Annotated in this window: 96 protein-coding genes; 32 read left to right on the top strand and 64 right to left on the bottom strand. The window is 72.0% G+C overall.

The genetic code is table 11. From position 1 onward, the window contains the following. Positions 1-120: 120 nt before the first annotated feature. Both ABZ234_RS17795 and msrA read right to left on the bottom strand, forming a co-directional pair. Positions 121-1,203, bottom strand: a complete 1,083-nt coding sequence (locus ABZ234_RS17795) for an alpha/beta hydrolase (protein ID WP_355012800.1) — start codon at positions 1,201-1,203, stop codon at positions 121-123. A gap of 289 nt (positions 1,204-1,492) precedes the next feature. Continuing rightward, the gene (gene msrA / locus ABZ234_RS17790) at positions 1,493-2,149 is read right to left on the bottom strand and encodes a peptide-methionine (S)-S-oxide reductase MsrA (protein WP_355012799.1); all 657 of its coding nucleotides are present in this window, start codon (positions 2,147-2,149) and stop codon (positions 1,493-1,495) included. Positions 2,150-2,474: 325 nt separating this feature from the next. Here msrA and rarD point away from each other — a divergent pair, with 325 nt between their 5' ends. The 3 genes from rarD to ABZ234_RS17775 all read left to right on the top strand — a co-directional run bounded on the left by rarD (position 2,475) and on the right by ABZ234_RS17775 (position 5,858). Continuing rightward, positions 2,475-3,452, top strand: coding sequence for an EamA family transporter RarD (gene rarD / locus ABZ234_RS17785; protein WP_355012798.1), 978 nt, complete (start codon positions 2,475-2,477; stop codon positions 3,450-3,452). Between the two features lie 122 nt (positions 3,453-3,574). Next, positions 3,575-4,516 (top strand): flagellar associated protein, encoded by a 942-nt coding sequence (locus tag ABZ234_RS17780; RefSeq protein ID WP_355012797.1) that lies wholly within the window; start codon positions 3,575-3,577, stop codon positions 4,514-4,516. Positions 4,517-4,724: 208 nt separating this feature from the next. Then, entirely contained in the window at positions 4,725-5,858 is a 1,134-nt protein-coding gene (locus ABZ234_RS17775) for a hypothetical protein (protein WP_355012796.1), read from the top strand. A 264-nt stretch (positions 5,859-6,122) separates the two neighbouring features. On the opposite strand, the gene ABZ234_RS17770 is transcribed toward ABZ234_RS17775, so the two are convergent. The 18 genes from ABZ234_RS17770 to ABZ234_RS17685 form a co-directional block, all read right to left on the bottom strand. Further along, positions 6,123-7,127 carry a polyprenyl synthetase family protein gene (locus tag ABZ234_RS17770; protein WP_267946782.1) on the bottom strand — a complete coding sequence of 335 codons (1,005 nt, stop codon included), beginning with the start codon at positions 7,125-7,127 and terminating at the stop codon, positions 6,123-6,125. 217 nt (positions 7,128-7,344) lie between these two features. Continuing rightward, the gene (nuoN, locus tag ABZ234_RS17765; RefSeq protein ID WP_267950532.1) at positions 7,345-8,985 is read right to left on the bottom strand and encodes an NADH-quinone oxidoreductase subunit NuoN; all 1,641 of its coding nucleotides are present in this window, start codon (positions 8,983-8,985) and stop codon (positions 7,345-7,347) included. An 8-nt stretch (positions 8,986-8,993) separates the two neighbouring features. Continuing rightward, positions 8,994-10,652: an NADH-quinone oxidoreductase subunit M gene (locus ABZ234_RS17760; RefSeq protein ID WP_355012795.1), complete on the bottom strand. Its 1,659-nt coding sequence runs from the start codon at positions 10,650-10,652 to the stop codon at positions 8,994-8,996. A gap of 3 nt (positions 10,653-10,655) precedes the next feature. Continuing rightward, positions 10,656-12,599, bottom strand: coding sequence for an NADH-quinone oxidoreductase subunit L (gene nuoL, locus ABZ234_RS17755; RefSeq protein ID WP_355012803.1), 1,944 nt, complete (start codon positions 12,597-12,599; stop codon positions 10,656-10,658). Between the two features lie 14 nt (positions 12,600-12,613). Further along, positions 12,614-12,913 (bottom strand): NADH-quinone oxidoreductase subunit NuoK, encoded by a 300-nt coding sequence (gene nuoK, locus ABZ234_RS17750; protein WP_013156051.1) that lies wholly within the window; start codon positions 12,911-12,913, stop codon positions 12,614-12,616. Beyond that, complete coding sequence (locus ABZ234_RS17745) at positions 12,901-13,836, bottom strand: NADH-quinone oxidoreductase subunit J (protein WP_344177240.1); 936 nt, start codon at positions 13,834-13,836, stop codon at positions 12,901-12,903. Before ABZ234_RS17745 ends, nuoK begins: the two co-directional genes overlap by 13 nt. Before the next feature lie 50 nt (positions 13,837-13,886). Further along, a complete protein-coding gene (gene nuoI / locus ABZ234_RS17740) occupies positions 13,887-14,438 on the bottom strand; it encodes an NADH-quinone oxidoreductase subunit NuoI (RefSeq protein ID WP_267946784.1) in 552 nt (183 codons plus the stop codon). After that, positions 14,431-15,798, bottom strand: coding sequence for an NADH-quinone oxidoreductase subunit NuoH (nuoH, locus tag ABZ234_RS17735; RefSeq protein WP_355012794.1), 1,368 nt, complete (start codon positions 15,796-15,798; stop codon positions 14,431-14,433). The genes nuoI and nuoH overlap by 8 nt, the downstream gene beginning before the upstream one ends. Then, the gene (locus ABZ234_RS17730; protein ID WP_355012793.1) at positions 15,795-18,275 is read right to left on the bottom strand and encodes an NADH-quinone oxidoreductase subunit G; all 2,481 of its coding nucleotides are present in this window, start codon (positions 18,273-18,275) and stop codon (positions 15,795-15,797) included. Before ABZ234_RS17730 ends, nuoH begins: the two co-directional genes overlap by 4 nt. Further along, positions 18,272-19,591, bottom strand: a complete 1,320-nt coding sequence (nuoF, locus tag ABZ234_RS17725; protein ID WP_355012792.1) for an NADH-quinone oxidoreductase subunit NuoF — start codon at positions 19,589-19,591, stop codon at positions 18,272-18,274. The genes ABZ234_RS17730 and nuoF overlap by 4 nt, the downstream gene beginning before the upstream one ends. Then, positions 19,588-20,340, bottom strand: a complete 753-nt coding sequence (gene nuoE, locus ABZ234_RS17720; protein ID WP_344177196.1) for an NADH-quinone oxidoreductase subunit NuoE — start codon at positions 20,338-20,340, stop codon at positions 19,588-19,590. Before nuoE ends, nuoF begins: the two co-directional genes overlap by 4 nt. After that, a complete protein-coding gene (locus ABZ234_RS17715; protein WP_267946789.1) occupies positions 20,337-21,632 on the bottom strand; it encodes an NADH-quinone oxidoreductase subunit D in 1,296 nt (431 codons plus the stop codon). The genes nuoE and ABZ234_RS17715 overlap by 4 nt, the downstream gene beginning before the upstream one ends. A 43-nt stretch (positions 21,633-21,675) precedes the next feature. Next, the gene (locus tag ABZ234_RS17710) at positions 21,676-22,407 is read right to left on the bottom strand and encodes an NADH-quinone oxidoreductase subunit C (RefSeq protein ID WP_355012791.1); all 732 of its coding nucleotides are present in this window, start codon (positions 22,405-22,407) and stop codon (positions 21,676-21,678) included. Position 22,408: 1 nt separating this feature from the next. Then, positions 22,409-22,954, bottom strand: coding sequence for an NADH-quinone oxidoreductase subunit B (locus ABZ234_RS17705; RefSeq protein WP_267946791.1), 546 nt, complete (start codon positions 22,952-22,954; stop codon positions 22,409-22,411). A gap of 67 nt (positions 22,955-23,021) precedes the next feature. Beyond that, complete coding sequence (locus ABZ234_RS17700; protein ID WP_267946792.1) at positions 23,022-23,381, bottom strand: NADH-quinone oxidoreductase subunit A; 360 nt, start codon at positions 23,379-23,381, stop codon at positions 23,022-23,024. A gap of 201 nt (positions 23,382-23,582) precedes the next feature. After that, a complete protein-coding gene (locus tag ABZ234_RS17695) occupies positions 23,583-24,887 on the bottom strand; it encodes a geranylgeranyl reductase family protein (RefSeq protein WP_267946793.1) in 1,305 nt (434 codons plus the stop codon). 428 nt (positions 24,888-25,315) lie between these two features. Continuing rightward, entirely contained in the window at positions 25,316-26,026 is a 711-nt protein-coding gene (locus ABZ234_RS17690; protein WP_267946794.1) for a demethylmenaquinone methyltransferase, read from the bottom strand. A gap of 127 nt (positions 26,027-26,153) precedes the next feature. After that, positions 26,154-26,537 carry a hypothetical protein gene (locus tag ABZ234_RS17685; RefSeq protein ID WP_267946795.1) on the bottom strand — a complete coding sequence of 128 codons (384 nt, stop codon included), beginning with the start codon at positions 26,535-26,537 and terminating at the stop codon, positions 26,154-26,156. A gap of 375 nt (positions 26,538-26,912) precedes the next feature. Here ABZ234_RS17685 and ABZ234_RS17680 point away from each other — a divergent pair, with 375 nt between their 5' ends. The 9 genes from ABZ234_RS17680 to ABZ234_RS17640 all read left to right on the top strand — a co-directional run bounded on the left by ABZ234_RS17680 (position 26,913) and on the right by ABZ234_RS17640 (position 36,734). Then, positions 26,913-27,212 (top strand): hypothetical protein, encoded by a 300-nt coding sequence (locus ABZ234_RS17680; RefSeq protein ID WP_355012790.1) that lies wholly within the window; start codon positions 26,913-26,915, stop codon positions 27,210-27,212. A gap of 25 nt (positions 27,213-27,237) precedes the next feature. Then, positions 27,238-27,609 (top strand): DUF6507 family protein, encoded by a 372-nt coding sequence (locus tag ABZ234_RS17675; protein ID WP_267946797.1) that lies wholly within the window; start codon positions 27,238-27,240, stop codon positions 27,607-27,609. A gap of 118 nt (positions 27,610-27,727) precedes the next feature. Continuing rightward, complete coding sequence (locus tag ABZ234_RS17670) at positions 27,728-30,661, top strand: hypothetical protein (protein ID WP_355012802.1); 2,934 nt, start codon at positions 27,728-27,730, stop codon at positions 30,659-30,661. A gap of 22 nt (positions 30,662-30,683) precedes the next feature. After that, on the top strand, positions 30,684-31,151 hold the full coding sequence (locus tag ABZ234_RS17665; RefSeq protein WP_355012789.1) for an immunity protein YezG family protein: 468 nt from the start codon (positions 30,684-30,686) through the stop codon (positions 31,149-31,151). A 256-nt stretch (positions 31,152-31,407) separates the two neighbouring features. Beyond that, entirely contained in the window at positions 31,408-31,770 is a 363-nt protein-coding gene (locus ABZ234_RS17660) for a DUF6507 family protein (protein WP_355012788.1), read from the top strand. 171 nt (positions 31,771-31,941) lie between these two features. Beyond that, entirely contained in the window at positions 31,942-34,704 is a 2,763-nt protein-coding gene (locus tag ABZ234_RS17655) for an ADP-ribosyltransferase (protein ID WP_355012787.1), read from the top strand. A gap of 11 nt (positions 34,705-34,715) precedes the next feature. Further along, complete coding sequence (locus ABZ234_RS17650) at positions 34,716-35,507, top strand: hypothetical protein (RefSeq protein WP_355012786.1); 792 nt, start codon at positions 34,716-34,718, stop codon at positions 35,505-35,507. Between the two features lie 117 nt (positions 35,508-35,624). Then, on the top strand, positions 35,625-36,326 hold the full coding sequence (locus ABZ234_RS17645; RefSeq protein ID WP_355012785.1) for a hypothetical protein: 702 nt from the start codon (positions 35,625-35,627) through the stop codon (positions 36,324-36,326). 213 nt (positions 36,327-36,539) lie between these two features. Continuing rightward, positions 36,540-36,734 carry a hypothetical protein gene (locus ABZ234_RS17640; protein ID WP_355012784.1) on the top strand — a complete coding sequence of 65 codons (195 nt, stop codon included), beginning with the start codon at positions 36,540-36,542 and terminating at the stop codon, positions 36,732-36,734. 72 nt (positions 36,735-36,806) lie between these two features. Here ABZ234_RS17640 and ABZ234_RS17635 read toward each other — a convergent pair whose 3' ends face one another. Together ABZ234_RS17635 and ABZ234_RS17630 are read right to left on the bottom strand one after the other, a co-directional pair. Further along, entirely contained in the window at positions 36,807-37,091 is a 285-nt protein-coding gene (locus ABZ234_RS17635; protein WP_330158414.1) for a MerR family DNA-binding transcriptional regulator, read from the bottom strand. Between the two features lie 91 nt (positions 37,092-37,182). Beyond that, positions 37,183-37,710: an ATP-binding protein gene (locus ABZ234_RS17630; protein WP_355012783.1), complete on the bottom strand. Its 528-nt coding sequence runs from the start codon at positions 37,708-37,710 to the stop codon at positions 37,183-37,185. A gap of 180 nt (positions 37,711-37,890) precedes the next feature. Here ABZ234_RS17630 and ABZ234_RS17625 point away from each other — a divergent pair, with 180 nt between their 5' ends. From ABZ234_RS17625 to ABZ234_RS17615, 3 genes are read left to right on the top strand one after another with little or no spacing between them, the layout of a single operon-like run. Next, positions 37,891-38,718, top strand: a complete 828-nt coding sequence (locus ABZ234_RS17625) for a helix-turn-helix transcriptional regulator (protein WP_355012782.1) — start codon at positions 37,891-37,893, stop codon at positions 38,716-38,718. Then, the gene (locus tag ABZ234_RS17620; protein WP_355012781.1) at positions 38,705-38,890 is read left to right on the top strand and encodes a DUF397 domain-containing protein; all 186 of its coding nucleotides are present in this window, start codon (positions 38,705-38,707) and stop codon (positions 38,888-38,890) included. The genes ABZ234_RS17625 and ABZ234_RS17620 overlap by 14 nt, the downstream gene beginning before the upstream one ends. 23 nt (positions 38,891-38,913) lie before the next feature. Beyond that, entirely contained in the window at positions 38,914-39,087 is a 174-nt protein-coding gene (locus ABZ234_RS17615; protein ID WP_330158410.1) for a DUF397 domain-containing protein, read from the top strand. Between the two features lie 133 nt (positions 39,088-39,220). Here the strand turns inward: ABZ234_RS17615 and ABZ234_RS17610 are convergent, their stop codons facing one another. After that, entirely contained in the window at positions 39,221-40,030 is an 810-nt protein-coding gene (locus ABZ234_RS17610) for a DUF1963 domain-containing protein (RefSeq protein ID WP_355012780.1), read from the bottom strand. Positions 40,031-40,353: 323 nt separating this feature from the next. Between ABZ234_RS17610 and ABZ234_RS17605 the strand changes: the two genes are divergently transcribed. Beyond that, positions 40,354-40,881, top strand: a complete 528-nt coding sequence (locus ABZ234_RS17605; protein ID WP_355012779.1) for a hypothetical protein — start codon at positions 40,354-40,356, stop codon at positions 40,879-40,881. After that, positions 40,878-41,354 carry an ATP-binding protein gene (locus tag ABZ234_RS17600; RefSeq protein ID WP_355012778.1) on the top strand — a complete coding sequence of 159 codons (477 nt, stop codon included), beginning with the start codon at positions 40,878-40,880 and terminating at the stop codon, positions 41,352-41,354. Before ABZ234_RS17605 ends, ABZ234_RS17600 begins: the two co-directional genes overlap by 4 nt. Positions 41,355-41,611: 257 nt before the next feature. On the opposite strand, the gene ABZ234_RS17595 is transcribed toward ABZ234_RS17600, so the two are convergent. Continuing rightward, on the bottom strand, positions 41,612-42,361 hold the full coding sequence (locus ABZ234_RS17595) for an alpha/beta hydrolase (RefSeq protein ID WP_355012777.1): 750 nt from the start codon (positions 42,359-42,361) through the stop codon (positions 41,612-41,614). A gap of 93 nt (positions 42,362-42,454) precedes the next feature. Here ABZ234_RS17595 and ABZ234_RS17590 point away from each other — a divergent pair, with 93 nt between their 5' ends. After that, a complete protein-coding gene (locus ABZ234_RS17590) occupies positions 42,455-43,003 on the top strand; it encodes a TetR/AcrR family transcriptional regulator (protein ID WP_355012776.1) in 549 nt (182 codons plus the stop codon). Between the two features lie 324 nt (positions 43,004-43,327). Here ABZ234_RS17590 and ABZ234_RS17585 read toward each other — a convergent pair whose 3' ends face one another. Beyond that, on the bottom strand, positions 43,328-43,720 hold the full coding sequence (locus ABZ234_RS17585) for a pyridoxamine 5'-phosphate oxidase family protein (protein ID WP_355012775.1): 393 nt from the start codon (positions 43,718-43,720) through the stop codon (positions 43,328-43,330). 188 nt (positions 43,721-43,908) lie between these two features. Continuing rightward, positions 43,909-44,949 carry an NAD(P)-dependent alcohol dehydrogenase gene (locus ABZ234_RS17580; RefSeq protein ID WP_355012774.1) on the bottom strand — a complete coding sequence of 347 codons (1,041 nt, stop codon included), beginning with the start codon at positions 44,947-44,949 and terminating at the stop codon, positions 43,909-43,911. 101 nt (positions 44,950-45,050) lie between these two features. Between ABZ234_RS17580 and ABZ234_RS17575 the strand changes: the two genes are divergently transcribed. The 4 genes from ABZ234_RS17575 (at position 45,051) to ABZ234_RS17560 (ending at position 50,724) form a co-directional block, all read left to right on the top strand. Further along, a complete protein-coding gene (locus ABZ234_RS17575) occupies positions 45,051-45,938 on the top strand; it encodes a helix-turn-helix transcriptional regulator (protein WP_355012773.1) in 888 nt (295 codons plus the stop codon). A gap of 251 nt (positions 45,939-46,189) precedes the next feature. Continuing rightward, the gene (locus tag ABZ234_RS17570) at positions 46,190-48,088 is read left to right on the top strand and encodes a DUF4328 domain-containing protein (RefSeq protein WP_355012772.1); all 1,899 of its coding nucleotides are present in this window, start codon (positions 46,190-46,192) and stop codon (positions 48,086-48,088) included. A 246-nt stretch (positions 48,089-48,334) separates the two neighbouring features. Further along, the gene (locus tag ABZ234_RS17565; protein WP_355012771.1) at positions 48,335-48,625 is read left to right on the top strand and encodes a hypothetical protein; all 291 of its coding nucleotides are present in this window, start codon (positions 48,335-48,337) and stop codon (positions 48,623-48,625) included. 185 nt (positions 48,626-48,810) lie between these two features. Continuing rightward, a complete protein-coding gene (locus tag ABZ234_RS17560; protein WP_355012770.1) occupies positions 48,811-50,724 on the top strand; it encodes a rhamnogalacturonan lyase in 1,914 nt (637 codons plus the stop codon). Positions 50,725-50,879: 155 nt separating this feature from the next. Here the strand turns inward: ABZ234_RS17560 and ABZ234_RS17555 are convergent, their stop codons facing one another. Then, complete coding sequence (locus tag ABZ234_RS17555) at positions 50,880-51,644, bottom strand: DUF1963 domain-containing protein (RefSeq protein ID WP_355012769.1); 765 nt, start codon at positions 51,642-51,644, stop codon at positions 50,880-50,882. Between the two features lie 192 nt (positions 51,645-51,836). Between ABZ234_RS17555 and ABZ234_RS17550 the strand changes: the two genes are divergently transcribed. Further along, positions 51,837-53,756: a S9 family peptidase gene (locus ABZ234_RS17550; RefSeq protein ID WP_355012768.1), complete on the top strand. Its 1,920-nt coding sequence runs from the start codon at positions 51,837-51,839 to the stop codon at positions 53,754-53,756. A 48-nt stretch (positions 53,757-53,804) separates the two neighbouring features. Here ABZ234_RS17550 and ABZ234_RS17545 read toward each other — a convergent pair whose 3' ends face one another. The 5 genes from ABZ234_RS17545 to ABZ234_RS17525 all read right to left on the bottom strand — a co-directional run bounded on the left by ABZ234_RS17545 (position 53,805) and on the right by ABZ234_RS17525 (position 59,107). Then, positions 53,805-54,233 (bottom strand): hypothetical protein, encoded by a 429-nt coding sequence (locus ABZ234_RS17545; RefSeq protein WP_355012767.1) that lies wholly within the window; start codon positions 54,231-54,233, stop codon positions 53,805-53,807. Positions 54,234-54,648: 415 nt separating this feature from the next. Beyond that, complete coding sequence (locus tag ABZ234_RS17540) at positions 54,649-55,494, bottom strand: hypothetical protein (RefSeq protein ID WP_355012766.1); 846 nt, start codon at positions 55,492-55,494, stop codon at positions 54,649-54,651. Further along, positions 55,481-58,285, bottom strand: coding sequence for a hypothetical protein (locus tag ABZ234_RS17535; protein WP_355012765.1), 2,805 nt, complete (start codon positions 58,283-58,285; stop codon positions 55,481-55,483). Before ABZ234_RS17535 ends, ABZ234_RS17540 begins: the two co-directional genes overlap by 14 nt. Before the next feature lie 163 nt (positions 58,286-58,448). Further along, a complete protein-coding gene (locus ABZ234_RS17530; RefSeq protein WP_344177124.1) occupies positions 58,449-58,796 on the bottom strand; it encodes a DUF6507 family protein in 348 nt (115 codons plus the stop codon). Beyond that, the gene (locus ABZ234_RS17525; protein WP_344177122.1) at positions 58,793-59,107 is read right to left on the bottom strand and encodes a hypothetical protein; all 315 of its coding nucleotides are present in this window, start codon (positions 59,105-59,107) and stop codon (positions 58,793-58,795) included. The genes ABZ234_RS17530 and ABZ234_RS17525 overlap by 4 nt, the downstream gene beginning before the upstream one ends. 383 nt (positions 59,108-59,490) lie before the next feature. Here ABZ234_RS17525 and ABZ234_RS17520 point away from each other — a divergent pair, with 383 nt between their 5' ends. After that, positions 59,491-60,879, top strand: coding sequence for a DUF6177 family protein (locus ABZ234_RS17520; RefSeq protein ID WP_344177120.1), 1,389 nt, complete (start codon positions 59,491-59,493; stop codon positions 60,877-60,879). A gap of 128 nt (positions 60,880-61,007) precedes the next feature. Further along, on the top strand, positions 61,008-62,273 hold the full coding sequence (locus ABZ234_RS17515; protein WP_355012764.1) for a hypothetical protein: 1,266 nt from the start codon (positions 61,008-61,010) through the stop codon (positions 62,271-62,273). Between the two features lie 227 nt (positions 62,274-62,500). Here ABZ234_RS17515 and ABZ234_RS17510 read toward each other — a convergent pair whose 3' ends face one another. Next, positions 62,501-62,896 carry a DUF4229 domain-containing protein gene (locus ABZ234_RS17510; protein ID WP_355012763.1) on the bottom strand — a complete coding sequence of 132 codons (396 nt, stop codon included), beginning with the start codon at positions 62,894-62,896 and terminating at the stop codon, positions 62,501-62,503. Positions 62,897-63,321: 425 nt separating this feature from the next. Between ABZ234_RS17510 and ABZ234_RS17505 the strand changes: the two genes are divergently transcribed. Together ABZ234_RS17505 and ABZ234_RS17500 are read left to right on the top strand one after the other, a co-directional pair. Then, positions 63,322-63,522 carry a BldC family transcriptional regulator gene (locus ABZ234_RS17505; protein ID WP_017535950.1) on the top strand — a complete coding sequence of 67 codons (201 nt, stop codon included), beginning with the start codon at positions 63,322-63,324 and terminating at the stop codon, positions 63,520-63,522. Positions 63,523-63,640: 118 nt separating this feature from the next. Then, complete coding sequence (locus ABZ234_RS17500) at positions 63,641-63,994, top strand: PLD nuclease N-terminal domain-containing protein (protein WP_267946826.1); 354 nt, start codon at positions 63,641-63,643, stop codon at positions 63,992-63,994. A 210-nt stretch (positions 63,995-64,204) separates the two neighbouring features. Here ABZ234_RS17500 and ABZ234_RS17495 read toward each other — a convergent pair whose 3' ends face one another. Continuing rightward, positions 64,205-65,494 (bottom strand): pectate lyase, encoded by a 1,290-nt coding sequence (locus ABZ234_RS17495; RefSeq protein WP_355012762.1) that lies wholly within the window; start codon positions 65,492-65,494, stop codon positions 64,205-64,207. Positions 65,495-65,731: 237 nt separating this feature from the next. On the opposite strand from ABZ234_RS17495, the gene ABZ234_RS17490 reads away from it, so the two are divergent. Then, the gene (locus ABZ234_RS17490; RefSeq protein ID WP_355012761.1) at positions 65,732-66,727 is read left to right on the top strand and encodes a LacI family DNA-binding transcriptional regulator; all 996 of its coding nucleotides are present in this window, start codon (positions 65,732-65,734) and stop codon (positions 66,725-66,727) included. A 211-nt stretch (positions 66,728-66,938) separates the two neighbouring features. Here ABZ234_RS17490 and ccsB read toward each other — a convergent pair whose 3' ends face one another. From ccsB to ABZ234_RS17440, 10 genes are all read right to left on the bottom strand, one after another. Continuing rightward, positions 66,939-67,955, bottom strand: coding sequence for a c-type cytochrome biogenesis protein CcsB (gene ccsB / locus ABZ234_RS17485; protein ID WP_355012760.1), 1,017 nt, complete (start codon positions 67,953-67,955; stop codon positions 66,939-66,941). A gap of 3 nt (positions 67,956-67,958) precedes the next feature. Beyond that, positions 67,959-69,623: a cytochrome c biogenesis protein ResB gene (locus ABZ234_RS17480; protein ID WP_355012759.1), complete on the bottom strand. Its 1,665-nt coding sequence runs from the start codon at positions 69,621-69,623 to the stop codon at positions 67,959-67,961. Beyond that, positions 69,623-70,453: a cytochrome c biogenesis protein CcdA gene (locus ABZ234_RS17475; RefSeq protein ID WP_355012758.1), complete on the bottom strand. Its 831-nt coding sequence runs from the start codon at positions 70,451-70,453 to the stop codon at positions 69,623-69,625. The genes ABZ234_RS17480 and ABZ234_RS17475 overlap by 1 nt, the downstream gene beginning before the upstream one ends. After that, positions 70,453-71,187: a TlpA disulfide reductase family protein gene (locus ABZ234_RS17470; RefSeq protein WP_355012757.1), complete on the bottom strand. Its 735-nt coding sequence runs from the start codon at positions 71,185-71,187 to the stop codon at positions 70,453-70,455. Before ABZ234_RS17470 ends, ABZ234_RS17475 begins: the two co-directional genes overlap by 1 nt. Before the next feature lie 239 nt (positions 71,188-71,426). After that, the gene (locus ABZ234_RS17465) at positions 71,427-71,630 is read right to left on the bottom strand and encodes a helix-turn-helix domain-containing protein (protein WP_013155995.1); all 204 of its coding nucleotides are present in this window, start codon (positions 71,628-71,630) and stop codon (positions 71,427-71,429) included. 254 nt (positions 71,631-71,884) lie between these two features. Next, positions 71,885-72,682: a phosphatase gene (locus tag ABZ234_RS17460; protein WP_267946833.1), complete on the bottom strand. Its 798-nt coding sequence runs from the start codon at positions 72,680-72,682 to the stop codon at positions 71,885-71,887. A 301-nt stretch (positions 72,683-72,983) separates the two neighbouring features. Further along, on the bottom strand, positions 72,984-74,144 hold the full coding sequence (locus ABZ234_RS17455; protein WP_267946834.1) for an acetoin utilization protein AcuC: 1,161 nt from the start codon (positions 74,142-74,144) through the stop codon (positions 72,984-72,986). A gap of 212 nt (positions 74,145-74,356) precedes the next feature. Further along, positions 74,357-75,880 carry a DUF1109 domain-containing protein gene (locus ABZ234_RS17450; protein ID WP_267946835.1) on the bottom strand — a complete coding sequence of 508 codons (1,524 nt, stop codon included), beginning with the start codon at positions 75,878-75,880 and terminating at the stop codon, positions 74,357-74,359. Positions 75,881-76,551: 671 nt separating this feature from the next. Continuing rightward, a complete protein-coding gene (gene proC, locus ABZ234_RS17445; protein ID WP_267946836.1) occupies positions 76,552-77,346 on the bottom strand; it encodes a pyrroline-5-carboxylate reductase in 795 nt (264 codons plus the stop codon). Between the two features lie 136 nt (positions 77,347-77,482). Next, positions 77,483-78,427 (bottom strand): sugar phosphate isomerase/epimerase, encoded by a 945-nt coding sequence (locus ABZ234_RS17440; RefSeq protein WP_267946837.1) that lies wholly within the window; start codon positions 78,425-78,427, stop codon positions 77,483-77,485. 224 nt (positions 78,428-78,651) lie between these two features. Here ABZ234_RS17440 and ABZ234_RS17435 point away from each other — a divergent pair, with 224 nt between their 5' ends. Continuing rightward, entirely contained in the window at positions 78,652-79,344 is a 693-nt protein-coding gene (locus tag ABZ234_RS17435) for a class I SAM-dependent methyltransferase (protein ID WP_355012756.1), read from the top strand. Between the two features lie 88 nt (positions 79,345-79,432). Here the strand turns inward: ABZ234_RS17435 and ABZ234_RS17430 are convergent, their stop codons facing one another. Together ABZ234_RS17430 and ABZ234_RS17425 are read right to left on the bottom strand one after the other, a co-directional pair. Continuing rightward, positions 79,433-80,023 (bottom strand): C40 family peptidase, encoded by a 591-nt coding sequence (locus ABZ234_RS17430; protein WP_355012755.1) that lies wholly within the window; start codon positions 80,021-80,023, stop codon positions 79,433-79,435. A 227-nt stretch (positions 80,024-80,250) separates the two neighbouring features. Continuing rightward, positions 80,251-81,141 carry an SGNH/GDSL hydrolase family protein gene (locus ABZ234_RS17425; protein ID WP_355012801.1) on the bottom strand — a complete coding sequence of 297 codons (891 nt, stop codon included), beginning with the start codon at positions 81,139-81,141 and terminating at the stop codon, positions 80,251-80,253. Between the two features lie 195 nt (positions 81,142-81,336). Between ABZ234_RS17425 and radA the strand changes: the two genes are divergently transcribed. Further along, on the top strand, positions 81,337-82,719 hold the full coding sequence (gene radA / locus ABZ234_RS17420) for a DNA repair protein RadA (RefSeq protein WP_355012754.1): 1,383 nt from the start codon (positions 81,337-81,339) through the stop codon (positions 82,717-82,719). A 116-nt stretch (positions 82,720-82,835) separates the two neighbouring features. Here the strand turns inward: radA and ABZ234_RS17415 are convergent, their stop codons facing one another. The 3 genes from ABZ234_RS17415 to ABZ234_RS17405 all read right to left on the bottom strand — a co-directional run bounded on the left by ABZ234_RS17415 (position 82,836) and on the right by ABZ234_RS17405 (position 85,086). After that, positions 82,836-83,201: an SSI family serine proteinase inhibitor gene (locus ABZ234_RS17415; RefSeq protein ID WP_330158381.1), complete on the bottom strand. Its 366-nt coding sequence runs from the start codon at positions 83,199-83,201 to the stop codon at positions 82,836-82,838. A gap of 173 nt (positions 83,202-83,374) precedes the next feature. Further along, complete coding sequence (locus ABZ234_RS17410) at positions 83,375-84,133, bottom strand: SGNH/GDSL hydrolase family protein (protein ID WP_355012753.1); 759 nt, start codon at positions 84,131-84,133, stop codon at positions 83,375-83,377. A gap of 284 nt (positions 84,134-84,417) precedes the next feature. Next, entirely contained in the window at positions 84,418-85,086 is a 669-nt protein-coding gene (locus tag ABZ234_RS17405) for a hypothetical protein (protein WP_344177232.1), read from the bottom strand. Between the two features lie 143 nt (positions 85,087-85,229). On the opposite strand from ABZ234_RS17405, the gene ABZ234_RS17400 reads away from it, so the two are divergent. Beyond that, positions 85,230-86,105: an A/G-specific adenine glycosylase gene (locus tag ABZ234_RS17400; protein ID WP_267946842.1), complete on the top strand. Its 876-nt coding sequence runs from the start codon at positions 85,230-85,232 to the stop codon at positions 86,103-86,105. A 22-nt stretch (positions 86,106-86,127) separates the two neighbouring features. On the opposite strand, the gene ABZ234_RS17395 is transcribed toward ABZ234_RS17400, so the two are convergent. The 7 genes from ABZ234_RS17395 to lysX form a co-directional block, all read right to left on the bottom strand. Then, entirely contained in the window at positions 86,128-87,033 is a 906-nt protein-coding gene (locus tag ABZ234_RS17395) for a DUF3105 domain-containing protein (RefSeq protein WP_355012752.1), read from the bottom strand. 82 nt (positions 87,034-87,115) lie between these two features. Further along, complete coding sequence (locus ABZ234_RS17390; protein ID WP_267946843.1) at positions 87,116-89,626, bottom strand: ATP-dependent Clp protease ATP-binding subunit; 2,511 nt, start codon at positions 89,624-89,626, stop codon at positions 87,116-87,118. Between the two features lie 864 nt (positions 89,627-90,490). Further along, a complete protein-coding gene (locus ABZ234_RS17385; protein WP_267946844.1) occupies positions 90,491-90,829 on the bottom strand; it encodes an Lsr2 family protein in 339 nt (112 codons plus the stop codon). A gap of 215 nt (positions 90,830-91,044) precedes the next feature. Then, positions 91,045-91,326 carry a hypothetical protein gene (locus ABZ234_RS17380; protein ID WP_267946845.1) on the bottom strand — a complete coding sequence of 94 codons (282 nt, stop codon included), beginning with the start codon at positions 91,324-91,326 and terminating at the stop codon, positions 91,045-91,047. Between the two features lie 441 nt (positions 91,327-91,767). Beyond that, entirely contained in the window at positions 91,768-92,370 is a 603-nt protein-coding gene (locus tag ABZ234_RS17375; protein WP_330158375.1) for an amino-acid N-acetyltransferase, read from the bottom strand. Between the two features lie 392 nt (positions 92,371-92,762). Then, entirely contained in the window at positions 92,763-93,086 is a 324-nt protein-coding gene (locus ABZ234_RS17370) for a LuxR C-terminal-related transcriptional regulator (protein WP_330158420.1), read from the bottom strand. A 767-nt stretch (positions 93,087-93,853) separates the two neighbouring features. Beyond that, the gene (gene lysX, locus ABZ234_RS17365) at positions 93,854-95,356 is read right to left on the bottom strand and encodes a bifunctional lysylphosphatidylglycerol synthetase/lysine--tRNA ligase LysX (RefSeq protein ID WP_267946848.1); all 1,503 of its coding nucleotides are present in this window, start codon (positions 95,354-95,356) and stop codon (positions 93,854-93,856) included. Between the two features lie 180 nt (positions 95,357-95,536). On the opposite strand from lysX, the gene ABZ234_RS17360 reads away from it, so the two are divergent. Continuing rightward, positions 95,537-96,493: a cation diffusion facilitator family transporter gene (locus ABZ234_RS17360; protein WP_344177094.1), complete on the top strand. Its 957-nt coding sequence runs from the start codon at positions 95,537-95,539 to the stop codon at positions 96,491-96,493. 78 nt (positions 96,494-96,571) lie between these two features. Here ABZ234_RS17360 and ABZ234_RS17355 read toward each other — a convergent pair whose 3' ends face one another. The 8 genes from ABZ234_RS17355 to ABZ234_RS17320 all read right to left on the bottom strand — a co-directional run bounded on the left by ABZ234_RS17355 (position 96,572) and on the right by ABZ234_RS17320 (position 105,705). After that, positions 96,572-97,354: a type III pantothenate kinase gene (locus ABZ234_RS17355; protein WP_267950542.1), complete on the bottom strand. Its 783-nt coding sequence runs from the start codon at positions 97,352-97,354 to the stop codon at positions 96,572-96,574. Between the two features lie 65 nt (positions 97,355-97,419). Further along, complete coding sequence (locus ABZ234_RS17350; protein ID WP_355012751.1) at positions 97,420-100,011, bottom strand: L-aspartate oxidase; 2,592 nt, start codon at positions 100,009-100,011, stop codon at positions 97,420-97,422. A gap of 43 nt (positions 100,012-100,054) precedes the next feature. After that, complete coding sequence (panC, locus tag ABZ234_RS17345; RefSeq protein ID WP_267946851.1) at positions 100,055-100,933, bottom strand: pantoate--beta-alanine ligase; 879 nt, start codon at positions 100,931-100,933, stop codon at positions 100,055-100,057. Positions 100,934-101,013: 80 nt separating this feature from the next. Beyond that, positions 101,014-101,898: a DUF2520 domain-containing protein gene (locus ABZ234_RS17340; protein WP_267946852.1), complete on the bottom strand. Its 885-nt coding sequence runs from the start codon at positions 101,896-101,898 to the stop codon at positions 101,014-101,016. Positions 101,899-102,074: 176 nt separating this feature from the next. Continuing rightward, positions 102,075-102,317: a hypothetical protein gene (locus ABZ234_RS17335; RefSeq protein WP_267946853.1), complete on the bottom strand. Its 243-nt coding sequence runs from the start codon at positions 102,315-102,317 to the stop codon at positions 102,075-102,077. Between the two features lie 484 nt (positions 102,318-102,801). Continuing rightward, positions 102,802-103,041, bottom strand: coding sequence for a chaplin family protein (locus ABZ234_RS17330; RefSeq protein ID WP_267946854.1), 240 nt, complete (start codon positions 103,039-103,041; stop codon positions 102,802-102,804). 243 nt (positions 103,042-103,284) lie between these two features. Continuing rightward, positions 103,285-104,679 carry a PH domain-containing protein gene (locus ABZ234_RS17325; RefSeq protein ID WP_344177085.1) on the bottom strand — a complete coding sequence of 465 codons (1,395 nt, stop codon included), beginning with the start codon at positions 104,677-104,679 and terminating at the stop codon, positions 103,285-103,287. Between the two features lie 579 nt (positions 104,680-105,258). Further along, positions 105,259-105,705: a PH domain-containing protein gene (locus ABZ234_RS17320; protein WP_346660255.1), complete on the bottom strand. Its 447-nt coding sequence runs from the start codon at positions 105,703-105,705 to the stop codon at positions 105,259-105,261. Positions 105,706-106,013 lie beyond the last annotated feature (308 nt).

Raw genomic sequence — 106,013 nt, 5'->3', positions numbered from 1 at the left:
CGACCGCCCCCGCTCGCCAACCACGGCCCCCGCGCCCCCGGGGGGGGGGGCGGGGCCCCGGGCGGCCGCACCGGTGCGGCCGCCCGGGCGACGTGCCGGAACACCGCCCCCGGGGCCGGGTCACCCGTCGAGGAAGCGAAGCAGCTCCGCGGTGACGAACTCGGGGTTCTCCTCGACGAGCCAGTGCCCCGCTCCCGGCACCTCCACCGCGCGCACGATGTCGGTCATGCGCGTGTCCACGGTGGCCCGGACCGGGTCGAGTTGCCCCTGGGCGGTCATGACCAGGGCCGGGACGTCGACCGGTTCCGCTTCCACGGTGTCGCGGACGTCCTCGTCGAGGGTGCGGTAGAGGTCGAAACCGCCGGAGAGGGCCTCGGGCCTGGCGTAGGTCCGCGCGTACTCGTCGATCTCGGCCTCGGTGAACGGGGACCGGTCCGAGGTGCCCCCGAACGCCGTCCCGTTGAAGGAGACCTGGGGGTAGAACAGCGCCAGGTAGTCGCGGACGTCGTCGCCGACCACCGTCTCGGGGATCTCGGGCTGGGAGTGGAAGGCGATGTGCCAGCTCATCGAGCGGTAGGCGGACGCGTCGATCCCGGGCCCGGGGAGCGGCAGGTCGAGGTAGCCGAGGCGTTCGGTGTCCTCGGGGAACTGGGCGGCGTACTGGAAGGCCACCGCGGCTCCGAGGTCGTGCCCGACGACGCCGGCGTCGACCACCCCGAGCTCGTCGGCGATCAGGGTGTGTACGTACCCGGCCAGAGTGGCTTTGTCGTAACCGGTCGGCGAACCGGCGCTGTCGCCCAGTCCGGGGAGGTCGACGGCGTAGACGGTGTGGTGCTCGGCGAGTTCCGGCATGATCGGCCACCAGCCGTACCAGGTCTGCGGCCAGCCGTGGATCAGCACCAACGGCGTGCCGCTGCCGCCGGTCACGTAGTGCATGCGGACCCCGTCGACGTCGGCGAACTCGTGCCGGAACGTGCCCTCGAACCCGGGGTCGCCCCGGGTGGCGGCCGCGTAGGGGGGAACCTCCTCCTCGGGGGCCGGCGTGGCGCAGGCCGCGGCGCCGACCATGAGCAGGAGGGCGAGCAGGAGGGCCACCGTCGCCCGCGCGGATCGGAGGAGGCTGCGCGGGGACGGCCGCGGGGTGGTTGCCGGTCCGGGGGCGCGGACGCCGTCCCCGGACGTGGTCGCTTGGTCGGTGCTCATGGGGGCTCTTTCTGTCGAGGTGCGCCCAGTCTCGACAGGATCTCCACTTATGGCACTGAAAATTGCGGTTCCGGCAAGTTGCCCCGGGGCGTGGGCAGGGGCGTACTCCACGCCGCGGAGAGGCGGGCGGCCGGGACCGCCGGCGTGCGCGGCCCCGGGACGGCGAGGCCCCTCACCCGGTCGCGGGCCGAGGCGGACACAGGGGCCCGGCCGCCGTCGCACGGCGGCCGGGCCCCGATCCCTCCGGCGCGGTCGGCCGCGCTCCTGCGGCCGAACCCGCCCCGGGCGGCTAGCCCACGACGCCGATGGGGCAGCTGGCGCCCGTGCCGCCGATGCCGCAGTACCCGTTGGGGTTCTTGGCGTCGGACAAATACTGCTGGTGGTACTCCTCGGCGAAGTAGAAGGCCTTGAGCGGCGCGATCTCGGTGGTGATCGGGCCGTACCCGGCGGCGGTCAGCACCGGCTGGAAGGCGTCGCGCGTGGCCTCGGCGACGGCCTTCTGCGCCTCGTCGTGGTAGTAGATCGCCGAGCGGTACTGGGTGCCGGTGTCGTTGCCCTGGCGCATCCCCTGGGTCGGGTCGTGGCCCTCCCAGAAGGCCTTGAGGACCTCCGCGTAGGTGATCCGCCCGGGGTTGAACACCACCCGCACGACCTCGGTGTGCCCGGTCAGGCCGGAGCAGACCTCCTCGTAGGTGGGGTTGGGCGTGTAACCGCCCGCGTAGCCGACCGCGGTGGTGACGATGCCGCGCTCGGCGCCGAGGCGCCAGAAGATCCGCTCGGCCCCCCAGAAGCAGCCCATCGCCACGTCGGCGATCTCGCTCCCCTCGGGGTAGGGCGGGGTGAGTGGCGTGCCGAGCACGGTGTGCACCGCGTGCACCGGCATCGGGGTGTCCCGGCCGGGCAGGGCACGCGCTGGGTCGACCATGGTCGCTTTTCTCCCGAACATGACTCCAGGCTATCCGCGGCGCGGGCGCGGCGCACGGCCCCGTTCCCTCCTGTGGACGACCCCGCCGCGACCGGGGCAGGCGGGCCCCTTCCGGCGGCGCGGAGGACTCCCCTCCGACCGGCCCCGCGCGGGCGCGCACCCCTCCCCGCCCGCGGCCCGGCGCCGAAGGTCTGCCCGGGCGGGCGGTCGATGGCGCCCCCGACCACCCCGACCACCCCGACCACCCCGACCACCCCGACCACTGGGAGCATGACCCGTCTCACGAGTCCGGGTATCGCCCGATATGAGGCAGACACGCCCGAGGATTCGTCCTACCATTGCGTACGTGCCGGAATCCAACCGCGGCGTCGCCCTCGGGGCAAGCGCCTTCCTCCTGTGGGGCTTCGCGGCCCTGTACTGGCCGTTCCTCTCCGCCTCCGAACCCAGCGAGATCCTCGCCCACCGCATGGTGTGGGCCCTGCTGGCGATGTGCGTCATCCTCCTGCTCGCCCGCCGGGGCTGGTCCTGGCTCCCCGCCGTGCTCCGCAGCCCCCGGCGCCTCCTGCCCGTCGCCGCCGCGGCCGTCCTGATCTCCCTCAACTGGTGGGGGTTCATCTACTCCGTCTCCGTGGAGCAGACCCTCCAGGCCTCCCTGGCGTACTTCATCAACCCCCTGATGTCGGTGTGCCTGGGGGTGCTGCTGTTCTCCGAGCGGCTGCGCACGGCCCAGTGGGTGGCGGTCGGCCTGGGCGTCCTCGCCGTGGCCGTGATGACGGTCGGCTACGGCGTGACGCCGTGGCTCGCGCTGCTCATGGCCTCCTCGTTCGCCGCGTACGGCGCGGTCAAGAAGTACGTCGACCTCGACGGGATGCAGAGCCTGACCGTCGAGACGCTGGTGATGTTCCTGCCGGCGCTGGGCTTCGTGGTCTACCTGGAGGCCACGGGGGCCGGGACCGCGTTCTCGGTGTCGCCCGCCCACACGGCGCTGCTGGTCGGCGGCGGGTTCGTGACCGCCCTGCCCCTGCTGCTCTTCGGCGTGGCCGCCCGCCAGGTGCCCCTGAGCATCATCGGCATGCTCCAGTACATCGCCCCGACCATGATGTTCTTCATCGGCTGGCTCGTCCAGGGCGAGGAGATGCCGCTCGCCCGCTGGATCGGCTTCGCCCTGGTCTGGTCGGCGCTGTGCGTGTTCGCCCTCGACCAGCTGAGCGGCGTCCGCTCGCGCTCCCGCGCACGGACCAGGGCCAGGCTGGACCTCATGGCGCAGGAGGCCGAACGGGAGAGGGAGCCCGAGAAGCACGCCCGACCGGACAACGAGGAGTGACCCGGACGGATTTCCCCGTTTCGGAGAACACAAACTACCCTGCGTGACACTGTGCTAACGTCAGGTCGCGAACCGGTCACCGTACCGGTTCCGACCAGGCAGCACGTCCCGGAGGGTCCCTCATGCCCCGCACCAGCCGAACGGCCCGCGCCATGCGCGTCGCCTCGGCCGCGTGCTCCATGAGCCCCTCCCTGCTCGGCCTGCCGCTCCTCGTGGGGGCGTTCCTCACCACCCTGTGGCTCTTCGGGGCCTCACCCGTCCACGCGGACGCCCTCGGCGGCGCCCTCGACGGGACCGGGGCCCTCGCGCGGACCGGGACGGGCGCGCTCACCGGGACCGGCGCCGCCCTCGGCGGCACCGGCGCGGACGCGCTGGGGAACGCCGGCGCGCTCGGGCTCGACCGCCCCGGCCCCCTCGACGAGGTCGTCCCGGAGCGGGTCGCCGAACCGGTCTCCCGGACCCTCGGCACCGTCCACCAGGGCCTGGGCCGCCAGGACGGGGACGACGCGGCCGGGCTCCTGGACGATCCCGGCTGGCCGGTGGACGAGCTCCGCGAAGGGGCCCGCCGGGTGGTCGGGGACCTCGACCGGACCCGTCGGGACACCGCCCAGAACCTCCTCTCCCCCGCCGTCGACGCCGTGTCCGGCGTCCAGGACGCCCCGGCCCCGGGTGGGGCCCGGGCCCGCGAGGGGGAGCCGGAATCCGCCGACCGCGCCCGTGGGCGGAACGGGCGCCATGACGCCCCGTCCGCCTCCGCCGGGACCCCCGGCGGGCACGGGCCCGTGTACGCCTTCGCACCGTCCGCCGCACCCGCCGTCGAGGTCCCCTCCGCCGAGGCGGACGGGGAGCCCGGCGACACCGGCGCCTCCTCCGCGACGGCGCCCTCCGCCCAGCTGGCCACCGGCTCCGCCGCGCCCGCGGGCGGCGCCGCCCCCGCGGTCGCCGGCTACCTCACGGCCCCGCCCGTCACCGCTCCCGCGGCCTCCGCCGTGCTCCTGGCCTCCCGCTCGCTGCACCCCGTGCCGAGCGGTCCCAGCGACGACCCCACCGTCTCCCCCGACTAGGGCGGTCCCACCGCGCGGTGTGCCTCTCCCGCGCGCGGACCGTTCCCAGCGCGGCGTCCCCGCCGCACCTCCTGGGAGCTGACCTGAGTCCCGTGCCGCCGTTCACGTGATTCATGTCAGCCGGTGGTCCACCTCCGGCCCAGGTCGTCGGCGCCCCGGGCGCACGGCTTCCACGAATGCACCGACCACAGCTTCCGGAAGGAATTCCATGACGCAGGCCAAGCGAATCTCAGCCAGGGCCGTCCTGCTCGCCGCGGGCACCGCGGGCTTCGTCGCCCTCGGCGCCGGGATCGCGGGCGCCGAGGGACTCGACTCCCCCGTCCGCGAGATCACGCCGCTCGTCGAGCGGGCCCTGGTGGAGGGCGTCGCCCCCACCGTGAACAGCCTGGCCCCCGGAGGGGTCGGCCCCATCGCGGGCACCGCCCTGTCCGAGCTCCAGGACAGCGCGCACAACCCGGACCGGCCCGCCCCCGACCTCTCCGCGCCGCTGCCCCGGGGCACGGACGTCGCCACCCCGGTCGGGACCGTCCCCAACCCCGTCCCCGCCCTGGCCGACACCGTGTCCGGCGCCCAGGACGCCACGGGGCTGGACGGGAACCCCCACGACACCGTCGGCCACACCGCGGGCGCCGTCGTGGAGGAGCGCGCCGTGGCGGCCGGGGGGGTGCTGGAGGACACCGCGCGGGGCGTCGGGTCCGAGGCCGAGGCGACCCTCGTCGAGGTGGTACCGCACACCGTGGAGGCCACCTACGCCCTGCGCGACCGGATCGAGCTGCCGGGCACGCGCGAACTCACCACGCTGCCGCAGGCCGCCGAGCTGCCCGACCCCTCGGACCTGACCGCCCTGACCGGGAACGGGAGCATCGTCCTGGACGAGGTCGTGGCCCCGCTGGGACGGGGCACCGTCCGGCAGAGCGCCCCCGTGGAGCCCCTGGCCGACCTGACCGACACCGTGTTCTCCGCCCCCGAGGGCACGACCGTCCTGGGGCTGGGCGGCCCGCTGGCCGACGCCGGCGTGCCCCGCATCACGGGCACCGGCATCGCCCCGGTGGACGAGGCGCTGCCGCAGGCCGCCGAGGCCCTGCCGCAGGCCGCCGAGGCGCTGCCCCGGACCGCCGCCGACATGGGCCTGCCCACCCTGGTGGAGGGCGCGAACACGGAGACCGCGGAGGAGCTCGTGGCGAGCCTGGGCCGGGGCACCGACCTGCTGAACGACATCGACACCAGCGACATCGTGTCGATCGACGGGGGGACCAAGGAGCAGGAGGTCCCCGCGAACATGGTCCAGCACCCGACCTTCACCCAGCTGCCGGGCTCCGAGGCGCTTCCCGTCATCAGCTAGCGGGCCGTCCGGGACGGTGACCGGTGCGACCCGAGGGGGACCTGCCCCGACGGACCAGGACCTGCGGACGGGCTCGACGCCCTGCGGGCCGCGGGTACGGGGGACGTTGCCGAGAGGGGCGGGTCTGGGAACCCCTCGGGCCACCGCGCCGCCCGACCGGACCGCTCGACCGCCGGCGCCGTCCCCTCCCGGGGCGGCGCCGCGCCGCGTCCGGCCTCCGATGGGGCCGGGGTCACGGGGAGGCGGCCGCCCGGCGCCCCGGTGTCAGCCGGAGCGCTCGACCACGTAGTCGCAGAGCGCCTCGAAGGCGTTCCTGGCCGGTCCCTCCGGGAGCGTGGCCAGCTCTCCGCGGGACTTGTCGGCCCAGCCCCTCAGGGTGGCCTCCGCCTCCGCCATGGCCGGGTGGACGCGCAGCAGCTTGAGCGCCTCCTCGGCCTCCTCGTCGCCCAGCGGGCGGCCGAGGAGCGACCGGAGCCGCGCGTCGGCGGGGTCCTGCGAGCGCAGCGCGTAGAACATCGGCAGGGTGAGCACGCCCTCGCGCAGGTCCGTGCCCGGCGTCTTGCCGGAGTCGGTGCTCTCGCTGGCGACGTCCAGGATGTCGTCGGAGAGCTGGAAGGCCATGCCGAGCGCGTCGCACGCCCGGGTGAGGGTCCCGATGGTCTCCGGGTCGACCTTGCCGAACATGCCGCCGAACTCCGCCGAGGAGGCGATGAGCGAGGCGGTCTTGTCGCTGATGACCCGCAGGTAGTGGTCCAGGGGGTCGGTGCCCTCGCTGGGTCCGGAGGTCTCCAGGATCTGGCCCTGGACGAGGCGGCCGAAGGTGACCGCCTGGAGCCGGACGGCCTCGGTGCCCAGGTCGGCGAGCATCTCGGAGGCCTTGGCGAACACGTAGTCGCCGGTGAGGATGGCGATGCTGTTGCCCCAGCGCTGGTTGGCGCTGGGCTCGCCCCGGCGCATCTCCGCCTCGTCCATGACGTCGTCGTGGTAGAGGGTGGCCACGTGGGTCAGCTCCACGACGGACGCGGCGGGGATGAGGTCGGGGACCGTGGGGTCGCCGAAGTGGGCCGCGAGGAGCACGAGGGTGGCCCGGAACCGCTTGCCGCCCGCGGCGAGCAGGTGGGACGCCGCCTCGGACAGCAGGGGGTCACTGGAGGCCACAGAGTCCCGGAGCAGGTCCTCGACCTTCTCGAGGTTGTCCTGGACCTCCCGGGCGAGGGTCGGGTCGACTCTCGGCAGAGCGAGAAACCCGCTCGGGACAGCACCGCTCACCGTAAAGCTCCACCTGTTGAACGGGCACGTCGGCGGCCTCTCGGGGAGACCCTCGGAAGGAGGCCCGGGGGCCGCCGCGTGCTCAGCACATGAACATGATCCGACTTGCCACGGTATCCGACCCGGAATGCTCAGCCAAAGCCACACCCGGGTACACGGCGGCCGGATCCGGATCACCCGGGTTTCACGGGCGATCCGGATCTCTGACCAGCGGTGTTCACCCGTCGGTGTCCGTGGAGGCCTGGTCCACCATGACGGCGACCGGTTCCGGGCCCGTCTCGGAGGACGGCAGCAGGTGGTCCAGCACCGGACCGGGGTACAGGCCGAGGAGCAGCGTGGCCGCCACCCCGATCGTGATGACCCCGCCGGTGGCCGCGCCCGCGCGCACCACGGTCGGGCCGTCGCCCTCCGGATCCCGGAAGAACATCACAACGATGATCCGCACGTAGAAGAACGCGGTCACCGCGCTGCTGAGCACGCCCACGACCACCAGGGGCGTGGCCCCGGCCGCGACGGCCGCCTCGAACACCGCGAACTTGCCGATGAAACCGCTGGTCAGCGGGATACCGGCGAAGGCCAGCAGGAACAGGGCGAGCGCACCGGCGAGCGCCGGGGAGCGGCGTCCGAGCCCGGCCCACCGCTCCAGGTCGCCGAGCTCCTGCCCGCCGTCCTTGGTGCGCACCAGGGTCACCACCGCGAACGCGCCCAGGGTCGTGAACCCGTAGGCCGCCAGGTAGAACATGGCGCCCGCGAGCCCGTCGGTGCTGTTGGCCACGACCGCCGTCAGGATGAACCCGGCGTGCACGACCGACGAGTACGCCAGCAGGCGCTTGATGTCCCGCTGGGTGACGGCGATGACCGCGGCGGCCACCATCGTCAGCACCGCGACCGCCCACAGCATCGGCTCCCAGCTGGCCGCCGAGGTGCCGAACGGCACGAAGAACACCCGCAGCAGGGCGCCGAACGCGGCGACCAGCGTGCAGGAGGCCATCAGCGCGGTGATGGGGGTCGGGGCGCCCTGGTAGACGTCGGGCTTCCAGTTGTGGAAGGGGACGGCGCCGACCTTGAACAGCAGTCCGATGGCGACGAGGCCGATGCCCATCAGCAGGAGCGGTTCGCCGTCGCCCCCCTCGCCCTGGAAGATCTCGGCCCCGCCGGCCTCCACGGCCGCCCTGATCGTGCCGAAGTTCACCGATCCGGCGTACCCGTAGACGAGGGCGATGCCGAACAGGAAGAACGCCGACGAGAACGCGCCGAGCAGGAAGTACTTGACCGCGGCCTCCTGGGAGAACAGGCGCCGCCGCCTCGCGAGCCCGCACAGCAGGTACAGCGGGAGGCTCATGACCTCCAGGGCGATGAACATCGTCAGGAAGTCGTTCGAGGCGGGGAACATCAGCATCCCCAGCACGGCGAACATGACCAGCGGGTACACCTCGGTGTGCTGGGAGCCCGCCAGGATGTGCGCGCGCTCCTCCTCGCTGCCGGGGACGGTGGCGGCCTGGGCGGCGAACGCGTCCCGGCCGTCCCGGTTCTCGGCGATGAGCAGCAGGCTGATCAGCGCGAGCACGGTGATGGTGCCCTGGAAGAAGATCACCGTCCGGTCCACGGCGAGCACGCCGGCGGCGACGGTCACCCCGGCCTGGCCCTCGGGGAGGGTGCCGATCTGGAGCACGAGCAGCACGAACGCGGCCAGCAGCGCGAGCGCCGCCAGCCCGATCTGGAGGCGGCGCCTGCGCCTGGCCGGCACGAACGCCTCGAACAGCACGCCCAGGACGCCCGCCGCGAACAGCGTGAGCAGCGGGGCGAGCAGCCACCAGTTGATCTCCGGCGGTCCCTCGGTGACGACGGGGAGGTCCATGTGGGGGATCACTCCTCGCCTCCTTCCTCAGAGGCCCCGTCCGCCCCGGCGCCCGCGGTGTCGGCGGTCCCGACCTCCACGGTGCGCTCGACGGCGGGGTTGATCACGTTGAGCAGGGGCTGGGGGTAGAGGCCGAACGCGATGATGAGCGCGAGCAGCGGGGCGACCGCCCACATCTCGCGCCCGGACAGGTCCCGCAGTCCGGACAGCCGGGCCGGGGTCTCGCCGGTCATGGTGCGCTGGTACATCCACAGGATGTAGAGCGCGGCCAGGACGACGCCGGACGCGGCGATGACCGCGGGGGCGGGGTGGAACGCGTACACCCCGACGAACACGAGGAACTCGCTGACGAACGGGGCGAGGCCGGGCAGCGCCAGGCCCGCGAGGCCGGCGACCAGGAACACCCCGGCGAGCTTGGGCGCGACCTTCTGGACGCCGCCGTAGTCCTCGATGAGCGACGACCCGCGCCGCGCGACGAGGAAGCCCACGACGAGGAACAGCGCGCCGGTCGCGAACCCGTGGTTGACCATGTAGAGGGCGGCTCCGGCCTGCGCCTGCGGCGTCAGGGCGAAGATGCCCAGGGTGATGAACCCGAAGTGGGACACGGACGTGTACGCGACCAGGCGCATCATGTCGCTCTGCCCGATGGCGAGGATCGCGCCGTAGACGATGCTCACCAGGCTCAGTGCGACCACCGGCCACACGAACCACGAGACCGCGGACGGGAACAGCTCCAGGCAGTAGCGGAGCATGCCGTAGGTGCCGACCTTGTCGAGCACGCCGACGAGCAGCACGGCGGTGCCGGGGCGCGAGGCCCCCGCCGCCGAGGGCAGCCAGGTGTGCACGGGCCACATCGGCGCCTTGATGGCGAAGGCGATGAAGAAGCCGAGGAAGAGCCACCGCGCGGTGCCCGGGTCGACCGCCGCGAGGGCGCTGCCCTCGCCCACGAGGTCGGTCCACAGGAAGGTCCCGCCGATGACGTACACGCCGATCACCGCGACCAGCATGATCAGCCCGCCGGCGAGGCTGTACAGCAGGAACTTGACGGCCGCCTTGGCCCTGTCCTCACCTCGCCCGTACCGGCCGATCATGAAGTAGACCGGGATGAGCATGGCCTCGAAGAACACGTAGAACAGGAACACGTCGGTGGCCGCGAAGACACCGATCATCATGGCTTCGAGCACCAGGATGAGCGCGAAGTAGCCGCGTCCGCCGTCCTCCCTGTCCTCGTTCTCGTTCCAGGCCGCGAGGATGACGAGCGGCACCAGGACCGCCGACATCAGGATCAGCGTCAGCGCGATCCCGTCGACGCCGAGCGCGAAGTGGACGCCGAAGCGCGGGATCCAGGGGTAGACCTCCTCGAACTGGAGGCCGCCCGCCGCGGACGTGTCGAACCTCAGCGCCATGGCGGCGAGGACGACGAGGGTGAGCACCGAGAAGCCGAGCGCGACCCGCTTGGCGGTCCCGGCGGGCGACCCGGCGGCCCCCGCGGCGGTGGCCGCCGGGGCCCTGGTGGCCGTGGCCGTGGCGGCCCCGGCCGTGGCCGCGGCGCCCGCGGAGGCCTCCGCGGGGGCGGCGGCCTGTGACGTCTTCACGCGCGGCAGCGCCCAGATGACGGCCGCGCCGATCACGGGGAGCGCGATCGCGATAGTGAGCCAGGGGATCATTGTCTAGAACCTCACAGCCAGCGTCGCGGCGACGATGACGGCGCCGAGGAGCATCGTGAGCGCGTACGTCCGGGCGAAGCCGGTCTGCGCCCTGCCCAGTCCGCGGGAGGAGTCGCGCACACCCGTGCCGAGCCCGTTGACCGCGCCGTCGATGATCTTGTCCTCGACCACGAGCAGGACCTTGGTCAGGACCTGTCCGGGCCGCATCAGCAGGCCTTCGTTGATCTGGTTTCCGTACAGCTCCTCACGCGCGAAGGCGGTGACGAGGTTGGCCTCGGGCGCGGTCCTCGCCACCGGCCTGCGCAGGTAGACCACCCAGGCGAGGGCCACGCCGCCCGCCATCACGGCCAGGGCCGCGATCCCGTAGGGGGCGGTGAACGCGTGCGCCACGTCGAAGTGGTGCGGGTGGGCCCCGATGCTCGGGGCCAGGAAGTTCGCGAACCGGTCGCCGAGGGTCATGAACGCGCCCAGGGCGACGGAGCCGATCGCCAGCACCACCATGGGAGCGGTCATGCTGACCGGCGACTCGTGCGGGTGCACGCCCTCCTCCCAGCGCTTCTCGCCGAAGAAGGTCATGAAGACCATCCGCGACATGTAGAAGGCGGTGAGCGCGGCGCCGACGATGACGGCGGTGCCGAGGACCAGGCCCCGGGTGCCGCCGACGCCGAAGGCCGCGGAGATGATGCTCTCCTTGGTCCACCAGCCGGACAGCAGCGGGAACCCGATGATGGCGAGGTAGCCGAGGCCGAAGGTCGCGAACGTGACCGGCATGGCCTTGCGGAGCGCCCCGTACCGGCGCATGTCCACGCCGTCGTTCATGGCGTGCATGACCGATCCGGCGCCGAGGAACAGCCCGGCCTTGAAGAAGCCGTGCGTGACCAGGTGGGCGATGGCGGCCACGTAGCCGACGGGGCCGAGCCCGGCGGCGAGGACCATCATACCGATCTGGCTCATCGTGGACCCGGCGAGGGACTTCTTGATGTCGTCCTTGGCCGAGGCGATGATCCCGCCCGCGATCATGGTCGCGGCGCCCACGACGGTGACGACCGTCTGGGCGACGGGCGCGGCCTCGAAGACGGGCCCGGCGCGCACGATGAGGTACACGCCCGCGGTGACCATGGTGGCCGCGTGGATGAGCGCGGACACCGGGGTGGGGCCCTCCATGGCGTCGAGGAGCCAGGCCTGGAGGGGGAGCTGCGCGGACTTGCCGCACGCGCCGAGGAGCAGCAGCAGCCCGACGGCGAGCAGGACGCCGTCGCCGGCCCCGGGGACGGCCGCGAACACGTCGCTGAAGCTGACCGCGCCCAGCGCCGTGAACATGATCATGATGGCGACCAGCAGGCCGATGTCGCCGACCCGGTTGATCAGGAACGCCTTCTTGGCGGCGGTGGCCGCGGTCGGCTTGTACTGCCAGAACCCGATGAGCAGGTAGGACGCGAGGCCGACGCCCTCCCAGCCGAGGAACAGCAGGACGAAGTTGTCCGCGAGCACCAGCACGAGCATGGCGGCGACGAACAGGTTGAGGTAGGCGAAGAACCGCCGTTTGCCGGGGTCCTCGGACATGTAGCCGAGGGAGTAGATGTGGATCAGGGAGCCGACGAAGGTGATCAGCAGGACGAAGCTGATCGAGAGCGGGTCGACCAGGAGGTCCACCCCGGCGGAGAAGTCGCCGACGGCGAACCACTGGTAGACGGGGACGGCGACGCTGCGGGCGTCGGCGCCCCGGCCCAGGAGGTCGAACAGGGCCAGGAGCGCCCAGGCGAAGGCGGCGACCGGGAGGGCCGTGGCCAGCCAGGGCCCCCACTTGTCGGTTCGCCTCCCCCCGAGCAGCAGGATCGCCGCGCCCGCGAGCGGCAGGGCGATCAGCAGCCAGGCGTTCGACAGCACCGCGCTGTCGGCGGCGGTCGCCACCGCGGGTTCGGCGGCGAGGTACGCGTGAGATGTCACTGCCACGTCGCCTTCTAGTGCTTGAGCAGGTTCGCGTCATCGAGCGACGCGGACCTGCGGGTTCGGAAGATCTGCATGATGATCGCGAGGCCGACCACCACCTCGGCGGCGGCGACGACCATCACGAAGAACGCGATGACCTGGCCCTCGATGTCCCCGTGCATCCGGGCGAACGCGACGAACGCCAGGTTGCAGGCGTTGAGCATGAGCTCCACGCACATGAAGACGATGATCGCGTTGCGCCGGACGAGTACGCCGACGGCGCCGATGGTGAACAGCAGCGCCGCGAGGACGATGTAGTTCATCGGGTCCACGAGGACTCGACCTCCTGCCCGTTGCCGTTGCTGTTCTCGGTGCCGCCGGTCCCGTCGGCGCCGTCGTCCGGGTCGCCGCCGGGGCCCTCGCCGGTGTCGGAGACGGGCTCGCCCTCCTTGGCGGAGGCCGGGTCCGAGGCCCCGCCGGGCAGCGCGGGGCTGCCGGTGCGGACGTCGGCGGGCACCCGCGACTGGTACTCGGGGTCGCGGGCGGTGAGCACCGGGTTGAGGGAGAGCTTGGAGACCGTGCCGTCCGGCAGCAGCGCGGGCATGTCGATCGCGTTGTGCCGGGCGTAGGTGCCCGGTCCGGGCAGCGGGGTCGGGTGGTCGCCGCGGATGCGGTCCTCGGAGATCTCCCGCTGGGTGCGCCGCTTCTTCGTGCGGGCGGTGTGCGCGAGCACCATGGCGCCGAGGACGGCGGTGATGAGCAGCGCGCCGGTGGCCTCGAAGGCGACCACGTAGCGCAGGAGCAGCTCGCCCGCGATCCACGGGATGGTGCCCCCGGCGGCCGCCGCCCCGGCGCCCAGCCCGACCGGGTCGCCCACGGAGATGCGGGTGATGCCGGTGGCCAGGGCGCCCACGAAGGCGAGCGCGACGACGGCGGTCATGATCCGCTGTCCGCTGAGCGTCTCCACGAGGGAGTCGGCCGAGCTGACGCCGATGAGCATCAGCACGAACAGGAACAGCATGAGGACGGCGCCGGTGTAGACGACGATCTGGACGACCATCAGGAACGGCGCCGCGTTGATGCCGTAGAAGATGGCCAGGCCGACCATGGTCAGCGCCATGGACATGGCCGAGTGGACGGCCTTGCGCGAGAAGACCACGCCGAGGGCGCCCAGGAGGACGACCGCGCCGAGGATCCAGAACGCGGTGGCCTCCCCGCCCGTGATGGGCGCGGCGAGGTACAGCGGGGCGTCCACGGGCGCGTCGAGCGGGACGTTGACGCCGTGGTGGGTCGTGGAGAGCGGGTTCAACGGACCCCCTCCGCACTCTCCGCCGGGGCGCCCTGCGTCCCGTGCTGGCCGCGCCCGGTGGCGTAGTAGTCCTGCTCGGTGTCGCCGAGGCGCATCGGGTGGGGCGGCTGCTCCATGCCCTCCTTGAGGGGGGCGAGCAGCTGCTCCTTCGTCCAGATCAGGCTCTGCCTGCTGGTGTCGGCCAGCTCGTACTCGTTGGTCATCGTGAGGGCGCGCGTGGGGCACGCCTCCACGCACAGCCCGCACAGGATGCAGCGCAGGTAGTTGATCTGGTAGATGCGGCCGTAGCGCTCGCCGGGCGAGTACCTGTCGTCGTCGCTGTTGTCACCGGCCTCCACGTAGATGGCGTCGGCCGGGCAGGCCCAGGCGCACAGTTCGCACCCGATGCACTTCTCCAGGCCGTCGGCCCACCTGTTCAGCTGGTGTCGGCCGTGGAAGCGCGGCGCCGTGGGGCGCTTGACCTCCGGGTATTCGACCGTCGGCACCTTCTTGAACATGGTGTGGAAGGTGACGCCGAATCCTTTGACGGGGTTGAGCCACTCAAGCACCGGAAACCTCCTCACCCTTCTTGTTGCTCTCGGCGGCGACCGGGGCCGTCCGCGGCGGTTCGGCGAGCACGCTGCTGCCGTAGTGCGGGGCGGTGCTCGGCGGCACCGGGAACCCGCCGAAGGCGGGGTCCTTGTGGGCGCGGCGCCGGCTCTCGGCCCGCAGGCGCGCCTCCTCGGCGCGTTCGCGGCGGGCGGAGCGCGCCCAGGCGGCGAACGCCCCGATCGTCGCGGCGGAGAACCCGGCGACCACGAGGCCGATGACGATCGGCGACGCGCCGTCCAGGACGAGCATCCGGACGACGGCGACGGCGGTGATCCACACCAGCTGGATGGGGATGAGCACCTTCCAGCCGAGCTTCATCAGCTGGTCGTAGCGCACCCGGGGGAGGCTGCCGCGCGCCCAGATGAACAGGAACATGACGCACAGGAACTTGAGCAGCCACCACAGGGCGGGCCACCAGCCCTCGTTGGCGCCGGGCAGGATCGCGCTGACCCCGGGCGGGGCGAGCCAGCCGCCGAGGAAGAGCGTGACGGACACGGCCGCGACCGTGCACATGTTCACGTACTCCGCGAGGAAGAACATCGTGAACTTCATGGACCCGTACTCGGTCATGAAGCCGCCGACGATCTCGCCCTCGCCCTCCGCGAGGTCGAAGGGCAGCCGGTTGGTCTCGCCGACCATCGTCACCAGGTAGATGAGGAAGGACGGCAGGAGCAGCACGGCGAACCAGAGCCCGCGCTGGGACTCGACGATCCCCGACGTGGTGAGGGTGCCGGACATGATGAAGACCGCGACGAAGGACAGGCCCATCGCGATCTCGTAGCTGATCACCTGGGCGGAGGCCCGCAGGCCGCCGAGCAGGGCGTACGGCGACTGGGACGCCCAGCCGCCGAGCACGAACCCGTACACGCCGAGCGCCGCGGTGGCCAGGACGACCAGGGCGGCGATGGGCAGGTCGGTGAGCTGGAGCGGGGTGGTGACCCCGAACATGTTCACCTCGGGCCCGATCGGGATGACCGAGAACGCGATGAACGCGGGCACGGCCGCGATCATCGGCGCGGCGATGTAGACGAACCGGTCCACCCCGCGCGGGATCAGGTCCTCCTTGAGGGAGAGCTTGATGCCGTCGAACAGGGACTGGAGGAGGCCGAAGGGGCCCATCCGGTTGGGTCCGTGGCGCTGCTGCATGCGGCCCATGACCTTGCGGTCGGCCATGATCATCATCAGCACGCAGAGCATGAGGAAGACGAAGATCGCCAGGGCCTTGATCGTGGTGATCCACCACGGGTCGTTGCCGAAGGCGCCCAGGGTCTCCTCCGAGGCGAGCTGGAGGGCGCCCGTGTGGACGGCGGGGCTCACTGCTGCCTCCCGGCGGTGTGGTGGGACGCGCCCGCGGATTCGGGCGCGGACAGGATGACCGTGTCCCCGGCGCCGCTGCCGAGGTCGCGTCGGACGACGCAGCCGCGGGCGTTGGCCGGGAGCCAGACGACGCGGTCGGCGATGTCGGCGACGACGACCGGGACGGTGACGGAGCCGTGGGCGCCGGTGACGCCGAGCATCCCGCCGTCGGGGACCCCGACCTCGTCCGCGGTGGTCCTGGACAGGTAGGCGCGGGGCGGCCTGGCGGTGCCGGCGAGGAACGGCTCGCCGTCCTCCATGCGCCCGGTGCCGAGCAGCTGCCGCCAGGTGGACAGGACGGCCTGCCCGGCCTCCGGCTCGGGGACGGCGACCGGCCGGGTGGAGGGGCCGGAGGGCCGGTTCCCCGTCCACAGGCCCAGTTCGAGCAGTTCGCGGTAGGCGGACGCGGCGTCGGGCAGGCCGAGGTGCACGTCCATGCCGTCCGCGACGGCGGAGAGGACCCGCAGGTCGGAGAGGGCTCCGGGGACCTTGAGCGCGTCGCCGAAGGGCCGGTGGCGGCCCTCCCAGTTGACGAAGGTGCCGGACTTCTCCGCGACGGCGGCGACGGGGAGGACCACGTCGGCGCGGTCGGTGACCTCGCTCGCGCGCAGTTCGAGGCTGACGATGAACGGCACCCTGGCCAGGGCCGCGCGGGCGGCGTCCGGGTCGGGCAGGTCGTCCAGCTCGACCCCGGCGACGACCAGGGCGTCGAGCTCCCCGGCCGCGGCGGCGGCGATGATCGCGGCGGTGTCGCGGCCCGGGCGCTCGGGCAGGGACCCGACGTTCCAGGCGCGGGCGACCTCGGCGCGGGCGGCGGGGTCGGCCACGGGGCGTCCGCCGGGCAGCAGGCCCGGCAGCGCTCCGGCGTCGACGGCGCCGCGCTCCCCGGCCCGGCGCGGCACCCAGACGAGCCGGGCCCCGGTGCGGCGGGACAGTGCGGCGGCGGCGGTGAGCGCCCCGGGGACGGCGGCGAGCCGCTCCCCGACGGCGATGACCGCGCCCTCCCGACCGATGGCCTCCACGACCTCGGGGTGGTCGACGTCGAGGGCGTTGAGGACGCGGCCCTCGTCGCCGGGCACGGCGCGGACGAGCGTGCCGTCGGTCTTGGTCAGGCCCAGGCTGGCGTGCGAGGCGACCGAGAAGACCTTCAGCTTGCGCTTGCGGGCGCCCTTGCGCAGGCGCAGGAACGTGGAGGGCGACTCGTCCTCCGGCTCGAACCCGGCCAGGAGCACGGCGGGCGCCTTCTCCAGGGCGGTGAAGTCCACGCCGACGGGGGTTCCCGCGACGTGGGCGGCCAGGAACGCGGCCTCCTCCTCGGAGTGGTCGCGCGCGCGCATGTCCACGTCGTTGGTGCCGAGGGCGACCCGCGCGAACTTGGCGTAGGCGTAGGCGTCCTCGTAGGTGAGGCGGCCCCCGGTGAGCACACCGACCCGGCCGCGCGCGGCGGCCAGGCCCTGCCCGGCGAGGGTGATCGCCTCGGACCAGGACGCGAACTCCAGGGCCTTGGTCTCCTCGTCGCGGACGAGGGGGCGGGTGAGGCGGTCGGGCTGGGTGGCGTAGGTGAACGCCCACCGGCCCTTGTCGCAGTTCCACTCCTCGTTGACCTGCGGATCGTCCCCGGCCAGGCGGCGGGTGACCTTGCCCCGGCGGTGGTCGGTGCGCTGGGCGCAGCCCCCGGCGCAGTGCTCGCACACGCTGGGGGTGGAGACCAGGTCGAAGGGCCGTGACCGGAACCGGTAGGCGGAGCCGGTCAGGGCGCCCACCGGGCAGATCTGCACGGTGTTGCCGCTGAAGTAGGAGTTGAAGGCCTCGCCGTCGGCGATGCCGACCTGCTCCTGGGCCCCGCGCTCCATCAGCTCGATGAGCGGGTCCCCGGCGATCTGCGCGGCGAACCGGGTGCAGCGGGCGCACTGGATGCAGCGCTCCCGGTCGAGCAGCACCCCGGTGGACAGCGGGATCGGTTTGGGGAAGGTGCGCTTGACGTCGACGAAGCGCGTCTCGCCCCGCCCCGTGGACACGGCCTGGTTCTGGAGGGGGCACTCGCCGCCCTTGTCGCAGACCGGGCAGTCCAGCGGGTGGTTGATGAGCAGGAACTCCATGATCCCGCGCTGGGCCTTCTCCGCCACCGGGGAGGTGAGGTGGGTGTTGACCACCATCCCCTCCATGACGGTGATGGTGCAGGAGGCCTGCGGCTTGGGCATGCCGCGGCCGTTGCCCATGTCGGGGATCTCGACCAGGCACTGGCGGCAGGCGCCGACCGGGTCGAGGAGCGGGTGGTCGCAGAACCTCGGGATCTGGATGCCGAGGAGTTCGGCGGCCCGGATCAGGAGGGTGCCCTTGGGCACCTGGATCCGGAACCCGTCGATGGTGACGGTGATCAGGTCCTCGGGCGGCGGCGCCGGCGCCGATCCGCCGGAGGAGTTGGAGGTGACGGTCACTGGTTTCCTCCCGTCGCGGCCGGGCGGTCGCCCCACAGGGTGGACTTGGCGTGGTCGAACGGGCAGCCGCCCTGTTCGACGTGGTCGATGTACTCCTGGCGGAAGTGCTTGATGGAGGACATGACCGGGCTGGTCGCTCCGTCGCCGAGGGCGCAGAACGAGCGGCCGAGCAGGTTGTCGCAGATGTCGAGGAGCTTGTCGAGGTCGGCCTCGGTGCCCTCGCCGCGCTCGATGCGGTCCAGGACCTGGACCATCCAGTAGTTGCCCTCGCGGCAGGGCGTGCACTTGCCGCAGGACTCGTGCGCGTAGAAGGCGATCCACCGGCCGACGGCGCGGACCACGCAGGTGGTCTCGTCGAAGACCTGGAGCGCCCGGGTGCCGAGCATGGACCCGGCCGCCCCGACCGACTCGAAGTCGAGCGGGGTGTCCAGGTGCTGGTCGGTGAAGATGGGCGTGGAGGAGCCGCCGGGGGTCCAGAACTTGAGGCTGTGCCCGGCCCGCACCCCTCCGGCCATGTCGAGGAGTTCGCGCAGGGTGATCCCGAGCGGCGCCTCGTACTGGCCTGGCCGGGTGACGTGCCCGGACAGGGAGAAGAAGCCGAAGCCGGCGGACTTCTCGGTGCCCATGGACGTGAACCACTCGGCGCCGTTGGCGACGATGCCGGGGACGCTGGCGATGGACTCGACGTTGTTGACCACGGTGGGCGAGGCGTAGAGCCCGGCCACGGCGGGGAACGGCGGCTTGAGCCGGGGCTGGCCCCGGTAGCCCTCCAGGGAGTCCAGGAGGGCGGTCTCCTCGCCGCAGATGTAGGCGCCCGCCCCGGCGTGGACGACGACGTCGAGGTCGAAGCCGCTGCCGAGGATGTCCCGGCCGAGCAGTCCGGCCTCGTAGGCGTCGGCGACGGCCTTGCGCAGGCGGCGGATGACGTGGACGACCTCGCCGCGCACGTAGATGAAGGCCTGGTTGGACCTGATCGCGTACGACGCGATCGCCACGCCCTCCACCAGCACGTGCGGGTTGGCGAGCATGAGCGGGATGTCCTTGCAGGTGCCCGGCTCGGACTCGTCGGCGTTGACGACGAGGTAGCGCGGGTTGGGGTTGTCCTTGGGCAGGAACCCCCACTTCATCCCGGTGGGGAACCCGGCGCCGCCGCGGCCGCGCAGGCCGGACTGCTTGACCAGGTCCACGATGGCGTCGGGTTCCATGGCCAGGGCCTTGCGCAGCGCGTCGTAGCCGCCGGTGGCCTGGTACCCGTCGAGGGTGAAGGAGTCGGTGCGGTCCCAGTTGCGGGACAGGATCGGGGTCAGGGTGGTCATTTGGCGCCCTCCTCACCCTGGTCGCGGGCGGGAAGGTTCGCGGGGTCGGGCGCGGTCCAGCCGTTGCGCCGGGCCACGTCGAGTCCGGCGAGCGAGGCGCCCGCCGCCTGGACGCCCTCGCCGGCGCGGCCGTCGTCGAACCCGGCGAGCACGCGGGAGGCCTGCTTCCAGGTGCACAGGCTCGCGGGGCCGCGCGTGGGGGCGACGTCGTTGCCGAGCCGCAGGTCGTCGACCAGCCGCTTGGCGGTGTCGGGCGTCTGGTTGTCGAAGAACTCCCAGTTGACCATCACGACGGGGGCGAAGTCGCAGGCCGCGTTGCACTCCAGGTGCTCCAGCGTGACCTTGCCGTCCTCGGTGGTCCCGTTGTGGCCGACCCCGAGGTGGTCCTTGAGGGACGCGAAGATCTCGTCACCCCCCATGACGGCGCACAGGGTGTTGGTGCACACGCCCACCTGGTAGTCGCCGCCGGGGCGGCGGCGGTACATGGTGTAGAACGTGGCGACCGCGTTGACCTCGGCGAGGGTGATGCCGAGCTGGTCGGCGCAGAAGCGCATCCCGGCCGTGCTCACGTGCCCCTCCTCGGACTGCACCAGGTGCAGCAGGGGGAGCAGGGCGGAGCGCTGCCGGGGGTAGCGGGCGATGATCTCCTTGGCGTCCGGTTCCAGACGGGCCGTGACCTCGTCGGGGAACCTCTCGCGCACGACCTGCGCGCTGTCCGCGCTGTCGGGTGTGGTGTCGTTCTGGTTCACCGGTCCACGCCTCCCATCACCGGGTCGATACTGGCCACGGCCGCGATCACGTCCGCCACCGTGCCGCCCTCGCACATGGCGGCGACGGCCTGGAGGTGCGTGAACGAGGGGTCGCGGAAGTGCACGCGGTGGGGGCGGGTGCCCCCGTCGCTGACGGCGTAGCAGCCGAGTTCGCCCTTGGCGCTCTCGACGGCCGCGTAGGCCTGGCCGGCGGGCACCCGGAAGCCCTCGGTGACCAGCTTGAAGTGGTGGATCAGGGCTTCCATGGAGCTGCTCATGATGTGCGCGATGTGGTCGGGCGAGTTGCCCAGCCCGTCGGGGCCGAGGGCCAGCTTGGCGGGCCAGCCGATCTTGGCGTCCTGGATCATCACCGGGCCGGGACCGAGCTTGTCCAGGCACTGCTCGATGATCTTCAGGCTCTCCTCCATCTCGGCGATGCGCACCCGATAGCGGGCGTACACGTCGCCGCCGTCGGAGACGGGGACGTCGAACTCGTAGCCCTCGTAGCCGCAGTAGGGCTTGGACTTGCGCAGGTCGAACGCGAGTCCGGAGGCGCGCAGCAGCGGCCCGGTGACGCCGAGCGCCATGCAGCCGGGCAGGTTGAGGTAGGCGACGTCCTTGGTGCGGGCGAGGTAGACGGGGTTCTCGTCCAGGAGCTTGCGCATGATCTGGATGCGCTTGGGCATCTCCTTGAGCAGCTCCCGGACCTGGCCGACCGCGCCGGGCGGCAGGTCCTGCGCCACGCCGCCGGGGCGGACGTAGGCGTGGTTCATCCTCAGGCCGGTGACCAGCTCGAAGATGTCCAGGATCATCTCGCGCTCACGGAACCCGTTGGTCATGACCGTGGTCGCGCCGAGTTCCATGCCGAACGTCGCCATCGCCACGAAGTGGGAGGCCATCCGGTTGAGCTCCATCATCATCACGCGGATGACGCTGGCGCGCTCGGGGACGCGCTCGGTGATGCCGAGCAGCTTCTCGACCGCCAGGCAGTACGCCGTCTCGTTGAAGAGCGGCGTCAGGTAGTCCATGCGGGTGACGAACGTGGTGCCCTGCGTCCACGTCCGGTACTCCATGTTCTTCTCGATACCGGTGTGCAGGTAGCCGATGGCGACGCGTGCCTCGGTGCAGGTCTCACCGTCCAGGGTGAGGATCAGGCGGAGGACGCCGTGGGTGGACGGGTGCTGGGGGCCCATGTTGACGACGAGGCGTTCGGCGCTGGTGGCCTGCGCCTTCTCGATGACGTCGTCCCAGTCCCCGCCGGAGGCGTCGATGTAGTCCTCGGTGACGGTCATGCCGTGCCTCCCTTCGTGGCTGAGTGGCTGTGGGTGCTGGCGGTCACGTGTAGGACCTCCGCTCGTCCGGCGGGGGCACGGTGGCTCCCCGGTACTCGACGGGGATGCCGCCCAGCGGGTAGTCCTTGCGCTGCGGGTGGCCGCGCCAGTCGTCGGGCATCTGGATGCGGGTCAGCGCGGGGTGGCCGTCGAAGACGATGCCGAAGAAGTCCCAGGCCTCGCGCTCGTGCCAGTCGTTGGTCGGGTAGACCGACACGATCGACGGCACGTGCGGGTCGGCGTCGGGGCAGGTGGTGACGACGCGGATCTCGCTGTTGTGGCTGATGGAGCGGAAGTGGTAGACCGCGCGCAGTTCCCGGCCGGTGTCGTCGGGGAAGTGCACGCCTGCCACCCCCGTGCACAGCTCGTAGCGCAGGGCCGGGTCGTCGCGCAGCACGCGCGCCAGTTCCAGGAGCGCCTCGCGGCGCACGTGGAAGGTGAGTTCGCCCAGGGCGACCTCGACGCGCTCCACCGCTCCGGCGTCCTCACCCAGGGCGGCCTCGAGGTCGTCGGCCACCCTGTCGAAGTCCGCGGTGCGCGGGTCGTCGGGGTCGGTGTAGGGGCGCGGGCTGTTCGCGGGAGCGCTCCCCCTGACCTGGAGGCCCCCGAAGCCGGAGGTGTCGCCCCCGGTGGAGCCGCCGAACATGCCGGTCCGCTTGACCGGGGCGGCCAGCCGCTCGCGTCCCTGCTTCTCGGGCAGGTCGGCGGCTTCCTCGTTGCGCTCTTTCTCGCTCATGTCAGTCCCTCGTCACCACGGGCAGCGACCGGCGGAGCATCCGCTCCTCGATCTCGGTGATCTCCAGCTCCCGGTGGGCGCCGAGCTTGGTGTTCTGGACCTTGTCGTGCAGCTTGAGCACGGCGTCGAGGAACATCTCCGGCCTGGGCGGGCAGCCCGGCAGGTAGATGTCGACCGGAACGATGTGGTCCACGCCCTGCACGATCGCGTAGTTGTTGAACATGCCGCCGCTGGAGGCGCACACGCCCATCGCGATGACCCACTTGGGCTCGGGCATCTGGTCGTAGATCTGGCGCAGGACGGGGGCCATCTTCTGGCTGACGCGTCCGGCGACGACCATGAGGTCGGCCTGGCGCGGGGTGGCGCCGAACTTCTCCATGCCGAACCGGGCCAGGTCGTAGTGGGGGCCGCCGACGGCCATCATCTCGATGGCGCAGCAGGCGAGCCCGAACGTGGCGGGCCACATGGAGCTCTTGCGGGCCAGGCCCACGACCTGCTCGACGGTCGTGAGCGCGATTCCGCTGGGGAGTTTCTCTTCGAGTCCCATCAGCTGCGGACCTCCTCCGGGCTGGGCTGGGCGGGCTGCCGGGTCTGGGCGGGGCGCGCGGTGGTCGTCAGTCCCATTCGAGGCCTCCGCGGCGCCACTCGTAGGCGTAGGCGATGGAGACGTTCACCAGGAAGAGGACGATCGCGACCAGTCCGAACCAGCCGAGGGCGTCGAAGTGGACGGCCCAGGGGATGAGGAAGATGATCTCGATGTCGAAGATGATGAACATCATGGCCGTCATGTAGTACTTGACGGTGAAGCGGCCGCCGCCGGCGGGCTGCGGGGTCGGCTCGATGCCGCATTCGTAGGCCTGCATCTTGGCCCGGTTGTAGCGCTTGGGGCCCATGACCGCCCCGGCCACCATCGACACCACCACGAACGCGGCGCCGATCCCGCCGAGCACGAATATCGGTGTGTAGAGCTCCACGGGTCACCCTCCTTCTGGCTGGTCGGCACGCTCGCGCATGCTTGTGATTGCTTTCACTAGCTCATCTCTTCGGTCGTCCCGTGCTGTCCTGTTGTGGCGCCGGACCCGACCGCCCGGCCGTGTTGTCCCAGTGCTCCGCGCCCGGTTCCCCGGGGCGGGCGGGCGGCTCCGGGGATCGGGGCCGCCCGGCCCGCGGAGCGGCTAGGCCGCGGGGGCGATCCTGGTCAGGCCGTTGATGACCCTGTCCATGGCGTCGCCCTGCGTGGGATCGGTGAGGTTGGCAAGCATCTTCAGCGCGAACTTCATGAGCGTGCGCTGGCGCAGGCCGTACTTGGTCGCGTACTTCATGAACTCGGGCTGGCCGATGACCTTCACGAAGTAGCGCCCTAGCGTGTAGTAGCCGCCGTAGGTGTCGGCGAGCACGTCGGGGTAGCTCAGCAGGGTCCGCTCGCGGGTCTGCTGGGTGGGCCGCCCGTGCGCCTGCACGATGACGTCGGCGGCGATGTTCCCGGCCTCCATGGCGTAGGCGATGCCCTCGCCGTTGAAGGGGTTGACCATGCCGCCGGCGTCGCCGACGAGCATGAGCCCGCGCGAGTAGTGCGGGACGCGGTTGAAGCCCATGGGCAGGGCGGCGCCGCGGATGGCGCCCTTCTGGTTGTCCTCGGTGAAGCCCCACTCCTCGGGCATGGACTCGGTCCAGCGGCGCAGGAGCTTGCGGTAGTCCACGTCCTGGAAGGAGGCGGTGGAGTTGAGGATGCCCAGGCCGACGTTGCTGGTGCCGTCGCCGACGCCGAAGACCCAGCCGTAGCCGGGCAGGAGGACGTCCTTGTCGCCGCTCCTGTCCCACAGCTCCAGCCAGGACTCCAGGTAGTCGTCCTTGTGGCGGGGGCTCTCGAAGTAGGTGCGCACGGCCACGCCCATGGGGCGGTCGTCGCGCTTGCGGATGCCCATGGCGACGGACAGCCGGGAGGAGTTGCCGTCGGCGGCCACGACCAGCGGGGCCCGGAAGGTCACGGGCTCGCGGTCGGCGTCCTTGGCGTGGACCCCGACGATGCGGTTGCTGCGCTCGTCCATGAGGGGGCCGGTGACGTTGGTCCGCTCGAGGAGTTTGGCGCCGGCGGACACCGCGCGGTCGACCAGGATCTGGTCGAAGTCGAGCCGGGTGCGGACGAGTCCGAAACCGGGGTAGGCGGCCAGGTCGGGCCAGGGGAGTTCGAGGCGGACGCCGGCGCCGACGATGCGCAGGCCGTGGTTCTTGATCCACCCCTCGTCCTCGAAGGTGATCCCCATGGCGGTGAGCTGCTTCACCGCCCTGGGGGTCAGTCCGTCGCCGCAGACCTTCTCCCGGGGGAAGGCGGTCTTCTCCAGGAGCAGGACGTCGAGTCCCGCCTGGGCGAGGTAGTAGGCGGTGGTTGAGCCGGAGGGGCCGGCGCCGACGACGATGACGTCGGCGTCGTACTCGGTCCGCTCCCGGCCTCTGGGAGAGGAGGTGGCTGTCTCGCTCACGGGTGGGTCCTCGACTGCTCGCGCGGTGCACCGTGGCGGGCCAGTGCGGGGACGACCCGCTCACGGGGGGTGGTATGGGTGTTGTGGGACTTTCGACATGTCCGGCATAGGGCCATGTGTCCTGCGCCTCGTGGCCTTGTGAAGCACTTCACAAGGCTCTTTTCCGCAGTCTAGACCCTTACGCACCGCGAGGCGACCCCCGGGGGCGCGCTAGACGTGTTATCCCCAAACGGGATATTGCTCCCAGATAGCCCCACTGGACACCTAAAGGCATCACCTTCTGACAAAGGTGCAGCTCATGATTGTTTCCGACACCCCAGGGGACCCAGTGGCAACACAAAAAACCCGGAGAACGCCCTGTTCTCCGGGTTTTGCGTGCTTATTAGCTATAAAAGAAGTATCGAGCTTCCTGGGCGCTATGTCGGTTTCTACTTGTCCCGGAAACCGCGGTGCAGGGCGACGATGCCCGTCGACAGGTTGCGCCAGGCGACCCTGGACCAGCCCGCGTCCTGGAGGTCGCGGGCGAGGTCGGCCTGCTTGGGCCAGGCCATGATCGACTCCGACAGGTAGTCGTAGGACTCGCCCCGGCCGGACACCGCGCCCGCGATCTTGGGCAGGGCGGCCATGAGGTAGGTGGAGTAGAGCTTGTCCACGAACTCCACCGGGATGTGGCTGAACTCGCAGATGACCAGCCGGCCGCCGACCTTGGTCACCCGCAGCAGCTCCCGCAGTGCCTGGTCCACGTCGCTGACGTTGCGCAGGCCGAAGGAGATCGTGACCGCGTCGAAGGTCTCGTCGGCGAAGGGGAGGCTGAGGGCGTCGCCCGCCACGAAGGTCACGCCGCCGGTGGAGGCGCCGCCCCGGCGCTTGGCGCCCGTGGTGAGCATGCCCAGGGAGAAGTCGCACGCGATGACGCGCGCGCCCTTCTTCACGAAGGACTCCGAGGAGGTGCCGGTGCCCGCGGCGAGGTCGAGGACCAGCTCTCCGCTGTAGGCCTCGACGGCGTTGACGACGGCCTTCCGCCAGATCCTGTCCTGTCCCAGCGAGATGACGTCGTTGACGAGGTCGTAGTTTTCGGCGATGCCATCGAACATCGCCGCGACGTCCTGGGGCTTCTTGTCGAGCTTCGCGCGGGTCATGGCACAAGACTAAGGGTGCGCCCCGTGCGGCCGTACCGCTCCCCCGCCCCGCCCGCGCCGTGCCTCCCGCCACCGCGCCCCGGCCCCTTCCGCCGGCCCCCGGCCCGGTGCCCGCGGCCCGGCTCCGTCAGCCGTCCGGCCGGATCCGCCCGAACCTCTCGGCCATGACCGGGCCGAGGTGCCCGACCAGGGCGTATCCGGGCTGCCCCGGCCACGGAAGGGAGTAGAGGAACGACGTGCCGATCACCACGTCCACCTCGGGGACCCCGCGCGCGCTCTGCTCCTCCAGGAAGCCGAGGACCCCCTCCCAGTCCAGGCCGTGGCTCCCGTCGGAGAGGAACGACGCGACCACCGCCCGGGTGACGTCCCAGAAGAAGACGTGGGGGAGCGGGCCGCCGTCGAGATCGACGTGGCACTCGTAGTCCTCCTCCAGCCAGGGGACCGCGGCCACGAGGTCGGTGACGAGCTTCTGCGACTCCTCGTCCACGAACAGTTTCCCGGTGTCGTCCATAGGTGAACCGTGCTCCGTCCGCGAGGGTCTCGGACGGAACACCCTGCCGCGCCCCGGCCGGAGCGCGCCACCGATTATCCGGCGCGGGCGGGCCGTCGCGTCACGGCCGCGCGGCGGGGTCCCGGGGCCGGACCCCGGTATCGGCTCGGTGGAATTCGGCCGTACTTCCAAGCGCATTCCGGAAGACCATTTCTGCCCCCGTCCGAGAGGCGGCGGGGAGAAGGACGTACCCGCGGGTAGGAATCCCCCGACCTCGCATCCTTTCCGGCACCACCGGGGAGGACAAGGACGCGCGACGGGGATGATTCCCGAACCGCACGCGGCTAACGTGCGTCCTATCCCCCGGAGGAGGACTCCGGAGAAGGAGGGGCGGAAGTGAAGTTCGACGTGGTCGACCCGAGCGACGAACAGGCCATCCTCGACGAGGAGGCGGCCCCCGACGAGCAGGGGGCCGAGGACGAGCCCCTGCCCCCGGGCGTCCATCCCCGGCTGGACCGGGCCGCCCGTCAGATGCACACCCGGATCAGCGCCGACCTCGGTACCCTCGGCGAGAGCCTGAACCGCCTGCACGCGCACATCGAGACCGCGCGGAGCCGCGAGACCGAGGACGCCCCGCAGGCCCCGCCGCCCACGAACTTCCGGGCGGGCGCCTTCTCGCGCCCCCCGTCCCCCTGATCCCCGTCCTGGTGAGGAGAACCCCGTGTCAGCCTGGAACATCCTGCCGTCCGAGGTCGGCGGCGTCCTGACCACCGTCGCCGGACACATCGGCGAGGAGGGCGGCAGCGAGGGCCTGGTCGGCTCCATGACCTCGACCGAGACCCTGCTCACGAGCATCAGCGGAGAGGCGAACAGCGCCCCCGTCAGCATGGCCCTGGGCGAGTTCGCCGAGCACAACTTCGGCCTCATGGGCGACATGGCCGGGGTGACGGTCAGCGCCGTCACCGGGGCCAGCGAGGCCACCACGCACTATGTCAACGGCAACCTGGAGATGGCGGCCGAGGCCCAGCAGAACGCCGGCGTGCTCCCTGAGCCGGAGCCCGAGCGTCCGGTGTACGGCCCCCACGTCCCCTAGGCGCCGCCGTACCCCCGGCCCCTGATCCCGGCCCTGTTCCATCTCCCCGGTTCCCTGCCCCGGAGACCCCTACCCCGACTCGCTCCGGATCCCAGATGGAGACGTCCACGTGACCGAGATGTGCACGCCCACCGGCGGCCTGATCAACCCCTCGATGTTCCCCGTTCCCACCGCCGACCCCGCCGAGCTGGAGACCCTGGCGGGGCAGCTCCGCACGGCCGGGACGACGGTGTCCGGGATCGGGGCCGACATCAAGAGCGCGTGGTCGGGCCTCTCCGGCTGCTACACCGCGCCCGAGTCCGGGACCCTGCTCGCGGCGGTCGACTCCGTCGCGACCGACGGGGACTCGGTGGAGACCTCGACGGGCAAGGCGGCCACGGCCCTGGAGACCTTCGCCGAGGCCGTGCGCGACATCAAGGGCAGGTGGGCGACCCTCACGACCGACTCGAACGCCTTCCTCAACTCCATCGACACCAGCAACGACGACTGGAAGCAGGCCGACGGCTTCTGGAACCGGCTCGTCGGCAACGAGAGCGACAAGGTCGGGGAGCACCAGGCCCTCCTCGACCGCGCCGACGCCCTGCGCCAGGAGTACGAGCAGGCGGAGCGGGACTGCGCGAACGCCATCAACGCCGACATCCCCGGCCGCACGAACTTCGTCTCCGCGAACGCGGACGGCAGCCCGCCCGGGGCGAACGAGTACCAGCACGGGTTCGACGGCTACCTGGGCGACGTCGACATGGCGTGGGGCGGCTCCCAGGAGACCGACCACGGCTGGTGGGTGGACGCGGGGTCCGCGGTCAAGGACTTCGGGGTGGGCATCGCCGAGGACGTCGGCGGGTTCGTCGGCATCCACAACTCCGACGGCTGGTTCCAGGGCAGCTGGGGCGACAACCTGTGGGAGTACCACGAGGGCAACCTCCAGTCGGCGGCGTCGCTGGTGGGCATGTACGACGCCGAGAACGACAGCTGGGGCTTCCAGGGCTGGGAGCGCACCGGCGAGATCGCGGGCGGGGCGTGGAAGGACGCCGCGCACGCGGTGGTGCCGTGGGAGGAGTGGGGCGAGCGGCCCGGCTACGTGATCGGCACGGCCCTGCTCAACATCGGCGCGACGGTGGCCGGCGTGGCCCTGTCCGCCACCGGTGTGGGCGCGGTCGTGGGCGCGCCGCTCCTGGCGTGGCGCGGTTCGGCGATGCTCAACCGGATGGGCGGCGACGGTCCGGGCGTGAACACGCCGGACGTGCCGGAGTTCGACGTGAACAACCTCAACCTCGGCATCCCCGGCCGGTTCGGCGGCAGCGGCTCGCCCACGTTCGACTTCGACATGAGCGACCTCGACACCGGCTCCTTCAGCCCGTCGCAGCTCGGCGAGATGCGGGCGGCGCTGGACCGGATCAACGGCGGCAGCACCGGCGGGACCGACCCCGTCCCGGACGGGACGCCGGACAACCGCCGGGTCACCCCGGTCAACAACAACGGCGACGACGGCGCGGACAACCCGTCCCGGAACCGCGACGCCACCGCGGACCAGCTCCAGGCCACGGACGACTTCCTGGACATCGTCAACAACCCGGAGAACGCCGACTTCGGACGCGAGGTCACCCAGCGCAACCAGGCCGAGATCGACGAGGTCGACCGCAACGCCAAGACCGGCCCGAACCGCGAGGGCTCGTGGGAGGGCAACGACATCGAGTCCGACCGGCCCGACCTGGAGGGCGACCCCGCCCGGGTCCCGGTCACGCCGCGCGGCGACACGATGGAGGCCGACAGGCCCCGCGACACCTCGGCGGAGGACGTGTACCGGCTCACCGGCACGGGGCCGCAGGACTTCGACTCCCGTGTGGACACGGGCGACACGGGCAACGGCGGCCCCGAGATGCGGGACCGCACGCCCACGGTCACCGACAGCGTCGACAACGGCAACGGCGGCGTCGACACCGACACCCGCGGCGGGACGACCTCGGCCAACGGCGGCGGGAACGGTTCCGGTCGCGGCCCGGTGGTCTCGAACGCGGACAACGGCACGGGTTCCGGGAGCGGTCGCGGCGGTTCGGGCGGCCCGGACGCCAGCGGCGACCTGCCGCTCGGCCGCGGTGACGGGACCGACGCGCCCCAGATCACGGACCGGCCCGATCTGCACCCCGGCGGCCCCGACCCCGACGGCCTCCTGCCGCAGGACGGAGCCCGCTTCGGTGACGGCGTCGACCTGGCGGAGAACAGCCGGTACAGGCTGTACGAGCCCGACGGCAACCGCTACGTCGAGTACATCACCGACGGCGACGGGAACATCCGCGAGATCCGCGCCGACTCCAACGGCTGGAACTCCCAGAACCCCGAGTTCCTGAGCCCCCGCCCGAACATGACCTACAACGTCGACGGTTACACCTACCGGACCGACGACCACGGTCGGACCACCTCGGTGGAGGGAACCCTGCGGCAGGGCGCGAACGTCCGCAACGAGACCGAGCAGAGCAAGGTCAACGACATGGGCTCCGACTACTACGAGCAGCTGAACAAGCAGCTCCGGGAGGAGTTCGAGGCCGAGCACGGGCGCCCGCCCCGGGACGGCGAGGTCACCCAGTACCAGGACATCCAGTGGGACGGCGGCCACCTGGTCGGGTTCGCGGAGTTCTTCGGGATCGGCGAGCGGCTGAACCAGGTCCCGATGCGGTTCGACGTGAACCAGAACCGCGTCGACACGGCGCTCCCCGACGTCCCGCAGAACCTCCGGGGCGGAATCGCGGGCAGTTACCGGAACACCGAGCGGTCCTGGCGTGGTCTCATGGCGGAGGGTGCGAAGTGGCACAACTTCACCAACCCGAAGTTCAACGACGGCACCTGGGCCGACGCCCTCGCGCGCAGGCCCGGGCAGAAGCCGGACATCGCCGTCCAGATCACGAACCTCTACGACCCGAGTCTTCCGCTGGTTCCCGACCCGAAGAGGCCGGGACAGATGCTGCCGCCCCCGCCGACCCGCATCGAGGTCCAGTGGACGATGAACGGGGTACAGATGAAGACTCAGATCTACAACAACCGTCCGCCGCTCGTCTGACAGGAAAGAACAAGGTACTCAGATGGTGAGCCACACCTTCAAGAGGGGACACCTGGACCCCGAGGCACAGCAGAAGATCCTGACCCAGATCGGCATGCGGATCTTCGACGTGGCGCCGGACGGGTGGACCCGCCTGATCTACCGCATCGAGACCGTGGTCGAGCACGGGACCAGCGAACTGGTCGTCGAGTTCGAGGACGGCTCCAGCCGGAGGACGGCCACCCCCGCCGGCATCACGATGATGATCGACGAACTGCGCGCGGGGATGTACCAGGAGGGCAAGGGCACCTGGTTCTCCATGGAGTACGTCATCACCCGGCCCGGGAAGTTCGCGGTCAACTACAACTACGACGACGACCCGGGCATCACGTTCCCCACCGCCTTCGGCTTCACCAACGACCTCGCGTACTTCCCCCGCGACGAGGAGAACATCCCCGACTGGCTCCGCGAGAAGCTGGCCGAGGAGGCCGAGGGACGCGCCACGGAGTGACCGGCCGCGTCCGGTGCGGGCACATCGGCGCGGAGCGCCGGCGGCCCCGACTCTCGTCTTCCCCGCCTCCGGAGGCCCCGGAGTGCGGGGACGGCGTCCCTTCCTGGCCGGATCAGGCCACCCCGGGCGCGAACACCCAGGTGTCCGCCTCCCGGACCCCGGGCCCCCGAGATCCCCGGAACCACGGGTATGCGCTCTCCATCTGACAGTGCGGAGGGGGATCAGCCCCGGTTTCCAGAGGAGAGGAGGGCCCCACGTGTCCAGCTGGAACATCCAGCCCGCCGAGGTCGGCGGGGTCCTGACCACCGTCGCCGGCCACCTGGGCGAGGAGGGCGGCGGGGACGGCCTCGTCGGCCACATCACCAAGGTCGGCGAGTACGTCAACCTCTGCGCGGAGGAGGTCGGCGGCGGCCCCGTCCAGGCGTCCCTGGCCGAGGTCGGCGAGTACTACTTCGGCCAGATGGGTGACATGGTCGCCCTGACCGTCAGCGCGGTACAGGGGGCCTACGAGGCCACCATGTCCTACATCGAGGGCGATCTGGAGATGGCCGCCCAGCACCAGGCCGCCGCGGGCGAGATCCCCGAGCCCGAGAACACCGGCCCGAACATCGCGGTCTGACCCCTCCCGCGCCTGCCCCCGGCCCCCGCACCCCCGCGCCTCCCCGGCCGCACCCCGCCGGTCTCCCCCGGCCCCGACGGAGTCTTGCACTCCGCACCCCGCTCCTGCTTCGACGACCCGTGCCCCCCGCCCCGGGCTCCCCCTCAGCCCTGCCTGGACGGAGTCACCGCAGTGACAGCAGAGATGTGCACGCCCGCCGGCGGCGTGATCAACCCGGACGCGTTCCCGATCCCCGCCCTCATGCCCGCCCGGCTGGAGTACCGGGCGGGGAGGCTCAGGGCGAACGCGGCCCTCGTGGCCGGGTCGGGCCACGACATCACCGGCGCCTGGTCGGGTCTGAGCGCCTGCTACACCGCCCCGGAGGCCGAGACCCTGTTCGCGGTCGTGGGCCCCGTCGCCGTCGACGGCGACTCGGTGTCGGACGGGATGGACCGGGCCGCCACCGCCCTGGAGGTCTTCGCCGAGGAGGTCCGCGGCATCAAGGAGCGCTGGGCGGCCCTGACCTCGGACGCCAACGCGTTCCTCGCGAGCATCGAGGGGGACGACGACTGGCGCAAGGCCGACACCTTCTCCGGCGAGTGGTGGTCCGGGGACGAGAGCCCGAAGGTCGCGGAGCACCAGGCCCTGCTGGACCGGGCCGACGCGCTGCGCCTGGAGTACGAGGCCGCGGAGGTCGAGTGCGCCAACGCGGTCAACGCCGGTCTCCCCGTCCGGACGAACTTCGTCCACGCCGACTCCGGAACCGAACCCGCCGTGCGCCAGTACGCGCACGGCTACAACGAGTACCTCGGCGACATGGACATGCCGTGGGGCGGGTCGATGGAGACCGACCACGCCTGGTTCGTCGACGTGGGGCACTCGGTCTCGGACTTCGCCGTGGGGGCCCTCGAGGACCTGGGCGGCGCGCTCGGCGCCCACAGCTCCGAGGGCTGGTTCGAGATGAACATGGGCGACGCCCTGGTGGAGTACCACGGGGAGTCCCTCACGACCCTCGGCGCCATGGCCGGCCTGTACGACCCCGCGACCGGGGAGTGGGGCGAGGTCAGCTGGGAGACCTTCGGGAACACGTGGACGGAGGTGGCGCACTCGGTCGTCCCGTGGCGGGAGTGGGACGACCGTCCTGGGTACGTGATCGGCACCGCCGTGCTGAACATCGGATCGATGGTGGCGGGCGCCGCACTCACGGCGACCGGGGTGGGGGCGGTGGTCGGCGTACCGCTCCTGCTGTGGCGGGGTTCGGCCATCCTCAACAAGGTCGACCTGCCGGACATGCCCGACGCGGACGGGGCCGGGAACGGCATCGACGTGGAACTGCGGCTCAACCTCCCGTTCTCCGGCGGCAACGGGCCCACGCTGGCGAGCTTCCACCTCGACCTGCCCGACCTGCGCGGCTCCCTGAACCCGTCGGAGACGGCGGAGCTCCAGGACGCACTGAACCGGCTGGAGAACTGGAGCCCCGAGCCCGCCGAGGGTTCCGGTTCCCCGACCGACCCCACCTCCCAGGACCTCGCCGACGGCATGACCGTCGAGGACGTGCTCAACCCGGTGTCGGCGGAGTCGACCCGGCTGCGGGACGAGTACGGGGACGACTTCGGCGCGCTCGACCGGGACACGGACGGCGACGGCAGCGGCACGGGCGACGGCAGCGACAGCGGTGACAGCGGTGACGGCGACAGGGTGCCCGCCCTGGTCGGCGCGCGCCCCGACACGGAGGAGGGCGCGGGGACCCCCGACACGTCGCCGGACTGGACGATCGACCTCACCGGGGGCGGCTTCGACCTCCCCGGGGACAGGACCGGAGGAGAGGGCGCGAACCTCGGAGACCGCAGTCCCACCGTGAACAACAGCGTCGGCGACGGCGGCGGCACCGCCGACTCGCCGTTCCCCGACGGCGGCGGCTCCGTCCACCACACGGACGGACCCGGGTTCTCCTCGGACGGCCACGGGTTCTCCCCTGACGGTGACAGCGCCTCCGACCGGAACGGCGGCGTCTACGATCCTCCGCCTGGCATCGACCCGGGAGACCCCGCGGACCACTATCCGGGCGAGATGGGCCCCGACGGCATCCGGAGGTTCGACGACAACGGGGAGGAGTACGCCCGGCGTGTGCTGGACGACCCGGACCTCAACCCGCACACCTTCGACAGCCTCCCGCCGGAGCAGCGGCGGGCCGTCTACGACTACACGGTCAACTCGTGGCTCAACAGCGTCGCGCGGGCGGACACCGTCCAGGCCGGTCTGGACACCCTGCGGCGGAACGCGAACGACTGGAACACCTACGATCCCGCCAACAGCACGATGCGCGGCTGGTCCCTGTACGAGCTGAACGGCCTGAGCAGGCCCGGCCTGGACGACCTGCACGGCCTGTGGCGCAGGGCGGCCGACGGGGAGATCCGGCTGACGGACCTCCAGCGGGGCATCATGGAGGACGTCTTCCGGTCGCCCGACCCCTACGGCCGTCTCGGCCTCTGGCTGAGCGAGGCGGGCCTCCCCGGCCGTATCGCGGAGCAGTACGGCGGCACGTTCCCCGACGCGGACGCGGTCCGCCCCCGGATGGGCGACCTGGACTCCGCGCTGGAGCGCCCCCTTCCCGAGGGCGTCGAGGCGGTCCGCGGCCTGCACGGCATCGACCACCTCGCAGGGTTCGACCCCGCCGACCCCCAGTCGATCGTGGGCACGATCCAGTCCGACGCGGGCTACATGTCCACGGCGCTGGGCCGGGATCCGATCGTCGTGGACGGCAGGCCGTTCGCGTACACCGTGCACCTGGACGTTCCCGAGGGGGCCCACGGGTTGTGGGTGGGCGGCAGCAGCGCCTATCCCGGGCAGCGTGAAATCATCTTCCCCCGGGAGACGCGGTACGAGATCGTCAGCGTCCGCGTCGAGGCAGGCACGACCTTCATCAACGCCCGTATCCTCCCGCCCACGAAGTGAGGGACACAACCATGACGCCGAACACGAACCGGTCGGGTGCGTCCTACGCCACGGAGGCCCGGGGCCCCGTCCGCCACTACCCCCTGGTCCTCGAAGGCCGGACGATCGGCCACCTGTGGGCCGCTGTCGACGAGGGCGAGGACGCGGCCGGCGCCGTCATGGTCCTCACCGCGCTCGACACGGAACCCCGGATCGGCGTCGCGTCCTTCTGGGGGAAGCGGCTGGAACAGGCTTGCGGTGCGGGCCTGACCCCGTTGGAGGCGCTGGAGCGCCTGCGGAAGGAGCGGGAGGACCCCGTCGGGGGAGGCGTCCCGGAGGGGGCCCGTCCCGAGGAGGCCCCGTCCAAGGACGCTCTCGTGGCGTGGGCGAACCCCGGCTACACGCCGCCCGCCCTCCCCGAGGGACTGGGCGGGGAGCCCCGGCCCTCGCAGCTGCCCCGGCACCCCGGGCCCGAGCTGGTGACCAGGCAGGTCCTCAAGAGCTACCCCCGCCGCACCGACCAGCCGGTGCGCTACCTCCCCGTCCGCCTCGGCTCCGTGACCGTCGGGCTGCTGTGGGCCTCGGTGACCGGTGACGCCGCCGGTTTCGTCCGCAACCTCGACGCGCAGCCGGAGAGCAACTTCGCCGAGGTGTGGTGGCTGGAGGAGTTCGTGAGGCTCCACGAGCGCGGGTTGGGGCCGCTGGAGGCGATCCGGGAGCACGTCGGCGCGCCGGAGCATCCCGTGGGCGGTCGGCTGGACCCCGCCGACGAGGAGCGCACGGCCGCGAGCACGGCCGAGTTGGCGGAGATCGCGCGGGGATGACCCCTGCCGCACCGGAACTCCCGTGAACCGGACGGGAGAAGTACGGATCGTAACCGGCGAACAGGAAGCGTCGGCCCACCCCGGGCCGCGTCCGCCCCGACACCAGGGAGTGACAGCATGGCCGAGGTCCGGTTGGAGATGGGCGAGCACCCGCTGTCCCCGGAGACGCGCCGACGCTTCCCCTGGGCGCGGAGGCAGCCCCCGTACACCCGCGCCGAACTCAACCAGGTCGTGGCGGAGGCCGATGCCGTGAAGCGGGAGTGGCTCTCCGCCCGCGCCGAGCTCAGCGGCCTGGTGCCGCTCCTGGAGGAGTCCGAGCGGGCCGCACGGGCGTCGGCCCCGGATTCCCGGGGGACGGCCGGGGAGGTCGCGGGCTTCCTCGCCCGGGGCAGGACGCTGCTCGCGGCGGGGGACGACCCCGAGCAGGTGGCCGGATACGCCGACGCGGGCAGGAGGTCCTTCGGCGAGCTGGTCCGCCTCCTGGCGCGCGGCGTCCGGCCCGCGGAGATGAGGGCGCTCAACGCCGTCGGCCGCATGCGTGCGGGCACCGAGACCCTGCGCACGTCGCTCACACGCATGCGCGTCCTGTGCGACCGGGTCGAACAGGCCGGGGCCCGGTGGCCGGGAGGGGCGTCCGGGGGCGGGCCCTCGGTGTCGGCCACCCCGCCCGGCGCCGTGCGCGGAGTCCTCGCGGACCGGCCGGTCGCGCGCGCCGGTGGCGGACGCGGGGCCGGGGCCGCCGCTCCGGCGGCGCCCTCCCTCCGCGGACGCGTCCCGTCGAACGGCTCCGGGGAGCACCGGGTCCCCCGGTCCCGCTGACCGCCCCGCCTCCCCCGACGCGGGTCCGGCCCGGCTGATCCGACGCGTCGGCGCGTCGGTGCGGGGCGAACTCCCCGGGTGCACGGGAGCCCCGTGACGGGACCGTGCGCGGGCCGGAGGGTCGGACAGGAGGCGTTCCCCGGGCAGGACCGTCCCACCGCGACTACCCTTGGTCACTCATTGATTCATGCGAGTTACCGAGAGTGGAGAGACATGCGCCTGCGCACCCTTCTGGCCGCCACCGCCCTCACCGCCGCCGCACTGGCGGCCGGCGCCGGCACGGCCGTCGCCGCCGAGCCCCTCGACGAGGCCTGTTCGGCCGTGGGCGGGGTGCTCGACCACCCCCTCTCCCCCGTCTCGCTCAACACCACCACGAGCCTCCCCGTGGACTGCCTCGTGGCGCCGTAGCCGGTCCCGCCCGCGCACAGCGGCCGATCGACCTTCCCCGCCGGCCCCGCCCCCGCAGAGGTCGGCGGGCGTTCACCCCTCGGCGTCCAGCACGGCCATGAGCCGGGCGATCGTGGCCGCCTCCTCCCGCGCCCCGATCTCCAGGGCCCGGTCGTGGACCTGCCGCAGGGTGGAGACGACCTCCTCCAGCGGCGGCACCGGGACGGCCAGCTGCTCGACCAGGGTCCTCGGGTAGCGCCGGTGTCCCCCGAGGGTGCGGAGCGACATGAGCCGCCCCTCCCCCTCCCACCGGATGAGGGTCTTGGGGTCCACGCCGAGGATGCGCGAGGCCTCACGCGGGGTCAGCAGCCTCTCCACCGGTCGTACGGCAACGTCTGGGGCGGGGTTCTCCGGGGCTCGCTCCGCCACCGGTCTCCCCCTTTCTTGTCGCGTCGTCACGGGCGGCACCTCAGATCCGGGCCTGCGGCCGGTCCAGCTCGAACCACACGGTGGTGCGGTTCCGGTCGTGGAAGGTCCCCCACCGGGCCGCCTGGACGTGCACGAGGCGGAGCCCCAGGCCGCCCTCCCTCTCCAGGTCGAGGGGGCGCATGTGCGGGGTGGAGCCCGCCTCGCCGCGCGGCCCCTGGTCGATGACCTTCAGCTGGACGCGGTCGGGGAACCGGTGGACGGTCACGGTCACGTGCCCTCCCTCGTCCCCGCTGCGCGAGTGGGTGATGGCGTTGTTGAAGAGTTCGCTGACCAGGTACTGGGCGGTGTCGGCGGTCGCGGGCGGCAGGACCGTGGCGATGCGCCTGCGCAGGACGGCGGCCTGTTCGGGGCGTCCGGCGACGGCCAGGGCGTGGCAGTCGGGGACCCCGCACGTGCGGTCGAGCACCATCGGCGCGCGGTCGTCGGGGTCGGTGACCCGGCGGGGCAGGGGCTCGGAGCCGCCGGTGTCGGGCTCGCGGTTCGGCACAATGCGGATGACTGGTCGCACCTGTATTCCCTCCCTGGGTCGGCCACTACGCGCGTGGCCCGTGGCACCACCCTGGGGCCGCCCGTGGGCGGGTTCCAGCGAAATCACCGAACGGTCACACTTAGTCGTTACAGGCCCTATCGGGTCGTGTCCTGGTCTTGCATGGGTCGTAGTGGCGATAACCCGGAAATGGGAGTCGTAGTGAGCCTCAAGGCCAACCCCAGGCGCAAGACCCTGGGCAGGAAGATCGCGGCGGCACGGAGCCAGGCCGGAATGACGCAGGGACAGGTGGCCAAGGCGCTGAAGGTCGTCCAGTCCACGGTGTCCGCGTGGGAGAAGGGCAGGCGCAGGCTGCCTTCGGACCGGGCCGCTGAACTGGATGACCTATTCGATTCCGGGGGTGCGATAAAGCGGGCCTGGAACACGGCGAACGAGCCCGACGCACTACCGCCCTGGTACACAGAGGTCGGGCAGCTGGAGCGGGAGGCGACCGAACTCCGGGAGTACCAGCCCCTCATCTTTCCGGGACTGATCCAGTGCGAGTCCTACACCAGGGGCCTGCTGGCCGACACGGTTCCGTGGTTCTCACCGAAGGAGATCGACCAGATGGTCACCCTGAGGATGGCTCGGCAGGAGGTGTTGGAAAGGCAGGAGAATCGGCCTCTGGTCTCGATCGTCGTAGAGGAGGCAGTGCTTCGCCGCGCAGTTCGAGGAGGACAGCCTGTCCTCATCGAACAACTCACTTCAGTCATCAAGCTGATCGACAAGGAGCAGATCCGCTTCCAGGTGATCCCATCCGACGCCGAGTGTCACCCAGGAGGTTCTGGACCGTTCTGTATCTACGCCTTCCCAGACAAACCAGTAGTCGCCTCAGCTGAACACATGAAGGGTGAAGCGCTCATGGATGACATGATGCAGGTGCAACACTGCGCGATGCTCTTCGGCATTCTCCAGGCGGAGGCGATGTCGCCCCGCGCCAGCCGGGAGCTGATCAGGAAGACCAAGGAAGTGCTCGATGACGAAGCGTGAACCCCAGTGGCACACGAGCAGCTACAGCGGAGGCGAGGGTCGTTGCATCGAGGTCGCGGAGGGGAAGGCCGTTCTGGTGCGTGACACCCAGAACCGCGCCCTCGGCCACATCGACTACACCGCCGAAGCGTGGGCATCATTCCTGCGCGGGGTGACCACCCACCGCGCCTGAGCCGACGAGGCAGAGGAGCCACCGTGAACGCCTGGCACAAGAGCACCCACAGCGGCGAAGCGGGCAGCTGCGTCGAGGTCGCCGAAGGAGAGTCGGTCCTGGTGCGCGACACCGAGAACCGACCCCTCGGCCACATCGACTACACACCCGAGGCCTGGGCGGCGTTCCTCGGCTCCACCACCTCCCTCATCCCCTGATCCCGGACATTAAGGGCGGCCGACCAGCCCGCTGGTCGGCCGTTCTCCCGATCCCGCCCCCATGACGGGGTGCCTCCGCCTCCGCACGCCGTCCGACTGACGAACCGACACCTCCACCGCCGGGGTCACCTCGTCAGTAGTAGTTCCACATGGCCACCCTCGCGCCCGCGAAGTCCCCCTTCTCCAGGTCGCTGCGCCGGATGATCCAGAACGGGCAGCCCTGGCAGTCGGGGTCCGCGTGCATGGCGTACTGCGCCTGGGCCAGCAGGACCCACTCCTCCTCCACCCTCTCCTCCGGTGACTGCATGATGGGAGGGTCCTGCGGGGAGTAGGCGTATCCGCCCAGGAGCAGATCGACCTCCCACACCAGCTTCCGCTTGTCATGGTGGTCCAGGCCGTACTTCCGGTAGACCCGTCGGACCTCCGGATCGTGGAGGGCATCGTCGTCATCCGCCGGCAGACTCCGGATGGGCCGGGCGTACAGGGGGCGCGGGTCCGTGTGGGGGGCGGTCCAGTACGCGGCCTCCTCCTCGTCCTCGAACTCCTCATCGTCCCCGAACACGGCTTCGGGAGCCCGTTCCACCGTGGCCGTCCCGGCCGGGACATGGACCACGTAGTTGCGGGTGTCCGGCTCGCCGCCCCCGTCGGCGTCGTGTTTGTTGGCGAAGAACAGCAGGTGCCCGTCCTCCGGCAGCGGGATGTCGAGGAACCCCCGAGGAAGGGCCGCGCAGTCGACCGACGCGACGAAGTGCGGGTAGGAGCCCCAGACGGCGTCCGGGGGAAGGGAGGGAAGCCCTCCGTACTGCCCGACCAGGACCCCGCCGTCCTCGGCCGAGGAGGTCAGCTCGATCTGGGGGCGGGCGAGGCCGAGAGCCAGGTCGATGGCGTGTTCGGGCACACCGGCCTCGCGGGCCGCTTCGCGATATTGCTCGGGACTCTCCATGCCGGACATGCTGCCTCTGCCGGAGGACACTCCGTCGCGCTCCGCACCCGCCTTTGGAACCCGGCCCCCAGGTCCCGGGCGGCGGTCTTCGCCCCCATCGCCCATATCCCCTGATCACAGACATAAAGACGGCCCACCGGCGAGCCGGTCGGCCGTTTTCTCAACTTTCCCCGCCTTACTTTCCCATACCTCCCCCATCCCACCCCCCGACCCCCTACTCTCTGTCTCGAAAAGCCAACTGCATCAAATGACCCCGCAACGGCTGAACACCGTTCGGGGTCGTGGCCAGCAACTCCAACCCTTTAACGACAAGGATTGCCAGCATGCGCCAGTTTAGCGCTGCGGCCCTGACCCCTGCCTTTCGGCTGGTCACGGCCCTGTTCACCGCCCCTCGCGGACGCCACGCCTCCCCCGGGCTGTTGCGTCGCCGCCGGTCCACCCGGGTCCGCCGCTACGCGCCCGTTCCCGTCCCGGCCCAGGCAGCCGCGCCTGACACCGTCACGGCCGCCGCTCCGCCCCCGGAAACACCTCACCGCCCGGTGCGGGACCTGGCTCCCCCGCGCCACACCGTCGAGGCCGAGGACGTCGCCCTCGTCCGGCCCTACTACGAGGCCCACGAGCGCGAACGGGGGCTGCTCCGCGTCCAGGCCGAGGCCAGCGCCCGCCTCCACGGCTGGGTCCCCCGGCCCCGCACCTCCGGCGACCTCCTCGCCGCCCCGTCACCGCTGCCCCTCTCGGCGTTCGGCCCGGCCCCGGCCCCCAGGACAGCCGCCCCGGCGACCTGGGGCGACCTGGCCGCCGCCACCGACGCGTGGGGCGGACGGCAGGCCCGGCAGGGGGTACCGGCATGAGGCCCCACGTCTTCTGGGAGCACCGCGTCTACCCCGGGCACCTGTCCGAGCTGGGGCGGGTCCGCGCGGACCTCGCCGCCGACCTGGCCGGGTTCGACCCGGACACGGTGGACACGCTCACCCTCGTCACCAGCGAGCTCTTCGCCAACTGCTGCAAGTACACCGACTCCGGCCACGAGGGCGGCGAGGTCCTGCGCGCGCTGTCCATGCCCGACCCGGGCACCCTGCGCGTGGGCCTGTCCGACTTCGGCGGAGGCGGCGGCGTCCCCGCCGTCCCCCACGGGCGGAGCGCCGACGAATGGGAGTGGGCCGAGGGGCAGCGCGGCCTGCTCATGGTCGAGAACCTGGCCTCCGCGTGGGGCCACCACCGGCTCGCGCCCTGGGCCGACCTGGGCACCCACGTGTGGGCGTCCCTGCCCGTCGATCCGGCCGGGGTCCCGCCGGGCCTGCGCCCCTACGTGTTCACCCGCTGAACCGCCCCGGGGTCCCCGTCCCGCCCTCCGGCGGCGCGGGGACCCCGTCCGGGAGCATTCCGGAGCACCGGCCACCCCCGTGCAGGATGTAGGAGTACACTTATTATAAATGCACTACTAAAAAATGAGATCCCGTTTACGCTGGTCACAGCGCTATATACGCCGACCGACGTCGTTCGGCGGGAACCCGTTCGACTTCACGCGAGGAATCCGCCCCGTGGGGAGCACCCCGCCGGAACAGCGGTCGCCCCCGCGACTCAGCCGGGCAGCGAATCCCAGAACCGGCGCAGGGCCGCCGCGCCCCGCTCAGGGTCCTGGAGCATCCAGTAGTGGGTCAGCCCGTCCAGCTCCTCGTACTCCGCCCCCAACTGCCGGGCCACGTCCCGGTCCTGGTCCGGGCGGGCCATCGGGTCCCCGGTCGGCACGAGCACGAGCCCCCGCGCCCCGACCGGGCCCTCGAACTCCCGGCCCCAGTCCGCGTGGAAGTTGGGCCACGCCGACCGGTAGAGCGCCAGGATGGCGGCGCTCATCACCTCGTCGTGGACCCCGTCGACCTCCTGCGCGAGTTCCGCGCTCATGCCCCGGGACCGGAGCACCTCCCCGAAGGTCGCCCCGCTGCCGGGGGCGGCCTCCCGCAGAGCCGCCAACGACTCCTCCCCCTCGGGGCTCTTCTGCCACAGCGTGGCCGCGTCGTGCCACTGGTACTCGGGGTGCCAGCCGTGGGCGACGTCGGAGACCCAGCTGCGGACCGGGACGTCGTGGGCGGAGACCACGCGCATGGCCAGGTGGGCTCCCCAGTCGTGGCCGACGAGGTCGACGGGCCCGCCGATGGCGCGGAGCTCGTCGGCCAGCCAGGCGGCGTACTCCTCCTTGCCGCGCATGCCGTCCGGTCGGGCGCTGCCGAAGCCGGGCAGGCGCAGGGCCACGCTCGGCTCGGGGACGAGGGCGCGGACGGCGTTCCAGACGGACGGCGTCTCGGGCACGCCGTGGACGAAGACGATGGTCATGCTGATCCCCCACAAGGAAGTTGATAAGCTATCGATTTCACCGTAGCACGAAAAGTTGATGAGTTATCAACTTCCTGGACCCGGGGGGCAGCCATGCGGGCGGACGTCGCGCGCAACAACCAGAAGATCTTCGAGAAGGCCCGGGAGGCGGTCGGCGCAGGCGAGACCGACCTCAAGCTCAACGAGCTGGCCCGCCGCGCGGGGGTCGGCGTCGGGACGGTCTACCGCCTCTACCCCACCCCGCGGGCGATGCTGGAGGCCGTGGTCGAGGAGGCCGTCACCGACCTCAACCGCGTGGCGGCCGAGGCGGTGGCCGACCCCGATCCCCGGCACGGCCTCGACGACTTCCTCCGGGCGGCCCTGACGGCAGCGCTCGACCAGCCCGGCCTGTTCGACGTCCTCATCACCGTCGAGGACGAGCGGGAGTCCCTGCGCCGGGCCAAGGGCGAACTGGTCGCGGCCACCTCGCGGCTCCTCGAACGCGCCCGCCCGGAGACGCCCCTGACCGGCGAGAACCTGCTCAAGCTGCTGTGCGGGCTGATCCACGCGATCACCGAGCACCCGGCCGAGCGCCGCCGGGCCGCCGCCGACGCCTACCTGCTCCTGCTCCGGAACGGCCTGGTCCCCGGCACCTCCGCCTGAGGCGACGGCTGCACCTGAGGCCGAACCCTCCGCCCGAGACGACGGCTGCTTTGAGGGGCGTCCGGGTACGGCGCGGCAGAAGGAGCGGGTCCAGGTCGGAGCCGGGCCACCCCCGGACGGGACCGCCGAGCAGGTCCATCACGCCCGCGACCTGCTGAGCCGCCCCCACAACTCGGTGGCCTCGATCGCCCGTCTGCTCGGGGTGTCCCGCTCGGCCCCGTACAAGCACGTGCCCGAGTTGTCGGGCGGCCGGTCCCCCATCCCAGCGCGGTAGCTACTCGCGGATTGCTCGTCCTGTTGCCGGGCGTTCGGGAGAAGCACCCCTTATTGGGCTGAACCGTCGAGCAACCAGCGCGTGACGGTGAGCCGCAGGAGCACCAGCGGTCCGGCGATGGACTCGTCGGTGATGTCGAAGCCGCCGAACTTGCGCGCGAAGCCCGCGACGACGCCCGGGTGCTCCGACATGTCGTCGATGATCTCGGCGCGGGTCTGTGCGACCAAGGAGTGCGGAGCAGAACCGTCGATGGCGACGGTCACCCGGTCGTTCAGTCTCACATTCGCGACTTTGCGGCTCGACACGGAACTGGTCACCCAGATGCTGTCCTCGTCGTGTACGAACCAGACGGGCACCGTGTGCGGTGAGTTGTCGGGGCGCACAGACGAAAACCATGCGATCCGGGCACGCGCGAGTCGCTCTGTGGTCTCTTCATCCACCATGACGGACACCTTTCCTCTCCATCGGATCGCCCTAGAAGGCGATGGTCACATAGCCGACCGGGCGTGATCGGCGAACCCGGTCGAGCAGGGGGCGTGCGCCGTTGCCTCGCGGCCCTGCTCGGGCAGGCCGGAGCGGTAGCGGGCGAACTGCTGGATTTGTGCCCAGCGGTTCGCCCACGTTTCACCGGTCAGATGGTGGCGGCGTCGATGACGAACCGGTAGCGGACATCGGACTCGAGGACACGCTCGTAGGCGGCGTTGACGTCGGCCGCTGCGATGAGCTCGACCTCGGGTGCGATGGCGTGCTCCGCGCAGAAGTCCAACATCTCCTGCGTCTCGGCGATGCTTCCGATCGAGGTCGCCGTGAAGGAGCGACGGTTGCCCATGAGGGCGAAGACCGAGACGGGCAGCGGCTCGGCGGGTGCTCCGAGGTTGACCATCGTGCCGTCGAGGGCGAGCAGCGAGAGGTACGCCTGGAGGTCGACCGGTGCGCTGATGGTGTTCACGATGAGGTCGAAGCTGTCGGCCAGCGTCTTGAAAGTGCTCGCGTCGCTGGTGGCGTAGTAGTGGTCGGCTCCGAAGCGGATGCCGTCCTCCTGCTTGTTCAGGGACTGCGACAGCACGGTCACCTCAGCGCCCATCGCGTGGGCGAACTTGACCGCCATGTGCCCGAGGCCGCCCATGCCGACGACGGCGACCCTCTTACCGGGGCCGACGTTCCGGTGGGCGAGGGGCGAGTAGGCGGTGACGCCCGCGCAGAGCAGCGGGGCCGCGGCCTCGTAGGGGATGTTCTCGGGAACACTGACCACGAAGTCCTCCACGACCACGATGTGCGTGGAGTAGCCGCCCTGCGTGATCGTGCCGTCGCGGTCGACGCTGCCGTAGGTCAGGGTGTTGCCCTTCAGGCAGTAGTTCTCCAGGCCGGCGAGGCAGTTGACGCACTCGCGGCAGGAGTTCACCATGCATCCGACGCCGACCCTGTCGCCGACCTTGTGGCGGGAGACCTCCGAGCCGACCTCTGTGACGGTGCCGACGATCTCGTGGCCGGCGACCAGCGGGTAGGCGATCGGGCCCCAATCGCCGCGGATGGTGTGGATGTCGGAGTGGCAGACGCCCGTGTAGGCGATGTCGATCAGCACATCGTTCGGTCCGACAGGGCGACGCTCGATCGTTGTGAGTGCGAGCGGGTCGGTCGGAGAGGTCGCGGCATAAGCCCGTGCAGTAGTCATGACCCCATGGAACAGCAGCGTCTCCCCTGGTGGCAGAGCCGCTTGATGGGGTCATCGGCAGTGACCCCCTCATCCGCCGGAGCGCAACTAGAATCGGGTTCGTGGACAACAGGGCCGAGATGCGCGAGTTCCTCGCTTCTCGCAGAGCGAGGATCCGACCGGAGGATGCCGGGCTCCCCGGAGGCGGCGGACGCCGGGTTCCCGGGCTGCGCCGCGAAGAGCTGGCCGCCCTGGCCGGCGTGAGCGTGAGCTGGTACACCAGGCTCGAGCGCGGTGACGCGACCGGCGCGTCCGACTCCGTGCTGAACGCGATCGCCGACACGCTCCAGCTCGACGAGCTGGAGCGCCGCCACCTCTTCCACCTCACCCGCGGCAGCCAGACCAGAGCGGCGAGAACTCGCGTCCGGCGCCCAGCGGTACCGGCTGTGCGCTCGACGCTGCAGCTGATCCTCGACCAGATGACAGACCTGCCTGCGATCGTGCAGAACGAGCGGGCCGACATCGTGGCGATGAACGCGCTCGCGCGGGCCCTCTACTCGGGACTGCTCTCCGGCTCGACCGGGCCCTGGAACCACGCCCGCTACATCCATCTCGACCCGGGTGCGAAGTCGTTCTACCGCGACTGGGACGAGGTCGCCGGCGACAGCGCGGCGATGCTCCATCTCACCGCCGCCAAGAACCCGCACGACAACGACCTGTCCAACCTGATCGGTGAGCTCGCCACCCGGTCCGATAACTTCCGTGTCCGATGGGCCTCACGCAACGTGCACGAGCACCGGGCGGGAACGAAGAGGGTCCACCACGAGATCGTCGGGGACATCGATCTGGTCTACGAGGCGCTCGCCCTGGCAGGAGAGCCCGGCCTCACGATGTACGTCAACGCGGCTGAACCCGGCAGCCCTTCAGCGGAGGCACTGCGCCTGCTCGCGGCATGGTCCATTCCGACGGAATCGTCCTCCCTGCCTCAGCAGAAGGAGAACCACGACTGACCGAACCCGCCGCGGAGCGGGACGGCCCCGGGCGGGACCACACACCGTTCGGGGCCGGGCCGCCCTGCCCCTCCGTCGGCCCTGATCCCGAGGCCCGGCCGGGCGCGGGCGCGGGCCCGGGACACCCCGGGCGGGACAGCGCCCCGCGCGGGTGTCCGCCCTGGCCGGATGCGGGCACAATGCCCCACAGGGGCGGATTTCTGGGATCATCAGGCCGTTCGGACACACGACCTCTGGCGGAGCGTGATCCCATGGCCACCCCCCTGCGCGACGGCGACCCCCTCAGGATCGGCCCCTACCGGCTGGCGGGGCGGCTGGGCACGGGCGGCATGGGGAGGGTGTTCCTGGGACGCTCACCGGGCGGGCGCCTCGTCGCCGTCAAGACCGTGCACCCCGAACTGGCCGAGGACCCCGAGTTCCGGCGGCGGTTCGCCGCCGAGGCGACCGCAGCGAGGAAGGTGGGCGGGTTCTACACCGCGCAGGTCGTGGACGCCGACCCCGACGCCGACCCGCCCTGGCTGGCCACCGCCTACATCCCCGGCCCCTCCCTCCACCGGGCCGTGGCCGACCACGGACCGCTCCCGGCGGAATCGGTGGCCGTGCTGGGCGCGGGACTGGCCGAGGGCCTGGCGGCGGTGCACGCCTGCGGGGTGGTGCACCGCGACCTCAAGCCCGCCAACGTCGTCCTCGCCGAGGACGGGCCCCGGCTCATCGACTTCGGCATCGCCCGCGCCCTGGACGCCACGTCCTTCACCCGGACCTCCACGGTGCTGGGAACGGCCGCGTTCATGTCCCCCGAACAGGCGCGCGCCCTGCCGGTGGGCCCGGCCTCGGACGTGTTCTCGCTGGGGTGCGTGCTGGCCTTCGCCGCCACGGGGCGCAGCCCGTTCGGGCAGGGCCCGGCCCACGCTGTGGCCTACCGGATCGTGCACGAGGCCCCGGACCTGGGCGGCGTTCCGACCACCCTCGCGGCCCTGGTCGCCGGATGCCTGGCGAAGGAGCCCGACGACCGCCCCGGGGTCGGCGGGGCGCTGGAGGAACTGGCCGCGCTCACGGCCTCCCTGCCCGCGCCCGTCCACGAGCGGTGGCTCCCCGAGGAGCTGACCCGGGTCGTCGCCGCACGCCGGACCCTCGCGCTGACCGCGGTCGTCCCGGAGGCGGACACTCCGGAGGAGGCCGTCCCGGCCATGGGAACCCCCGCCATGGGAACCCCGGCCGGGGGTGTCCCGGAGGGGGACGCCCCGGCCCGAGGAGTCCCGGGAGGGGACGCCGCCCCCGAGGGGCGCGCCGCACGGGGAGGCCGGCCGGGGGGATCCGACCCGCAACCGGTTCCGGCGTCGGGCGGCCACCGCGGAACCGCTCCGCGCCCGCCCGGCGTCCCCGCCCCGGGCCACCCGGTCGATCCGGTCGGCCCCGACGGACCGCCGGCGCCCCTGCTGGTCCACGAACGCCGCCGCGCACGCGGCGAGGCCCCGCCGCGTCCACCGCGCGGGGAGCAGGCCGCCGTCCACTGGCTGCTCGTCCTCTTCGCGCTCGCCGCCGCGGTCGCGGTCGTCCACCAGCTCGTCGTGGCGGCCGAATCGGGCGTGGAGCTGAGCGGCCACGCCTATGCGGCGTCGAGGGAGCTGTGGGGGTGGCGGACCTTCGCCCTCGCCCTCTGGTACGTCCAGATCGCCCTGGGCGCGGGGCTTCTGGTGGCCTGGACGGTCTGGTTCCTGCGCGTGCGCACGCTCGCGGAGTCGTTCGCCCCCGGGCGTCTGCGCTACCGCCCGCGCATGGCGGTGCTCGGCTGGTTCGTCCCGGTGGGCAACCTCTGGCTCCCCAAGCAGATCGCCGACGACGTCTGGCACGCCTCCAGCCCCGCGGACCGGGGCGGGCGCACGGCCCCGGCCGGGGTGGTCCACCTCTGGTGGGCGCTGTGGCTGCCCGCCCTGGCGACCTGGCCCCTGTTCTGGACCCCGTGGGCGCTGATGATCGAGGAGAGGCACGGGATCGGCGACTTCGGCTCCATCGAGGTGTACGAGTTCGAGTTCCTGCCGATGGCCTGGGCCGCCCTGGCCGCGCACGCGGTGGCGGTACCGGCGGCGGTCGCCGCGGCCGTCTTCGTGCGGCGGCTGACCGACATGCAGGCGGCCAGACTCGGCGGCTGACCGCCCCTCGCCCCGGGACCGGTCCTGTGCCCGGTCCTGTGCAGCGCCCGCCCGTGTCCTCCGTGGCCCGGCGCAGGCCCCGGCCCACGGAGGGCGAGCGGTCCGGCCACCGGGCCACCCGGTCGCAGAGAATTCGGTCGCTTGCCCCGTATGCGGCGTGACCTGCGCCCCAACAGCACGCCGGGCGGTTTCTCCACTTGCAGGCGTGGACATTATGTGCTCAATACATCACCCGAAGTGATCGGAATGCCCGTGAAGCACACCATGGCCGCACTGCTCCTCACATCCTTCTCCACCCTCGCCCTCGGGGCCGCTCCGGCGCAGGCCGCCGAGGGCGCCCTCGTCATCAACGGCACGGAACACCGGGACCCCCGGGGCTGCTACGACACGGACCGCTGGCCCCTCGTGGTCGACAACCGGACCGACGGCCCGGTCCACGTCTTCTCGGACCCGGGCTGCACCGGCAGATACGTCACGACGGTGGACCCGGGCGAGCGGAAGGTCGACGAACACGGCCAGAGCGTCCACGTCGCCTGACCCCGCCCGCCCCCGCGCCGACGGGGGCGGGCGGCGGCGCGTCCGGTTGCAGGGATTCCCCCTGAGTCGCCGCCGTGTTACGTTCTGTTCCCGACACGCCTGGTAAGCGCTTGCCTACATGCGTGCCGACCCCCGGCGGAGCGGGGCCGCACACCCCGCCCGCGACCCCCCGAGAGAAGGAACCCATGCCACCCCCCGCTCACCGACGGCGCCGGACCGCCGTCACGGCAGCCACGGCCGCCGCGCTGGCCCTCGGCGCCGGCGCGCTCACCCTCACCGACCCCGGAAGCGTCGCGACCGCGACGGCCGCACCCTCCTCCTCCGACACCTCCGACGCCCCCGCCGGGGCACGCGTGGCCGAGCGGCTCGACCGCGGCGTCGTCAGCGTCGGCGGCCCCGACGGCAACCTCGTCACCTGGCGGCTCCTCGGCGGCGACGACCCCGCCACCGCGTTCAACGTCTACCGCGACGGCGAACTCATCACCCCCGAACCCCTCACCGGGGCGACCAACCACCTCGACCCCGACGCCCCGGCCGACGCCGCCTACACCGTCGCCGCGGTCGTCGGAGGCCAGGAGCAGCCCCCGTCCGCGCCCTCGCTCACCTTCGCGGACGGCCACCTGGACGTCCCCCTGGACCGTCCCGAGGGCGGCAGCGTCAACGGCTCCGCCTACACCTACGACGCCAACGACGCCTCCGTGGGCGACCTCGACGGCGACGGCCGGTACGAGATCGTCCTCAAGTGGGACCCGACCAACGCCAAGGACAACTCCCAGAGCGGGCCCACGGGCCCCGTGCTCATCGACGCCTACACACTCGACGGCACCCGCCTGTGGCGCATCGACCTGGGCGCCAACATCCGGGCGGGCGCCCACTACACCCAGTTCCAGGTGTACGACTACGACGGCGACGGCAGCGCCGAGATCGCCATGAAGACCGCCGACGGCACCCGCGACGGCGAGGGGACGGTCATCGGCGACGCCGGGGCCGACCACCGCAACTCCGGCGGGTACGTGCTCAGCGGACCCGAGTACCTGACCGTGTTCGAGGGCGCCACCGGCCGCGCCCTCGACACCGCCGACTACGCCCCCGGGCGCGGCAACGTCGCGGACTGGGGCGACAACTACGGGAACCGGGTCGACCGGTTCCTCGCCGGGACCGCCTACCTGGACGGCGAGAACCCCAGCATGGTGTTCTCCCGCGGCTACTACACCCGCGCGGTCATCGCCGCCTGGGACTTCCGCGACGGCGAACTGACGCGGCGCTGGGTGTTCGACTCCGACGCCCCGGGCAACGGGGCCTACGCAGGGCAGGGCTTCCACAGCCTGTCCGTCGCGGACGCCGACGGCGACGGGCGCGACGAGGTCATGTTCGGCGCCGCCGCCGTGGACGACGACGGAACCGGCCTGTGGGAGACCGGCCACGGGCACGGCGACGCCCTGCACGTCGGCGACTTCGTCCCCGACCGGCCCGGCCTGGAGGTGTACGGCGTCGGCGAGAACACCGCCTCCCCGGACGCCTGGCTCGCGGACGCGGCCACCGGCGACGTGCTGTGGACCCTCGGCTCCGGCAACGACAACGGACGCGGCGTGGCGGGAGACGTCTGGGCGGGCAGCCCGGGGGCCGAGTTCTGGTCCTCCAGCGTGTCCGGACTGCGCGACACCGACGGCGACGAGGTCGGGCCCAAGCCCGGCTCCGCCAACTTCCTGGTGTGGTGGGACGGCGACGGGAGCCGCGAACTGCTCGACGGGACCCGGATCGACGAGTACGACCCGGACGGGAGCACCCGCCTGCTCGACGGGCAGGGCGTCTCCTCCAACAACGGCACCAAGGCGACCCCCGCCCTGTCCGGCGACATCCTCGGCGACTGGCGCGAGGAGGTCGTCTGGCGCACCGCCGACAACACGGCCCTGAGGATCTACTCCACGCCGCACGAGACGGACCTGCGCGTCCCGACCCTCGTGCACGACACCCAGTACCGGGTGGCACTGGCCTGGCAGAACACCGCCTACAACCAGCCGCCGCACCCGTCGTTCGCCCTCGGCGACGCCACGGCGGGGGGCGCCGCGGCGCCCTGGCCGGACATCCGCCACCCCTGACCCGTCGGTCCTGCGGGACACGGCGGCCCGCCCCGCGCGGGGCGGGCCGCGGTGTCCGCGGGCCGGTCGGCGGACGGGTGGGCGGGAAGGCGGCCCGTCCGCCGGCTGCCGCGCCGGGGCGTGCGGTCCGGGGCGTGCGGAACGCCGGAACCGCCTCAGTGGTAGGTCAGCGTCACCAGGGCCGCCGCCGCGAAGTTCCCCGCCCCGAGCTCATCGCGCTGGATGATCCAGAACGGGCACGCGGTGAACCCCCGGTCCTCGGGCATGTCGAGCTGGGCCTGGGCCAGCAGCACCCAGCCCCCCTTCTCGTCCTCCGGGGAGGAGCCCATGATCGGGGGGTCCTGCGGCGAGTAGGCGTACCCGCCCAGGAGCAGGCTGTCGTCCCAGGACGGCATCCTGTGATCGTGATCGCCCAGCCTGTACTCCCGGTAGAGGAGCCTGGTCTCCGGGTCGGAGAGGACGGCGTCGTCGGCGGGCGTCGGAAAACTCCGGACGGCCCGGGCGTAGAGGGGGCGCGGGTCGAGAGCGGGGAGGGCGCCCTCGGGGAGCGCCCGCTCGGTCGTGGGCGTCCCCGCGGGGATGTGGATCACGGCACGGGAGTCCTCGATCAGCACGGCCCCCTCGGGGTCGGTCCTGTTGGCGAAGAACAGCAGGCGTCCGTCACGCGGCAGCGGGAGGTCGAACCCGTCCGGGGGGAGGGCCGCGCAGTCGACCGTCGCGACGAGGTCCAGCCCGCCGCCCCACTCGACCCCCGCGGGGAGGGAGGGGAGACCGCCGTACCTCCCGGCCGGGACGCCGCCGTCGGCGTCCGACGTGGTCAGCTCGGTCTGGGGAAGGGTGAGGCGCAGGGCGTGGTCGATGACGTGTTCGGGGACGCCCTTCTCGCGAGCCGCGTCCCTATAGGTCTGGGGGTTGTCCATACCGGACATGCTGCCGCAGCCGGAGGACACTCGGCGCGGGCCCGGACCGCCGTCCCGCCGGATTGACCGTGCCCCTACGTCATGGTGTTGCGTTGGTTCCGGGGCCGTCCGCGGGAGGGCCCCGGGCGGCGGTGCGCACCGCACGGGGCGCGCCGCACGCTCACGCGACGCCGACCCCGACTGGAGCACCGGATGACCCAGACAACGAGCCGAGAGTCCCTTCCGACCCTGTTCGACGTCGAGGAGTTCTTCGCCGACCCGGAGTTCTCCGGTGCGTCGATCTCGCCCGACGGAACCCGGATCGCCTACCTGGCGCCGAAGCACGGCCGCACGAACGTGTGGGTGCGCGGCGTCGGGGAGAGCCACGAGGACGCGGTGTGCGTCACGCACGAGACCCGGCGCGGCGTCCACACCTACCACTGGACCGACGACCCGCGCTGGCTCCTGTACCTCCAGGACACCGACGGCAACGAGGACTGGCACCTCTACCGGGTGGACCTCCACGCACCGGACGAGCCCGCCGTCGACCTCACGCCCATGGCCCCGGGCTCCCGCGTGGCCGTCGTCGAGCCGCACAAGCCCTCGCCCGGCAGCGTGCGGGTCTGGATGAACCTCAGGCCCATGCTCTTCGACGTGTTCCGGATCGACGTGGCCACCGGCGAGACGACCGTGCTCGTGGAACAGACCGCCCCGACCAGCAACACCCTGGTCGACAGCGAGGGGGAGCCGGCCTTCCACGTGGAGGTGGCCGACGACGGCACCCACTCCTTCTACGCGATCGACGGCGCGGAGGGGGACAAGCGCCTCCTGTCCCGGCAGGGCGGCCCGGAGTACCCGTACGGGCTGCCCCTCCAGCTGGTGACCCCGGACGGGAAGGGCCTGCTGCTCGGCTCCCACCGGGACTCCGACGACATGCGGGTCGTCCGCCTCGACCGGGAGACCGGCGAGGAGACCGTGGTCGCCGCCGTGGACGGGCACAGCCTGTGCACCATGGGGATGGTGTCCCCCGGACTGCCCCCCGCCCTGTACTTCAGTCGGCGCACCGGGGAGGTCATCGCGGCCCGCTTCGTGGGCGACCGGCCGAGGATCGAGGTGCTGGACCCGCACTTCGCCGAGGTGTACGCCGAGCTGTCCAAGCTCTCCGACGGCGTGCTCGGATCGGTGTCCTCGGACGAGTCCGAGCAGCGGTGGGTCGTCTCCTTCGTCCACGACCGCGACCCGGGGGCGACCTGGTTCTACGACCACGCGACCCGGGAGAGCAGGCTGCTCTTCCGCCCGCACGCGAAGCTGGACCCCGCCGAGCTGGCCCCCATGACCCCGGTCCGGTTCCCGGCCCGGGACGGTCTGCCGCTGCACGGGTTCCTGACCCTGCCGCTCGGGGCGGCGCCCGAGAACCTGCCGCTGGTGCTCTTCGTGCACGGCGGGCCCTGGGCCCACGACACGTGGTCCTTCGACAAGACGGTGCAGTTCCTGGCCAACCGCGGCTACGCGGTGCTCCAGGTCAACTTCCGGGGCTCGACCGGCTACGGCAAGCGGCACATCTCCGCCGCGATCGGCGAGTTCGCCGGGAAGATGCACGACGACCTCATCGACGCCGCCGACTGGGCGGTGGCCCGGGGCTACGCCGACCCTGCCCGCATCGGCATCGCCGGAGGTTCCTACGGCGGCTACGCGGCGCTCGTCGGCGTCACGTTCACCCCGGACTACTTCGCCGCGGCGGTGGACTACGTGGGCATCTCGGACCTGGCGAACTTCATGCGCACCCTGCCGCCGTTCCTCAAGCCCAGCATGGCCAACAACTGGTACCGCTACGTCGGCGACCCCGACATCCCGGAGCAGGAGGCCGACATGCTGGCCCGCTCGCCCATCACCATGGTCGACCGGATCCGCACCCCGCTGCTCGTCGCCCAGGGCGCCAACGACGTCCGCGTGGTCCAGGCGGAGTCCGACAACATCGTCGGACCCCTGCGTGCGCGCGGGGTGCCCGTCGAGTACATCGTCGCCGAGGACGAGGGGCACGGCTTCGCGAACCCCGAGAACCAGGTGATGCTCCACCGCGCCATCGAGAGGCACTTCGCGGAGCACCTCGGCGGGCGGTCCGGGGCGCTGTAGGACCGGCTGGTGGCGGGGTGGGGGTGAGGGTCGGGTCGGGTGTGCGGACTACCCGGCCCCGCCCCGCGCCGCCTCGACCTGCTCCCTCAACCAATCGGGGACGAACCCCTCGGCCCGGGGAAAGGTCTTCAGGTCGTCCGCGAAACCCTCGGGGCTCGGGCGGAACGTGAAGTCCGGGTACTCGTCGTAGTTGAAGTCCACGCTGTACTTCGAGGGGGGCACGATCGTGTACTCGACCGAGAACCACGTCCCCTTCCCCTCCTGGTACATCCCTGCCCGCAGCCTTGCGAGCTTCGAGAGAACCGTGACCGGGCAGTCCACCATTTCGGACTCGCCGTTCGAGTATTCAACCGTAAGACTGTCGGTTGCATATTTAGCAACAGCGGAGTACTCATAACGGAGCCGCTCCCAGCCCTCAGGGGCAAACCCAAGAAGATCTTCACCGATCCCCTGAAGGATCTCCTGCTGCTCGATCATTCCCAAACCACCGACCGGCAGACGCCCACCCATTCCCCAACCCTCCCTTTTGACTGCCCGAACTCGCCTTCCACTGCCACAGACGCCTGGCCTCCCTTAATTTTTCCATCAGCCAGGAAGGCATCCTTTCGACAGTCCTCGCAAAATATCGAAGCCTCAGACCGCCATAACACCCATCAAAGGTGCCAGACCATGAGCACAGGCATCATCTGAGGGGTTATTCTAACCTGACATCGCCCGGAGAATTCTTGGCGACCTTCGCGTAAGTCTCCGCGTGCCCCCGGTCAAACCCCTCGTCCAGGTACATTTGGACCAGTTCTTCGATCTCGTATTTCTCAGGATCTCTTACCACGATGAACAACGACTTCTCCGTTTTCTGAGGGTTCGGCCTGACCATATATTCCCAGCCAGGAATCTACAGCCACGGAGCCGGGCGCTCCTCCCCGGTCTCGGGATCCCGCAGCAAGCGCTCCGGAGGAAAGACCTCCTCCTTCGCTATGTTCCCCGCCTCGTCCATCCCACGGAAGATGATGCGGTTGCCCAGCGCGTCGTAGATCGTCTCGGAGAGAAGCCTCCCCTCCTCGTTCCACTCGTGCCAAGGCCCGACCGGACCATAGGGATCTCGGGTAACCCCCTGGGTCACGAGTTTTCCGCTGGGCGACCACACTAGAAAAGGTCCGTCCTCGGCCCCTTCTACAAAAGTCCGCATCTCGGCCCGCCCGGATCCTTCAACGAGCACCGCTTCGCCTGTATAGGCAGCACCTTGATACGTCACTCGACCCTCGAAGTCCAACTCCCCCATCCCGACAGCTTCCACATAACCTTCACGCCCTGGAATCCCAGGATGGGAAGGAACAGATCGCCAAGGTCTGAAAAGATTTTCCCCTGTCTCGGGATCCACGAACGGCGCACGCGGCGGATTCTCCTCGAAGTGAACAAGAATTCCCGCTTCGTCCCATCTCCGTAGAACCCTCAGACTCCCGTCAGAGTAGTCCGAGACACCTTCTTCACGGAGCCTTCCGTTTTCGTCCCAGAAGAAATATGGACCAAGGGAAATATTTCCGACACGGTTGGAGTACTCAAGGGCCACGCCGCGTTCATTCAGTAGGAAAACCGGACCGAGGGCGTAGCCCTTCACGAAGGTCTGGTAATGCGTGAACCTCCCGTCTTTCTCAACGGCCTGCCCGGTGAAACTTCCCCCTGGAATCCTGACTGAAATCTCATCCAGGTAATCGAGCTCTTCCGAATCAACTCGCCTCACGGGGAGGACCATCCCTTCCGACCAGCTCGCACGCCTCATTCGTTGGAGGCCAGGTGTTCTTCCCCACCCGGGGGGCGGGAACCCCTTCGGTGATTCTATAGCAGTTCGCACAACAAGGGCAGTCGCCGGGCCTTTCTGCCTTCAGAGTGAATCTATTATCCAACTGGAACTCCCCCACGATAACCTCCGTTCCAGCCGCTTCCCTCTCCTGGAGCAACCGATTGAGGGCCTTCACCTCCGCATGGCGCGTGGGAGTGTCCCCATGGGGGTAGGGGGTATAGCGCACCACCTCTTGATTCTCGTTGTACTGGGGGTAGCCGGAGCCCGGCACCCGAGGATCCACAGGGCGATGCATTTGTGCAATCCGATCCCGGATCAACCCATGCAATTCAACATCGGGGATGCTCGTACCATTACTGTGCCCGTTGAAGCCTTCCGCAACAAGCCCTGATCGCCTGTCGATGACGATCGCGTTGACCGCCCCGCCCTTCTTGCCGAGAGAGGCATCACTCAATCCATGCCGTTCCTTGAACTCGGCCATCTCATTCCCCCTGTGCACCACCAGCCTCTCAAGCCAAACCTTGATATCGATTCCGTTGACTTCCAGAATGAGACCGCGATCATCCCTTCTCGTCACCATCCCATCTAGAACCTCGCCCAAGATTCTTCCCCTGGACGCAAACTCACGAAGCTTCATCGGGTCGGCGGTCGGCAGCTTGTCCTGATACGCCTCAGGATAAGTTCCTCCCCTTGTACCCAGGCCGAAATCCTCGATCAGAGAACTTCTGTCCTCGGCACGTTCATCGAGTTCCCCGGCCACTTCCCTGACCGGCTCCGGGACGATGACATCCGATGCCCCGTCTCCGGCACCGTCGTCGACATTGCGGAACTCGAAGCCCTCACCCACCGGAAAAGTGGTGGGAGGTTCTTCTGGGCTCGGAAGCAGAGGGGCCCCTTCGGCCTGGCGAGGGGTGCCGCCTCCGTGACCAGTGCTCGGACCGTCGGGGACCGGGGCGGGGCTTGCGGCAGTGGTTCCGTCGCGGGGCGTCGAGGCGGGGGTGGCGGGTCGCGGATCCGGGTCGTGGGCGGCGCTGATGCGGAAGTCCTGGTCGGAACGGTCGCCGGTACCGTCCCCGCCGGGGACCTCCGTCCCCCCGCCCCGGGCACCGGCACCGACCGGCACCTCCTCACGTGCGAGGAGCCATGCGGGCCGCGCGTCGGCGTCCATGCCGCTGTAGCGCTCGACGTCGGCGACGAGCTCGGCGACCCTCACGTCGTCGCCGCGACCGGCCGGGACCGCCGTCGCGGGCGCCCCGGCCCTGCCGTCCGGAACACCCCCGTCCCCCGCGTGGACAGGCACCGGCACCGGTCCGGTCCCGGGCTCCGGTCCGGCCCCGGGCCCGCCGCTCCCGTCGGGCTCCGGCGCGCCCTCCACCACCTCCCAGTGGGCGAACCGCGCCGCCATCCCCGTGCGCAGCTGGTCCAGACGCAGCCCGATGCCGGTGGAGGTGTCGGAGAACCCGGTCCTGATCCCGCTCAGCGTCTGGGCCAGGCTGAACCCCGGCCGGGCCGCGGCGCCCGGCTCCCAGGCCACCCCCGGGCGCTCCAGCACGTCGATGTCCGGGAGGTCGGGCCCGCCACCGCCGATCCGGCTGAGCAGCATGCCGCCCCTGACGGGGAACGCCACCACGGTCAGCGCCAGGTTCCCGCCCGCCGTGGACAGCGTGTACGCGGGCCGGTCCTCCCACTCCCGCCAGGGGAACAGGTCGTGGCCGACCTCCGTCCACGCCGCCCCGGCGTTCTCCCGCCAGGTCCGCCCCGAGCCCTCCTCGGAGTCGAACGGGTTCATCCACCCGTCCTCGCCGTACATCCCGACGAGCGCGCCGTACCCCTGGAAGGCCTCCTCCTTGTGGGTGACGGCGTTGTCCACCGCCTCGCCGACGCTGCCGGCCCACCCGCTGCCCGCGCGCCACAGCCCAATCGAGGACAGGGCTCCCACACCGAGGCCCCAGGCCATCCCGACGCCGAAGTGCTCCTGCTGGGCGGCGAACGCGTCGGCGGCCCAGTCGAGCGGCCACGGCTTGTCCGACCCCGTGAGGTGGGCCCAGCCCTCCTCCCCCGCGCGCTGCCACTCGGAGAACTCGGTGAGGTCGAACGCGATGTCGGGGACCTTGTCCGGGTCGAGGCCGTAGACGATCTCCCGGGGACCGGGCGCCTCATCGCCCACGGCCGTGTAGGTGTTGCCCTGCCCGTTCACCGCGGAGATGGCGGTGGCGCACTCCCTCTCCGCCTCCTGGAACGTCGCCCAGACGATGTTGGCCCACAGCTTCAGGGAGCGGTTCTTGCCGTAGTGCCACGGGTTGAGCGCCCAGAACTCCTCGTCCCGCACCTCCTCCACGAAGGCCACGGCGTCGTCCCTGATGTTGCGCAGCCGGGTCCGGGCGCTCTCGGCCTCCTCGGCGAAGGTCTCCAGCGCGGTCACGACCGCGGAGACGTCCTCCAGGACGGTGTCGCCCTTGCGGGCGACCGGGCCCATCGCGGCGAGGAGGGCCTCCGACTCGGGAGCGGTGTAGTGGGCCTGGAGGGCCTGCCACGAACTCTCGACCCCCGCGCCTCCCTCCGCGACCTCCTCCGCGGCGGCCCTGAGGTTCGCCGCGGCCGTCTGGAGGACCTCCACCGAGGTGCCGGGCACGGGAATGGCCTCGGGGACGATCAGGACGGTGAAGTCGTTGTCGAGGGGCTGCTGGTTCCGGGGGTCGGGCTCGGGTCTCGTCACGTCGACAGGGGGCATGGCGACTCCGTGGGGAGGAGGTGGGGGATCCGCCGCCGGGCGGGAGCAGCCGGCCCGGCGGGGGCAGGGGGTGGGAGAGGGGCGACCGGGGCACGGAGGGCACGGCCCGGTCGGGGCTTCGCGACCGGTGCGCGGCAGGGCGTGCGCGCCGGACCGGCGCGGGTCAGTGCGGAGCGTTCATGGGGTTCTCGACATACGTGGCGTTGGCCTGGGCCTCCTCCGCCATCTCCAGGTCACCGACGAGGTAGGCGTCCACCGCCAGGGCGCACCCCTCCAGTGCGGAGCCGGCCCGTTCGACCATCTCCTCCGCGAGGGCGCCGACGTGTTCGAGGAAGTAATACAGCTCCCCCTCGACCGGTCCGCTGCACGCCGCCGTGGCGGCGTTCATGATCTCGTCGCCGGTGGTGGTCAGGGCGCCGTCGAGCGCGTCGCCGCTGCCGTCGCCGACCTTGCCCAGCACCTCGTTGAGCACCGTCCCGACGGAGGGGGCGTCGATGTCCCACGCGCTCACCGGTCACCGCCTTCCCGGGCGGAGAAGCGGTCGCCCCGGAAGTTCTGGGGCGGTTCGGCAGTCGAATCGTGGCCGGTATCGGCCAACTCGCGCTCGGAGCGGACGATGCTCGCATCCATGCGATTCAGGGCGGGGCGCACCGCCTCGATGATGCTGGTCAGACGTGTCCGCAGCTCCCCGGTGCGCTCGCGCATGCGCACGGCCACGATCTCGTGCGCGACGGGGACGCGCATCGGCGGGACGTCGCCGCGCGGGAGGTCGCCCGCGGGTTCCCCGAGCGCGCCCGGGACTTCTACCAGCTCGAATCTCATGTACCGGTCACCCTGCCCAGGTCCGTCGGAACCGCCGCCCCCTGGGGCGCGTTGTGCGTATTATGCCGATGCACCACGACAATGTGTGACCTCTCCCTCGCGGAAGAGGTTCGTACTGGCACGGAGTTCCGGATACCCCTTGACCGCAGGCCCCCTCTACCGGTTCCCCACCGGAGGGACGGGCCCCACGACGTCCGCTCCCACGCTTCCCCGCCCCGCAGGCCCCCGCACGCACGCATGCCGAGCCACCAGCACCGAGCCACCAGCCACCCGGCGCCGACCGTGCCCCCGTCCGGGTCCGGACCCGGACACCCCTCCCGTTTCGCCCGGTCACGCCGAACCCGACCCCGCCGTCCCTCCGGCGGCATCGCCAAGGAGAACCGTTGAGCTACGACGTGGTCGCACTGCTGGCGGCGGAACCCGGCATGGTCGCGGTCGCCCACTCGCTCCGCGACGCGGGGGCCGACCTCGCGGTGCGCCCCCTGGACGGCGGAGTCGTCCAGTTGCGGGACGCCGAGGCCCGCGTCCTGGCCACCCTCGAACCCGCCCAGCTGGTCGAGTCGCGGGGCGAGGTCTCCCGTCTGCTCGGCGCCGAGGCCGCCGTCAACCTGCCCGACACCTGTTGGTGGGCCGAGGTGCGGGCGCGGCCCGACGCCGCGGGGCGCGAGGCGGCGCACCGCGTCGCCGACGGCCTCGCCCTGCGCCTGGGCGGGGGTGTGTGGACCTCGGGCCCGGGCGACTTCTCGCTGTGGGAGGAGACCGGGCACCCGGCCGTCGAGTTCGAGGCCGAGGAGGCGTTCGTCGTCGCCCAGGACCGCGAGGTCGTCCCGCTGTCCTCCTGGATCACCGACGCCGTGTCGGCCAACGCGCTCCGGGGCACGGTCCTCCAGGTGCTCACCCCCAGGTCGTCGCGGCTCACCCACGGACTGCGCTCCCTGATCACGCAGCCGATGGCCCGGTGGGTGGTGCTGGACGGGGAGGGCGGCCAGTTCGACGGGGTCAGCGGCCTCCCGCTCCGCTGGGACCGGGTGCACGGGTACGTTCCCGACTGCCGGGGCGGGAGCGCTCCCGAGCCCGCGGCCGGGTTCCTCGACATCTCTCCGCTGGGCGCGCACCTGCTGGTCGACCTGGCGGTCCGGCACGGCGCGTCCTTCGCACCGCCCCTCGGCCGGGCGGTCGAGCTCGTCACCGGACACCTGGCCGGGGTGCTCCCCGCGGGCTGGGGGCCGCACGAGCCGGCGCTCGCGCCGTGGGACCGGGAGCGGCTCGTGCGGCTCGTGCGCCACCGCGCCCCGCGGACGGCCGTGCTCCAGTTCTCCGGGCACCAGGACGCCGGTCCCCCCTTCACGGGCGGCGCCCGCGTCTCGTGGGCCCCGGACGGGGAGAGGGCGGTGGAGCGCATCTCCCTGGCGGTCGGGTTCGAGGACGAGGGGGCGCTGCCCCTGGGGGCCCTCCCCGGCCTGGTGGAGGCCCTGGCGGCGGAGAACCTTCTGGACGTGCTCCACGTGCGCCGGGCTCGCGGTCGCCGCGACGTCACCTTCGAGCCGCGCTGGCACGGGCTGGCCGCCCCGGTCGGCATGGCCCTGGGCCCCGACGGGGTGCGGCGGGCCGGGGAGGAGCACGCGCTGGCCGGCCCCCTGCGGGGGGAACCGCTGGGAGAGGCCGGGGCCCGCGCGATCTGGTACCCCGCTCCCGCCGAGGCGACCCGTCAGAGGGCGGCCGAGGCCGTGGCGGCCCAGCTGCGCCACCTCGCCGCGGCGCCCCGGGCCTGACGGCACGGACAGAGCCAACATGATCACTGTGTGTGATTTTCACGCGACTCTTTGAAAGAATGCGGACACCCCCCGGCCGTCCGGCCTCCCGCCCGACAAGCAGGTCCGCACACCAAGGAGAATCCTCCGTGAAACCCAGCCGTTCGTTCGTCGCGCTGACGATGAGCACCATGCTCCTGCTCCCCGTCGGCATCGCGGTGACTGCCCCGGCCGCGCACGCCGCGCACCGGGGCGTGGTCGGCGAGCAGCCCGTCCAGTGGACCCCGCACGTCCTGGACGGGACGGTCAAGGACATCCTGAGGATCGGGAACACGGTCCTCGTCGGGGGTGAGTTCACCAGGGTCGCCGAGGTCGACGGCGATGAGCACACCCTCCGCAACCTCTTCGCCTTCGAGCACGGGACCGGGCAGATCATCCGCGACTTCGAGCCGGACGTCAGCGCGATGGTCACCTCGCTCGCCCCCGGGCCGAACGACAGCGTGGTCGTCGGCGGCCGGTTCACCGCCGTCGACGGCAAGCCCTCCCGGGGGCTGGCGCGGCTGTCCCTCGCCGACGGCGGCCCCGTGTCGGAGTTCGACGCCGTCCTCGACGACGGCGCGACCAACCGTCTGGCCACCGACGGGGCCCGCCTCTACGTGGGCGGGAACTTCACGGGGGTGAGCGGCGCCGAGCGCACGGGCCTGGCCCGCCTCGACCTCCGGACCGGCGAGGTGGACCGCAACTTCGCGCCGCGCCTCGCCGAGCCGCGCCGCGGCAGCCTGCGCGTGCAGGAGCTGGCCCTGAGCCCGGACGGCCGACGGCTCGCCATCAACGGGACGTTCACGAAGGTGGACGACAAGAACCGCTACCAGATCGCCATGATCGACACCGCGGAAGCCTTCGTCACTCCGTGGTCCACGTCCGCCTACGAGGCCCCGTGCGACTACGAGCGGATCCACACGTACATGCGGCAGATGGCGTTCTCCCCCGACGGCTCGTACTTCGCCGTCGTGACCGGGGGCGGGCCCAAGGTCAAGCCCGGCCTGTGCAAGTCGACCAGCCGGTTCGAGAACACCGACAAGGCCGACTCCCAGCCCACGTGGAGCAACAAGACCGGGGGCGACTCCCTGTACTCGGTGGAGGTCACCGAGTCGGCCGTGTACGTGGGCGGGCACCAGCGCTGGATGGACAACGAGAAGGGCGAGCTGAACCCCGGACCGGGGTCGGTGGAGCGGGAGGGCATCGGCGCCGTGGACCCGCGGACGGGACGCGCGCTGGCGTGGAACCCGGGACGCGCGCGCGGGCACGGCGCGGAGGCCCTGCACGCCACGTCGGACGGGCTGTACGTGGGAAGCGACACCGAACGCCTCGCCGGCGAGTACCACGCGCGCCTCGGCATGTTCCCGCTGGCCTGAGGGCGGCGGTCCGGGGCGGCGGTCCGGGGCGGACGTCCTGGGCAGGAGGACCGGGTCCCGCCCTCGGGTCCCGCCCTCGGGACCCTGCCGCAGGGAGGCCCCGCCGTTCGGCGGGGCCTCTCCCCCGTCCCGGGGGAGAGCCCGAGGGGACGGCCGGAGGCGGGCCCCCTGGGCGAGGCGGCCGGGTGGGGCGGCCGACGTCCGGACGGGCGTCCGTCAGGTGTTCGTCAGGTGTCCTTGGACGCGGCGGCCGCGCCCTCGTCCCGCTTCGCGTCGGCGTCCGCGCTCCCGGCGGCGTTCCCGGCACCGGCCTCCTCGGGGGCCGCGTCGGCGGGCGTCCCGGCCGGCTCGGACGCGGCCGCGTCCTGGAGGTCGTCCTCACGGGAGGCCCCTCCGGACAGGCGGTCTCCCACGTTGACGCCCCGGCGGCTCTCCAGGCGCTCGACGGTCCGGGCCGACAGCTGGTCGCGCAGCCGGGACAGCAGAACATAGGACGCGAGGCCGCTGACCAGCCACGCCAGGATGAGCGCGACCCACGACCGGGCACCGAATAGGTAGACCACTCCGAAGGCCGCCAGGAAGAGTCCCACCCGGGCGGCGGTATAGGTCAGCCAGCTACGCATGAAAAAGCCTCACAACAGATGATTACCTGGTCTAGATTGGTCGCTACGCCCATCAGCACACGAGACGACCGGGTCCACACATGTGGCCCGGGCGGTACCGGGTCCCCGAACAGGACCGAACGGGTGGCTCCCGCACGTCCTCACCACCAGGTTAAGGGCGTGTCGGGCGCAGCGGGCACCGGGGCGGCGTGTCCCCCGCCGCAATGGCGACGGGACCACACAGGCCACTGGATTCACATAGTCATGGGATGTTTCCAATCCCGACAGCAGGGCCCGAACATCACGTTCCGGTCACATATCCGGTACTCCTCCCCCCATCACCGCAATTTCTCCGAAAACTAGGGAGGAAACGGACCAACTCGTGCACACTAGGGGATCAAACGCCCGCCGCCCCCACAGTCCGAGGCGGGCACGATTGGGGGAATGTGAAGGTGGAACGAGCAAGCGAACGCCTGTTGACCCCCGGGGAAGTGGCCTCACTCTTCCGGGTTGATCCCAAGACCGTCACGCGCTGGGCCGCCTCCGGGCGGATCAGCAGTATTCGCACCCCCGGCGGCCACCGCCGGTTCCGCGAGTCCGAGGTGCGTGCCCTCCTCCTCGGGGAGCCGAGCGAGAGCACCCCCTGAGAGCGAGGTAACGCCCCTCACCCCTTCGGCCCCGGACATTCGGACTCCGCGGGGTCTCCCGCAGCCCTGGCTCGGTGTCCCGACCGTGAGGAGTCGACAGCAAGAGTAGGCTGGAACCATGGTGTGGCTTGGTGGCCTGATCACGCTCGTATCGATCGTTCTCTGGGTGTACGCGTTCTTCGACGCGCTGACCACCCCTGCGCAAGAGGTCCGGAACCTGCCCAAGGTCCTCTGGATGATCGTCATCGCGCTGTTCATGCCCGTCGGTTCGATCCTGTGGCTCTTCCTCGGCCGCCCGCGCCGGGCGGTCCCCGTGGACGGAAGCCCGCCCTCCCCGGCGCAAGCCGCGTCGGCCGACGACCTTGACCCGTCCGACTTCGCCAAGCCCTCCGACAGCCCGCACCCGCTCGGACCCGATGACGACCCCGAGTTCCTGCGACGCCTCAAACGGCGCATCGACCCGGAAGAATAGGTTCTCCTCGCCGGATCGGTCGGAGAAGGGGCCCGCCGGCCCCTCGCCGCCGGCCCGCCCGGGTGAACCTCGCCGACGGACCGCGTGGAACAGGGCCGCCCCGGCAGGCGGGGCACGACAGGCGTGAACACAACGGTGGGGCCGCACTCCTCGGAGCACGGCCCCACCGTCATGTCAGGGGCTCACGGCGGACCCCCGGCCCGCCCCGGTTCAGAGCAGCCCGGCCCCCACCTTCCGCGGCAGCCCGCGCAGCGCGTGCACCGGCTCCACGTCCGGGGCGAACTCGGGGACCCAGGTGCCGGCGGTGCCCAGCTCCATGCCGGGGTTGGCCGCGTTGTAGGCCTCCACCAGGTCGACCCGGGTCAGCCGCCCCCGGCCGTCGCGCATCACCGCGTTGCCGTGCTCGACGATGTCGTCGCCGCCCCAGTTGTACAGGACCTCCTCCACCCCGATCCCGTCGTGCAGGTCGAACACGTTGTTCTCCGCGTGGACGTGGGACTCCACCCCGACGCCCAGGCTGTACTGGTAGAGCCCGCCCCGCACGGTGTAGTGGTTGTTGTACACGTGCACCTGGCCGTAGCGCACGCGCGGCGCCCTCTGCCCGAGCCCGTCGAAGTGGTTGTGGTGGTAGGTCACCCGGAGCCGTCCCCGGTCCGTGGTCCGGCTGTCGCTGTTGCCGAGCAGCATCGCCTTGTCCCGTTCGACGAAGTCGTTCCACGAGACCGTGACCAGGTCGGACCCGCGGACGATGTCCAGCAGCCCGTCGTGCACCTCGTACTTGCGGCCGAAGTGGTCGGGCAGCTCCGCCCCGGGGTTGTCCCCGTCGTCGAACGTGTTGTGGTCCACCCACACGTTGGTGGCCCCGGAGACCTCCACGTGGTCGTACTCCGAGTTCCAGTTGCCGGTCCCGCCGTCGGCGGGGTCCCACCCGGGGAAGCAGTCGTGGGTGTCGGAGAAGGAGAGGTTGCGCAGGATGACGTTGTCCACGTTGTGGACCAGGAGGTTCATGCCGGAGATGACGGCGTCGTCGCCCGCGCCGACCACCGTGGTGTTGGAGCCGACGCGGACCCGGATCTGCTCGGCCTGCACGTCCTGCGAGGCGGCGCGGGCCTCCTCCAGCGGGCCGGACGGGTCCTCCCACCCCCACACAGCGGGGTCGTAGGCGGCCAGGTAGCCCTCCAGGGTGTAGCCGTCGACCGCGTAGTCCTCGCACGCGATCGGGGTGCCGTCCGGCGCCGTGTTGGCGTCGACGGTGCCCTCCACGCGGACGATCTTCGGGTGGTCGCCGGAGACCGCCTCGCGGAACTCCTCCAGGGTGGAGACGGTGACGACGTGCTCCGGCGCCGCCGCGGACCCGCCGGTGGTCCCGGCCCCGGCGGACCCCCATCCGTCACCGTCGGCCAGGACCTCCCGGCCGATGTCGGGGGCGGCGTTCGCGGAGGTGGCCGGCACGGCGGTCAGCGCCACCGCCGCGGCCAGGGGGAGTATGAGCCTGCGCATGTTCGTGCTCCTGGTGGGGGGATACCGGGTACTGGTCGGCACCCGGCTGCAAACGTTTGCATGAACATCTCCCGACTCCCCCGTCCACGTCAACCCTTCCGCCCCGCCTTCTCCGTGGAAAACCCCGGAAAACCCGGCGACGGCAGCCCGGCCCGCACCCTGCCGCTCCGCAACCGGTTGCCGTACCCTCGGGTCCCAGCGGAGCACATCGGAACATCCACGGAACGGAGGCCCCGGGTGGCCGTCACCATCAGGGACGTCGCGCGGGAGAGCGGGGTCCACGTCTCCACCGTCTCCCGGGCCTTCTCCGCCGCCCACATGGTCAACGCGGTGACGCGGACCCGTGTCATGGCGGCGGCGGAGCGGCTCGGCTACCGCCCCAACCGCGCCGCGAGGGCCCTCTCCACGCGGCGGACCGCGAACCTCGGGGTGATCGTCGCCGACATCGCCAACCCGTTCTTCCCGCCGCTGATCAAGGCCGCCCAGGCGCAGGCGCGCGAACGCGACTACCACGTGTTCGTGGCCGACACCGACGAACGGGCGCGGGTGGAGGAGGAACTGGTGCGCTCCATGGCCAAGCAGGTGGACGGCGCGCTGCTCGTCGCCTCGCGGCTCAGCGGGCGCGTGATCGCCGAGCTCGGCCGCGACGTGCCCTTCGTCGTCGTCAACCGCCGGGTCAGGGGGCTGCCCTGCGTGCTGATGGACGTGGCCTCGGGCACCCGGCAGGCCGTGGACCACCTGGTCGCCCTGGGGCACAGGGACATCGCCGTGCTGACCGGGCCGAGCGCGTCCTGGACCGCCCAGCGGATACGGGGGGCCGCGGAGGAGGCCGCCGCGCGCCACGGCGCCGGGCTGCACCCCGTCGGGCCGAACCCTCCCACCGAGGAGGGCGGGGCGTCCGCCGCCGCCGAGGTGGCGTCGGGCCCGGCGACCGCCGTGCTCGCCTACAACGACCTCGTGGCGCTGGGCCTGATCCGGGAGGTGGAGGCCCTGGGGCTGTCGGTGCCCGGGGACCTCAGCGTGGTCGGCGTGGACAACACCCACATCGCCCGGCACTGCCGTCCGGCCCTCACCACCGTGGACATGCCGGTCGTGGCCGCCGGGCGCGGGGGCATCGACCTGCTGGTCCACCGGGTGACCACGGGGGAGGACCCCGGGACCGTCACCCTGGACACCCGCCTCGTCGTCCGGGAGTCCACGGCGCCGCCCCGGGGCGCCGTGTCCCGCCCCTGACCGCCCCGGAGCCGGACCGCCCCGGCGCCGGACCGCCGCCCCGGAGCGCCCCCGACCGCCCCGGCAGAGGTCCCGCTCGCCGGACCGCCGCGAGGGCCCTCCGGCAGGCCCCGACAGGCCTCGGCCGGGACCTCCGGCAGGCCCTTCGCGCGGGGCCGCAACGGCTGACGGCGGGGACCCGAGGGGTCCCCGCCGCCGTGCGCAGCCCGGGTCAGGCGTAGGAGTGCAGGCCGCTGAACATGTAGTTCACGGCGAAGAAGTTGAACAGGATGGTCAGGAAGCCCAGCACGTTGATCCAGGTGGCCTTGGGGCCGCGCCAGCCGCCCGTGGCACGGGCGTGCAGGTAGGCGGCGTAGATCACCCAGGAGATGAACGACCACACCTCCTTGGGGTCCCAGCCCCAGAAGCGGCCCCACGCCTCGTCCGCCCAGATGGAGCCGGCGATGATGCCGAACGTCCACAGCGGGAACGCGAACAGGATGAACCGGTGCGAGATGCGGTCCAGCAGCTCCGGGCTGGGCAGGCGCCCCGCGATGCCCGCGACCTTCTGTCCCAGGGCGCGCCTGGCCTCCGCGCGGTGCGACACCAGGTAGGTGACGCCCGCGACGCCGGACACCATGAACGCGCCGCCCGCGATGATCGTCGCGGTCACGTGGATCGGCACCCAGTAGGAGTGCAGGGCCGGGATCAGCGGGCCCGGGTCCACGTACAGCCACTTGACGCCGATGCCCAGCAGGAGCAGGACCGGGACCAGGACGAAGGCCCCGAGGAACCGCGCCTGGTAGCGGAACGAGGCGTACAGGAGCCCGCCCACCGCGACCAGGCACAGCGCCACGATGAACTCGAACATGTTGCCCCAGGGCCACCGGCCCGCGGCGAGGCCCCGGGTGACGATCTGGGCGACGCCCATCACGAACCCGAGCGTCGTCACGCCGAGCGCCACCCGGCCGAGGTTGCTCTGGGAGGCCTGCGCCTCCCCCTCGGTGGTGCGGACGTTGACGTCGATGTCGAGGTCGTCGTCACCGCTTCCGGCGGCTCCGGCGCCCTTCCCTGAGCCGGCGGCCACCGGCATGAGCTTGCCGGCCCTGAGGTTGGTGCGCTTTCCGTAGGCGGCCTCGATGGCGAAGAGGAACAGGGCCGCCGCGTACGTGACGATCATCGCGATGATCAACATGTCGCTGGTCGACGCCATCGTCTCGTCCACCGTTCCGGCGAGTGTGTACGTCACCGGTCACTCCCTCGTTGTCGTCGACTCTGGCGGGTCGGATGGTGTGCTGCTTCGGGGATTTCGGGGGTTGTCGTCCGACTCGTCGTTCCGGAGCCGTCCGGCAAGCTCTGTGGTGAGTTCGTGGAACTCGGCGTTGTTGCCCGCCACCTCGGTCTTGCCGAGGCCGGACAGCTCGACCCGCGTGCGCCCGTCCGCGCCCCTGGTCGCGCGCACCCACACGCGGCGGGGCCGGACGAACAGCGTGGTGACCAGGCCCAGGACGGCCAGGGTGGCCGCCGCGAGCGCCGGGACGCGCGCGCCGTCGCGGTTGGTCTGGAGGCTGATGTACTCGCTGTACCCGGTGAACGTGATCGACCCGGCGCCGTCCGGGAGGTCCCAGCTGTCCCCGATCCCCAGCACCGGGGAGCTTCCGAGCTCCTCCATGCCGCTGGTCTGGAGCTGGTAGACCGACTGCGGGTCCAGCATGCCGAGGTCGCCGCGGTAGCCCTCCAGGGTCACCCGGGGGTTCTCCGCGCCCGGGAAGTCGGAGACGAGGTCGCCCTCGGGGGTCTCCGCCGCGCTCGGCAGGAACACCCCGACGAAGCCCAGCTCCTCCCCGCCGGTGTCGGGGACCTTGACGACGCCGTCGGAGGTGAAGGTCGCGGTCTCCCGGAACAGGAACGGGACCGCCTGGTCGAAGACGACCTCGCCGTCGGCGTTGCGCACCTCGAACTCGGGCGCGTAGCCGTGGCCGAGCAGGTAGACCTGCACGCCGTCCACGGTGAGGGGGTGGTTGACCTCCAGCGTGTGCCGGGCCTCCTCCGCCTCCGGGGACTCCTTGTAGGTCAGTTCGGCGACGTAGGACTCGGCCTGTCCGCGCAGGTTGCCGTCCTCGATGAACGACGCCTCGAAGTCGTCCAGGTGCAGGGTGAAGGGCTCCAGGGCGTCGGTGTCGGTCCAGTGCCCGGGGTAGATGGCGTCGTAGGAGGGCAGGGTGTTCGCGAACCCGTCGCCCTCCACCAGCAGCATGTTGCCCCGGTAGCCGAAGAACGATCCGGCGGCCAGCGCGAGCAGCAGCCCCAGCAGGGCGAGGTGGAACAGCACGTTCCCGGCCTCGCGCAGGTAGCCGGTCTCGCTGGAGAGGGAGTCCCCGTAGCGCTCGATCCGGTAGCCCTTGAGGACCTTGCGGGCCTGGCCGAGGACCGTCTCCGGGTCGGCGCCCGTCGTGAACGTCGCCGCGTACGGCATCCGACCCAGGTTCCTGGGGGTGTGCACCGGCCTGGCCCGCACGGCGCGGGCGTGGACGACGGCGCGCGGGAAGACGCAGCCCGCGAGGGAGACGAACAGCAGCAGGTAGATCGCCGCGTACCAGGGCGACGAGAACACGTCGAACAGGTAGAACCGGTCCAGCCAGGGGGCCAGTTCGGGGTTCTCCCGGACGTAGGTGTTGACCTCGTCCACGCTCACGACGTTCTGCGGCAGGATCGAGCCGGGGATGGCGCCGACGGCCAGCAGGAAGAGCAGGATCAGGGCGGTGCGCATCGAGGTGAGGACGCGCCACGCCCAGCGCAGCCAGCCGAGCGGGCCCAGGCCCCTGGGCTGGCCGCCCTCCCGGTCCCCGGCCCCGGTCCCGTCTCCCGGGCCGGACCCGCTCCCGGTGTCGTCGTCGGTCGTGGTCGTCGTACTCATCAGATCACCGTTTGGAAGTCGGCGGCCCAGCCCTGCATGGCGACGGTCAGCTGCGTCCACAGCCCGGTCACCATGGCCAGGCCGACGAGGACGAGCATGGCCCCGCCGATGACGGTGACGGTGCGGGTGCGTCGCTTGAGCCAGCCGAAGGCGGTCAGGGCGCGCCGGTAGAGGAGGGAGGCGAGGACGAAGGGCAACCCCAGGCCCACGCAGTAGACGAGGGACAGGAGCATGCCGCGGCCGGCGCCGCCCTCGATGAAGGCGAGGGTCTGCACGGCGGCCAGGGTCGGACCGATGCACGGGGTCCAGCCGAGGCCGAAGAGGACCCCGAGCAGGGGCGCGCCGGCCAGGCCCGCACGGGGCAGCCGGTGGAAGCGGAACTCGCGCCCGAACCCGGGCATCACGCCCATGAAGGCGAGCCCGAGGACGATGGTGAGGACCCCGAGGACCCGGGTGAGGGGGTCGGTGTAGTCCACGAGGAGGTCGCCGAGCCAGCCGATGAAGCCGCCGACGGCGACGAACACGAGGGTGAACCCGGCGATGAACAGGACGCTGCCGGTGACCATGGTCCACCGGCGCGTGGCGAGTTCGGCGTCGACGTCGGCGACGGCCGTCGCCGTGGCGCCCCCCTCGGCCGCCCCTCCCCCGGCGGTGCGGGCGGCGGAGCGCTCGCGCACGTCGGCGCCGCTCATGCCGGTCACGTAGGAGAGGTAGCCGGGCACGAGCGGGAGCACGCAGGGGGACAGGAAGGACAGGAGCCCGGCGGCGAGCGCCAGGGGGACGGCGGCGAGGAGGGACCCGGTGAGGACGGTGGTGCCGATCGCGTCCATCAGCGGTCGTCCCCGTCCGAGGGGGCGTCGGAGGGCTGTTCCCCGCCCTCCTCCGGGGACGCCTCCCCGTCCTCCGGGGAGGCCTCCTGGTCGGCCACCCGGGGCCGCTCCTCGGGATCGCCGAGGCCGAACTCCACCACCACGGGGTTGAGCAGCTCCGTGAGCTGGCCGTAGGTGGTGGGACCGATGACGCGGGCCGCGATGCGGCCGTCGGGGTCGATGACGAGGGTGCTGGGGATCGCACGCGGGGGGACGGTGTCGCGGAAGGCCTGCGGCACCTCGCCGGGCTGGTCGTACAGGCTCGGGTAGGCGACGTCCTTGTCGGAGAGGTAGGCCCGCGCCGCGGTCTCGTCGTCCTTGATGTTGACGCCCAGGAAGTCCACCCCCAGGTCGCCGTACTCGGCGTGGACCTCGTCGAGCACGGGCTGCTCGGCGCGGCAGGGGCCGCACCAGCTCGCCCAGACGTTGAGGACCACGATGCCGCCCTCGTAGTCGCCGAGGGACACGGTGTCGCCGTCGAGGGTGGTGCCCTCGACCTCGGGCGCCTCGACCCGCTCGGCGGCCTCGAAGGTGGTGGAGCTGCCGTCGCCGGAGATGAACCGGTCGTCCTCGCCCCCGGCCTCGATCTCGTTGCCCCCGGCGCAGCCGGTGAGGGCGATGGCGGCGGCCAGGGCGGTCGCCGCAAGGCGCGGCACGCCGCGGCGCGACCGCGTACCTGAGCTGGTACTGGGCATCGAGGGAACCTCGCGAACCGGGGGTGAACAGGGCGGACTACATCAACGACAGATTGTAGTAGATGCCCTGGCGCCCCTTCGGCCGCCCCGGCACAAGGGACCTTCGGTCCGGCGTGCCGGGCGGCCTGCGGCGAGGTGGGGAAACCTCGGTGGGGGCGGTGTCCGTCGGGCACCGCCCCCGGGGGTTGTGCGTCGGCCGGGGCGCGCGTGTCGCCGCCCCGGCCGGCCTCGGCCCTGGATCAACCAGCCTCGACGAATGCCTCGCGGAGGTAGTCGTGCACGGCCCGCTCGGGAACCCGGTAGGAACGCCCCACGCGAATCGCGGGGAGAACTCCCGAGTGCACCATTCGGTAAACGGTCATCTTGGACACACGCATGATCGTGGCGACTTCTGCCACGGTCAAGAACCTGACCTCTTCGAGAGGCGGTTTGCTCCCGTTCATCTTCCGACGCCCTCATTCCCGGACGTGAGCATTGTCCACTCTTCAGCCCGGCGTGATCTACGGCGGTAGGGGCAACCCCGGTATGTGCCCGTCCCAACCCCACGCCAGCGTGTCACTCTGTCACTACTGACACGTCCGTTTTCAGAGTAGAGCCGAGACCCCGTCTGCGAAAGGTCGATTGTCCTGTCTTCGGGGATACACGTTGACGACGGGACGGATGAGGTTTAACGGTGGGTATAAATGGTCGGCCCTGGTCAGATCAGACCGGCCCTCGCGAGGACGTACTCGCGCAGGGGGGCGTAGTCCTCGGTCAGGTATCCGTCGTCCAGAGGCACCGTGACCAGTAGCTTTCCCTCGTGTTCGGCCAGGAACAGAGCGGGGTCGTTGCAGTCCGCGAACCCCATCGTCGGCACTCCGGCCTCCCCCGCCGCACCCGCGAACCCGTGGTCCGCGATGACCAACTGCGGCCATGCCTCACCCCGGTTCTCCAGGTCCCCGAGAATGGCACGCATGGCGAAGGGGTGATGGCTGTGACGCGCGAGGTGCCCGTCCGTCACGATCGCGACTTCGTCCTTCCAGACCACGATCCGCCGGTTGGGCGGCTTCTCGGTAGTCACCTCGTACGAATATCCGCTTGCCGCGGTGACGACCGGGCAGCCGCGTGAGGCCAGTGCGTCCTTCCAGACCCGGTAGGTCTCACGGAGTTTGCTGGGGTGGCCGGTGGCGAACATGACCCTCTCGCGGCGCTCCGCCGCCAGCGCCATCCGGTCGGCCAGCGCCTCCAGGGCGTCCACGGTCAGGTCGGGGTCGATGGTGTCGATGCCCCACACGTACTCCTCGTCGCCCACGACGCCGCACCGCTTGCTCATGAGGGAGAGGACCTCGGAGAACGTCCAGTCGTGGGAGAACGTCAGACCGAACTGGTGGTAGGGGTCCTTCTGCACCAGCCGCCGGTAGTGCCGAAGGTTGTTCTGGCGGGGGGTGTCGACGTGCCCGGCGATCCCCGTGCGAACCAGATAGGTGATGAGTTCAGCGCGTGTCGGCGGCGTCACCTGGCGTTCCCCTTCCTCGACTGGGCAGCGAGCGTGCGCCCCGCCGTGATGCCACCACGACGCCGGCCTCTGTTCGCCCGGTATTCAACCTCTGTCCTACCCGCCTGCGGCGTACAACGCGCAATCCCCACGAATTCACCTCCGTACTCCCGGGCGCCGCTGCGGGCCGGGCCACGGACCGGAATCCCGGAATGCGCGGCGGTCCGAACCGGTCGGAATTCGGGCCGCGCCGGAACCGCTCCGGGTCCGGGACGGCCGGGGACGCGTGCGGAGGGGCCGCGGGCGGTCCGGTCGGCGGGGGCTAGAGGCTCGGGTCGATGCCGTGGCTGGGGAAGACGGCGGTGCGGGTGGCGTGGATCGCGCGGTCCACCGCGTCGCCGGGGTCGTAGCCGTCCACGAAGGGCGCGAACGAGACCTCGCGGCCGTCGGTCATGTAGAGGGGCGCCAGTTCTCCGGTGCGCTCCCGCACGAAGTCGCGCCACTTCTGCGGGGTCTCGGTGTCCGGGTCGATCGGGTGGCCCGCGGCCTCGGCGAGCAGGTGGGTCCAGGCCCGCGGGACCACGTGCACCAGCCCGTAGCCGCCGCCGCCGAAGAGCAGCCACCGGCCGCCCGCCGTCTTCTGCGCGAGCTTGTGCAGCTCGGAGTAGGCGCGCCGCTGGCCGTCCACGCTGAGGGTGAGGTTGGCGAGCGGATCGAGGGCGTGGGTGTCGCAGCCCTGCTGGGTCACGAGGATCTCCGGCTGGAACTCGTGCAGCAGCGGAGGGACGACGGCGTCGAAGGCGCGGTGCCAACCGGTGTCCCCGGTGCCCGCCGGGAGGGCGACGTTGACCGCGTACCCCTCCGCGTCCGGGCCTCCGGTCTCGGACGCCTGCCCGGTGCCGGGGAACAGGGTCACCGGCGACTCGTGCAGGCTGATGGTGAGCACGCGGGGATCGTTGTAGAACGCGTTCTGCACGCCGTCGCCGTGGTGGACGTCCACGTCCACGTACGCGATCCGCTTGGCGCCCTGTTCCAGCAGCCAGCTGATGGCGATCGCGGGGTCGTTGTAGACGCAGAAGCCCCACGCGTGGTTGCGCATCGCGTGGTGCAGGCCGCCCGCGATGTTCGCGGCGTGCGCGGTCTCCCCCGTCCACACCGCTCTCGCGGCGGCGACGGACGCGCCCGTGATGAGCGCCGCGGCGTCGTGCATGTCGGGGAAGACGGGGTTGTCCGCGGTGCCGAGCAGGTGGGTGTCGTCGGGCGCCAGTGTCCTGCCCGCGCGCTTGACCGCCTCGATGTAGGCGCGGTCGTGCACCAGCGAGAGGAGTTCGTCGGACGCGGGCTCCACGTCCAGGAGGCCGACCCCCGGGGCGTCCAGCACGCCGAGTTCGCGGCTGAGGGCCATCGTCAGCTCGACACGGATCGGCGCCATCGGGTGCTGGGGCCCGAAGTCGTAGGCCGTCAGTCCGTCATCCCATGCCACCCGAAGCGAGCAGGACGTGCGCCCTCCCATGTGGTGACCCCCGTTTCAGGTGTGCGTGCTCCGAAGCACACAGTACGCAAAACCGGGCCCCGATCCGAACCCCGGGTCCTGGGGACGGGCGCCGGACCGGCGAACGGCCCGGGCGGGCGGCGTCCGCCCGCCCGGGGCGGGAGGGGGCCGCGGTGCGCGCACCGGCCCTCCCGCCGCTCCGGCTACTCGGTGATGAAGTAGCAGGACTCGTACAGGTCACCGGCCCCGAAGTCGACGGTGCCGTGCAGCGGCGCGGCGCCGAAGAACCCCTCGTTGGAGGTGAGCAGCACCCGGTACTCGCCGGGTTCGAGTTCGAGGCGCATGACCTCGCCGTTGTCGAAGCACGAGTTGCCGGTCGGGGGCGAGCTGTAGGTCTCGCACTCCTCGCACGCCTCGGTGACGACCTCGTCGTGCACCCGGTCGGGGCCGACGTAGAGGAACCTCATCTCGTAGGGCGTGTTGTTGGTGATCTCCAGGACGGTCATGCCGTTTCCGGAGCCCCCGGTGGGCTCCGGGGCGAAGTCGACCTCGCCGATGGTGGTCAGGGTGTCCATCTCGGCCTCGACGCGGCCGGCGCCGATGTGGACGACCATCCTCTCGACCTCGTCCGCCTCGTGGTCGGGGTACTCGTCGCCGAGCAGGGCGACCATGGTCTCGGCGGGATCGAACCGGCCCTCCTCCACGTGCTCCCAGCCGCAGTTGAACGCGGCGTCCGGACGCTCCTCGGCCAGGCGGTCGGCGATCTCGGGCGCGCCCTCCCAGGACAGGTCGTTGAACAGGTCGATCTGGTCGAAGGCCGCGCACCAGTTCTCGGCCGCGTACTCGGCCGTGCCGGTCCCGTACAGCTCCGCGAGCGCGGCGGGCACGTCCCCCGCGGCCTCGGTGCCCGCGTAGTCCACCGGGATCACGCTGTAGACCTCGTGGGCCTGCCTCATGCTCTCGCGGTACTCCTCGGTGACCTCGCCGTCGAACCCCTCCTCCGCCGTGGCGGCCAGGTCGGCCGCGTAGGAGAAGTGGATGTCCGCGATCTCGCCGTCGGTGTCCTCCCACCGGGACGAACCGTGGGCGAAGTAGGCCGAGTAGGAGTCGAGGGCCTGCCCGAAGTCGCCGGAGGCGACGTCGCCCTGCGCGCGCTCCAGCAGCGCGCACGCCTCCGCGCCCGCGCGGGCCCTGGACATGAGCGACGGGGAGAAGGACAGCTGGAAGAGGTCCTCGACGCTCCCGTAGGCGGCCACGGCCTCCGACGGGCCGCACTCGCCCCGGGCGTGGGCGGCGTCGGCGACGCGCAGCCGCCACTCTCCCGCCTGCCAGACGCCGGCGACGGAGGCCGCCATGACCAGCACGAGGCCGCCCGCGGTGAGGAGCGCCGCCCTGTTCCGCGCGGGCTGCTCGCCCCGGGTGAGCGCCCGCTCGTCGCGGGAGCGCCCCGCGAAGAGGCCGTGCACGGCGGCCGCCGCGAACCAGGCGAGCAGGACCGGCGCCCAGACCAGCAGGTTGTCGGCGGCGCCCAGGACCGCGGCGGTGACCAGGAGGCCGGCGGTGACGGCGACCGCCGCGGCGAAGAAGGGCCACTGCCGCAGGTAGGCGTACCCGGCGCCGAGGCCGGAGGCGTTGAGCAGGGAGGCCCGTACCGCCGAGGGCGAGGAGAGGACGGGCATGCGGGGAGGCTTCGGGGGAGGCGGGCCGCCGAAACCACCGGGGGGCATCCCGCCTGGGGGCGGTCCACCGGGAGGCATCCCGCCGGGAGGACCGCCAGGGGGGAGGCCTCCGGGCGGAAAGCCGCCCGGGGGCGGTCCGCCGGGGGGCATCCCGCCCGAGTACACGCCCCCGGAAGGGACGCCGCCCGTGGGTGCGCCGCCCTGGGGACGGCCTCCGGCCGGGAAGCCGCCCGTGGGCGGGCCTCCCATCGGACCACGGGGGGCGCCGCCGTGCGGCGGACCTCCCGGAGGCGGGCCTCCGGCCGGGAAGCCGCCCGTGGGCGGGCCTCCCGCCGGACCGCGGGGGGCGCCGCCGTGCGGCGGGCCTCCCGAAGGCGGGCCTCCGCCCGGCGGCTGGGAGGGGTCGGACGGGGGAGGGGGAGATGTCATGGAGGACCCTGGAAGCAGGAGAGGGGGATGGCTCGCGCGGGCGAGACAGAGAGGGGCGTGCGCGCCCCTTCCCCTGCACAGTACACATGGACCACGACGTCCGGATTCGTCAAGAAAGGCCGTTTCCGGCCAACCCCCGATCGCCGACGTCCCCGGCGCCTCCCCCGCGCGCGGCCGGCGGTCCCGCCCGGCCCGGTCCCGCACCGCCGCGGGTCCCGCGCCGACCTGCGGGGACGGCCGCCGTCCGGCGCCCCGGGGGGGGGAACGGCGGCGGGCCCGCTCCGGCCCCGTCAGCTTCCGGAGAGCGCGCCGCTCCTGTCCCGGGCCGCCTCGATGGCGTCCGTGAACGCGGTCCGGACGCCGTGCCGCTCCAGCTCGCGCAGCGCGGCGGCCGTGGTGCCGCCCGGGGAGGTCACGGCCTCGCGCAGCACCACCGGGTGCTCCCCCGAACCGTTGAGCATGGCGGCGGCGCCGGTGATGGTCTGCCCGACGAGCTTCTGCGCCGTGACGCGCGGCATCCCCATGGCGACACCGGCCTCGATCATCGTCTCCGCGATGAAGTAGAAGTACGCGGGGCCGCTGCCCGAGATGGCGGTCACCGTGTCCATGTGCTGCTCGCCGACCCGGATCACCTCGCCGACCGTGGCCAGGAGCGCCTCCGCCCGGTCCAGGTGGGCCCCGTCGGTGTGGGCGCCGCCCGCGACGGCGGTCATCCCCTCGCCCATCAGGGCGGGCGTGTTGGGCATGGCGCGGACGACGGGCGTCCCGGCGGGCAGGTGGTTCTCCAGGACGGCGGTGGTGATCCCGGCCGCGACGGAGATGATCAGGCGCTCCGAGCCCAGGTGCGGGGACAGGTCGTCCAGCAGCGCCACCATGTCCTGGGGTTTGAGGGCGAGCAGGAGCGTGTCCGCGCGCTTGGCCGCGTCCGTCGCGGAGACCACCTCGACCCGGTAGCGGCGGCGCAGCTCCTCCGCGTGCTCCTCGCGCGGCTCGGTGACGAGGACGTCCTCCGGCGCGTGGCCCTTGGCCAGCATTCCGGCGAGCAGCGCCTCGCCCATCTTCCCGGCACCGATGATCGCGATCATGAAGAGTCCTCTCTGCGGGTCACGTCCACGCTAGCGGCCCCGCCGGCCCGGGGGGACCCCGCGTCCCGGCCTGTGGACGGCGGACCGCGCAGGCCCCGGACCGCACAGGCCCCGGACCCGCCGGGGCCGGACCGCGTCAGCTCCCGCCCGGGTCGACCGTGCCCTTGTCGTCGACCGTGCCGCCGCCGTCCACCGAGAAGCGGCGGGGCGGCGCCGACGGCTTCCGGCGCAGGAGGGCGATGCGCTCGCGGCGGTCGTGCGTGCGGCCGGACGCCGAGGAGGTCTGCGCGAAGTGCAGGCGGGTGAAGGCCAGGGCCTCGGCCAGCTCGCGCATGCGCGCCTGGCGGTCGGCGGCCTTGCGGGTGCTGACCTCCAGCACCAGCTGCCCGCCGAAGCCGCGCTCGGCCAGGTACTCCAGGAGTTCGCCGACCGGCTGGGTCCCGCGGCCGGGGATGAGGTGCTCGTCGAGGTTCTGACCGCCGAAGCCGTCCGTCACGTGGACGTGCGAGAGGCGGTCGCCCAGCTGCCTGGCCATCTGCATGGCGTCGGAGCCGGACATGGCGGTGTGCGACAGGTCGAGCGTGACGTCGGGGTAGTCGCGGTCGAGGGGGTTCCAGCTCGGCGCGTAGGGGACGACCTCGCGGTCGCGGACCCGCACGGGGTACATGTTCTCCACCGCGAAGACGACGTCGGTCTCGTCCTGCATACGGGAGATCCCGCTCTCGAACTCGCGCGCGTACTCGCGCTGCCAGCGGAAGGCGGGGTGGACGACGATGGTCTTCGCGCCCAGGGCCTCGGCCATCTCCTTGGAGCGGACGAGCTTCCCCCAGGGCTCCCTGCCCCACACACGCTGGGTGAGGACCAGGCAGGGCGAGTGGACGGCGGTGACGGGCATCTGGTGGTAGTCCGAGAGGCGCCGCAGGAGGTCGATGTCCTGGCTGGCCGGATCGGAGGAGACGAGGACCTCCACCCCGTCGTACCCCAGCTTCGCCGCGATCTCGAAGGCGGCCGGGGTCTTCTCCGGGTAGACCGACGCCGACGACAGGACGACGGGTGCGTCTGGGACCTGGATAGGACTCACACCCCCAGACTATGCGCTGTCGGGCCCTCCGTGCGTTCCGCCCGGACGAGCGCGGCGCGCCGCGTCCTCCGGGCCTCTCCGCCCCCTCCCGCCCCGCCCCTCCCCCGCACGGCGCCCGGGCGGGGGAGGGCCCGCCGCGACCGGTCCGGGATCGCGGGAACACGGCACGGGGACCGGCGGGGGACCCGCAGGCCGGGTCGGGCCGGATGGCTAGTGTGCGGTGCATGATCCCCAGGGACGCGATCCCCAGCCCCAACATCTGGCGGAACCCGCAGACGTACGAGTTGGAGAACCGGGCGGTGGACCCCGAGGGCGTGATCGGCGCGGCCATGGACCGCGTCCGCCCCATGGACGGGGCCCACGTCCTGGACGTCGGCTGCGGCACCGGCTACCACCTGCCGGCGTTCGCCGCGCGGGCGAGCCGGGTCACCGGCGTGGAACCGCACCCGTCCCTGGCCGGGGCCGCCCGGGCCCGGGTGCGGGGCCTGGACCACGTCCGGGTCCTGGACGGAGTGGCCCAGCGGCTGCCCGTCCCCGACTCCGTCGTCGAGGTCGCGCACGCGCGCTGGGCCTACTTCTTCGGTCCGGGGTGCGAGCCCGGCCTGGCCGAGCTCGACCGCGTGATGCGGCGGGGCGGGGTCGCGTTCGTGATCGACAACGACGCCACGCGCTCCACCTTCGGCTCCTGGTTCCGGCGTTCGCTGCCGTCGTACGACCCGGCCGCCGTGGAACGGTTCTGGGCGGCCCGCGGGTTCACCCGCGAGCCCCTGACGATGCGCTGGTCGTTCACCGACCGCCGCGCCTTCGAGGCGGTGGTGCGGATCGAGTTCCCCTCCGCGCTGGCCGCGGAGATCGTGCGGTCCCATCCCGGGCTGTCGGTGGACTACGCGGTCAACCTGTGGTGGAAGCGGTACTGACCCGGCGGCCGGGTGTGTCCGGGGTCCCGGGTTCACCGCCCGGGACGCTCGCGGCCGCCGTCGGCTCCGCCCGCGGGGACCGTCCCCGTCACAGGCGTACCGCGCCGGCGAGGTTGTAGCGGTTGACGTCCCGCTCGCGGACCTGGTCCCCGGACTTCGGGGCGTCGATCATGCGGCCGCCGCCGAGGTAGATGGCGACGTGGTAGGCGTACCCTCCGCCGTCGGCCCAGTAGAGGATGTCGCCCCTCCTGGCGTCGGAGTAGGAGACCCTGGTCCCCTCCCGTACCTGGTCGTGGGCGATGCGGGGGAGATCCACCCCGGCCTGCGCGAACGACCACTGGACGAGGCCGGAGCAGTCGAAGGAGTCCGGTCCGGTGCCGCCCCAGCCGTAGGGGGTGCCCTTCTTGGACTCGGCGGCGCTGATGGCCTTCTCGACGGTGGAGGAGGGCAGCGCCGCCTGGTGGACCCTCGTGGGTGCGCCGGCGCCCGGGGCCGTCGGCGCCGGTTGCGCGTGCTGGGCGAGGGCCGGGGCCGCGCCGGAGGACAGGAAGGCCGCGGCGAGCGCGGCGGCCGTGAGCGATCGCGGTCCGCCCCGGCGGGGGCGGGCGGGCGAGGCCTGTCGCCCCGGGTCCGTAGGACGACAGGCCTGCCTTTGCTCGTGCTGTCGCGGTAGTCGCATGACGGTGGTGCTCCACTCGTGTGAGTAGTCACGCCGGGGCGTCCGCGCCGCTGTGACGCGGATCTCTCCGCCTCGACGCACCACCATTCGTCACACAGCCACCCGAAGAAATCACTCTCCGTGGTCCAGTTGGCCGCCAAGGAGGGTAAAGGCTGCTTTACCCGAGGGGATATACCGGTCATTCGACCAGCAAACGGACCCCCTATCCCTGGGTCGGCGACCCTCCGTCACAGAGCCGGGGAGGGCACGCCCACCGCGGCCTGGACGAAGTCCGCCGTCGCCTCCATACCGAGCCGGTTGGGGTGCACCGGGGCCCCGTTCTCCGGGATCAGGCCCTCGACCCAGCGGGTGCCGGAGGGCTTGCACACGTCCCTGCCCCGCTCCAGGACGTCCACGAACACCGCGCCGTTGGCCTCCGACTCCTCCTTGATCACCGCGTTGAGCGACGTCTGCGCCGCGTCGAGGAACGGGACGTCCCCGCGGGCGATGGGCGTGCTCGGCCAGCAGCCCCCGCTCTCCGGCAGGAGCTGGAGGTAGCCCACGCTGAGGACCGTCGCGTCGGGGCTGCGCTCCGCGATGTCGGCGTAGACCTGGGAGATCTCGCCGCGCAGGCCCTCGATCCGGACGTCGAGCTCGTCGCCGTAGTAGTTGGCGCACGGGCTGCCCAGGGGGTTGCCCAGGCTCCGCTTGGCGCACTCGACGAACACGTCGGAGAACCCGAAGTCGTTGCCCGCGATGCCGACCGTGACCAGGTCGGTCTCCGGCCGCAGCGCGTCGAGCTGCGGGAGCGTGTCGGTGAACTGGTTCTCGTAGAAGTGCTCCATCCGCGCGCCGGAGCAGCTGGCGTCGGTCAGCTCGGCGACCCCGATCCGCTCGGCGAGCATCTTGGGGTAGTTGTGGTTCGACTGCATGCAGCCGAGCAGGGGCACGCGGGCCTGGGCCTGCTGCTGACGGACCAGGGGCCCGGCGACGAAGGAGTCGCCCAGCGCCACGTAGTGCTGGAAGGCGGCCGCCTCGGCCTCCTCCGCGGCGGCGGACGGCGGCGAGACCAGGGACAGGCCCAGGACCGCCGCGGCCGCGGGGACCAGGACTCGGCGGAGCCACCGGTGTCGGGGGATGGCGGGGTTTGCGTCGTTACGGGGCACGCGGGTTCCTCTCCGGGGAGCGGGGGGCAGGGAGTAGTCGGACCCTTACAGATTCTTTAACACGACCTACCGGAAGTTCCCCATAACCCGTAGGTAACTTTCGTGTGTCGCGGAGAATCCGCTCCGCCCCCGACGGGCCTGTCCCCGGCAGCCGCTAGCGTGGCGACCATGGCAAAGGCAGCGAAGACGACGTTCCGGTGCGCGGAGTGCGGATGGACCACCCTCAAGTGGGTGGGCCGCTGCGGCGAGTGCCAGGCCTGGGGGACGGTCGAGGAGGCCGGGGCCCCCGCCGCGATGTCCGTCGCCGCCGCGCCCGTCACCTCCCGGGCCCGCCCCATCACCGAGATCAGCGTGGAGAGCGCCGAGGCCGTTCCCACCGGGGTCGGCGAGCTCGACCGCGTCCTGGGCGGGGGCGCCGTCCCCGGCGGCGTCGTCCTGCTGGCGGGCGAGCCCGGCGTGGGCAAGTCCACGCTGCTCCTGGAGGTCGCGGCGATGCGGGCCGCGGACGGGCCCGTGCTGTACATCACCGGCGAGGAGTCCGCCGGACAGGTGCGGCTGCGCGCCGAGCGCCTCGGGGCCCTGTCGGACAAGCTCTACCTCGCCGCCGAGACCTCCATCGCCTCCCTCGTCAGCCACGTGGACCAGGTCGGCCCCCGGCTGCTGATCGTGGACTCGGTGCAGACCATGGTCTCCCCCGACGCCACCGGCGTTCCCGGCGGTGTCACGCAGATCCGCCAGGTGACCGGCGCGCTGATCCAGATCGCCAAGGAGCGCGGGATCGCCACCATCCTGGTCGGCCACGTGACCAAGGACGGCTCGATCGCGGGCCCCCGCATGCTGGAGCACCTGGTCGACGTGGTGCTGCACTTCGAGGGCGAGCGCCACTCCCAGCTGAGGCTGCTGCGCGCGATCAAGAACCGGTACGGCCCCACGGACGAGATCGGCTGCTTCGAGCTCACCGAGAGCGGCATCGTCGGCCTGCCGGACCCCAGCGGCCTGTTCCTCACCGAGCGCACCGACCCCGTGCCCGGCACCTGCGTCACCGTCGCGATGGAGGGCCGGCGCCCCCTGATCACCGAGGTCCAGGCGCTGGTCGCGCCCACGCCCCTGCCGGCCCCGCGCCGCGCCACCTCGGGCCTGGACACCTCCCGGGTCAACATGATCCTGGCGGTGCTGGAGAAGCGCACGGGCATGCGGCTGGCCAACATGGACGTGTACGCCTCGACGGTCGGCGGTGTGAAGCTCACCGAGCCCGCCGTGGACCTGGCGCTCGCCATGGCGGCGGCCAGCTCCAGCAACGACGTCGCCCTCCCCGTCGGGTTCATCGCGATCGGCGAGGTCGGCCTCGCGGGCGACGTGCGCACCGTCTCGGGCGTCCGCCGCAGGGTCGCGGAGGCGCAGCGGCTCGGGTTCACCGAGGCCGTCGTGCCCAAGCACTTCGGCGACCCGATCCCGGGCATCCGCACCCAGGAGGTCGAGGAGCTGAGCGAGGCGCTCCTGCGCGTCGCCAGGCGCTCGCGCCGGCCCAGGAAGTCCCAGGACGACGACTGAGGCCGGCGGGCCGGGCCCCTGCCCCGCCCGCCGGCCCCGGGGCGGTCCCGGACCGTGGTCCGCGGGCCGTCCGGGGCCACGGCTCCGGGACCGCCGGAAGCGCCCGGGGAGCGCGTCTAGAAGTCGAAGAGGACGCCCTTCTGGCTCACGAGGAGGCAGGAGTTCGAGAACTCCTCCTCGTACCTCTCGGCGCCCTCGGCGACGGCCACGACGGGCTGGTGGATCATCGTGCACATGCCGCCCTCCCCCTTGGCCCGGGCGATCGATCCGGCCCCGTCGACGGCCGCGCAGGCCCGCTCCGCCTCGGGGTGGTCCCCGCCGGTCGGCCGGCACTCCAGGGTGACCTGCCGCACCTCTCCCGTGGACGGCGTCCGGATGCTCAGTGTGTGGCTGGTGGTCACGGTGCGCTCCGCCTGCGCGGGCACGGCGAAGGCGAGGGACAGGACGGCGGTGGCCGCGAGGGCCAGGGCGGTGCGGTGCACGACTGCTCCCGGTGTGCGAACGATCAGAACACCACGCATAGTAACCATTCGATCACCGGAATCGGCCGACTTTACCGAAACACGGGCGACTTCTTCCCCTCCGGGTTCGTCCTGGAATCGCCGGACCGGGCCCGGGGCGGCCCGGTCCGGCGCGACCCCGGTCCGGGGCGACCTCAGGAGAACAGCGGGAGCAGGGACTCCAGCCAGCGGTCGGCGATCCTGCGGTCGCCGCTGCCCGAGGGGTGCACCCCGTCGTAGGTGTCGGTGCCGGTGTCGAACCCGGTCCACTGGTCCACCACGGTCACCGGCGACTCCGCCGTGCTCTCCCCGGCCGCCCACGCCGGGATGGCCGCGTTGAGGTCCTCGACGCCCCGCCCGCACCCGGCGCAGCTGCGGGCGGGGTCCATCGGGATGATCTGGGCGACCAGGACGCGCATGCGGGGGTTCTGGTCCCGCATCTGCGCGACGAGCACGCTGTAGGCGTCCAGGACCGTCTCCGCGGGGACGCCGCTCCACACGTCGTTGGTGCCGAAGTGCATCAGCACCACGTCGGGCTCCGTCCGCGCGAGCCAGTCCACGAGGAGGCCGCGGTCCGCGACGTCGGTGACGAGGAAGCCGCCGTGGCCCTCGTTGTCGCCGTCGTACTCGAAACCGCAGCCGTCGCCCGGCCGGGTTCCCACGAAGTCGGCGTCCGTGTGCCCGGCCTCCATCAGGTCGGCCCAGAGCAGGGCCCGCCAGCATCCGGGCGAGCCCGTGATCGAGTCGCCCAGCGGCATGATCCGCACCGTGTCCTCCTCCGTTCGCGCCGCCGTTGCCGTTCCGGCCGCCCCCGCCTCCGCCGCGGCGGGGGCGAGGGCGCCCGCGACGAGTGCCAGGGTGAGCCCGAGGCCCGCGCCGATGCGCCGGACGGCCCGGGAGAGTCGTTGGTCCATGCGGAAACTCCTTGCTCTGTGCGGGTCCCCGGGAAGAGCGCCTTGGGAGCGCTCCCAACCGCAGGCAGAGTACCCCCGCCGCGTCCGCACGGGAAGGGGGGCTCCCGGAACGGGCAGGTCTTCGCGCGGCCGCACGGGCGCCCCTCCGGGCCGGAGGGGCGGGGGCCCGTCCCACCCTGCGGGACCGGAAGCGCGCCGCGCCCCGGGGCCCGGGTGGCGGCACTGCCACCCGGACCCCGGGGCGCGATCCCGGCGGGCCGCGTCGTCCGCGGCGCCGCCGGGGCTCAGGACCTGAGCTGGAACGCCAGCTGGGGCTGGTCCCCCGCGTAGTCGCCGTGCAGGTTGGCCCGGTACCAGCCCGCCTGGGCGCTGGAGGTGGTCTCGCGGCAGTCCTCGAAGGAGCGGTTGCGCTCCCAGTCGACCGTGAACTCGTGCGGCACGCCCCGGCTGAGCTGGCGCTCCTCGGCGCCGCCGTCCTTGAGGCAGTCCGCGGTGGAGTAGATCCTGTCGTCACCGGAGTGGATGCGCACCTCCAGGGCGGCGCCCCCCACGTCCACGGTGCAGGTCTGCTCCGCCGTGTTGACCACGGTGATCCTGAAGCCCGGCGCGTTCCCGGAGCCGTAGACCTCCTGGTCCCCCTCCAGCTCGAACGTCACCACGACGTCCTCCGGGCGGCAGAGGTCCTCGGCGCGCTCGGGCGCGGCGACCTCGCCGGCGCCGCCCTCCCCGCCGCCGGCGCCCTCGGACGCCCCGTCGCCGGGTGAGGGGGAGGCGCTCTCCCCGGCCCCTTCCGACGCCCCGGCCGTGGGTTCCGGGCTCTCGTCCGCGGAGGGGTCCTCGGATGGGACACTGGGAGAGGGCGACGCGTCCATACCGGCCTCGGACCGGGTCGGTTCACCGGTCTCGTCGTCCGAGGGTTGACAGGCGAACGCGATCAGCGCGACCACCAGCATGACCCCGATCAGGACGAAGGCACGCCGCTTCCAGTAGGTCTCGCGGCTGACGGCTCCTGGATGTCCGGTACTTGACGCCATGGCCCGTAGTATTGCGGTTTTGCGTGCCACCCACCTACTCAACCCGCCGATTCCCTTTAAAGATGAGCGATAACCCTTACAGCACCGCCGTTCTGGCGTGGTATGAGTCGAACGCGCGCGACCTTCCCTGGCGCGCGCCCGACGCCACCCCCTGGTCGATCCTGGTCAGCGAGATCATGCTCCAGCAGACCCCCGTCGTGCGGGTCCTGCCCGCCTGGCGCGCCTGGATGGAGCGCTGGCCCACCCCCGCCCACCTGGCCGGGGAGGCGTCGGGCGAGGCCGTGCGCATGTGGAACCGGCTCGGCTACCCGCGCCGCGCCCTGCGCCTGCACGCCTGTGCCGTGGCGATCACCGAGGAGCACGGCGGCCGGGTCCCGGACGACCACGCCACGCTGCTCTCCCTCCCGGGGATCGGCGCCTACACCGCCGCGGCCGTGGCGAGCTTCGCCTACGGGCAGAGGCACGCCATTCTGGACACGAACGTCCGCCGCGTCCTCGCCAGGGCCGAAACAGGAGTCCAGTACCCTCCGAAAACCCAGACCAAGGCGGAGACGGCACTCGCGGAGGCGCTGCTGCCGCCCACCGCCCCCGTCGCCGCGCGCTGGGGGGTCGCCGTGATGGAGCTCGGCGCCCTGGTGTGCACCGCCCGCACGCCCGCCTGCGCCTCCTGCCCCATCGCCGGGCAGTGTGCGTGGAGGCTCGCGGGCAAGCCCGCCTACGACGGGCCGCCCCGGCGGGGCCAGACCTACGAGGGCACCGACCGCCAGGTGCGCGGCCGCCTGCTCGCCGTGCTGCGCGACTCCGCGCACCCGGTGGCCAAGGACGCCCTGGACGCCGTCTGGGACGACCGCGTGCAGCGTGAGCGCGCCCTGGACGCCCTGGTGTCCGACGGCCTGGTGGACCCGCTCGACGACGGCCGGTACGCCCTGCCCTCCTGATCCGGCCCCTTCCGGCGCCGGGTCAGTCGTCCATGCGGGCGCTCGTGCCGCCGCCCGCGTCGAACTCCGCCTCGGTCCCGGCGAAGCCGCCGCTGCACGGCGCCCCCGGCTCCGGGGTGTTCTCGCCCTGGACGTACTGCACCAGGTACTCGGTGAGGCGCGGGTCCTCCGCGCCCTCCAGCAGGATCTGCGACCCCCAGGCCGACGCCACCACGGGCGCGGGCAGCCCCTCGACGGGGCTGATCACCAGGTAGTCGCCCGGCGAGTAGAGGCCGGCGAGCGCCTCGACCTGGCCGGCGTCCAGGCCGGGGTCGTAGGCGATCCACACGGCCCCGTGCTCCAGGGAGTGCACGGCGTACTCGGTGCGCAGCGGCTCCCCGTAGACGCCGCAGTCCTGCCAGACGGGGTAGTGCTCCCCGCCCACGGGCGGGAACACGTCGTACTCGACGGTCTCGCCCTCCTCGACGTGGTCGGCGGACAGGCCCTCGTAGTGCTGGACCGCCTCCAGCCCCGCCCCGGCCGAGGCGCCGGCGTCCCCGCCGCCGGGGCGCGTCACCACGTAGAGGACCCCGCCGCCCGCGACGAGGAGCACGACGAGGACCACCGCTCCGATGATCAGGGCGAGCCCGGCGCCGCGGCCGCCCCCCGCCTGCGGCGGCGGGTACGGCCCCTGCGGCCCGTAGTGCCCCTGGGGGCCGTGGGAGCCCGGTCCCTGGGGACCGGGAGGGCCCGGCGGGGGATACCCGCCGCCGGGAGGCATCCCGCCCGGCGGCACCGCGCCGTGGGGCGGCTGCCCCGGCGGGCCGCCCGGCGGGGGACCGCCGGGGGCGCCGGGCTGCGGGTACGGGGGCTGTGCGGACGGGGGCTGCTGCGGCTGCTGTCCATGGGGCGGCCACGGACCGTGCTGCCGGGGTTCTGGATGGGTCACGAACGCACACTAACGGCCGAACGCCGAAGGGGGCACCCCCGAAGGGGTGCCCCCGTGACGGACGGCGTCCGGTTCAGCCGTGTCAGTCGCTCTTGCCCGCGGCCGACTCCTCGACCTCCGGGGTGTCCGGGACCGCGGCCGGCTTCGGCACGCCCTTGAACGTGAACTTGGCGTCCGTGCCCTCGCCCTCGGCGTCGATCACGACGATCTGACCCGCCTTGAGGTCGCCGTACAGGATCTTCTCGGACAGCTGGTCCTCGATCTCCCGCTGGATCGTCCTGCGCAGCGGGCGGGCGCCCAGCACGGGGTCGAAGCCGCGCTCGGACAGGATCTGCTTCGCCTTCGGGCGCAGCTCGATCCCCATGTCCCGCTCCTTGAGGCGGCCGTCCAGGCTCGTGATCATGAGGTCCACGATCTGGAAGATCTCCGCCTCCGTCAGCTGGTGGAAGACGATGATGTCGTCCACGCGGTTGAGGAACTCGGGACGGAAGTTGGTCTTGAGCTCCTCGCTGACCTTCGCCTTCATCCGCTCGTAGTTGGTCTGGGCGTTGTCCTCCTTGGCGAAGCCCATGGCCTGGCCCTTGGAGATGTCCCGCGTGCCCAGGTTGGTGGTCATGATGATGACCGTGTTCTTGAAGTCGACGTTGCGACCCTGGGCGTCGGTGAGACGGCCCTCCTCCAACACCTGCAGCAGGGAGTTGAAGATGTCGTTGTGGGCCTTCTCGATCTCGTCGAACAGGACCACGGAGAACGGCTTGCGGCGCACCTTCTCGGTGAGCTGGCCGCCCTCCTCGTAGCCGACGTAGCCGGGAGGCGAGCCGAACAGCCGGGAGACCGTGTGCTTCTCCATGAACTCGGACATGTCCAGCTGGATCAGCGCGTCCTCGTCCCCGAACAGGAACTCGGCCAGGGTCTTGGACAGCTCGGTCTTACCGACACCGGACGGGCCGGCGAAGATGAACGAGCCACCCGGGCGCTTGGGGTCCTTCAGGCCGGCGCGGGTACGGCGGATCGCCTGCGAGAGCGCCTTGATGGCGTCCTCCTGGCCGATGACCCGGCGGTGCAGCTCGTCCTCCATGCGCAGCAGCCGGGAGCTCTCCTCCTCGGTGAGCTTGAAGACCGGGATGCCGGTGGACGCGGCCAGGACCTCGGCGATGAGCTCCTCGTCGACCTCGGCCACGACGTCCATGTCGCCGGCCTTCCACTCCTTCTCCCGCTGCGCCTTCTTGTTGAGGAGCTGCTTCTCGTCGTCGCGCAGGGACGCGGCCTTCTCGAAGTCCTGCGCGTCGATCGCGGACTCCTTGTCCCGGCGCACGCCCGCGATCTTCTCGTCGAACTCGCGCAGGTCCGGCGGAGCGGTCATCCGGCGGATGCGCATCCGCGAACCGGCCTCGTCGATGAGGTCGATCGCCTTGTCCGGCAGGAAGCGGTCGCTGATGTAGCGGTCGGCCAGCTGGGCCGCCGCCACCAGGGCGCTGTCGGTGATGGAGACCCGGTGGTGCGCCTCGTACCGGTCGCGCAGGCCCTTGAGGATCTCGATGGCGTGCTTGATGGTGGGCTCGTCCACCTGGATGGGCTGGAAGCGCCGCTCCAGGGCGGCGTCCTTCTCCAGGTACTTGCGGTACTCGTCCAGGGTGGTGGCGCCGATGGTCTGGAGCTCGCCCCGGGCCAGCATGGGCTTGAGGATGGAGGCGGCGTCTATGGCCCCCTCGGCCGCTCCCGCTCCGACCAGCGTGTGCAGCTCGTCGATGAACAGGATGATGTCGCCGCGGGTCCGGATCTCCTTGAGCACCTTCTTGAGGCGCTCCTCGAAGTCACCGCGGTAGCGGCTTCCGGCGACCAGCGCGCCCAGGTCCAGCGTGTACAGCTGCTTGTCCTTGAGCGTCTCGGGGATCTCACCCTTGACGATCTTCTGGGCCAGGCCCTCGACCACGGCGGTCTTGCCGACGCCGGGCTCACCGATGAGGACCGGGTTGTTCTTGGTCCGCCTCGAGAGCACCTGCATGACGCGCTCGATCTCCTTGTCCCGGCCGATGACCGGGTCGAGCTTGCTCTCCCGGGCGGCCTGGGTCAGGTTGCGGCCGAACTGGTCCAGCACCAGGGAGGTGGAGGGGGTGGACTCCGAGGAGCCCGCGGTGGCCTGCGGCTCCTTGCCCTGGTAGCCGTGCAGCAGCTGGATGACCTGCTGGCGGACCCGGTTCAGGTCCGCGCCGAGCTTGACCAGGACCTGGGCGGCGACGCCCTCGCCCTCGCGGATCAGGCCCAGCAGTATGTGCTCGGTACCGATGTAGTTGTGGCCGAGCTGGAGCGCCTCGCGCAGCGACAGCTCAAGGACCTTCTTGGCACGCGGGGTGAAGGGGATGTGCCCCGACGGCGCCTGCTGGCCCTGGCCGATGATCTCCTCAACCTGCTGCCGAACCGCTTCGAGGCTGATACCGAGGCTCTCCAGAGCCTTGGCGGCGACGCCCTCACCCTCGTGGATGAGGCCGAGCAGGATGTGCTCCGTACCGATGTAGTTGTGGTTGAGCATCCTGGCCTCTTCCTGGGCCAGAACCACCACTCGCCGTGCGCGGTCGGTAAACCTCTCGAACATGTCTCGTCGCTCCTCTACAGAGCGGTCAGGCAGGGACGGTCTCGCCGACCCAACTCTTCCGCATATCGGCCCCACAGGGATAACCGCCCAGGGGAGCACTGTCGCACCCGCCGGTCGACAGGCTGCCGACCGGGCGAACATCTCCGCATGGCCGGCCTCCCAGCCGTCCGTGCCAGAGACTTTCCCCGACGATAGGGCGTTCACCCAACATCCAACTACCAATTGAGGCGTCAGATTTCCCTGTACGCCGAAGGCGAACGGCCCGGACACTCCCATCCATCACGGGAGTCCCCGGACCGCACGTGTACAAGCCCGATAATCGGCTCTGAGCGAACAAGCCGAACCGCGTGTTGTTCTTCGGGCCGGATCAGGCGGCCCCGAAAGCGGGAAATGCGCCTCGGTTCCGGTGGGCCGCGGTACGGCCCCGCCGGGTCGCGGCGGAACGGCCCCGGGCCCTGCGGCCGTGCGGCCGCAGGGCCGGAAGTCGAGAGCCTCCACGAGAACGGGGAGCGCTGTGGCGCCCCGGTCGTCGGCGCGTCCGCGCACACCGCGGCGAGCGGCGGGACCCCCGTCCGAGCCGCGTCACGGAGACGGGGGCCGGAAGACCCGGGGCCGCACTGCGCCCGCGGTCCGGATCCGGCGGCACCGGCTCGGCGCCGTCGGCCGGGGATCCGGTGCCCGTCGTATCCCCTTGTTCCCCTGCATCCCCATGGCGCGGGACCCCGTGTCACAGGATCCCCCGCGTGGCGGGTCCACCGGTGTCAGGCGGTGCCGGATGAGGGAGTCGGGTGCTCCTGGTGGGCACCGGTCGAAATTCGATCAAGCCCTGACAACATTTCGGCGAACCGAAGGCGGTCGCGGGACCTAGCCCTTGATGGCCTCATATTCGGCGACGATGGCGGCGGGGATCCGGCCGCGCTCATTGACGGGCTTGCCGGCAGCCTTCGCCCACGCGCGAATCTCGGCGCTGCGCTCGCGGCTGGGCGCATTACGGCTGCCCCGGCGGGCGGTGGCGCGGTTCGCCTTGGACGGAGCCTTGCGGGAGGCTTCGACGAACGGGTTAAGGGCCTCGCGAAGCTTGGCGGCATTACCCGCACTGAGGTCGATTTCGTACGTCGATCCGTCCAGACCGAACGTCACCGTCTCCTCGGCCTCGCCGCCGTCGAGGTCGTCGACCAGGAAAACCTGGACCTTCTGTGCCATGGAATCAAACCTTTCAGAAGAGCGGTGTCTGCACACCTGAATATAAAGCTATCCCGCGCGAACGCGGAAGACAATTCCCGGCGTGCCAGAAATCGTCTGGGACCGACCGTGGTTTCGGGGGTCGCCGGAGCAGCGCGGGTGCGGCGAGTTGGCCCGCGCACGCGGTGGGACCGAGGCCCGGCCCCCGGGCTTCACGCAACCGGTCAAGTACCGTATCAACGACCGTCGGATTCGGCGCGTTCCCCACCCTGGACAATCGGCGTCTCGTTCGTCGCCCCGGTCTCGCGGACCTCGGCAGCGCCCTTGTGGTCGGTCGCGTCCTGGGCCGCCCCGTCATTGCTGACCAGGCTTCCGTCCATCCGCCGCGGCGCCATCTCCTTGCGCAGCAGCTTGATGACGAAGGCACAGAAGACGGTACCGACAACCACAGGGGGGATGAGCGCCGACAATACGTCGATCAGTCCAGGGGGAACCACCGACGACAAAAAGTCACCCATCGAAGCGCTCCACCCTTCCTGGTTGTTACTTATTGCAGCAAATACCCGACTCAGTGTCGGGCCACTCCGGGGGGATGGCGCGCCGGACGACCTGGCAAACGCATACCCGACATCATAGACATCGTTTGCCCCCGGTTTGACACCGGACGTACCCGAGCGGCCTCCCGCAAACCCCGTGGGCGCCAATGTCCGGTCGTGGGTTCGGGGCCCTCGTGCGGGTGCGGCCGGAACACGGGGTCTTGCGGGGTCAAATCACAACCCTTCGTCACCGCCCCGCCGAACTCGATCATGAGGACGGCCGGCCGGACGCAGGTACACATTACCTGCCCTGTTCCACCTCCATACCCCCCGGTGTGCATAAGCCGCCCCGAGTCCGGACGCCGGAGCGGCACGGGCGGGGCCGCGTAAGGGGAACTCCGTACCAAGCACACCGGAAATCCTTTAGGCGCGGGCCGGGCGGGCCGCGTCGTCGAGGCGCACAAGCATCCGGGTGTTCCCGAGGGTGTTGGGCTTAACCCGCTCCAAGTCGAGGAATTCGGCAACTCCCTCGTCATAGGAACGCAGGAGTTCCTCGTACACACGGGACGAGACAGGGGTCCCCTGGATCGGGGCAAAGCCGTGTTTGGAGAAGAAACCGGTCTCGAATGTCAGACAGAACACACGTTGCACACCCAACTCACGGGCCGTGGCGAGAAGTTCGGTCACGATTCGGTGTCCCACGCCGAAACCGCGCAGGGAGGGGTCGACCGCGACGGTCCGCACCTCGGCCAGGTCCTCCCAGAGCACGTGAAGGGCTCCACAGCCCACCAGGCGGTGCTCGACCTCCGCCTCTGGGACCGCACCGGGGGAGGATTCCGGCCCGGCGGGCGACATGTCCGGAACCACCTCCGCCTCGGCGACCCAGAACTCCTGGACGTCCTCGTAGAGGTTGACGGTGCTCTTGGACAGCACCCGCCGGTCGACGGTGTAGGTGTCGACGAGGCGGCGGATGGCTGCGACGTCGCGCGTCCTGGCGCGACGCACGTGAACATGGCGAACGGGCATAGCCGGACCAGACTATGCCCACGCGGGGAAGAACTCCTACCCGAGGCCCGCGACCACACCAAGAGCACCCCACCGGAGCACGGCCGCGCGGGCGGGGGGCGGGGAAGAACTCCTACCCGAGGCCCGCGACCACACCAAGAACACCCCACCGGAGCACCGCCGCGCGGGCGGGGGCGGAGAAGAACTCCTACCCGAGCCCTCTCCCACCCGCCAGAACACCCCCCGGAGCACGGCCGCGCGGGCCGGGGCGGTCGGCGCCCGGCCGGACACACGAGATCGGGGGCACCGCGGCACCGCCGGCCGGAGAGTCTCCTCCCGGCCCTCGCGGTGCGCGTGCGCCCCCTGGGTCGGTCATTCCCGTGTGCGGTTCCGGCTCCAGCCGGGGGTTCGGCTCAGATGAGCTGCCGCCGCGCGGCCCAGACGACCGCTTCGATGGGTGTGTTCACGCCGAGTACGTCGCAGATGTTGCGGATACGTCGGCGCAGGGTCCTCGCGCTGAGCTCCAGGTGCCGGGCCGCGACCTCGGTGGTCACGCCGGTGGCGATCTCTGCGAGCAGTTCGAGCTCCTCGTGGCTCAGTTCCACCGGCGCGTACGGGCTGCTGACAGCCGTGTCGCGCGGGCGGGTCTGAAGGGGAACCACGCTCTCCCGGTGCTCCCTCGGCTGGAGAGCGCCATGGTCCTCAACGGTACGTCGTACGAGTGTGGCCTGTTCCACTCCGTCCTCCCTCATCATGTGAGTGCGGAACATCAACTCGTCACCTGATGGACGCGAGTGCGCCGACCGGGGGTCGCCCCGTCGGAGCGGACGGAGACTCCGCGGGCCTCGAAATCCCCGGCGGACCCCTCTGGCACAGGGGTCGGGGGAGTTCCGGGCGCACGGGTCGCAGGCTGGCCGGCTCGCTGGGGTCTGGGACGGACAGACCACACCGAGGGCGCGCATGCGCGCGCGAATTCGGACCGCATCGGCGGTCCCGTTTCGCGCTCACCGTCGTTCTCGATCCACTTCGGCAAACTCACGGGCCTCGGCCCGCCCTCAGCACGCTAGGCCGCAGAGATGATACCGTCAAGACCCGATAAATCACCATGTGTAGTTATGCAATATCCTTCTGTGACAAGGCAAGGGGAAAGAAAAATCCCCGAGGGCATTGACCTGCGTAAACAATCTTTACCGGAGAGTGGCTGCTTATAGCACTCCGGCCCCTGGAAAAACTCTCGCCTATCCCCGCGGCCATCACGGTCTGACCGCGGGTTCGCCTTCTATGTCCGGTCGGTGAGTCATGTCCCTTGTTCCGGGGCCGGGACCGGGACACGCGGAAGGGGCCGGCGCACCCCTGGTGCGACGACCCCGGTCCCCGATTTCGGCCACTCGGCGCGACCCTTATCGGCCATTCCCGCACGGACGCGCCGCACACGCGCGCGTCCCGGCGCTCCCGCGTCGCACGGCCCTCCGGGCCCCGGCGGCGCGGGGCCGGACGCCCCCGGTCAGTCCCCCGAGGGCTTCACGATCGGGAAGAGCACGGTCTCGCGGATGTTCTTGCCGGTGAAGGCCATGAGCAGGCGGTCGATGCCGACCCCCACGCCTCCGGTGGGCGGCATACCGTACTCCAGCGCCCGCAGGAAGTCCTCGTCCAGCTGCATCGCCTCGGGGTCCCCCTCGGCCGCCATGAGGGACTGCCGGGTGAGCCTCTCCCGCTGCTCGACCGGGTCGACCAGCTCGGAGTAGCCGGTGCCCAGCTCCATGCCGAACCCGATCAGGTCCCACTTCTCGGTGAGCAGCGGGTCCTCGCGGTGCTGGCGCGTGAGCGGGCTGGTCTCGACCGGGAAGTCGCGCACGAACGTCGGCTGGAGGAGCGTGTGCTCGACCAGTTCCTCGAAGACGTGCTCGACGAGCTTGCCCTGCCCCCAGTCGGAGCTGAACTCGACGCCCTTGGCCCCGGCCAGACGGCGGACCTCCTCGACGGGGGTACGCGGGTCGACCTCCGCGCCGAGGGCCTCGGAGACGGCCCCGTACAGGGTGATCTGCGGCCACTCGCCGCCGAGGTCGTACGCCTCGCCGTCACGCTCGACCACGGTCGTGCCGAACACCGCGCGCGCCGCGTCCTGGACGAGCTCCCGGGTGATGTCCGCCATGACGTTGTAGTCGGCGTACGCCTGGTAGAACTCCAGCATCGTGAACTCGGGGTTGTGCGTGGAGTCCGCGCCCTCGTTCCTGAAGTTGCGGTTGACCTCGAAGACCTTCTCCAGGCCGCCCACGACCAGCCGCTTGAGCGACAGCTCGGGCGCGATGCGCAGGTACAGGTCCATGTCGTAGGCGTTGATGTGCGTGGTGAACGGCCGCGCGGTGGCGCCGCCGTGCACGCGCATCAGCATCGGGGTCTCGACCTCGATGAAGTCGCGCCGGCTCAGGCCCTCCCTGATCGCCCGGATGGCGGCCGAGCGGCGGCGCACCATCAGCTGGGAGTCGGGGTTGACGATGAGGTCGACGTACCGCTGCCGCACACGGGCCTCGGGGTCGGTCAGGCCCTTGTGCTTCTCCGGGAGCGGGCGCAGGCACTTGGCCGTCAGCGTCCAGGAGTTCACGAGGACGGACAGCTCGCCGCGGCGGGAGGTGATGACCTCGCCCTCCACGCCGACGTGGTCGCCCAGGTCGACGTCGGCCTTCCAGGCGTCCAGCCGCTCCTGGCCGACCTGGTCCAGGGACAGCATGATCTGGACGTCGCCGGTCTCGTCGCGCAGCGTCGCGAAGCAGAGCTTGCCGCCGGTGCGGTAGAGCATCACGCGACCGGCGATGGAGACGCCGACGCCCGTGCGGGTGTCCGGCTCCAGCCCCTGGTGTTTGTCGCGCACGGCACCGATCGACGTGGAGCGCGGGAAGGTCACGGGGAAGGGATCGATCCCCTCCTCCCGGAGACGGTCCAGCTTCTGGCGCCGGACCCGCATCTGTTCGGGCAGGTCGTCGTAGGTGTCGTCGTGCGTGTCAGTCACGCGCACGATCCTACCGGCGGTCCGCGCCCCGGCCGACCGCCCGGACCCCGCCCGGCCGGGGGTCCCGGGACCGTGCCACGCGGATCCGGGAGGTGGGACGGGCGTGCCCGGATCACTAGTATTGCGCTGCCTTGACCCGCACCCCCCACCACCGGAGCAGGATCTACCGAGAGTCGAACAATGAGCGTTGAGGGAAGCACGAAGGCCGTCGTCACGGCACTGGTTGCGAATCTGGGGATCGCCGTCACGAAGTTCGTGGCCTATGTACTGACGGGCTCGTCCTCCATGCTGGCCGAGTCCATCCACTCGGTCGCCGACTCCAGCAACCAGGCGCTGCTGCTCATCGGAGGCAAGCGCGCCAGGCGGGGCGCCACCGAGGAGCACCCCTTCGGCTACGGGCGCGAACGCTACATCTACGCGTTCGTGGTCGCGATCGTGCTGTTCAGCGTGGGCGGCCTGTTCGCGCTCTACGAGGCGTGGCACAAGATCTCCCACCCCGAGCCCATCACCGAGTGGCAGTGGGTGCCCGTCGCGGTCCTGGTGGTCGCGATCGGGCTGGAGTCGATGGCGATGAGGACGGCCGTCAAGGAGTCCAACGCCGTGCGCGGCAAGGCGAGCTGGGTCGAGTTCGTCCGCCGGGCGAAGGCCCCCGAGCTGCCCGTGATCCTGCTGGAGGACGCCGGCGCCCTGCTCGGCCTGGTGTTCGCGCTGCTCGGCGTCAGCCTGACCCTGATCACCGGCAACGGCCTGTGGGACGGCCTGGGCACCGCCGCCATCGGCATCCTCCTCGTGGTCATCGCCGTCGTGCTGGCCGCCGAGGTGAAGAGCCTGCTGGTCGGCGAGTCCGCCACGCGCGAGAACGTCCTGGCGATCAGGAATGCCATCGAGTCGGTCGAGGACGTCGACCGCCTCATCCACATGCGCACCCTGCACGTGGGCCCCGAGGAGCTCCTGGTGGCCGCCAAGGTCGCGGTGGACGCCGAGGACGACGCCGGCCGGGTGACCAGGGCGATCAACGAGGCGGAGGAGCGCATCCGCGCGTCCGTGCCCATCGCCACGCTGATCTACATCGAGCCCGACCTGTTCCGCACTGCGCCGGGGTCCCCCGCCTCGCCCGGGGCCGGGACCTCCGCGTGAGCCGGGGCCGGTGCGGCCCCCGCGCCGCACCGGCCCCGGTCCGGGGCGGGGGCGTGCGCCCCCGCCCCGCGCCCGGGCTCAGCCCGTGTTGCGCTCGAAGACCAGGCGCAGCCCGATCAGGGTGAGCCACGGCTCGTGCAGGTCCACGGTCTCGCACTCGCCGATGACCGTGGACGCGAGCCCGCCGGTGGCCACGACGGTCACGTCGTCCGGGGAGTCGGTGAGCTCGGCGACCATCCGGTCGACGATCCCGTCCACCTGGCCCGCGAACCCGAACACGATGCCCGAGCGCAGCGCCTCCGTGGTGTTCTTGGCGATGGCCGAACGCGGCTTGACGATCTCCACCATGTGCAGCTGGGCGCCGCGCCGGGACAGGGCGTCCACGGAGATGTCGATGCCGGGGGCGATCGCGCCGCCCACGTACTCTCCCTTGACGCTCACCGCGTCGAAGGTCGTCGCGGTCCCGAAGTCCACGACCACGGCCGGACCGCCGTAGAGGTGGTTGGCGGCGAGGGCGTTGATGATCCGGTCGCTCCCCACCTCCTTGGGGTTGTCCATCCGGATCGGCACCCCGGTCTTGACCCCGGGTTCGACGATGACGGCGGGGACGTCGCCGAAGTGGCGGCGGAACATGTCGCGCATCTCGTGCTGGACCGACGGCACCGAGCAGCACAGGGCGATCCCGTCGATGTCCTCCGGGCCGCCGAGGGTGCTCGCGTCGAGGAGCCCGCGCAGCACCACCGACCACTCGTCGGCGGTGCGCCGGGTGTCGGTCCCCACTCTCCAGTGTTCGAGAAGCTCGTCGGATTCAAAGAGACCGAAGACCGTCTCGGAGTTGCCGACGTCGATCGCGAGCAGCATTCTGAGGGCCTCATCCATGGTCGAAGTGGTGTGTTCTCAAGGAATCTTCCACCACTCGGGCGCCCTCACAACAGGTCGAGGGCGATATCGAGCGCGGGACTGGAGTGGGTGAGCGCGCCGACGGCGAGGTAGTCGACCCCGGTGCGGGCCACGTCCCCCGCGACGTCGAGGGTCAGTCCGCCGGAGGACTCCAGCCGCGCACGGCCCCCGACCTGGGCGACCGCCGCCCGGAGCCCGTCGACGGTGAAGTTGTCGAGGAGGATCTCCTCCGCCCCGGCGGCGATGGCGTCCTCGATCTGGTCGAGCCTGTCGACCTCGACCTCCAGGGGGAGGTCGGGGAAGCGCTCGCGGACGGCGCGCACCGCCTCGCCGACGCCCCCGGCGGCGACCACGTGGTTGTCCTTGACCAGGCCCGCGTCGCTGAGGCCGTACCGGTGGTTCACGCCCCCTCCGCAGCGCACCGCGTACTTCTCCAGGGCGCGCATCCCGGGGCGGGTCTTGCGGCTGTCCCGGACGCGGGCCCGCGTGCCGGCCACGGCGTCCACCCACGAGCGCGTGGCCGTCGCGATCCCGGACATGTGGGTGAGGAGGTTGAGCGCGGTCCGCTCCGCGGTGAGCAGGTCGCGCGTACGCGCGGTGACGGTCATCAGGACGTCTCCGCGCTTGACCGCGTCGCCGTCCCGTGCGGTGCGCGTGACCTCCAGGGCGCCGTCGGCGACCAGCCAGAACACGAGCTCGGCGAGCGGGAGGCCGCTGACGGTGCCGTCGGCCCGGGCCACCACCTGGGCGGTGCGCACCTGGTCGGCGGGGATGGTCGCGACGCTGGTGACGTCGATGCCGGGGCCCGCGGTGAGGTCCTCGGAGAGGGCGCGGCGGACCAGTTCCACGTGGGACAGGTGGGGGGCGGTGCAGGAGAGGGAGAACTCGGCCCGGGCCTCCGGACTCCGGTCGGCCCCGGCGAGGGGGAAGGAGACGGCGTCGAGTTCGGCCACGAGGGCGGACGGCAGGGACGGCTGCCAGTCCTCGGCGGTGGTCACGGCGGTGTCCCCTTCCAGTCGGACGACGACGGGCCGGATCCTGAGCCCGGGTCTGGGCTCGGGGAAGTCGGCACGCTGGTGAGAGCCTCTGCTCTCGGTTCTGTACAGGGCGGCTGCGGCCACGAGGCGGGCCGTGGTGAGCAGGTTGGCGGCCTCCCACGCGGCGACGCCGGGGGTGACGGGCGCGGTCGGCCGGGCGAGGGCGTCGAGTTCGGCCACCAGCTCGGCGAGGCCCTCGCCCGTGCGGAGCACCCCGGCGTGCCGCGACATGAGGGTGCGGACCCGGGTGGCGGCGGCGGGGTCGGCGAGCGGGGTCACGGAGCCGGCGGTGGCGCCCGTCCCGGGGACGGGCCGGGGGTCCTCGGCCAGGCGCGCGGCGATCCGGTCGGCGTAGACCAGCCCCTCCAGCAGGGAGTTGGACGCGAGCCGGTTGGCGCCGTGGACGCCGGTGCGGGCAACCTCGCCGACCGCCCAGAGCCCGGGGACGCTGGTGCGGCCGTCGATGTCGACCTCGGCGCCGCCGGAAGCGTAGTGGGCGGCGGGGGCGACGGGGACGGGCTCCGTGAGGGGGTCGACGCCGTTGGCGCGGCAGGAGGCCAGGATGGTGGGGAAGCGCTTCTCCCAGGTGGCCGCGCCGAAGTGGCGGGTCTCCAGGTACACGTGGTCAACGCCCTGCTCGGCCATGGTGCGGGCGATGGTGCGGGCGACCACGTCGCGCGGGGCGAGGTCGGCCAGCTCGTGGACGCCCTCCATGATGCGTGCGCCGTCGGCGTCCACCAGGTAGGCGCCCTCCCCCCGCAGGGCCTCGGAGACCAGGGGCTGCCGACCGCGTGCGTCGGCGCCGAGCCAGAGCACGGTGGGGTGGAACTGGATGAACTCCAGGTCGCGCATCCTGGCCCCGGCCCTGGCGGCGAGGGCGAGGCCGTCCCCGGTGGAGACGGGCGGGTTGGTGGTGGCCGCGAAGACCTGCCCGATGCCCCCGGTGGCCAGGACCACGGCGGGTGCGACGACCGCGCCGACGCCGTCGCGGGCCCCCTCCCCCATCACGTGCAGGGTCACCCCGGTGACGGCCCCGGTGGCGGGGTCGTGGAGGGTGTCGAGCGCGAGGGCGTGCTCGACGACCTCGATCCGCTCCTCCGCGAGGACGGCGGCGACGAGCGCGCGCTGGATCTCGGCGCCGGTCGCGTCGCCGCCCGCGTGCGCGACGCGGTCCGCGCGGTGGCCGCCCTCCCGGGTGAGGGCGAGGGCGCCGTCCTCGGAGCGGTCGAACTCGGCGCCCAGTCCGATGAGCCAGCGCAGTGCGCCGGGACCCTCGGTGGCCAGGACGTTGACGGCGTGGGGGTCGGACAGCCCGCCCCCCGCCAGGTGGGTGTCGACCATGTGGGCGACGGGGTCGTCGCCGGGCGCGACGGCCGCGGCGATCCCGCCCTGGGCGTAGGCGGTGGACCCTGTGGACAGCCGGTCCTTGGTGACCAGCACGACCCGTCCGCTCCCGCTCCTCTGGACGTAGCGCAGCGCGGTGCTCAGGCCCGCGATGCCGGAGCCGACGACCGCGACGTCCGCCGCGACCGTCCACCCGGGCCCGGGTGCGTCGAGCCTGGTCTGTGCGGGTGTACTCATCTGGGGTCTCTTTCGCGAGGCGCCGCCCCGGGGGCCGGGGCGGTCACAGGGGGATCGACACGTTGTCGATGAGCCGGGTGGAGCCCACGCGGGCGGCGACGGCGAGGACCGCGTCCCCCCGGTGGCCGGGCGCGGCCTCGGTGAAGGTCGCGGCGTCGACCAGGGCCAGGTAGTCGAGGACGACGGGGGGAGCGGCCCCGGCCGCCCCGTCCAGCACGGCGTGGGCGGCGGCGCGGACGGCGTCCGGCCCACCGGCCGCGGCCTCACGGCCCGCCCGGAGGGCGCGCGACAGCGCCAGCGCGCTGCGCCGCTCGGCGTCCGACAGGTAGACGTTGCGGCTGGAGGAGGCGAGCCCGTCGGGGTCGCGGAGGATGGGGGCCCCGACGATCTCCACGGGCACGTCGAGGTCGGCGACCATGCGCCTGACGAGCGCGATCTGCTGGGCGTCCTTCTCCCCGAAGACGGCGGTGTCGGGCCGGACCAGGTTGAGGAGCTTGGCGACGACGGTGAGGACCCCGGTGAAGTGCCCGGGGCGTGAGGCGCCCTCCAGCCGCTCCCCCATCGGCCCGGCGTCGACCGTGACCATCTGCGGGGCCGGGTACATGGTGGCGACGGACGGGGCGAAGACGACGTCCACCCCCTCCTCCGCGCAGAGGGCGGTGTCGGCCGCCAGGTCGCGCGGGTAGCGGTCGAAGTCCTCGTCGGGGCCGAACTGGAGCGGGTTGACGAAGACGCTGACGACCACCGTGTCCGCCCGCTCGCGGGCCAGGCGCATGAGGGAGCGGTGGCCGCCGTGGAGGGCGCCCATGGTGGGGACGAGGGCGACGTGCCCGGGGCCGGAGAGGGCCCGGCGCAGCTCTTCGGGCGTGCGTGCCACGAGGGGGCCGCCGGCGGTCGCGGTCTGCGGTGTGGGTTCGGTCATCGGTGGTTTCCCGTGGTGGAGTTCTGCGGCGCGCACGGCGCGGCGGCCGGGCGCGCACCGGGCGCGACGTGGGGAGGGCGTCAGCGGCGGAGGACGTCGAGCAGGCGCACGGCGTCCTCCGGCTTGAGCATCCCGGCGTTGATGGCGCGGTCGGCCGTGAGCCGGGCCAGCTCGACGTAGCTGGCGACGCTCTCGGGGGCGTTCTCGCGCAGCTGCTCGATGTGTCCGGCGACGGTCCCGGCGTCGCCGCGCAGGACGGGCCCGCTGAGGCCGTGGATGCCCAGGCGGAGGGCGTTGTCGAGGGCCGCGCTGAGCATGGGGGCGAGCATGCGGCCCGGCTCGGGGACGCCGGCGGCCGAGAGCAGGGCGGCGCTGTCCGCGACGAGGGTGACGAGGTGGTTCGCGCCTCCGGCGAGGGCCGCGTGGTAGAGGGTGCGCCTCTCCTCCTCGATCCACACGGGCTCGGCGCCCATCTCGACGACGAGGGCCTCGGCGATGGGCCGCAGCTGCTCGGGCGCCGTGACGCCGAACGCGCAGTTGGCGAGGCGGTCGACGTCCTCGTCGCGACCGGTGAAGGTCATCGCCGGGTGGAGGGCGAGCGGGAGCGCGCCGACCAGGGTGGCGGGGGCGAGGACGCCGTAGCCGTGCGCCCCGCTGGCGTGGACCAGGAGTTTTCCGCGCAGGTCGGCACCGGTGGAGGCGAGTCCCTCGGTGATGTCGGGCAGGGCGTCGTCGGGCACGGTCAGCAGGACGAGGTCGCTGGCCTCGGCGACCTGCGCCGGTTCGAGGACGCGCGCGGTGGGCAGGCGCCCGGCGACGCGCTCGCGGGAGGCGTCGGAGACCGCGGAGGCGGCGACGACCTCGTGCCCGGCGCGGCCGAGGGCCTGGCCGAGGACGGAGCCCACGCGTCCGGGACCGATGACGCCGACCCGCAGTCGGGCGGGGCGCCCCTGCGTCGTCTCCATGTGCGTGCCCCCTCGTGGTGCGGTGCGTCCGGTTCCCGCGCACCGTGACGCCTGTGCACACGATAGCCCTCCCCCGCCGGTGACCTGCCGCCCCGCCCCCGGGGACGCGAGTGGGGACGGACACGTCGTGCCCGTCCCCGCCCGTCGTGCTCCCCGCCCCCGTGTGGGGGCGCGGATCAGTTCTGGATGATCACGCCGGTGTTGTAGCAGGAGCCCACGGACTTGCCGCCGAGGACGGCGTTGGAGATGCCGCAGCCCTCGCTCTCGTTCTCCAGCTCGTGGAGGGTGGTGTTTCCGCTGAGCACGGAATCGAAGTTCTGGGTCCAGGCCTCCGAGTCCGCAGCCGCCGGCGAGGCGGAGAGAAGGATTGCGGCGGAGGCGATGGCCACGGCACCGGTGGCGAACGTCTTCTTCAGCACGATGGAACTCCTTCTTTGTCCGGCCGGGAGGGCCGACCGGATCGCGGTTGTTCGTGGCACCCGGGAGTGCTGGTGATGAAGTTACTGGGCGAGAAGCCCCTTCAACGGGCTTGAGCTGGAGTGATCACGAAATCGACGGAGATGCCGACCCTGCGTAGTCGAACGTCTCGGGGTCGATCGGGGCAAAGGTCGCGGACCGGCGAGGGGGGTGTGCGCGCTGCGTCACCGCCGCGCGGGGTTCCAGTCGCGCACCAATACGGGTTGCGGTCAGCCGTGTCGGACCGGAGGACCGGGGGCTGCGGGGCTCGTCCGCGCCGGACCCCGGACACGGGAAAGGCGCCACCCCGTCGTCACGGGATGGCGCCTCGCGCGGAAAGCTCGCGGACCCCGGCCGGGTCGGTTCAGTCGGGACGTCTCCGACTGGACACCCCCGCCCGGTCGGGCCGGATCGATCTGTCCTGCGTGTACTGCGGGGACCGCGGTACTAGTTCTTGACCGTGGCGCCGGAGTCGACGCAGCTGGCGCCGGCCACGCCCAGGACGGAGATCGCGTTGCCGCAGACGTTGATCGGCACGTCCAGGTCCGCGACGAGCTGGTTGCCGCCGAGGATGCTGCCGTTGCCGGAGGTGAAGACGTTGCTGTTGGCCATGGCCGGAGCACCGGTGAACAGGACGCCGGCGGCGGCGGCAACGATGGCACTGGCGGCGAAAGCCTTCTTCAGCATGTGTTTCTCCCGTCGGACCGGTCGGCGGGGGCGCCAACCGGTCGATAACGTTGACTATGTGTATGAGACTGAACACTCCCCGTGTTCAGTCACTATTTAGCCATACTCAACCACTCCATGTGACCAAAACTCGGAAGTCTTCCGGGGAGCGGAGCTGGAGATATCACCATTCGTGACCAAACATGTCCGACATGTGGTCCACAACTGGAAGCACTTTGGGCCCATATTGTGTTGCACGTCACATCAGGTTTCGGGGGTGTCATAGGTCCCGTCCGCGGCCCCGGTCCCCACGGCGTGCCCCGGACGCCGCTCCAGCGTCGAACGGGTCGCCCAGCGCTCCGTCCCCGCCGACGGCACCCGTGCCCGGCGGCCGTACGCGGCGAGCGCGTCCACGAGCCGGCGGCCCTCCCCCGCCTCCCGGGCGGACGCCCTCGCCCGGACCGGGCCGGGGGGCGTGTCCACGTCCACCGACACGAGGCCGGTGAACCGGGCCAGCGGACCGGCCGTCAGCCGCAGCGACTGGACGCGCTCCACCGGAACGATCTCCGTCACCTGGCAGAACAGGCCCCGGGTGCTGATGAACAGGCGCCGGTCGACGCCGACCAGCCCCGGCACCCAGGTCCGGTTCGGCACCATCGCCACGTGCGCCGCCCCGCTGTCCGGGAACAGCTCGTCGACCAGCGCGTAGGCCCTCCGGCGCGGGGCCACCGGGAGCAGGGTGGCCGAGTCGCCCTGGCGGGCACCCGCGTATCCCGCGACGTTGGCCTCCACACGGGCCACCCCCAGTGCGCGCCAGAGCAGCGGCTCGACCACGCGCACCGCCTGGACCCGGCCCGGCGGGACCGTCTGCATGCGGCGCTGGAACATGCCGTAGCGCAGCCGGAGCCCGTCCGAGGACAGGGAGGCGTAGTAGTCCGTGTAGCGGGCCAGGGGCCCCCAGAAGTAGCGGAGCAGCCCCAGGGTGAGGGGCACGAGCGCGCCCGCCACCCCCGGTTCGGCGAAGACCGCGCCGGCGGTGGCCAGCATGAGCAGCAGCACGAACGACAGCAGGACCGGCACCCGGAAGGTCAGCGCGCCGAGCAGCAGGAGGAACGGCAGCCGGTAGAACGGCCACTCCGGCGCCTCGGGCGAACGGCCCGGGAGCCCCGCCGCGTGGGCGAGGACCGCCGCGCGCACCCGTTCGGCCAGGCCCCTGCGCAGACAGCGCAGCCGGATGGCGCTCCCGTCGCCCCCGGCGAGTTCGATGCGCAGTTCGGCCATGCCGAACACCTGCATGAGCAGGGGCTGCACCACGTCCACCGCCTGGAGGCGGCTGAGCGGGATCTCCCGTGAGCTGCGCATCACGAGACCGCTGTGGACCACCAGGTGGTCCTCGCGCAGGCCGAAGGTGCCGTACCACCAGGAGGGCAGGGCGTAGGCGAGGGAGCCGAACACGACGGCCACCGTCATCATCACCACCCAGCCGAAGCCGAACATGGTGAGGATCGGGCCGGCCAGCGCCACGAACACCAGGGCGACGGCGACCACCTGGAGCGGGACGACCGCCCAGTGCGAACGGAACACGCCCGTGGTGACGTCCTCGTCGGGTTCGCGCCGCGGTACCGGCTGCGGGCGCCACGCCACCGAGGGGGGCAGCATCGTCGGCGCCTGCGGGTACGGGCCGGCCGGCGGGAAGCCGGCGGGGGGCCGGGCCCCGTGGCCGTACGGCGCCCCGTACGGCCCCTGCGGGCCGGGAGCGGGGTACCCGCCGGGCCCCGGGGAACCGTACGGACCCGGAGCGGCTCCGGGGGCGGGCGGGTGCGCCGGTCGGCCGCCGGGCCACTGCGGCGCCGGTCCGGGCGGGATCCCCGGACCGTACGCGGACCGGGGGTCCCGGGGAACGGGTCCCGGCCGCCCCGGGGCGCCCGGACGGCCGGACTCCGCGTGCGCGGCGGGCGGGGGCCCGGGCGGCACACGCCCGGCGGTCCCCTCCGGCGCCGTCCGCGGGGCGCCGGGCGCCTCCTGGGGACCGGAGGGGCCCTGGGCGCCGGTCGGACCCGCAGGTCCGGGCTCCGCCCCCGCCGCCTCCGGGCGCGGGCCCCCGCCGGGCGGGACCCACCCCGCCGGTCCGGCCGTGTCCTGCGGCCCCGGCGGGTCCTCACGCGCGGCGCCCTCCCCCGAGGGCTGTTCCCCCGGTGGACGCTGGGGCTCCTGGGACGGCTGAGCTGATCCGTGCACTTACAACCCCGTCGAGAAACTCTCGCTGCGCGCCGCGAGCCGGTCGCGCAACTGGACGGCTTCGGCCAGGGGGAGTCCGACCACGCGGATGTCGGCGGTGCTCGCCGCGGTGCGCACCCGCACGGTCGCGATCCCCAGTGCCTGTTCCAGCAGGTCGGCGGTGACGTCGACGACCTGCATGCGGCCGTAGGGGACGACCACCAGCTGGCGGACGAGCACCCCGTAGGTCAGGTACAGCTCCTCCGCGGCCTCCGCGTACCCCCACGACCCGCGGAACCGCCCGGCCAGGAGCCAGCCCGCGGCGAAGGCCGCCAGGGCCGCCGCCGTCCAGCCCGCGGCCCACGGCCAGGAGGCCCAGACGAAGAGCGTCACGGCGCCCCCGACGCCGGCGATCAGGCACACCGCGCCCACCACGAGCCTGCGGTACCACGCGAGGGCGGGCGACACGCGGTTCCAGGAGGTGTTCTCGGGCGGGGCGAACGCCGCGTCGAGCGGCCGGGCGGGCCGGGGCTCCCCGGTCGGGGTCGGCGGCGTCGGCTGCGGTGTCGGATCACTGGTCTCCACGGAGCCAGTCAACCATCAGCGGGCAACCCCCCGCCGGAGCGGCTCGGCGCGGCCCCGGGCCGGACTGCGGCGCGGGCGCCCCGGAAGCGGCCGGCGGGCCCGTCGCAGGGTCGGCCGTCCCCGGCCGCGCGGCGGGCCGCCGGGCCCGTCACCTTGGCCCCGGTGGGGCGCGGATATCCCCGTAACGGTGC

The organism is Nocardiopsis sp. NPDC006198 (assembly GCF_040613895.1).
GTDB lineage: Bacteria > Actinomycetota > Actinomycetes > Streptosporangiales > Streptosporangiaceae > Nocardiopsis > Nocardiopsis tropica.
This window is presented reverse-complemented; position numbering and strand designations above follow the sequence as displayed.

Coding starts and splice junctions, on each gene's coding strand:
- ABZ234_RS17795 (WP_355012800.1), bottom strand. CDS start 1,203: ATGAGCACCGACCAAGCGACCACGTCCGGGGACGGCGTCCGCGCCCCC.
- msrA (WP_355012799.1), bottom strand. CDS start 2,149: ATGTTCGGGAGAAAAGCGACCATGGTCGACCCAGCGCGTGCCCTGCCC.
- ABZ234_RS17780 (WP_355012797.1), top strand. CDS start 3,575: ATGCCCCGCACCAGCCGAACGGCCCGCGCCATGCGCGTCGCCTCGGCC.
- ABZ234_RS17775 (WP_355012796.1), top strand. CDS start 4,725: ATGACGCAGGCCAAGCGAATCTCAGCCAGGGCCGTCCTGCTCGCCGCG.
- nuoN (WP_267950532.1), bottom strand. CDS start 8,985: ATGGACCTCCCCGTCGTCACCGAGGGACCGCCGGAGATCAACTGGTGG.
- ABZ234_RS17760 (WP_355012795.1), bottom strand. CDS start 10,652: ATGATCCCCTGGCTCACTATCGCGATCGCGCTCCCCGTGATCGGCGCG.
- nuoF (WP_355012792.1), bottom strand. CDS start 19,591: ATGACCACCCTGACCCCGATCCTGTCCCGCAACTGGGACCGCACCGAC.
- ABZ234_RS17715 (WP_267946789.1), bottom strand. CDS start 21,632: ATGACCGTCACCGAGGACTACATCGACGCCTCCGGCGGGGACTGGGAC.
- ABZ234_RS17710 (WP_355012791.1), bottom strand. CDS start 22,407: ATGAGCGAGAAAGAGCGCAACGAGGAAGCCGCCGACCTGCCCGAGAAG.
- ABZ234_RS17705 (WP_267946791.1), bottom strand. CDS start 22,954: ATGGGACTCGAAGAGAAACTCCCCAGCGGAATCGCGCTCACGACCGTC.
- ABZ234_RS17690 (WP_267946794.1), bottom strand. CDS start 26,026: ATGACCCGCGCGAAGCTCGACAAGAAGCCCCAGGACGTCGCGGCGATG.
- ABZ234_RS17685 (WP_267946795.1), bottom strand. CDS start 26,537: ATGGACGACACCGGGAAACTGTTCGTGGACGAGGAGTCGCAGAAGCTC.
- ABZ234_RS17670 (WP_355012802.1), top strand. CDS start 27,728: ATGTGCACGCCCACCGGCGGCCTGATCAACCCCTCGATGTTCCCCGTT.
- ABZ234_RS17665 (WP_355012789.1), top strand. CDS start 30,684: ATGGTGAGCCACACCTTCAAGAGGGGACACCTGGACCCCGAGGCACAG.
- ABZ234_RS17650 (WP_355012786.1), top strand. CDS start 34,716: ATGACGCCGAACACGAACCGGTCGGGTGCGTCCTACGCCACGGAGGCC.
- ABZ234_RS17645 (WP_355012785.1), top strand. CDS start 35,625: ATGGCCGAGGTCCGGTTGGAGATGGGCGAGCACCCGCTGTCCCCGGAG.
- ABZ234_RS17640 (WP_355012784.1), top strand. CDS start 36,540: ATGCGCCTGCGCACCCTTCTGGCCGCCACCGCCCTCACCGCCGCCGCA.
- ABZ234_RS17620 (WP_355012781.1), top strand. CDS start 38,705: ATGACGAAGCGTGAACCCCAGTGGCACACGAGCAGCTACAGCGGAGGC.
- ABZ234_RS17610 (WP_355012780.1), bottom strand. CDS start 40,030: ATGGAGAGTCCCGAGCAATATCGCGAAGCGGCCCGCGAGGCCGGTGTG.
- ABZ234_RS17605 (WP_355012779.1), top strand. CDS start 40,354: ATGCGCCAGTTTAGCGCTGCGGCCCTGACCCCTGCCTTTCGGCTGGTC.
- ABZ234_RS17600 (WP_355012778.1), top strand. CDS start 40,878: ATGAGGCCCCACGTCTTCTGGGAGCACCGCGTCTACCCCGGGCACCTG.
- ABZ234_RS17595 (WP_355012777.1), bottom strand. CDS start 42,361: ATGACCATCGTCTTCGTCCACGGCGTGCCCGAGACGCCGTCCGTCTGG.
- ABZ234_RS17590 (WP_355012776.1), top strand. CDS start 42,455: ATGCGGGCGGACGTCGCGCGCAACAACCAGAAGATCTTCGAGAAGGCC.
- ABZ234_RS17585 (WP_355012775.1), bottom strand. CDS start 43,720: ATGGTGGATGAAGAGACCACAGAGCGACTCGCGCGTGCCCGGATCGCA.
- ABZ234_RS17580 (WP_355012774.1), bottom strand. CDS start 44,949: ATGACTACTGCACGGGCTTATGCCGCGACCTCTCCGACCGACCCGCTC.
- ABZ234_RS17570 (WP_355012772.1), top strand. CDS start 46,190: ATGGCCACCCCCCTGCGCGACGGCGACCCCCTCAGGATCGGCCCCTAC.
- ABZ234_RS17565 (WP_355012771.1), top strand. CDS start 48,335: ATGCCCGTGAAGCACACCATGGCCGCACTGCTCCTCACATCCTTCTCC.
- ABZ234_RS17560 (WP_355012770.1), top strand. CDS start 48,811: ATGCCACCCCCCGCTCACCGACGGCGCCGGACCGCCGTCACGGCAGCC.
- ABZ234_RS17555 (WP_355012769.1), bottom strand. CDS start 51,644: ATGGACAACCCCCAGACCTATAGGGACGCGGCTCGCGAGAAGGGCGTC.
- ABZ234_RS17550 (WP_355012768.1), top strand. CDS start 51,837: ATGACCCAGACAACGAGCCGAGAGTCCCTTCCGACCCTGTTCGACGTC.
- ABZ234_RS17545 (WP_355012767.1), bottom strand. CDS start 54,233: ATGATCGAGCAGCAGGAGATCCTTCAGGGGATCGGTGAAGATCTTCTT.
- ABZ234_RS17535 (WP_355012765.1), bottom strand. CDS start 58,285: ATGCCCCCTGTCGACGTGACGAGACCCGAGCCCGACCCCCGGAACCAG.
- ABZ234_RS17525 (WP_344177122.1), bottom strand. CDS start 59,107: ATGAGATTCGAGCTGGTAGAAGTCCCGGGCGCGCTCGGGGAACCCGCG.
- ABZ234_RS17510 (WP_355012763.1), bottom strand. CDS start 62,896: ATGCGTAGCTGGCTGACCTATACCGCCGCCCGGGTGGGACTCTTCCTG.
- ABZ234_RS17500 (WP_267946826.1), top strand. CDS start 63,641: ATGGTGTGGCTTGGTGGCCTGATCACGCTCGTATCGATCGTTCTCTGG.
- ABZ234_RS17495 (WP_355012762.1), bottom strand. CDS start 65,494: ATGCGCAGGCTCATACTCCCCCTGGCCGCGGCGGTGGCGCTGACCGCC.
- ABZ234_RS17480 (WP_355012759.1), bottom strand. CDS start 69,623: ATGAGTACGACGACCACGACCGACGACGACACCGGGAGCGGGTCCGGC.
- ABZ234_RS17475 (WP_355012758.1), bottom strand. CDS start 70,453: ATGGACGCGATCGGCACCACCGTCCTCACCGGGTCCCTCCTCGCCGCC.
- ABZ234_RS17470 (WP_355012757.1), bottom strand. CDS start 71,187: ATGCCCAGTACCAGCTCAGGTACGCGGTCGCGCCGCGGCGTGCCGCGC.
- ABZ234_RS17465 (WP_013155995.1), bottom strand. CDS start 71,630: ATGAACGGGAGCAAACCGCCTCTCGAAGAGGTCAGGTTCTTGACCGTG.
- ABZ234_RS17450 (WP_267946835.1), bottom strand. CDS start 75,880: ATGCCCCCCGGTGGTTTCGGCGGCCCGCCTCCCCCGAAGCCTCCCCGC.
- proC (WP_267946836.1), bottom strand. CDS start 77,346: ATGATCGCGATCATCGGTGCCGGGAAGATGGGCGAGGCGCTGCTCGCC.
- ABZ234_RS17435 (WP_355012756.1), top strand. CDS start 78,652: ATGATCCCCAGGGACGCGATCCCCAGCCCCAACATCTGGCGGAACCCG.
- ABZ234_RS17430 (WP_355012755.1), bottom strand. CDS start 80,023: ATGCGACTACCGCGACAGCACGAGCAAAGGCAGGCCTGTCGTCCTACG.
- radA (WP_355012754.1), top strand. CDS start 81,337: ATGGCAAAGGCAGCGAAGACGACGTTCCGGTGCGCGGAGTGCGGATGG.
- ABZ234_RS17410 (WP_355012753.1), bottom strand. CDS start 84,133: ATGGACCAACGACTCTCCCGGGCCGTCCGGCGCATCGGCGCGGGCCTC.
- ABZ234_RS17405 (WP_344177232.1), bottom strand. CDS start 85,086: ATGCTGGTGGTCGCGCTGATCGCGTTCGCCTGTCAACCCTCGGACGAC.
- ABZ234_RS17400 (WP_267946842.1), top strand. CDS start 85,230: ATGAGCGATAACCCTTACAGCACCGCCGTTCTGGCGTGGTATGAGTCG.
- ABZ234_RS17390 (WP_267946843.1), bottom strand. CDS start 89,626: ATGTTCGAGAGGTTTACCGACCGCGCACGGCGAGTGGTGGTTCTGGCC.
- ABZ234_RS17385 (WP_267946844.1), bottom strand. CDS start 90,829: ATGGCACAGAAGGTCCAGGTTTTCCTGGTCGACGACCTCGACGGCGGC.
- ABZ234_RS17380 (WP_267946845.1), bottom strand. CDS start 91,326: ATGGGTGACTTTTTGTCGTCGGTGGTTCCCCCTGGACTGATCGACGTA.
- ABZ234_RS17375 (WP_330158375.1), bottom strand. CDS start 92,370: ATGCCCGTTCGCCATGTTCACGTGCGTCGCGCCAGGACGCGCGACGTC.
- ABZ234_RS17360 (WP_344177094.1), top strand. CDS start 95,537: ATGAGCGTTGAGGGAAGCACGAAGGCCGTCGTCACGGCACTGGTTGCG.
- ABZ234_RS17355 (WP_267950542.1), bottom strand. CDS start 97,354: ATGCTGCTCGCGATCGACGTCGGCAACTCCGAGACGGTCTTCGGTCTC.
- ABZ234_RS17350 (WP_355012751.1), bottom strand. CDS start 100,011: ATGAGTACACCCGCACAGACCAGGCTCGACGCACCCGGGCCCGGGTGG.
- panC (WP_267946851.1), bottom strand. CDS start 100,933: ATGACCGAACCCACACCGCAGACCGCGACCGCCGGCGGCCCCCTCGTG.
- ABZ234_RS17340 (WP_267946852.1), bottom strand. CDS start 101,898: ATGGAGACGACGCAGGGGCGCCCCGCCCGACTGCGGGTCGGCGTCATC.
- ABZ234_RS17330 (WP_267946854.1), bottom strand. CDS start 103,041: ATGCTGAAGAAGGCTTTCGCCGCCAGTGCCATCGTTGCCGCCGCCGCC.
- ABZ234_RS17325 (WP_344177085.1), bottom strand. CDS start 104,679: ATGCTGCCCCCCTCGGTGGCGTGGCGCCCGCAGCCGGTACCGCGGCGC.